Raw genomic sequence first — 101682 nt, 5'->3', positions numbered from 1 at the left:
ATTCGGATTTGAGCGTAATACGTGCGAAAGCCTTCTTGCCGGCCTGACACACATGAGTGGAGCCGAGCTTATATATAAAGGTACGATCCACGACCTCACCATCTATACGCACGCCGCCCGAACCCAAGAGGTCTCGCGCCACCGCAGCATTCTTGACCAAGCCCGCCTTATTCAGAACCGCCGCAATCGGCATATCCTCGGCAGCAGTCAATTCGATCTCCGGCAGGTCATCCGGCAGCTCGCCATCCTTCATGCGATTACCCGCCGCGCGATGAGCGTTGGCCGCAGCCTCTTCCCCGTGGAAACGGGCAACGATCTCTTCGGCCAGCTTGATCTTGATGTCACGCGGATTAGCGCCCGCCTCCACATCGGCTCGGAAAGCATTGATCTCATCCATGGAGCGGAAGCTCAACAACTCGAAATAACGCCACATCAGCACATCAGGAATGGAAACCAACTTGCCGTACATGACGCCCGGCGCCTCCTGGATCCCGACGTAGTTGCCCAGCGACTTGGACATCTTCTTCACGCCATCCAGACCTTCCAGCAATGGCATGGTCAGGATGCACTGAGCCTCTTGTCCGTAGCCGCGCTGCAGCTCACGCCCCATCAGCAGGTTGAACTTCTGATCGGTACCACCAAGCTCGACGTCCGCACGCAATGCGACCGAGTCATAACCCTGCACAAGCGGGTAGAGGAACTCATGGATGGCGATTGGCTGATTGGTTGTATAACGCTTGTCGAAATCGTCGCGCTCGAGCATGCGAGCTACGGTGTATTGGGAAGTCAGGCGTATGAAATCCGCCGGCCCCATCTGATCCATCCAGGTGGAGTTGAAAGCCACTTCGGTCTTGGCCGGGTCAAGAATCTTGAAGACCTGAGTCTTGTAGGTCTCGGCGTTGTCGAGAACCTGCTCACGAGTCAGCGGAGGACGCGTGGCACTTTTGCCGCTCGGATCACCGATCATGCCGGTGAAGTCGCCTATAAGGAAGATAACCTGATGCCCCAGGTCCTGGAATTGACGCAGCTTATTAATAAGCACGGTATGCCCCAGGTGCAGATCGGGCGCCGTCGGGTCGAAACCGGCCTTGATACGCAGCGGCTGCCCGCGTTTGAGCTTTTCGATCAGCTCGGACTCGACCAACAGTTCTTCCGCACCACGTTTGATCAGCGCTAGCTGCTCTTCAACCGACTTCATAACAGACCCGCAAGGCTCAGATTCAAAGGGCCCCAACCATACAAGATCGCGCACCAAATACAAGGTTTGCCAGGTGCACGGACGCCAATCCCATAGACAGAGCGTCCGCGGGCTTGCTTCGCAGGGGTTTTGGTTATATTTTATACAGTTATTTCATCTTCATCATGTCATTCATCTTTTCCAATGCATCTTTTCAAAAGTCAAATTACCTATGACCACCGAACCGTCTAAAGCGCCGCCGCTTTACCCAAAGACCCACCTGCTCGCCGCAAGTGGTATCGCCGCCCTCCTTAGCCTGGCGCTCCTGGTATTTCCTTCCAGCGATGTCGAAGCCAAAAAGACGACTCTGAGTCTTGAACTGGAAAGTCCCGCTGAACAACTGACACAAGAACAAGACGCCGCCGAAGCCGTTCAAGCCACAAACGAACCGGCCGCCTCGCCTTTTGCGCAGATTGAAGAAAGCGCGAAAGACACTGCAAACGCCACCGCACAGGTAGAAGCTCCTGTTGCAGAAGAGAAGAAAGGACCGGACCACCGTGAAGTGATTGTTGCCAAGGGCGACACACTCTCCACTCTCTTCGAAAAGGTGGGCCTGCCCTCAACCTCAGTCCATGAAATCCTGGCCAGCGACAAGCAAGCCAAACAGTTCACTCAACTGCAACGTGGCCAGAAACTCGAATTCGAACTCAATCCAGACGGGCAGCTGACCAACCTGCACACCAAGCTGAGCGATCTGGAAAGTATCACCCTGACCAAAAACGAAAAGGGTTATGTATTCAACCGCGTCACCACCAAACCTACCGTGCGCTCCGCCTATGTTCACGGCGTCATCAATAGTTCGCTGTCCCAGTCGGCCGCCCGCGCCGGCCTTTCCCACAGCCTGACCATGGACATGGCCAGCGTGTTTGGTTATGACATCGACTTCGCGCAGGATATTCGCCAGGGCGACGAGTTCGACGTCATCTACGAACAGAAAGTGGTCAATGGGAAAAGCGTCGGCAACGGACCGATCCTTTCCGCGCGCTTCACCAACCGCGGCAAGACCTATACGGCGGTGCGCTACACCAACAAGCAGGGCAACAGCAGCTACTACACCGCTGACGGCAACAGCATGCGCAAGGCGTTTATCCGTACTCCAGTCGACTTCGCCCGCATCAGCTCCAGGTTTTCCGCAGGCCGCAAGCATCCTATCCTGAACAAGATCCGCGCCCACAAAGGCGTCGACTACGCAGCTCCGCGCGGCACGCCCATCAAGGCTGCCGGCGATGGCAAGGTACTGCTGGCCGGCCGTCGTGGCGGTTATGGCAATACCGTGATCATCCAGCACGGCAACACCTACCGCACGCTGTACGGCCACATGCAAGGTTTCGCCAAGGGCGTGAAGACCGGCGGCTCCGTCAAGCAAGGCCAGGTTATTGGCTACATCGGCACGACTGGCCTGTCCACCGGCCCGCACTTGCACTATGAATTCCAGGTCAACGGCGTTCACGTCGATCCGCTCGGCCAGAAGCTGCCGATGGCCGATCCGATTGCGAAATCCGAGCGCACCCGTTTCCTGGCTCAGAGCCAGCCTCTGATGGCTCGCATGGATCAAGAGAAAGCCACCCTGCTGGCTTCGAGCAAGCGCTAAGCCATGGCGCTCTATATCGGTGTGATGTCCGGGACCAGCCTGGATGGCCTGGATATCGCGCTGATCGAACTTGCCCCGGCGATCAAATTGATCGCCACGCATTACATACCCATGCCCACGCCCCTGCGCACCGAGTTGCTTGCACTGTGCAGCAGTGGGCCCGATGAGATCGCCCGCTCCGCCATCGCCCAGCAGAACTGGGTAAAGCTGGCCGCGCAGGGCATCCATACCTTACTCGACGAACAGAAGCTCAAGCCTGAAGACGTCACCGCGGTTGGCAGCCACGGCCAAACCATTCGCCATGAACCGGCCCGCGGATTTACCGTGCAGATCGGCAACCCGGCACTCTTGAGCGAATTGACCGGCATCACCGTTGTCAGCGATTTCCGCAGCCGTGATGTCGCCGCCGGAGGACAGGGGGCGCCTCTGGTTCCGGCATTTCACGAAGCACTGTTCGAAGAACGAGTCGGTCCTCGTGCAGTGCTGAATGTCGGCGGCTTCAGCAATCTGAGCCTGATAGAGCTGGCAAAACCCGTATCAGGTTTCGATTGTGGCCCAGGCAACGTATTGCTGGATGCGTGGATATACCAGGAGCGAGGCGAGCCTTTTGATCGTGACGGCCAATGGGCAGCCAGCGGAAAAGTAGAGCCGACTTTGCTCAAGACGTTGCTTGGAGACCCCTTCTTTGTAACCAAGGGCCCGAAAAGTACCGGACGAGAAGTATTCAACCTGTCCTGGCTGACCCGTCATCTATCGCAATTGCCAGCCTTCGCCCCTGAAGATGTGCAGGCGGCACTACTTGAACTGACTGCCCTGACCATCGTCGAATCACTCCAGCATGCCCAGCCGAACACGCAGGAGCTGCTGGTCTGCGGCGGTGGCGCACACAACCAGACACTGATGAAGCGCCTGGCTGACTTGCTACCAGCTACCAAAGTCAGCAGTACGGCAGTGTACGGCGTGGACCCGGATTGGGTTGAAGCCATGGCCTTTGCCTGGCTCGCCCATTGCTGTCTTGAGGGTATTCCAGGCAACCGTCCAAGTGTCACTGGGGCCCGTGGCCCGCGCGTACTCGGCGCCATTTATCCGGCCTGAGATCAATAATCGCGGACAAAAAAAACGCCGCAGGGCCGTAAGGCTCTGCGGCGTTTTTATTGAAGCGATCAGATCGAAAACGAAGAACCGCACCCACAAGTTGTGGTGGCGTTAGGATTCTTGATCACGAAGCGCGATCCTTCCAGGCCTTCCTGATAATCCACCTCGGCACCCGCCAGGTACTGGAAGCTCATCGGATCGACCACCAGGCTGACGCCTTCGCGCTCGACGATGGTGTCATCCTCGGCCACTTCCTCATCGAAAGTGAAGCCGTACTGAAAACCTGAACAACCGCCGCCCGTCACGAACACGCGCAGCTTCAAACGATCATTGCCCTCTTCATCGACCAGGCTCTTCACCTTGTGCGCGGCACCGTGGGTGAATTGCAAAGCCGTGGGGGTGAAGGTTTCGACGCTCATGCTGAATATCTCCCGGCGCTTACGCCGCCATAATGCGTGATGGCGGGCATTATCCGCTTCTCCGACAAAATTGGTCAACTATTTGCGCAGCAGCTGTAAGCCGCAAGCTATAAGCCACGGGCTCGTAGCTTACAGCCTGCATCTCTTAATCAAGGCAGCATCCCAGCGTGGGACAGGCCCAGCCGCTCATCCAGCCCGAAGAGGATGTTGAGGTTCTGTACCGCTTGGCCGGAAGCGCCCTTGACCAGGTTGTCGATTACCGACAAGACCACGACCAGGTCGCCATCCTGGGGGCGATGCACAGCGATCCGGCATACGTTCGCGCCGCGGACACTGCGGGTTTCCGGATGGCTGCCAGCCGGCATCACGTCGACAAACGGCTCATCGGCATAACGCTTCTCGAACAGCGCCTGCAGATCCACGGAGCGATCGGTCACGGTGGCGTAGAGGGTGGAATGGATACCACGGATCATGGGCGTCAGGTGCGGCACGAAAGTCAGGCCGACGTCCTTGCCTGCCGCGCGACGCAACCCTTGGCGAATCTCCGGCAAATGACGATGCCCCTTGACCGCGTAGGCCTTCATGCTCTCCGATGTTTCGGAGTACAACGAGCCAACGCTGGCACCTCGACCGGCGCCGCTGACGCCCGACTTGCAGTCGGCGATCAAGCGCGACGCATCGGCGAGACCGGCCTCCAGCAAAGGCAGGAATCCCAACTGCGTCGCGGTCGGATAGCAACCCGGCACCGCGATCAGCCGTGCCTGCCTGATTTTTTCACGATTGACTTCCGGCAAGCCGTAGACCGCCTCGTCCAGCAGTTCCGGTGCGCCGTGGGGCTGACCGTACCACTTGGCCCATTCGTCTGCGTCCTGCAGACGGAAGTCTGCCGACAGGTCAATGACCTTGGTTCCCGCGGCCAGCAGCTCACCCGCCAGAGCGTGGGCGACACCATGGGGGGTGGCGAAAAACACTACATCGCAGGCCCCGAGGGTCTTGACGTCAGGGACGCTGAACGCCAGGCCGTCATAATGGCCCCGCAAGTTCGGATACATGTCGGCGACGGCCAGGCCGGCCTCGGATCGGGAGGTAATGACCACCACCTCAGCTTGCGGATGCTGTGCCAACAGACGCAGCAGTTCGACACCGGTGTAACCCGTGCCGCCGACGATACCGACCTTGACCATGAACCTGCCCTCAACGAACCACTGGAAAGCCGTCGATGATAGGGCGCCCGCAGCGCTGCGACAACCGCCAAGGTGACGTGTGGCCGCGCTAACCTCTACTATCGAACCTACCGTGAACCTGGGAATAATCAAAAATGCTCTATCTATGGCTCAAAGCGCTTCACATTGTCAGCATGGTCTGCTGGTTTGCCGGCCTGTTCTACCTGCCTAGACTGTTCGTCTACCACGCTCAAAGCGAAGACAGCGTCAGCAAGGAACGCTTCTCCATCATGGAACGCAAGTTGTATCGCGGCATCATGGGCCCGGCGATGATCGCCACGCTGGTGTTCGGCATCGGCTTGCTCAGCCTCAATGCCAGCGCCTACTTCACCCAAGGCGGCTGGATGCACGCAAAGCTGACTCTGGTCGTCTTGCTAATCGGCTATCACCATATGTGCGGTGCCCAGGTTAAGCGCTTCGCCCGTGGCGAAAACACCCGCAGTCATGTCTTTTATCGCTGGTTCAATGAAGTGCCGGTCGTGATATTGCTGGCTATTGTAATCCTGGTCGTGGTCCGGCCGTTCTAATTCCAACCGCATCCATTGATCAGAGGGACCTCCAATGTCGCTGCCCGCTCTGCTTGAACAACGTCTGCGGCTGCCTGTCGTGGTCGCACCGATGTTCCTCATTTCCAATCCGCAGCTGGTACTGGCCTGCTGCCGCAACGGTGTCGTCGGGAGTTTCCCGGCGTTGAACCAACGTGAAAGCAGCGGCTTCAAGGCGTGGCTGGAGGAAATCGAAGCGGGCTTGGCGACCCTGGAAAAGCCGGCGCCCTACGCAGTCAATCTGATCGTCCATCACAGCAACCCGCGACTCCAGGCCGACCTGGCAATCTGTATCGAGCACAAGGCGCCGATCGTCATCACCAGCCTGGGGGCGGTGAAGGAATTGGTGGACGCGGTTCACGGCTATGGCGGCCTGGTATTTCACGACGTGACCACTCGCCGCCATGCCGAAAAAGCCGCCGAAGCGGGGGTCGACGGTTTGATTGCCGTTGCGGCCGGTGCGGGTGGGCACGCAGGAACCTGGAGCCCATTCGCACTGATTGCTGAAATCCGGCAGTTCTTCGATAAAACCCTGTTGCTTGCAGGATGCCTTAACCACGGCCATCAGATTCTGGCTGCGCAATTGCTTGGCGCGGATCTGGCCTACTTCGGAACGCGTTTTATCGGCACGACGGAAAGTCACGCGTCCGACGCTTATAAAGAGATGTTGCTCACATCCAGAGCCGCGGACATCGTGCATACTCCCGCAGTGTCCGGGGTGCCGGCCAGTTTCATGCGGCAGAGCCTGGAAAGTGCCGGCTTCGACCTGGCTGCTCTGCAAGGCAAGGGCGTGGCGGATGCGGGGGCGAAACTCAAACCGCTCAATGATGAAGCCAAGGCCTGGAAGACCGTATGGTCCGCCGGCCAGGGTGTAGGTGACATCAATGATTTGCCCGGTGTCGATCAATTGATCGCACGCCTGGATGAAGAATACCGGCAGGCGCAAGCCCTAGCGACACAACTTGGCGGCCATTGGCCGCGCTGAACCCACAATAAACCAACCAGAAAGACAAGGATGCCAGGCATGAGCGAAAACCGTTTCAACATTGTATTCGACGGGGCCCTGCTGCCAGGCGTAGATACCACTACCGCCAAGCTCAACCTCGCCGAACTGTTCAAAAGTGATGTGAGCGCCATTGAACGACTGTTCAGCGGTCGCAAGGTGTCCCTCAAGAACAACCTGTCCCAGAATGAAGCGCAACAGTACCTGGACGCGCTTCATAAAAGCGGCATCGATGCACGAATCGAAGCCGAACCGTCCATCCAGCTCAATCTCGGCGAAATCCAGGAGCAGCCGGGCGGCCGCCAGCCGGACTCTGTGATCGATCCTGTTTCTCCTTATGCGCCTCCACGGGCAGCAGTGGGTGAAACATTCGCCGAGTACGGCACGCTCAAACCCTTCAGCTTCGAGGGACGTATCGGACGCCTGCGCTACCTGGCCTGGACCATGGTCCTGACCCTGGCCATGCTGCCGTTGGTAGGCCTGGGCTTCTGGGTCGCCACGAACTGGCTGCTCGCTTCCGACTCGATAGCCGGGTTGGTCGTCGGTGGTCTGATCGCTGTAGTCGTCGTGCTTGCCTTCGCGTTCGTGAGCATCCAGTTCAACGTCCAGCGTCTGCATGACCTCGGCTGGTCGGGGTGGTTGTGGCTGATCAACCTCGTGCCATTCGTGGGCAGCATCTTCCCGTTCATTCTCATCATCGCCCCAGGCAATACCGGCGCCAACCAGTACGGCCCACCACCGCCGCGCAATACCACGGCGGTCAAGCTGCTGGCGTCGCTGTGGCTGGTGATGATCGTCCTGATTTTCGTGGCCACCTTCGCCGGCATCTTCGGTGCTCTCCAAGAGGACTTCGATAGCGGTGCCTCGAGCAGCTACGAAAGCAGCGAATACAGTGACCAGACCAGCGAAGAACCGGCCGTTGATGCAGCCGAGCCCGCCTCGCCTTCTGTAGACTACGAAGAAGAAGAGGAACAATAGGCCCGCTTCATGCCAGTGACAGCCCGGTCCACTGGCGGCGGGCTGTTGCGATGGAGAACTGCATGACCCGTTACGCCCTGATCACTGGCGCTTCCAGCGGAATCGGCCTGGCCCTGGCTGAAGCACTGGCCCGGCGCGGGCGCAACCTGATACTCGTGGCGCGACAGCGTGATCGACTGGAAAGTATTGCGATCGAACTGACCCAGCGATTTGGCGTGGAAGTATTGTTCCGGGCTTGCGACCTGAGCGAGCCCTTGCGGCTTTCAGGTTTCCTGCTGGAACTGGAAGAAGGCGAACGCCAGATCGACCTGCTGGTCAACTGCGCCGGCATCGGCACCTTCGGCCCGTTCCTGGGCCAGGACTGGATGACCGAGCAGGACCTCATCGAAGTGAATATCCTGGCCCTGACCCGCCTCTGTCACGCCGTAGGCAACAGCATGGCGCTGCATGGAGGCGGCCAGATCCTGAACGTCGCGTCGACTGCCGCATTCCAACCGGGCCCCTGGATGAGCACCTACCACGCCAGCAAAGCGTACGTATTGCACTTTTCCGAAGCCCTGCGAATCGAGCTGAAGAAATGTGCGATCAAAGTCTCGGTACTTTGCCCTGGCCCGACCCGCACCGGTTTTTTTGCCGAGTGGCAACGGGACGAGAAGCCCAGCGACGATAAGAAGCTGATGAGCCCTGAAGAGGTTGCGCTGTACGCTGTCCGCGCGCTGGACAGGGACCGGGCCATTATCATTCCCGGACGCCGCAATCGCTGGATCGCCGCCCTGCCCCGACTCGGGCCGCGCTGGCTGGTGCGAATTCTCAGCGGCATGTCCAATAAAGCCTACTGTCCACGCTAGATTTGCGGATGGTTAACCCAGGCTTGCCAACCGAGCCTTCAATACACTCGACCTCAAACAACCCAACGGAGCAGCAGCCGTGGACACTCTGTTTACCAAGATCATCAACCGGGAAATTCCGGCCAGGATCATTTATGAAGACGATCAGGTTCTGGCTTTTCACGACATCGCCCCCCAGGCTCCAGTGCATTTCCTGGTGATTCCGAAAAAACCGATCCGCACCCTCAATGACCTGACCGAGGAAGACAAAGGGTTGGCCGGACATATCCTGTTTACCGCCCAGCGCCTTGCGCTTGAGCTGGGCTGTGAGGAAGGCTTCCGCGTGGTGATGAACTGCAATGAACTTGGCGGGCAGACCGTCTATCACATTCATATGCACGTGCTGGGGCAGCGCCAGATGAACTGGCCACCGGGTTGATACCGCTGACCCAGCGCAAATCTTCAGCAGCCGATTGGGTTAAACTGGCTGCCGTGATTTTTTCCGGAGGTAAGCATGACTACCCAACGTCACTACTCGCCCATTGACCGCCTGCTGCTGCAAGCCGATACCGCGATGCGCACGCTACTGCCCTTCAGTGGCCAGCCGTACCGTCCGTCGCCGGCAATCGTGCAGCCGGACGTACAGATGAGTGACGAAGAGACTCGCCATGTCGCGGGCCTGATGCGTATCAACCATACCGGTGAGGTTTGCGCCCAGGCTCTGTACCAGGGCCAGGCGCTGACGGCAAGATTGCCGCAGGTACGCGAGGCGATGGAGCATGCCGCCGAAGAAGAAGTCGACCACCTGGTCTGGTGCGAGCAGCGCATTCGCCAATTGGGTAGCCATACCAGCGTCCTGAATCCGTTGTTCTACGGGATGTCATTCGGCATCGGCGCGGTGGCCGGACTGATCAGCGACAAGGTCAGCCTGGGTTTCGTCGCGGCAACCGAACATCAAGTGTGCAAGCATCTGAATGAGCACCTGGAGCAGTTGCCGGCCGAAGATGAAAAGTCCCGGGCGATTCTTGAACAGATGCGCAAGGATGAAGAACAGCATGCCGAAAGCGCTCTCGATGCGGGGGGTTTTCGTTTCCCGGCTCCGGTGAAATTCGGCATGAGCCTGTTGGCGAAGGTCATGACCAAGAGCACCTATCGGATCTGACCGCGATACGGAGCCTGTCCCACAGACATATCGGCTTTCCCAGAACTGAAAAAGGCGACTACCGCACAGGTAGTCGCCTTTTTTTGTAGCCTTGATCTTCAGCGCGGCATGTTGCGCGCGTAGAAAATCTCCAGCATCTCGTGCTTCACACGCTCTTCCACCTGGCCACGCTGCTCAACGGACAGGTTGCTGGTGGCATCACCGAACAGGTAGTTGTCCAGCTCGAAGTCCTTGAGCAGCATTTTGGTGTGGAACAGGTTTTCCTGGTACACGTTCACGTCGGTCATCTGATACGCGTCGCGAGTGTCTTCGGAGAGATAGTTCTGGATCGAATTGATCTCGTGATCAATGAAGTGCTTGTGGCCTTCCACGTCCCGTGTGAAGCCACGCACACGGTAATCCACGGTCACGATGTCGGAATCGAATTGGTGAATCAGGAAGTTGAGTGCCTTGAGCGGTGAAATGACGCCACAGGTCGACACATCGATGTCCACTCGGAACGTTGCAATACCGTCCACCGGATGGATCTCCGGATAGGTATGTACCGTGATGTGGCTCTTGTCGAGGTGGGCCAGGATAATTTCAGGCAACGGGCCCGGGGACTCTTCGATCTGGCTTTCGGTCGGTGTCACCGGCTCTTCCGAGATCAGAATGGTCACGCTGGCGCCTTGGGGTTCATAGTCCTGACTGGCGATGTTCAGGATGTTGGCACCAATGATATCGACAACTTCCGTGAGGATCTGCGTGAGGCGCTTGGCGTTGTACTCTTTATTGATGTACTCGACGTAGGCCTGCTGGTCTTGCGGGGTTTCCGCATAGCAGATGTCATAGATGTTGAAGCTCAAGGTCTTTGTCAGGTTATTGAACCCATGGAGCTTGAGTTTGCTTTTCACCGTTTGAAAACTCTCTGTGTATTGCGGCCCGGCCGCGTGATCAAGCATGCCCGTCAGATGCGAACGACGCACCTGCGTAGGACGGTTAACACCTCTTCGCGATGGCGATTTTGGTTGTCTGTCCAGGCAATGGATCAGCCCGCGAGCCGATCATTGCCCTGAAAAAAGTGGCGCATTATGCAGATGTCGGCTTCTGACCGCCAGAGCTTGCACTGCATTTGTGATGGTTGGATGTCGATTCAACCCAACTCGATGATTTCATAATCGTGAGTGATTTCAACACCGGCAGCACCGAGCATGATCGAGGCCGAGCAGTATTTCTCGGCGGACAGCTCAATGGCGCGCTTGACCTGGGCTTCCTTCAGTCCACGGCCTTTGACCACGAAGTGCATGTGGATCTTGGTAAACACTTTCGGATCCTCTGTCGCGCGCTCGGCTTCAAGGAACGCTTCGCAACTTTCGACGGCCTGGCGTGACTTCTTGAGAATGCTGACCACATCGAAGTTGCTGCAGCCGCCGACACCGAGCAAGAGCATTTCCATTGGCCGGACACCCAGGTTCCGACCGCCGGCATCCGGTGGGCCGTCCATGACGACCACATGACCACTGCCTGATTCACCGAGGAACATGGCTTCGCCAGCCCATTGGATGCGTGCCTTCATCGCCAAGACTCCACTGTTCAAAAAAAGGGGGCGCCAGCTTAGCACAGCGCCCGTTGATGGCAGCGGGATGCCGGATGCCTCTTACGCCAGCGCCTGTAGGTAAATTCTCGAATCTATTACGAATGCCTCTGTTAAGCTGCGCCATCTCGCTGGCGTATGGCCAGCTTTTGGCGATAACCATTCGCCCTCACCCAAAAAACCAAACCACCACACCGCGCAGTCTTTCGGGATACAACCATGGTTGCCATTACTCCCACGTCCAAGATCAAGAACCTCGACAAACTCTTGATGCATTGCCAGCGTCGCCGCTACCCCGCCAAGCACAACATCATTTGCGCAGGCGACCGCTCCGATACGCTGTTTTTCATCATCAAGGGCTCCGTCACTATCCTGATCGAGGACGATGACGGCCGGGAAATGATCATCGCCTACCTCAACTCCGGGGATTTTTTCGGCGAACTGGGGTTGTTCGAGCAGGCGGGCAAGGAGCAGGAGCGCAGTGCCTGGGTGCGAGCCAAGGTCGAATGTGAAGTGGCGGAAATCAGCTATGGCAAATTCCGAGAGCTGTCGCAGCAGGATCCGGACATTCTTTACGCCCTCAGCGGACAAATCGCGCAGCGTCTGCGCAATACCACCCGCAAAGTCGGTGACCTGGCGTTCTTCGACGTGACCGGTCGCGTCGCCCGCTGCCTGCTGGAACTGTGCAAGCAGCCCGACGCCATGACCCATCCGGATGGTATGCAGATCAAAGTGACCCGTCAGGAAATCGGCCGCATCGTTGGCTGCTCCCGAGAGATGGTCGGACGCGTGCTCAAGGACCTGGAAGAGCGCGATCTGGTCAGCGTCAAAGGCAAGACCATGGTCGTGTTCGGGACGCGCTAAAAGCTGCTCAACAGTTCCCGGTAGAGCGCCTCGAGCCGTTCCAGCGCATGAGGCGCCGGGAATTTCTCATGCAGGGCAATGTGGCTTTCGGCACGCACTCGCTGCTCCAGGCCACACGCCTCGTTGAACCGATTGACCGCCGCAACCATGGAATCGCGCTCGTCATCCAGCAATAGGGCGCCATGCACCAGACCCACCGGCCTCTGGCCGCCCTTGCTTTGCCGCCAGCGCTGGGCGGTACCGACCATTTTTCGGCCGTCCAGATTGACGTTGAAGCGCCCATCACAAAACGCGCCTTCCACTTCACCAAGGGAAGCCACCCCGCCCAGCTCATCGAGCAACTGGCAGATCGGATCGCACAGACGCCGATAAGCAGTCTCGATCCGGCCATGGTCACCTTCACTTCGCGGTGGCGCATAGACCAGCGCGATATTGACCGTAGCGCCCGATTGAGGCACTGGCTCGCCACCGGTTTCACGCAGCAGCACCGGCCAGCCGCTTGCAGCCGATACCTCACAGGCGAGTTCAAAACCTGGCAGGCGACTCAAGCGACGCGGCATGACCAGGGCACGATCGCTGGGTTGCCAGAACAGCAAGCCAGATTCAGCGTCACCGGCGCAAACGCTGGCCAGCAGATCCTGTTCGGCCTGCAGGCCGCTTTCAACCGTGAAGGCAAGGGCTGAAGGCATCGATTCAGTCCAGCGTCGAGCCGGTTACCGGAACGCCGCGCTCGGGGAAAAACAAGCGCTGCAGTTCTGTACCCGGGCTTTCGGCCCGCATGAAAGCCTCGCCAACCAGGAATGAATACACATCGCTGACTTCCATCAACTCGACATCGGCTCGGTTGAGAATGCCGCTCTCGGTGATGACCAGGCGATCGCGCGGAATTCGCGGCAACAGGTCAAGAGTGGTTTCCAGGCTGACTTCAAACGTATGCAGGTTGCGGTTATTCACGCCGACCAGCTTGGTATCCAGAGTTTTCAGGGCGCGCTCCAGCTCGTCGCCGTCGTGGACTTCCACCAACACATCCAGGCCCACCTCTTTAGCGACTGCTGCCAGCTCGGCCATTTTCACGTCATCCAGGGCGGAAACGATCAACAGCACGCAATCGGCACCCAAGGCCCGCGCCTCGACGATCTGGTACGGATCGATCATGAAATCCTTGCGGATCACCGGCAGCTTGCACGCCGCCCGCGCCTGTTTTAGATAGTCATCGGCGCCTTGGAAAAAATCGACGTCGGTGAGCACCGAAAGGCAGGTCGCACCGCCCTTCTCGTAGCTCCTGGCGATGTCGGCGGGGACGAAGTCCTCACGGATCACACCTTTGCTGGGGGACGCCTTCTTGATTTCGGCGATGACTGCAGGCTGCTTTTTCTTCGCCTGATCGATCAGCGCCTGGGCAAAGCCGCGAGGCGCGTCTGCTGAACGTGCGAGACCTTCCAGCTCGGCGAGGCTGACCCGGGCCCGGCGCTCGGCCACTTCTTCAGCCTTGCGAGCCAGAATGTTTTCCAGAACCGTTGGCACGCTCATCCTTCATTCTCCACTTTGAATACGGCGGTAAACGCGCCCAATTCTTCCAGTTTTTCCCGGGCCAGGCCGGTGTGCAACGCATCATGAGCGAGCTCGACACCTTGCTTGAGGCTGGTGGCGTGATCGGCGGCATACAACGCGGCGCCCGCGTTGAGCATGATCATTTCCGCAGCCTTCTGGCCATTCTCGGTTTTACGCCGCCCCAAGGCATCGCGGATCAACTCAAGTGACTGAGCTGGCCCATCCACCGCCAGTCCATGCAGGCTCTGGCTCTTCATGCCGAGGTCTTCAGGTTCGACCCAATATTCGGTGATCTGATCATTTTTTAGCTCGGCCACGAAAGTGGGCGCCGCCAGGCTGAATTCATCCAGGCCGTCTTTTGAATGGACGACCAGCACGTGCCTGCTACCTAAACGTTGCAGGACCTCTGCCAATGGCCGGCACAGCGCCTGGCTGAACACGCCGACCACTTGATGCTTCACACCGGCCGGATTCGTAAGCGGGCCGAGCATGTTGAACAGCGTGCGCAAGCCCAGCTCGCGACGCGGCGCCGCGGCATATTTCATGGCGCTGTGGTGGGTCTGGGCAAACATGAAGCCGATGCCGACGCTATCGATGCAACGAGCCACCTGGACCGACGTCAGGTTGAGGTAGATACCGGCGGCTTCCAGCAGATCGGCGCTGCCGCTCTTGCCCGACACCGCACGATTGCCATGCTTGGCGACGGTGCAGCCGGCCGCCGCAACGACAAATGCCGAGGCGGTGGAAACGTTGAAGATATTGGCTCCGTCACCACCGGTCCCGACGACATCCACCACACCATCAAGGGTCTTGAGTTCGACCTTGTCCGCCAACTCGCGCATGGTCGTGACCGCACCGACAATTTCGTCGATGCTCTCGCTCTTCATGCGCATGGCCATCATGAACGCGCCAATCTGCGCGTCCGTGCACTGGCCAGTCATGATCTCCCGCATCACGTCGCGCATCTCGTCGGTGCTCAGGTCGAGCTGGCCGACGATACGGTTCAGGGCTGTCTTGATGTCCATGGAGAGTCCTTAGCGCGTGCCGCCGGTTTGTTTGAGGAAGTTGGCGAACAGTTCGTGGCCCTGCTCGGTGAGGATAGACTCGGGGTGAAATTGCACACCCTCGATGTTTAACGTCTTGTGACGCAGACCCATGATTTCGTCCACCGAGCCGTCTTCGAGCTGGGTCCAGGCGGTCAGCTCAAGGCAGTCGGGCAGGGTTTCGCGCTTGACGATCAACGAGTGGTAGCGGGTGACGGTAAGCGGGCGATTCAAGCCTTCGAACACGCCCTTGTCTTCATGGAATACCGGGCTGGTCTTGCCGTGCATCACCTGGCGGGCCCGCACGACATCGCCACCGAACGCCTGGCCGATCGACTGGTGCCCCAGGCAGACGCCGAGAATCGGCAGCTTGCCGGCAAAATATTTGATGGCTTCGATGGAGATGCCCGCTTCGGTCGGCGTGCAAGGGCCGGGCGAGACGACGATGCGTTCGGGCTTGAGGGCCTCGATTTCGGCAATGGTCAGCTCATCGTTGCGCACGACCTTGACCTCGGAGCCCAGCTCGCCGAGGTACTGCACAACGTTATAAGTAAAAGAGTCGTAGTTATCGATCATCAACAACATGGCGTAAACAACCTATTGAATACACTGACTTGGAATACAGCCTTCGAAGAGTGACCCGCACGGTGCTGCGCTGGACAGGCGAATGATGCGCCTGCGAAGCGGTTTCCAAACGGGTAAAGAAGGCAAATCGGTACAGGTCCGGCGAGGCCGGCATGGAACGTTCAGGCGCGCCAACGCCAACGGGCGTGAGCCTTGATCAATTGATTCAGAAGTTTGCTGACAATCGACACGGGGGAAGTCTCGTTCATACGTTCCGGCACAGTAACTTAGCTGGGCGGAGCACGCAATAAGACGGACCCGAAGGGCCCGCAAACAATCGCTACGCTCCGGGATTGGGTGGCAGACCGCCGGAAGCTTTTGGTACTGTCGTTTCGTTTCTTCCGATAAAAAACAAGATTGAAAAGGACCTTCTCATGATCAAGCCGACGTTGTTCATCCCCATCGCCAGCTGCCTGCTGACCATGGCCTGCGCTCAGGCGATTGCCGCCCCCAATCCCTACTCCAATTTCATCGTGTTCGGCGACAGTCTCAGCGACGCCGGTCAGTTCACCGATCCCGACGGCCCGCCCGGCTCAGCCTTGCGTTTTACCAACCGCACCGGCCCGGTCTACCTGGATGGCAGCGGCGAAGTCTATTCTGCAAACGCGACCCAACTGCTCGGTGGGCGGTTGGGCTTTTCGGCCGATGAAACCGCCGCGTCCACTTCGGCAGTGCGTGCCCGCGAAGGGCTCGCGGACGGCAACAACTGGGCTGTAGGCGGTTATCGTACCGATCAGATACTGGACTCGATCACCAATATTTCCGCCACTGGCGAGCGCAGCCGGGCCGGTTATCTGCCAGCCAATGGCCTGCGTGCCGACCCGAATGCGCTGTATTACCTCTCCGGCGGCGGCAATGATTTTCTTCAAGGCAGAGTGTTGAGCATCGCCCAGGCGGATGCCGCCGCGGACCGCCTGGCTGACAGCGTGCAAGTGCTGCAAACCGCCGGAGCCCGCTATGCGATGGTCTGGTTGCTGCCGGACCTGGGCCTGACGCCGGCCCTCAATGGCACCCCCTTGCAGGGAACGGTCTCGCTGCTCAGCAATCGGTTCAACCAGCAACTGGTCACGCGGTTGCAGGGCATCGATGCCGAGATCATTCCGCTGAACGTTCCGCTATTGCTGCAGGAAACCTTTGCCGATCCTGGACGATTCGGCCTTGCCACCGGCGAGAACCTCACTGCCACTTGCTTCAGCGGCAACAGCTGTACGGAAAACCCCACCTACGGCATCAACAGCGCCACGCCTGATCCGAGCAAGCTGATCTATAACGATGCGGTTCACCCCACCGAAACCGGGCAGAAGCTGATTGCCGACTACGCCTATTCCCTGCTCGCGGCGCCGTGGGAACTGACCTTGTTGCCGGAAATGGCCCACTCGACCTTGCGCGCCCATCAGGATGAATTGCGCAGCCAATGGCAAACGGACTGGGAGGATTGGCAGGCGGTAGGTCAATGGCGGGCGATTGTTGCCGGCGGAGGCCAGCATCTGGACATTGATAGCCAAGGCAGCGGTGCAAGCGCCGACGGCAGTGGCTACAACCTGAACATCGGCGGCAGTTACCGCCTCAACGAAGCCTGGCGCATCGGCGTGGCCGCCGGTCTGTACCGCCAGGACATGGACGCAGGCCGCAACGATTCGAACTACAAGCTCAACAGCTACCTCGCCACCGCGTTCGCCCAGTTCCAGCAGAACCGCTGGTGGGCCGACGCCGCGCTGACCGGCGGCAAGCTCGACTACGACAACCTGGAGCGCAAATTCGACCTGGGCGTCAGCCAGGCGCAGGAAAAAGGCGATACCGACGGTCATCTCTGGGCATTCAGCACGCGCGTAGGCTACGACATTGCCCAGCCGGGCAGCCAATGGCACCTGTCACCGTTTGTGAGCGCCGATTATGCGAAGGTCGAGGTCGATGGTTACTCGGAACAGGGCAGCCGCTCCACGGCGCTGACTTTCGACGACCAGACCCGCGATTCAAAACGCCTGGGCATCGGCTTGCAGGGCAAATACAACTTTACCCGCCAGACCCAGGTGTACGGGGAATATGCCCACGAGCGCGAGTATGAGGACGATACGCAAAAGGTGAACATAGCCCTCAACAGCTTGCCGGCCAATGACTTCACGCTGGAGGGCTATACCCCACAAAGCCACCTCAATCGCCTGAACCTGGGGATCAGCCACAAGTTGACCAGCGATCTGGCGCTGCGGGGCGGTTATACGTTGCGCAAGGATGATGATTTTACCCAGCAAGGGGTGAGCCTGGGGGTCAGCCTGGATTTTTGAATCCTGTAGTAACCGAAAGCCCTTGTGGCGAGGGAGCTTGCTCCCGCTCGACTGCGCAGCAGTCGCATCGATTTGATGGGCCCGCTTCGCAGGCCAGCGGGAGCAAGCTTCCTCGCCACAGTTGTGCGGCAAGAGCCTTCAGTCGCTTGGGGTCTGCTCGGCCAGGGCCACGGCACGGAACATTGCCCGACGCTTGTTCAGGGTTTCCTCCCATTCCAGCGCGGGCACCGAGTCGGCGACGATGCCGCCGCCAGCCTGCACGTGCAGCTCACCGTTCTTGATCACGGCGGTGCGGATGGCGATGGCCGTGTCCATGTTGCCGTTCCAGGCGAAGTAGCCGACGGCTCCGCCGTACACACCGCGCTTGACCGGCTCCAGCTCGTCGATGATTTCCATGGCGCGGATCTTCGGCGCGCCAGACAAAGTGCCCGCCGGCAGGATCGCTCGCAAGGCGTCCATCGCCGTCAACCCGGCCTTCAATTGCCCGGTGACGTTGGACACGATGTGCATCACGTTGGAGTAGCGCTCGATGACCATTTTCTCGGTGAGCTTTACCGAGCCCACTTCGGAAACCCGGCCAGTGTCGTTGCGCCCCAGATCGATCAGCATCAGGTGCTCGGCGATTTCCTTGGCATCTGACAACAGGTCCTCTTCCAGCGCCCGGTCCGCTTCCTCCGTGGCGCCGCGTGGCCGTGTGCCGGCGATCGGCCGCACGGTGATCAGGTTTTCCTCGACCCGCACCAGCACCTCGGGCGAACTGCCCACGACATGGAAGTCACCGAAGTTGAAGAAATACATGTAAGGCGTCGGGTTGAAACAGCGCAGCGCCCGATACAGATCGATCGGCGCGGCCTTGAAGTCGATCGACATCCGTTGCGACGGCACAACCTGCATGCAATCGCCGGCCAGGATGTATTCCTTGATGGTGTCGACGGCTTTTTCGTAGTCACCCTGGGTGAAACTGGAACGGAACACCGGGTCGGCAGCCGACTGCTTGCTGAAGTCCAGGCCGGGACGCGGGGTGATCGGCTGGCGGAGTTTTTCCAGCAACGTCTGAAGGCTTTGTTGACCTTGCTCGTAGGCATCTTCACGGGACGGATCGGCCAGGACGATGGCGTGCATCTTGCCGGCGAGATTGTCGAAGACCACCACCGCATCGGAGACCATCAGCAGAATGTCCGGCACACCCAGCGGATCGGGGTTCGGACAGGTGCCCAGGCGTTTTTCCACATAGCGCACGCAGTCGTAGCCGAAATAACCCACCAGGCCGCCGTTGAAACGTGGCAGGCCGGGGATGGTCGGGACGTTGTAGCGGGCCTTGAAGGATTCAACGAACGCGAGCGGATCCTCGACTTCGTGGCTTTCGATTTCGACGCCATCGTAGGTCACGCTGATGCGATGGTCATGGACTCGCAGCACGGTGCGGCACGGCAGGCCGATCATGGAATAGCGACCCCATTTTTCCCCACCTTGCACCGATTCGAGCAAGTAGGAATTGGGTTGGTCGGCCAACTTGAGGTAGATCGACAGCGGCGTGTCGAAGTCGGCCAGGGTTTCGCAGGCAAGCGGGATGCGGTTGTAGCCGGCAGCGGCTAGACGCAGAAATTCTTCGCGGATCATGGGGTGCCTCGTGGCAAGAGGAGCTGACAGTCAGGTATGCAAACGCGCCGGATAACCGGCCAGGATCACGTCAGGCGCGCCAACGCCAGCGGGCCAGGGCCTTCATGACTTTCATCCAGAGTTTGCGAGTGACCACCACGATGGCGTTTCCAGAAGAGGATTGAACAGCGTCGGGCAACGTTATCTCAGCGGCCGGGTCCAGGCAACCGGGAATTAGCAGGCGCAGATCATCAATCACCAATGTCGGAAATTCCTCGGCTATCGGTCGGCCATGATTGTAGCCGTAGCTCAGGGCAACACATTTGACCCCCGCGGCTTTCGCCGCCAGCACGTCGCTGCGCGAGTCGCCGACAAACAACGATTGGGACGCCGGGACGTTGGCCATTTTCATGACAAAGAACAGCGCGGCCGGGTCGGGCTTTTTCTGTGGCAAGGTGTCGCCGCCGATGATCCAGCGGAAATAACGGCCGATCTTCATCTGATCCAGCAGCGGCGCGACAAAACGCTCCGGCTTGTTGGTGATCAGCGCCATTTCCACGCCCTGCTTGTGCAACCATTTGAGGGTGGAGCGCACGCCCGGATAAACCACGGTCAGTTCGTGGTTGCCTTCATAGGCTTCGTTGAACAGCTCCAGTGCCCGCTCGGCCTCGGCCTCATCAACGCCCTGGGCATCAATGTGATTGGCCAGAGCCCGGCGCACCAGCATCGGCGCGCCGTTGCCGACCCACTGGCGCACCGCGTCGATGCCCGCAGGCGGACGCCCGAGCTGGAGCAGCATATTGTCCACGGCGGCCGCCAGGTCCGGGACCGAGTCGACGAGCGTGCCGTCGAGATCGAACATCACCAGACGCGGCAGGCTGCCGGGAAACAGCTGCTCGAAGCCGCTCATGGACGTGCCAGGGCCAGTTCGGCGCGCATCTTTTCGATCACTGCCTGGTAGTCCGGTGCGTTGAAGATCGCCGAACCGGCGACAAAGGTGTCGGCACCGGCCGCGGCGATTTCGCGGATGTTGTTCACGTTCACGCCGCCGTCGATTTCCAGGCGAATATCCCGGCCCGAGGCATCGATCAGGGCGCGGGCTTCGCGCAGCTTGTCGAGCGTGCCCGGAATGAACTTCTGCCCGCCGAAACCCGGGTTGACGCTCATCAGCAGAATCATGTCGACCTTGTCCATCACGTACTTGAGTACGTCCAGGGGCGTGGCCGGGTTGAACACCAGGCCGGCCTTGCAGCCGCCTTCGCGGATCAATTGCAGGGAGCGGTCGACGTGCAGCGTGGCTTCCGGGTGGAAAGTGATGTAGGTGGCACCGGCCTCGATGAAATCACCGACGATGCGATCCACCGGACTGACCATCAGGTGCGCATCGATTGGCGCGGTGACGCCGTATTTGCGCAACGCCGCGCAAACCATCGGGCCGATGGTCAGGTTGGGTACGTAGTGGTTGTCCATGACATCGAAGTGGACGATGTCGGCCCCGGCGGCCAGAACGTTATCCACTTCCTCGCCCAGGCGGGCGAAGTCGGCGGAGAGAATCGACGGAGCAATAGCGAAGGGCTGCATGACGCACCTGTTTTGAGCGAAATCACGATGGCGCGCATTGTATACCTCAAGATTTGGCGCGCCCACCGTGACGCGCGATCAATACGCCGCTCGGTAGATCTTCTCGATATCGCCGGCGCTCAGCTTGCGCGGGTTGTTGCGCATCAGCCGCTCTATACCCGCCGCCTCCGCCGCCATGGACGGAATCACCTCCTCGGTGACGCCCAGGCCACTCAGGCCCTTGGGAATTTCCACCGCGGCACACAACGCGGCCATGGCTTCCACGGCCTCATCCGCGGCTTCGATATCACTCAAATGAGCCGTCTTGATGCCCATGGCTTCGGCAATATCGCGCATGCGCTCGACGCAGGCCATCTTGTTCCAGTGCATGACATACGGCAGCAACAAGGCATTGGCGACGCCATGGGAGACATGGAAACGCCCGCCCAGCGGATAGGCCAGCGCATGCACGGCGCCGACCCCGGCATTGCCGAACGCCATGCCGGCCATCAGGCTGGCGGTGGCCATGTCTTCACGGGCCTGCAAGTGGGACGGATTGGCGTAGGCCTTGGGCAACGCGCGGGTGATCAGCTTGATCGCGCCGATGGCCAGGGCATCGGTGATCGGCGAGGCGTTGAGTGACAGGTACGACTCGATAGCGTGCACCAACGCATCAACGCCGCTGGCGGCGGTCACGCTGCGCGGACACGTCAGGGTCATCTGCGGGCTGACCAGCGCCACGTCCGGCAGCAGGAAATCACTGACGATGCCCTTTTTCAGCTGTGCGGCCTTGTCAGAGAGGATCGCCACGTTGGTGACTTCCGAACCGGTACCGGCGGTGGTGGGAATGGCAATCATGGGCGGGCCTTTGCGCGGCACCTGATCGACACCGAACATATCCTGCAACTCACCGTGGTAACCGGCATAGACGCCCACGCACTTGGCAATGTCGATGGCGCTGCCGCCACCCAGGCCGATCAGGCCGTCATGCCCGCCGTCGCGGTAGGCTTGCATGCAATCTTCGACGATGGCGATTTCCGGGTCGGGCATGACCCGGTCGAAAATCTCGTAGTCGCGCCCGCCCAGATGCTGCAGCGCCAGCTCCACGGTGCCGGACTTGACCAGCGCCGCGTCCGTGACGATCAACGGGTTATCGACATCCAGCCGTGTCAGCTCCGCCGCCAGTTGCTCGATGGCAGCGGCACCGGTGATCAGTTTGTGGGCGATCTTGAATGAGGAAAGACTCATATGCGCGGCCTCTTGTTCGAGTGGGGGCTGGCACAAGGATAGCTCGGTATTGAGGGGTGGTCTGTCATTCAGCTTATGAATGCACCGAGGAGCGGATGTGGGAGCGAGCCTGCTCGCGAAAGCGGACCGTCAGTCAACAATTATGTCGACTGGTACACCGCATTCGCGAGCAGGCTCGCTCCCACACTGGTTTTGCAGGGGGCCTCAGACCTGGGTCGTACGCAGCTTCTCGCTACGCCCACGCAGCCATTCCAGCGTCAGCAGCAGGATCACCGAGAAGGCGATCAACAACGTAGCCGCGGCGGCGATGGTCGGGCTCAGGTTCTCGCGAATACCGCTGAACATCTGCCGTGGCAGGGTCGCTTGCTCCGGGCCGGCCAGGAACAGGGTCACCACCACTTCATCAAACGAAGTCGCGAAGGCGAACAACGCACCAGAGATGACGCCCGGCGCGATCAACGGCAAGGTCACGCGACGGAACGCGGTCAATGGCGAAGCCCCGAGGCTGGCAGCAGCGCGAACCAGGTTGTGGTTGAACCCTTGCAAGGTCGCCGAGACGGTGATAATGACGAACGGCACGCCGAGCACCGCATGGACGATGATCAGCGAGAAGAAGCTGTTGCCCATCCCCAATGGCGCGAAAAACAGGTAGCTCGCGACGCCAATGATCACCACCGGCACCACCATGGGCGAAATCACCAGGGCCATCACCAGCGCCTTGCCCGGGAAATCACCACGGGTCAGGCCGATCGCCGCCAGCGTACCGAAGATCATCGCCAACAGCGTTGCCGCCGGGGCCACGATGATGCTGTTCTTCAACGCCCGCATCCACTCGGCCGAAGCGAAGAAATCGTGGTACCACTGCAACGAAAAGCCCTGCAGCGGATAAACCAGGAAGCTGCCCGAGTTGAACGACAACGGAATGATCACCAGCACCGGCAGGATCAGGAACAACAGGATCAGCCCGCAGAGTATGCGCAAGCTGTAGAACCACACCCGCTCGACGGGGGACATGTAAGGACTCAGCATTTCGATCTCCCCTTAGCTCAGGCGCAGGCGACTGGCGCCCACCAGCCAGCTGTAAATCAGATAAAGCACGATGGTCGCCAGCAACAGCAATCCGCCGAGCGCCGTGGCCATGCCCCAGTTGATACTGGTGTTGGTGTAGAACGCGACGAAGTAGCTGACCATCTGGTCGTTCGGGCTGCCCAGCAGTGCCGGGGTGATGTAGTAGCCGATGGCGAGGATGAACACCAACAGGCACCCGGCTCCTACGCCGGCGTAGGTCTGCGGGAAATACACCCGCCAGAAACTGGCGAACGGGTGGCAGCCCAGGGAGATCGCCGCCCGCATGTAGGTGGGCGAGATGCCCTTCATCACGCTGTAGATCGGCAGGATCATGAACGGCAGAAGGATGTGGACCATGGAGATGTACACGCCGGTGCGGTTGAACACCAGCTCCAGCGGTTTATCGATGACGCCCATGGCCATCAGCGCGCTGTTGATCAATCCGCCCGACTGCAGTAGCACGATCCACGCCGCCACCCGCACCAGGATCGAGGTCCAGAACGGCAGCAGCACGAGGATCATCAACAGGTTGCTCTGGCGTGACGGCAGGTTCGCCAGCAGATAGGCCAGCGGATAGGCCAGCACCAGACAGATGGCGGTAATCACCAGGCCCATCCAGAAAGTACGGGTGAAAATATCCAGGTAGATCGCCTGGTCGGGGGTGGCCGGGGCCAGTTCACCGAGATCGTCGATGCGGTGATCGACGGCCGCCAGCAGGTAGTAAGGCGTGACATTGCTGGTGTTGCGCCGGATCACCTGCCAGTACGCGGGGTCGCCCCAGCGTTCGTCGAGGCTTTCCAGTGCTTCTTTATAAGAGGCCGGCTCGGTGGCGAACGGCAGCGCGCGAGCAGTCTTGGTCAGCAGGCTGCGGTAGCCGGCCAGTTCCATGTTCAGGCGCTTGGACAAATCGCCCAGGGTCTGATTCTTGCGGGCTTCGGCCAGATCTTCACTGGCAGCCTTGTACACCGGCTCGCCGGGCAAACCGCGTCCATCCCATGTTGCGACGGCAGCGACAGTACGTGGCATGGCGCCCACCACTTCGGGGTTGCTGACGCTTTTGAACAGCAGCGCCACGATCGGCACCAGGAACACCAGCAGCAAAAACAGCACCAGCGGCGCGATCAGGGCCTGGGCCTTCCAGCGGTTGAGCCGCTCGGCGCGCTTTAGCCGCTGCTTGAGGGTGGGGCTGGTGCCCGCGTTCAGTGGAACGGCGATGGCCATGGCGAACTCCGCAAATCTCTTTGATCGTTACAGGGGCGGCGAGCCGCCTCTGTTCTTTTGAAACCGCAACCTGGTGGTACGCATGGTCGTGGCGAGGGAGCTTGCTCCCGCTGGGCCGCTAAGCGGCCCCAAAATTCTGTCGGCAATGCCAATTTTGTGAGTGCTGCGCACTCAAGCGGGAGCAAGCTCCCTCGCCACAAAAGCTCACCGCCACAGGAAGGCGCGGGTTACTTCGCCGCCCAGGAGTTGAAGCGCTGCTCCAGTTGCTCGCCGTTGTCAGCCCAGAAGCTGACGTCGATCTGCACCTGGTTGGCGATGTTTTCCGGGGTGGTCGGCATGTCTTTCAGCACATCCTTGGCCAGCAACGGCACGGCCTGGGTATTCGCCGGGCCGTAGGCGATGTTTTCCGAGTAGGTCTTCTGCTGCTGCGGTGCCACCGAGAAGGCGATGAATTTTTTCGCAGCTTCGGCGCGGGTCTTGTCCAGGCCACGCGGGATGGCCCAGGCGTCGAAGTCGTAGATGCCGCCGTTCCACACCACTTTCAGGTTGCTCTCTTTCTGTACCGCGGCGATCCGGCCGTTGTATGCAGAGCTCATGACCACGTCACCGGAAGCAAGGTACTGCGGTGGCTGGGCACCAGCTTCCCACCACTGGATGTTCGGCTTGAGCTCATCGAGCTTCTTGAACGCACGGTCCTGGCCGTCTTTGCCGGCCAGCACCTTGTAGACGTCCTTCGGCGCTACGCCGTCGGCCATCAAGGCGAATTCCAGGGTGTACTTGGCGCCCTTGCGCAGGCCGCGCTTGCCCGGGAATTGCTTGGTGTCCCAGAAATCCGCCCAACTGGTCGGCGCGGTCTTCAGTTTGTCGGCGTTGTAGGCCAGCACGGTCGACCACACAAAGAAGCCCACGCCGCAAGGCTGAATGGCGCCCTTGACGTAGTCTTCGGCCTTGCCGAACAGGGCCGGATCGAGTTGCTCGAACATATCTTCGTCGCAGCCACGGGACAATTCCGGCGACTCGACTTCCACCAGGTCCCACGAGACGCTCTTGGTGTCGACCATGGCCTTGACCTTGGCCATTTCACCGTTGTACTCGCCAGCCACGATCTTGCCGTTGCCGGCCGCTTCCCACGGTGCGTAGAAGGCTTTGACCTGAGCCGCCTTGTTCGCCCCGCCGAAAGACACCACGGTCAGGTCCGGGCCCGCCGCCATCGCGCTTGCCGCACCCATCATGCCCAGTGTCAGGGCTGTGAACTTCAGGGATCTCAACATTTATTGTTCTCTCCACGTGCAGGGTTGGTGTTGGTACAGCAGGGGGCGATCAATTCGCCTCTAGAAGCGGATCGAGCGCGCGTACGTGCTCGACCTGCCAGCCAAGCGGAACCACGTCCCCGACAGCAAGCCCGGGGTCGAGCTCGGCAATCGGTTGTTTCACGAAGAAGTCGTTCTTGCCGCAGACTTCGAGGCGAACCCGGACGTGGTCGCCCAGATAGATGAATTCCGCCACCCTCCCTGAGAAGCGGTTGATACATTGTTCGCTGGCGCCGTTGAGGCTCACCCGCTCCGGGCGGATCGACAAGGTGACGGGTTCGCCGGGCTTGCCGACATTGACCGCCAGGGCCTCGACCTTTTCGCCACGCCCCAGCTCCACCACGCAACGGTCACCGGTGTGGCTGTGCAGGCGGCCGTTGAGGCGGTTGTTCTCGCCGATGAAGTTGGCGACGAAGGTGTTCTTCGGCTCTTCATACAATGTGCGCGGCGGGGCGATCTGCTGGATCTCGCCCTGGTGGAACACCGCCACGCGGTCGGACATGGTCAGGGCTTCCCCTTGGTCGTGCGTCACGTAGACCACGGTCACGCCCAGGCGCTGGTGCAGGTGTTTGATTTCCATCTGCATGTGTTCGCGCAATTGCTTGTCCAGTGCGCCGAGAGGTTCGTCCATCAGCACCAGTTGCGGCTCGAATACCAGCGCCCGGGCCAGGGCCACGCGCTGTTGCTGGCCGCCGGACAACTGTGCCGGATAACGTTGGGCGAAGGTGTCCAGTTGGACCATGCTCAAGACACGCTTGACCCGATCGCCGACGTCGCTTTTGTTCAGGCCGCGGACGGTCAGCGGGAATGCCAGGTTTTCGGCGACGGTCATGTGCGGGAACAAGGCGTAGTTCTGGAATACCATGCCGATATCGCGCTTGTGCGGCGGCACGTTGTTGATGGAGCGCCCGGCCAGCTGGATCTCGCCGGCGGTCGGGGTCTCGAAGCCTGCGAGCATCATCAGGCTGGTGGTCTTGCCGGAGCCGGAAGGCCCGAGCAGGGTCAGGAATTCGCCTTTGCGAATGTCCAGGTTGAGGTCCTTGACGATCAGGTTCTCGCCGTCGTAGCTCTTTTGCACACCACGAAAGCTGACCAGCACATCACTGGCCCCCGCGCTTGAATCCACCTGGCTCATACCCGCACCTTTTGTATTGATGACTGCTTGTGAGTCAAGCCTAGTGGAGCCCGACACCCACGCAAATCGGGCCGCAGGAGAGAATCGCCTCAGCCGGATGGAAGCGTCGGGGTAGGGATTGCCCTACAAGGATGGCGGGATTGGACAAGTGCAGCGGCGAGTTTCAAGCGGCAAGCTGCAAGCAGGGACAAAAGCGCTGTTGGGGTGTGTCGCAAACAGGTATGCCAACAGTTCACTCATGTGGGAGCGGGCTTGCTCGCGAAAGCGGTCTGACAGCCAAGCATTCGTCGACTGATACACCGCCTTCGCGAGCAAGCCCGCTCCCACACAGGCTCGCTCCCACCGGGGGATGGCGGGAGGCTTAGAGCAACTTGTGCTCCATCGCGTATTTCACCAGCTCGGCCAACGAGGTGATGTTGAGCTTCTGCATCAGCCGCGCCTTGTGGGTGCTGATGGTCTTGCTGCTCAGGGCGAGTTGCTGGGCGATGTCGTTGACGTTGGCGCCTTGGGCCAGGCGTTCGAAAACCGAGAATTCACGCTCCGACAGCAGGGAGTGCAGCGGCCGTGTGTCGGTCAGGCCCACTTCGAAGACCATGCGGTCGGCAAGGTCCGGGTCAATGTAACGTCCGCCCGCCGCGACCTTGCGGATCGCCATGAGCAGCAAAGCAGGATCGCTGTCTTTGGTGGCGTAGCCAGCGGCGCCGACTTTCAAGGCCCGGGCGGCCATTTGCGCCTCGTCATGCATCGACAACACCAGGATGGCCGGCGGATTGTTCAGCGCACGGATCCGTGGGATTGCCTCAAGGCCGTTGACGCCCGGCATGGAAATATCCAGCAGCACCACCTCGCAAGGCACGTGTCGCAGGGTCTCGAGCAGCTGTTCGCCATTGCTCGCCTCCCCTGCCACCACTAGATCCTTGGCCAGGCCGATCAATTGCTTGATGCCTTCGCGCACGATGGTGTGGTCTTCAGCTACCAGTACACGGATCACGGCTCTTCTCCAGATTCAGAATCTCATGTGCGGGCAAGCTCGCGCCCACAGGTTTCGTGCTGGTCATTCAAGGTGCGGCTTGTCCAACGGCACCCGTACCGCCAGGGTCGTGCCCTCGCCTGGCTCACTCTCCAGGGTCAGTTGCCCGCCCATGATCAAAACGCGCTCACGCATGCCGACCACGCCGAAGGAGGTTGGCCGCCCCGTATCGGCAATAAATCCTACACCGTCATCACTGATCGTCAGGCACAACTGGCCACCCTCGCGTACCAGCGTCAGTTCCACAGTATGCGCCTGGGCATGGCGCATCACATTGGTCAGTGCTTCCTGGAGAATCCTGAACAGGCCGATGGCCTTGGCGTCGCTCAACGCCGGCAGGTTCTCTGGCACCTGCACCAGGCACGGAATCTGTGTGCGCGCCTCGAAGCGGCGGGCCTGCCATTCGATGGCCGAGGCAATACCGGCATCGAGGATCGGCGGGCGCAACGCCGTCGCCACGTCCCGCACCAATTGGAACAACTGGGCAATCAGGCGCTTCATGCTGTTGAGCCGTTCTTGCAGGCCCGGGTCAAGTTGCGCGTAGGCCAGTTCGCACATCGACGTCTCCAGCTTCAACACCGTGAGCATTTGCCCCAGTTCGTCGTGGACTTCCCGCGCAATGCGCGCCTTCTCTTCTTCCCGTACGCTTTCCAGGTGCGCCGACAGTTCACGCAACTGCTCCCGGGAACTGGCCAATTCCAGCTCGACACGTTTGCTTTCGGTGATATCCCAGACAATGCCGTCCCAGACATAGGCGCCGTCCTCGAGACGACGCGTGATCGCCTTGATCTCGGCCCAGCGCTCCTGGCCTTCGCGAGTGAGGATGCGGCCTTGCCAGGACCAATCGCTGTCACTGTCCAGCGCCTGGTCCTGGGTGCGGTGGTAATCGGCCTTGTCCTGCGGGTGCACCAGGCTGCGCAGCCCGGTATCGCTGCGGGCCAGTACCGCCGGGGCGTAGCCCACCAGGCTTTCGCTGCCTTCGCTGATATAGGCAAAGTCGATCTGGCCGGTCACCGGTGCCCGCTCCAGGCGAAAGACCAGGCCCGGCACATTGGCGGCGATGCCCTGCAGCCGCGCTTCGCTTTCACGCAGGGCTGCCAGCGCGCGGCGGCGCTCGGTTACATCATTGAGGTAGACCACCAGGTATTCCGCGTCACGAAAACGCAGGAAACTCAGGGAAACGTCCGCCGGCAGGATACTGCCATCGGCCCGCACGCATTCGGTTTCGAAACTCTGCGGTCCGTCTTCGCTGGCACGGGCGCGCTTCCACAGGTTGAGCCAGCGGTCCATGTGCAGGCCCGGTTCGAAGTCGATCAGCGGCCGATCGATGATCGCGCCTGACGCATAACCCAGCATGGTTTCGGCGGCGCGATTGGCGTAGCGCACATGGCTGTCCCAATTTACCCAGAGGATCCCGACCGTGCTTTGATCGATGGAAAATTGCGTCAGGCGCAAGGCTTCTTCACTGGCGGCGCGCTGGGCGATGTCCTCGCGCGCGGAGCGCAGGCGACGTTCCAGCCCGCGTTGCTGGCGGCGCTGCCAGAACACGATGGAGACACTGCACAGCAACAAGGCGAGCATCAGCAGGGTCAGGTTCTGCCAGAAGCCAGGTGTCTCGGTCAGGCGTGGGTATTTGGGCTTGATCCAGCGGTTGTGCAGTTGCTCCAGCTCCTTGGCGGGAATCGCCTGCAAGCCCTTGTCGACGATTTCGGCCAACTGCGGCCAGTCCCGGCGCGTGGCGACCCTGAGCAGTTGCGGCAGGCCGATGTCTCCCACCACCACCAATCCGGAAAACTCCGGCTCGACCATCAGGCGCCCCAGCTGCGCCTCGTCGATCACGGCGTAGCGTGCCTGCTGGCTCAAGAGCAGCTGCAGGGCCTGGCGTTCCATCGGCACGCCTTGCAGGTTCAGCATGGGGTAGTTGCTGCGCAGGTAATCGGCCGTGGCGCTGGGCATGCGCACGACAACCCGGGCCTGGGGGTCGAGCTTCTCTAACTCCACGCCTTCGGCGCCCTTCTGCTCGCCCACGATCAACTGCGGCACACGCATGTAAGGGTCGGAAAACTGCCAGAGCCGCAGGCCGGCCGGGGTCTGGGTCAAGCCCGGCGCGACATCCACTTCGCCGTTGCGCACCGCGGCTTCGAGTTGCGCGACATCCTGGAAGTTGCGCCAGGTCAGCTCGACGTTCAATGCCTTGGCCAGCCATTGCATCAGTTCGACGTGGGTGCCGGACAGACGCTGCAAGCGCCGGTCGTATTGTGCGTAGGGCGCCTGCAACACCAGGCCGACGCGCAACTGCGGATGCTCCGCCAACCATTGGCGCTGGTCCGCGCTCAACTGCACCGCCTGCGCCTGTGGCGCGGGTGCAGCCCACGCCATCAAGGGAAGCCATAGACAGCCGATAACCCACAGGCAAACACGCATCATCGAAATCTCACGCACTGACAAATACTGACCAACCCATTAGGCTGCCGGAAATACTTCTGGTCATGGAATATCCGATGTCCTTTGTTAACCGCCTGACACTGCCTGCATTGTGCCTGTCGCTGATCCTGCCGAGTGCATTTTCTGTACAGGCCGGTGAAACGACCCCCGCCGCGGCAGATCAACCCGCCGAGGCGAAACCGGCCGAGCGCCAGCCTTTGCTCGAGCGCAGCCAGGAAGAAGCGGCGGCGCTCGCGCGAAAAGTCCCAGCCCAGGAACAGCAACAGCTGCAAACCGGCAGCGATGCGTTCCTTGCCCTCTGGAAGCCGGCCAACACCAGCGAGCCCAAGGGCGTGGTCGTCATCGTCCCTGGCGCTGGCGAAACGGCTGACTGGCCTCAGGTCATCAGCCCGCTGCGCAAAAAACTGCCGGATGCCGAATGGAGCAGCCTGAGTATTACGCTGCCGGACATGCAGAGCGACGTTATCGCACCCCGCGCGGCGGAAACACCGCCGGAGACCAAGCCGGCCGACATCGCTGCCGCGGCCCCCGACGCAACCACCGCGGCCCCGATCGAGCAGGTCGCCGGCGGCGAGGCCGACGCGGCTGAGCCGGCCTCCGCCGAAACCGGCGAAGAATCCGACAAGGCCGACGCCGAACGGATCTTCGCCCGTATCGACGCGGCATTGGCCTACGCCGAGCAACAGAGCGCCCGCAGTATCGTCTTGCTGGGCCACGGCACCGGCGCCTATTGGGCGGCGCGCTATCTTGGCGAAAGACAACCCACGCAAATCCAGCGCTTCGTGATGGTCGCGGCCCAGACACCCGTCACCGCCAAGCCCGGCCTCGCCGAGCTGACACCGAACCTGAAGCTGGCAACGGCGGACATCTTTTATATGGACAAACCGACGGACCGCAACGCGGCCCTGGAGCGCCTGCAAGCCAGCAAACGACTGAAAGGGTCGAGCTTCAGCCAGGTTTCCCTCAAGGCACTGCCCAACGCAACGGCGCAGCAGGAACAGCTGTTTCGACGGGTTCGGGGGTGGTTGAGTCCGCAAAGTCCGGAGCAGTGAGACCTTGCCGCCTGCTTCTGTGGCGAGGGAGCTTGCTCCCGCTCGGCTGCGCAGCAGTCGTAATCCGCTTAGCATAATTATCTGGGAAGTGCGGCGCCTGGTTTGGGTCCGCTTCGCGGACCAGCGAGAGCAAGCTCCCTCGTCACGGGTGTACTAGCGAAAATCCCTGCGCTCGCGAATCAAGCGATAGGCGTTGTGCAGCTCGCGGGTCTTGTCGGTTGCTTCGCGTACCTGCAAGGCTGTCGCCCCGCTGCCGGCGATCTTGTCCGGGTGATGACGACTGATCAGGCGGCGGTAAGCCCGCTTGATTTGCGACGGTTCGCTGTTGGCCGAAACCCCCAACAGCCGCAACGCCTCCTGATACGTCAAGCCACTGCTGGGCAGCCCCGGTTTCTGCGGCTCGTAGTCCATCGCCAACGCCTGGACCTGCTGCGGCGTCCAACCCAGCCACTTGCCCCACTGGGCGAGCAACTCACGTTCGGCTACACCGGCACGGCCGTCGGCCCAGACCATCCGCCAGCAGGCCCGAAGCACGCCTTCAGCCGCATGCGGCTGGGCACTCAGGCGACGCAGATAACCACGCAGCCGATCGTTTCCCGATTTGCCCCGATTAAAGGCCGCGATAGCCCGACGTTGCGCCGGTTCGCTCAAGTCCAGCGCGCGCATTTCCAGACGCGCCTGCTGGATGTGACCATCGACGACGCGCCCGTCGATCTTCGCCAGGCGACCGAGCAACACGAATAACAGTTCATCGTTGCGCAACGCCGGGCGCCCGCCCAGGCGTTCGCGCACCTGGGCCCAGCCGTGCAGATTCAGACGCCGGTCCAGCGCCTGCCCCAACAATGCGCCGAGCATGGCCCCCGGGATGCTGGCAATGGCAAAGCCCGCCCCCGCTCCAATCAGAGTCCCTGGCCACCACATATCAACAGCTCGCTTCTATCAGTTTTTCGACTTGCGACAAACGTTCGTGAGTACCCACATCGACCCAGCGTCCTTCCAGGCGCGAACCGCTGACCTGCCCTGCGGCCATGGCGCGGCGAAACAGCGGGGCCAGCTTGAATGCGCCATCGGCGCAGCCGGCAAACAGCTGTGGATCCAGCACGGCGATGCCGCTGTATGTCAGCTTATCGGCACCAGGTTCGCCGTCATTAACCTGGCCGCCAGCCAGAATGAAATCGCCCTCGGGGTGATGCTCCGGATTGTCCACCAGCACCAGGTGCGCCAACCCCTGGATCGGCCGACGCAGGGCGCTGAAATCGTAATCGGTCCAGATGTCGCCGTTGACCACCAGGAACGCCTCGTTACCCAGCAGCGGCAGCGCGCGGAAAATTCCTCCGCCGGTTTCCAGCGGCTCACCCTCCGGCGAATAGCGGATCTGCACGCCAAACCGCGAACCGTCTCCGAGGTGATCTTCGATCTGCTGGCCGAGCCAGGCATGGTTGATCACGATTTCAGTGAACCCGGCCGTGGCCAATGCCCGCAGGTGGTACTCGATCAACGGGATGCCGCCGACGCGAATCAACGGTTTGGGGGTAGTGAGGGTCAGGGGGCGCATGCGCTCACCCTTGCCCGCCGCCAGGATCATCGCCTTCATGCGCTCGCTCCATCCGCCTGGCGCAGGCTGCGGAGCAACTCGTCCAACGGTGCCAGTTCCGGACGACGGGCTATGACCGCTTCTATATAGGCAAAGAAACGCGGCACGTCAGCCAGGTAACGCGGCTTGCCATCGCGATGGCAAATGCGCGCGAAGATACCGATCACCTTTAGATGGCGTTGCACGCCCATCAGGTCGCTGGCACGGAGGAAATCCTCGAAATCCGGCTGGACCGGAATGCCGAGCGAGCCGGCCTGCCGCCAATAATCTTCCAGCCAGCCGCGCACGCGCTCTTCAGGCCAACTGAGGAAGGCGTCCTTGAACAGGCACGTCACATCGTAGGTCACCGGGCCATAGACCGCGTCCTGGAAATCCAGCACGCCTGGGTTGGGTTCGCTGAGCATCAGGTTGCGCGGCATGTAGTCGCGGTGCACCAGTACTTTCGGCTGGGCCAGGGCACTGTTGATCAGCAGGTCGGATGCCTGCTGCCACAGTTGCTGCTGGGCCGTATCGAACTCGATTCCCAGCTCACGCTTGACGTACCACTCGGGGAACAACTCCAACTCGCGACGCAATAACGCGACGTCGTAGCTGGGCAGCGGCGCGACCATCGGCAACTGCTGAAAAGCCAACAAGGCTTGCAGGGCATCGCGGAACAGATCGTCGGCATTTTCGCCGTTGATCACGTCCAGATAGGTCTGGTTGCCCAGGTCATTGAGCAAAAGAAACCCGCGATCGAGGTCTTCGGCATAAATTTTCGGCACGTTGATCCCGGATTTCGCCAGCAGAAAAGCAATATCCACGAACGGTTTGCAGTTTTCCTGGGGCGGTGGCGCGTCCATCACGATCAGGCTGCGACCCTCACCCTGCCAGCGGAAGTACCGCCGAAAACTCGCGTCACTGCTGGCCGCGGTCAACGTGGCCGGGGGTACGGCGCCCCAGCCTTGTTGGGTGAAGAGGATTGGTAGCTGCTCATCGAGCCAAACTTTCAGGTGTTGCAAGCGTACATCTTGGTCAGGCATTACAAGGGTCTCCGACGGCGCTAGCCGTCAAGCGGGTCATGCTTTATTATCCAGCATCTTTTTCAGACCATCGAGAGGCGTGCGGCCCACACCGCGGGCAGATGGCACGCAGGAAGCCCGGACTAATAAGATGGCATTGAAATCCCCCGCGTTTCGTAAAAAATTTCCGTTGCTGGTCACCGGCAGTCTGCTGGCTCTGCAACCCCTGGCCTCTTCATTCGTCGTCGCGGCGCAGCAGTATGACTGTTCCGTCTCCGCTTCGGGTGCCTGGGACTGTTCACCCAAAGCGCCGGCCGCTGCATTGCCGCCGCGCCCGGTGCATGAAGGCAGTGCGGTTGCCGACAGCGGCAGCGCTCCGACCGACAGCGATTCGGGCGAGGTAGCCGGCGATAAGCCAATGCTCGTTACCGAATCCAAGGGCCGCGGCCTGAAGTCGCGCAGTGCAGACTACAGTCACCTGGACTGGGTTCCGCGCGAGAACCTCACGCCCGCGCAACTGGCTGAAACCGGCCCGTACTGCGCGGGCGCGTACATCGAGCCGTCTCGCCCAGGCATGAACGACAAGACCGCCAAGAGTGACGCTCCGACGTTCCTCGGCGCCAAGGCTTCGCGCTACGAGCAGGAGCAGCAAGTGGCGACCCTGGCCGGTGACGTGGTCATGCGTCAGGGCAGCATGCAGGTCGAGGCCGACGAGGCCAGCCTGTACCAGGCCGAGAACCGCGGCGAGCTGAGCGGCAACGTGCGAGTCCGCGACAACGGTGCGCTGATTGTCGGCGACCACGCCGATGTGCAGCTGGACACCGGTGAAGCCAAGGTCGACAACGCCGAGTACGTGATGCACAAGTCGCGCATCCGCGGTAACGCGCTGTACGCCAAGCGCGCCGAGAACGCGATCATCCGCCTCAAGGACGGTACGTACACCACGTGCGAGCCGGGCAGCAACGCCTGGACCCTCAAGGGCAACAACATCACCCTGAACCCGGCCACCGGCTTCGGCACCGCCACCAACGTGACGCTGCGGGTCAAGGACTTCCCGGTCCTGTATACGCCTTACATCTACTTCCCGATCGACGACCGTCGCCAGTCCGGCTTCCTGCCGCCGACCATCGGCAGCGGCAGCGACACCGGCTTCCTGCTGGTCACCCCGTACTACTTCAACCTGGCGCCGAACTACGACGCCACGTTGTACCCACGCTACATGAGCAAGCGCGGCCTGTTGATGGAAGGCGAGTTCCGCTACCTGACCAAGTCCAGCGAAGGCCAGTTCGGCGCGGCGTACCTCAACGACGAAGAAGACGAGCGCGCCAAGCAGACCGACTACAGCAAGACCCGCTACATGTACAACTGGCAGCACAAGGGTGGGCTGGACTCGCGTGTGATGACGGAAGTCGACTACACCAAGATCAGCGATCCGTATTACTTCCAGGATCTGCAGACCGATCAGATCGGTGTTGAGTCCAGGGAGTACGTGAACCAGCAAGGTGCGGTCAGCTATCGCGGTGATACCTATACCGCTCGGTTGAATGCTCAGGCATTCCAGATGGCCACGATTTCGGACATCACGCCTTACGACCGTTTGCCGCAAATTACCTTCAACGGTTTTCTGCCGCAGCATCCGTATGGACTGGATTTCGCCTATAACACCGAGTTCGTGCGGTTTGACAGGGACTTGAGGAACGGCAACTACACGGATGAAAACGGTAATACCGAGCCGTTTTTAGACCAGAACGTTCGCGGCCTGGCCCGCGCTACTGGCGACCGGATAAATCTGGCCCCGGTTGTCAGCCTGCCAATGACTGCAAGCTATGGCTTCATCAAGCCCTCGCTCAAGTACCAGTACACCCAATACGATCTTGATCTGGATAGCCAGGGCAAACAGGACATCGCCGCCCAGACCGCTGAAGGTGATCGCCTGAACGGTACCTACAGTGGCAGCCAGAACCGCGGCGTGCCAATTGCCAGCATCGACAGCGGCCTGTACTTCGACCGTGATACCCAGTGGTTCGGCAAGAATTATCGCCAGACACTGGAGCCGCGCCTGTTCTATCTCTACGTGCCGGAGAAAGATCAGAGTGACATTCCAGTCTTCGACACCAGCGAAAGCACCTTCAACTACGCCTCGCTGTTCCGGGACAACCGTTTCACCGGCTCTGACCGCGTCGGCGACGAGAACAAGCTGTCGCTGGGCGTAACCAACCGCTGGATCCAGGAAGACGGGTTCGAGCGCCAGCGCATCAGCGTCGGCCAAGCCTTCTATTTCAAGGACCGCGAAGTTCAACTGCCAGGTATCGACGCCAGGACTCGTGAAGACGCGCATTCAAGCGTTTCGCCTTACGCACTGGAATACGAATACCGCTGGAACCGCGACTGGCGCACCACGGCCGACTACAACTGGGACCCGGACACTCATAGCCCGCGCTCGGGTAGTGCCATGTTCCACTACCAGCCAGAGGACAACCCGAACAAGGTTATCAACGCCGGTTATCGTTATCGCAACGACCTGGTGCGTTATGACCAGACTACCGGTCAATGGCAAGTGGGCGGCGGCGACTACGGCACCCCTGGCCAACCTGGCTACGTGAAGGACTACTACAAGATCAAACAGCACGACTTCTCGGTCATCTGGCCGATCGTGCCGCAGTGGAACGCAATCAGCCGCTGGCAGTATGACTACAACCGCAACCGTACCCTGGAAGCCTTCGGTGGTTTCGAATACGACAACTGCTGCTGGAAACTGCGCCTGATCAACCGTTACTGGGTCGACTATGAAGAATTCAGTCAAGCCGCCCCGGAAAATGAAAAAGGCGACCACGGCGTCTTCCTCCAAATTGTTCTGAAGGGACTCGGCGGCCTCACCGGCGCCAAGGTAGAGAGCTTCCTCGACAAAGGCATTCAAGGTTATCGTGAACGTGAAGACCAAGCTTTCTGATTGTCTGCGCCCGCTGATGCTGGGCGCGCTGTTCCTGGGTACCGCGGCGAACGCCGCGGTACAGTCCATCGACAAGGTCGTGGCCATCGTCGATAACGACGTGGTCATGCAGAGCCAGTTGGACCAGCGGGTCCATGAAGTTCAGCAAACCATCGCCAAGCGTGGCGGTGGCTTGCCACCACCGGGTGTGCTGGACCAACAGGTGCTCGAGCGCCTGATCGTCGAAAACCTGCAGTTGCAGATTGGCGAGCGTTCCGGCATCCGCATCACCGATGAAGAACTGAACCAGGCCGTCGGCACCATTGCCCAGCGCAATAACATGACTGTCGACCAGTTCCGCGCTGCCCTGGCGCGCGATGGCCTGTCGTTTGACGACGCCCGCGACCAGATCCGTCGCGAGATGGTCATCAGCCGTGTGCGTCAGCGCCGCGTCGCCGAACGCATCCAGGTTTCCGAGCAGGAAGTGAAGAACTTCCTCGCGTCCGACTTGGGCAAGATGCAGCTTTCGGAAGAATTGCACCTGGCAAACATCCTGATTCCTACGCCGGAAAGCGCCAATTCGGAAGCGATCCAGAGCGCTTATCGCCAGGCAATGGACATTTACCAGCAGCTCAAGCAAGGCGCCGACTTCAGCCAGATGGCGGTAGCCCGTTCGGCCAGTGAAAACGCTCTGGAAGGCGGCGACATGGGCTGGCGCAAGGCCGCCCAACTGCCGCCTCCGTTCGATCGCGAGTTGAGCACCATGGCCGTGGGCGACATCACCCAGCCAGCCCGCACGCCCGGCGGCTTCATTATCCTGAAGCTGCTGGAAAAACGCGGTGGCGGTACCCAGGTGCGTGACGAAGTACATGTTCGTCATATCCTGATCAAGCCAAGCGAGATCCGCAGCGAAGCCGAGACCAAGCGTCTGGCCGAGAAACTGTACGAACGCATCACCTCCGGCGAAGACTTCGCCGAGCTGGCGAAGAGCTTCTCGGAAGACCCGGGCTCGGCCCTGAACGGCGGCGACCTGAACTGGGTCGACCCGAACGCGCTGGTTCCCGAGTTCCGCCAGGTCATGGCCGAAACACCACAAGGCCAGCTGTCGAAGCCGTTCAAGAGCCCTTATGGCTGGCATGTCCTGGAAGTCCTTGGCCGTCGCGCCACCGACAGCACCACCCAGGCGCGCGAACAACAGGCGCTGACGGTATTGCGTAACCGCAAGTACGACGAAGAGCTGCAAACCTGGCTGCGCCAGATTCGCGACGAAGCCTACGTCGAGATCAAACTCCCTGGTGCAGACCAGGCAGCGCAGTGAAACCCAAGCGTTTCGCGCTGACTCCCGGCGAGCCTGCCGGCATCGGTCCCGACCTGTGCCTGCTGCTCGCCTCGCAAGTCCAACCACACCCCCTGATCGCCATCACCAGCCGCGACCTGCTCCTTGAGCGGGCCGCGCAGTTGGGGGTGGCCGTCGACCTGTTGCCGGTGACGCCGGACGCCTGGCCGGATGCCCCCGCTCCCGCCGGTAGCCTGTACGTATGGGATACACCGCTGGGCGCACCTGTCACCGCAGGCCAGCTGGACAAGGCCAACGCAGCATTTGTGCTGCAGACCCTGACCCGCGCCGGCCAAGGCTGCCTGGATGGGGCTTTCGCCGGCATGATCACGGCGCCGGTACACAAGGGTGTGATCAATGAATCCGGCATCCATTTTTCCGGACATACCGAATTCCTGGCCGACCTGACCCATACCCCGCAAGTGGTGATGATGCTCGCCACTCGAGGCCTGCGCGTGGCACTGGTCACCACTCACCTGCCCCTGCGAGACATCGCTGACGCCATTACCCCGGAACGCCTCGAACGCGTTACGCGGATATTGCACGCCGACCTCCAGGAAAAATTCGGCATCGCCCGGCCCCGCATCCTGGTGTGCGGGCTGAATCCGCATGCCGGCGAAGGCGGGCATCTGGGCCATGAAGAAATCGACATCATCGAACCCACACTGGAGCGCTTGCGCAGCGAGGGCATGGACCTGCGTGGCCCGCTGCCTGCCGACACTCTGTTTACCCCCAAATATCTGGAGCACTGCGATGCGGTGCTGGCGATGTACCACGACCAGGGCCTGCCCGTGCTGAAATACAAAGGTTTCGGTGCGGCGGTCAACGTGACCCTGGGCCTGCCGATCATCCGCACATCCGTGGATCACGGCACCGCCCTGGATTTGGCCGGCAGCGGCAGGATCGACACAGGGAGCCTGCAAGTCGCGCTGGAAACCGCCTACCAGATGGCCGAGACCCATTTATGACCGAGCAATACCAACACCGCGCGCGCAAGCGCTTCGGCCAGAACTTCCTGCATGACGCCGGCGTTATCGACCGTATCCTGCGCTCCATCAATGCCAAGCCTGATGACCGTATGCTCGAGATCGGGCCGGGCCAGGGCGCACTGACCGAAGGGTTGCTTGGCAGCGGCGCGCAACTGGACGTGGTAGAGCTGGACAAGGACCTGGTACCGATTCTCAACCAGCAGTTCGCCGGCAAGAGCAATTTCAAATTGCATCAGGGCGATGCGCTGAAATTCGACTTCAACAGCCTGAATGCCGCACCGGGCAGCCTTCGAGTCGTGGGCAACCTGCCGTACAACATCTCGACGCCGCTGATTTTCCACCTGCTGAACAATGCCGGCCTGATCCGCGACATGCACTTCATGCTGCAGAAAGAAGTGGTCGAGCGTCTCGCCGCCGGGCCTGGCGGAGGTGACTGGGGTCGTTTGTCGATCATGGTCCAGTATCATTGCCGGGTTGATCACCTGTTCAACGTAGGCCCCGGTGCGTTCAACCCGCCGCCGAAAGTCGACTCCGCCATCGTCCGGCTTGTTCCTCATGCGGTCCTGCCGCATCCCGCCAAGGACCATCGCCTGCTGGAGCGTCTGGTACGCGAAGCGTTCAACCAGCGCCGTAAAACCCTGCGCAACACCCTGAAACTGTTGCTCAGCAGTGCCGAAATCGAAGCCGCCGGCGTCGATGGCAGCCTGCGTCCGGAGCAACTGGACCTCGCAGCCTTCGTCCGCCTGGCCGACAAGCTCAGCGAACAGGTCGCGCCAAATACCGACGCCATCTGACGTTCAATGGTCGCTATCGGGCAGTACGCCAGTCTGGTCTACTACCCGATACTTGGCCTAGACTGATTCCCTCAGTTACGCCCGCGTCCCGCTTCCAAGGCCCTTTTGCATGTCCGATCCCCGTTATCAGGTCGACGTCAGCGTCGCCACCCGCTTTCTCGCTGAACAGTCGCAACCCGAGCACAACCGCTTCGCCTTTGCCTACACCATCACTGTGCGCAACAACGGCTCGTTGCCAGCCCGACTGCTGTCACGGCACTGGATCATCACCGACGGCGACGGGCACGTCGAAGAAGTCCGTGGCGAGGGCGTGGTCGGTCAGCAACCGTTGATCGACGCAGGCCAAAGCCACAGCTACAGCAGCGGCACCGTGATGACGACCAAGGTCGGCACCATGCAGGGCACCTACCAGATGCTCGCCGAGGACGGCAAACGCTTCGACGCGGTCATCAAGCCCTTTCGCCTGGCGGTGCCAGGAGCGTTGCACTGATGGCCACGTACGCGGTCGGCGACTTGCAAGGCTGCCTCGACCCGCTCAAGTGCCTGCTGGAGCGGGTCGCCTTCGACCCACGTGAAGACACCCTGTGGCTCGTGGGCGACCTGGTCAACCGGGGGCCGCAATCGCTTGAAACCTTGCGCTTCCTCTACGGCATCCGCGATTCGCTGGTTTGCGTGCTGGGTAACCATGACCTGCACCTGCTGGCGGCCTGGCTGAACATCGAGCGCCTGAAGAAGTCCGATACCCTGAAGGAAATTCTCGACGCGCCTGATTGCGTCGAGCTGCTCGAATGGCTGCGCCAGCAGAAGCTCATGCACTACGACGAGGCGCGCAATCTGGCGCTGGTCCATGCCGGCATTCCGCCCCAATGGTCCTTGCGCAAGGCGCTCAAGTGCGCAGGCGAAGTGGAGCAGGCGTTGCGCGATGACAACCTGTTCGGCCCCTACCTGGATGGCATGTACGGCAACGAACCGGTGAAGTGGGACAACGACCTCACCGGCGCCGCCCGACTCAGGGTCATTACCAATTATTTCACCCGGATGCGCTTCTGCACCCGTGATGGCAAGCTTGATCTCAAGGGCAAGGAAGGTATCGAAACCGCTCCGCCCGGCTATGCGCCCTGGTTCAAGCACAAGGAGCGCAAGACCCGTAACCTGAAGATCATCTTCGGCCATTGGGCCGCGCTTGAAGGCCAAAGCGACGAGCCAGGGGTCTTTGCCCTCGATACCGGCTGTGTCTGGGGCAGCGCGCTGACATTGATGAACATCGACAGCGGCGAGTTGCTGCGCTGCGATTGCGACGAGAGGGGGCATGCCAGACCCCATCAACCGACCACCGCATCATTGCCGGCCGGCACTGCCATTTGATCGGCTTTGCCCTCAAGGCCACAGGAGTCCCGTATGACCGAATTCAAACGCATCTCTCCCGAACAAGCCCAGGCCCTGCGTGAACAGGGTGCCGTCGTCGTCGATGTGCGCGACCCAGCCACCTTTGCGGCTTTGCATATCAGCGGCTCCAAGCATCTGGACAACCATTCGCTGGCCGACTTCATCCGTGCCGCCGATCTCGATGCGCCTACCGTTGTGGTCTGCTACCACGGCAACTCCAGCCAGAGCGCAGCGGGTTACCTGGTCAGCCAGGGCTTCAGCGATGTCTACAGCCTGGACGGCGGTTTTGAGCTGTGGCGCGCAACTTATCCTGACGAAACAGTGCAAGGCACTCACGAATAATTTTTTATGACACCCAAGCCCACGAGAACCGCGGGCTTGGGCGATGGCAGACGAACGGTCTGCCATAACTAATTACGTATTCCACCTTTACCTCTCGGATTCCGAACTATCCTTAGCCTCAGGCCATCCAAAACAGGGGAGAGCCGGTACACCGGCGCGCGGGTCATCGGGAGTCAGCTTTCAGGAGCCAGCGTTCTTGAAAGCATTCTGGGGGGTAAACGGCAACTGGGTTCCCAGCGGCTGTCCAGCATCGACTGATTGATCCGACACCGGCTCCACGTATCGAGCGAGGTGACGTCATGAGTATTTTTAGCCACTTCCAGCAACGTTTCGAGTCCACGCGGCAGGAGGAGTACTCGCTGCAGGAATACCTCGAACTCTGCAAGCAGGACCGCAGTGCCTACGCATCGGCCGCGGAGCGTCTGTTGCTGGCAATCGGAGAACCGGAACTGCTGGATACCTCGACCAACTCGAGGCTCTCGCGGATTTTTTCCAACAAGGTGATTCGCCGCTATCCGGCCTTTGCGGACTTCCACGGGATGGAAGAATGCATCGAACAGATCGTTTCCTATTTCCGCCATGCCGCCCAAGGCCTGGAGGAGAAAAAACAAATCCTCTATCTGCTCGGCCCTGTCGGTGGCGGTAAATCGTCCCTGGCCGAGAAGCTCAAGCAACTGATCGAAAAAGTGCCCTTCTATGCCATCAAGGGTTCGCCGGTGTTCGAGTCCCCACTGGGGCTTTTCAACGCTACCGAAGACGGCGCGATTCTCGAGGAAGACTTTGGCATTCCCCGGCGCTATCTCAATACCATCATGTCGCCATGGGCTACCAAGCGCCTGGCCGAGTTCGGCGGCGATATCAGCCAGTTCCGGGTGGTCAAGCTCTATCCCTCGATCCTTAACCAGATCGCCGTGGCCAAGACCGAGCCCGGGGATGAAAACAACCAGGATATCTCTGCCCTGGTGGGTAAGGTCGATATTCGCAAACTGGAGGAATTCCCTCAGAACGACGCCGACGCCTATAGCTATTCGGGCGCACTGTGCCGGGCCAACCAGGGCCTGATGGAATTCGTCGAGATGTTCAAGGCGCCCATCAAGGTGCTGCACCCACTCCTGACTGCCACCCAGGAAGGCAACTACAACAGTACCGAAGGGCTGGGAGCGATTCCGTTCAGCGGCATCCTGCTGGCCCACTCCAACGAGTCGGAATGGCATACCTTCCGCAACAACAAGAACAACGAAGCCTTCATCGACCGGATCTACATCGTCAAGGTGCCGTACTGCCTGCGGGTGACCGATGAGATAAAAATCTACGACAAGCTGTTGTTCAACAGTTCGCTGTCCAAGGCCCATTGCGCCCCCGATACGCTGAAGATGCTGGCCCAGTTCACCGTGCTGTCGCGTCTCAAGGAGCCGGAAAACTCCAACATCTATTCGAAAATGCGCGTCTACGACGGTGAAAACCTCAAGGACACCGATCCGAAGGCCAAGTCGATCCAGGAATACCGCGACAACGCGGGCGTGGACGAAGGCATGAATGGTCTTTCCACGCGGTTCGCATTCAAGATCCTGTCCAAGGTCTTCAACTTCGACCCTCACGAAATTGCCGCCAACCCAGTCCATCTGCTTTATGTACTTGAACAGCAGATCGAGCAGGAGCAGTTCCAGGCTGAAACCCGTGAGCGGTACCTGCGCTTCCTCAAGGAATACCTGGCTCCACGTTATATCGAGTTCATCGGCAAGGAGATCCAGACGGCCTACCTGGAGTCCTACAGCGAGTACGGCCAGAACATCTTCGATCGTTATGTGCTGTACGCGGATTTCTGGATCCAGGACCAGGAATACCGCGACCCGGAAACCGGCGAAATCCTCAATCGCGTGGCACTGAACGAGGAACTGGAAAAAATCGAAAAACCGGCGGGCATCAGCAATCCGAAGGATTTCCGCAACGAAATCGTCAACTTCGTGCTGCGCGCCCGGGCCAACAACAACGGCAAGAACCCGACCTGGCTCAGCTACGAGAAGCTGCGGGTGGTTATCGAGAAAAAAATGTTCTCCAACACCGAAGACCTGCTGCCAGTCATCAGCTTCAATGCCAAGGCCAGCAAGGAGGACCAGCAAAAACACAACGACTTCGTTACACGCATGGTCGAACGTGGCTACACCGACAAACAGGTACGCCTGCTTTCCGAGTGGTACCTGCGGGTCCGTAAATCACAGTAGCGCAGCCACAAGCCGCAAGCGACGAGCTGCAAGCCAGAATCGCCTGAACTCCAGGTTCCGGGCGACCGCTTCTACTTGCAGCTCGTAGCTCACCACTTGAAGCTGCCCAGAGGGTCACCTATGAGCTATGTGATCGACCGACGCCTGAATGGCAAGAACAAGAGCACGGTGAACCGCCAGCGTTTCTTGCGGCGTTACCGTGACCACATCAAGAAAGCCGTCGAAGAGGCGGTCAGCCGTCGCTCCATCACGGACATGGAGCATGGCGAGCAGATCAGCATCCCTGGCCGCGACATTGACGAGCCGGTGCTTCACCACGGCCGTGGTGGCAAGCAGACCGTCGTGCACCCGGGAAACAAGGAATTCACCACTGGCGAGCACATCCCGCGCCCACAGGGGGGGGGCGGCGGCAAGGGGCCCGGCAAGGCCGGCAATTCCGGCGAAGGCATGGACGAGTTCGTATTCCAGATCACCCAGGAGGAATTCCTCGAATTCATGTTCGAGGACCTGGAACTGCCGAACCTGGTCAAGCGCAACCTGACCGGTACCGACACCTTCAAGACCGTGCGCGCCGGCATCAGCAACGAGGGTAATCCGTCACGCATCAATATCATTCGCACCCTGCGTTCGGCCCATGCCCGACGCATCGCGCTCTCAGGCAGCAGCCGGGCGAAACTGCGCGAAGCCAAGGAAGAGCTGGCTCGCCTGAAACGTGAAGAACCCGACAATTTTGGCGATATTCAGGACCTGGAAGCGGAAATCGAGAAACTCAGCGCGCGTATCCATCGTGTGCCGTTCCTCGACACGTTCGACCTCAAATACAACCTCCTGGTGAAACAACCGAATCCCAGTTCGAAGGCCGTGATGTTCTGCCTGATGGACGTTTCCGGCTCCATGACCCAAGCCACCAAGGACATCGCCAAGCGCTTTTTTATCCTGCTGTACCTGTTCCTGAAGAGGAACTACGACAAGATCGACGTGGTGTTCATCCGTCACCACACCAGCGCCAGGGAAGTCGACGAGGAAGAGTTTTTCTATTCCAGGGAAACCGGCGGCACGATCGTGTCCAGCGCGCTGAAACTGATGCAGGAGATCATGGCCGAACGTTACCCCGCCAATGAATGGAACATCTATGCGGCCCAGGCGTCCGACGGCGATAACTGGAACGATGACTCGCCAATCTGTCGTGACATCCTGATCAACCAGATCATGCCGTTCGTCCAGTACTACACCTACGTGGAAATTACTCCACGCGAACACCAGGCCTTGTGGTACGAATACGAACGCATCGCCGAAGCCTTCTCCGACACATTTGCCCAACAGCAACTGGTCTCGGCCGGGGATATCTACCCGGTCTTCCGTGAACTCTTCCAGCGCAGGTTAGTGACATGACCGCCAAAAAAGAGCAGAAGCGCCAGCCCATCTCCACCGGCTCCGAATGGACATTCGAGCTGATCCAGGCCTACGACCGCGAAATCAGCCGTATCGCGGACCGCTACGCCCTGGACACGTACCCCAACCAGATCGAAGTGATCACCGCCGAGCAAATGATGGACGCCTATGCATCCGTAGGGATGCCACTGGGCTACCACCATTGGTCCTACGGCAAGCATTTCCTCAGTACGGAGAAATCCTACAGTCGCGGCCAGATGGGGCTGGCCTATGAGATCGTGATCAACTCCGATCCCTGCATCGCCTACCTGATGGAAGAAAACACCATCTGCATGCAGGCGCTGGTGGTGGCGCATGCCTGCTATGGCCACAACAGCTTCTTCAAGGGCAACTATCTGTTCCGCACCTGGACCGACGCCAGCTCGATCATCGATTACCTGGTGTTCGCCAAGCAGTACATCATGCAGTGCGAGGAACGCCACGGCATTGATGCGGTGGAGGACCTGCTGGACTCCTGCCACGCCCTGATGAACTATGGTGTGGACCGCTACAAGCGGCCGTATCCGATTTCCGCCGAGGAAGAGCGCCGACGCCAGAAGGACCGTGAAGAACACCTGCAGAAGCAGATCAACGATCTTTGGCGGACCATTCCCAAAGGCGCGGACAAGTACAGCGAGAAAGACAACGCGCGGTTCCCTGCCGAGCCCCAGGAGAACATCCTTTATTTCATCGAGAAACACGCGCCGCTGCTGGAACCCTGGCAGCGCGAGATCGTACGCATCGTGCGCAAGATCGCCCAGTATTTCTACCCTCAGCGCCAGACCCAGGTGATGAACGAAGGCTGGGCAACATTCTGGCACTACACGTTGATGAACGACCTGTACGACGAGGGCCTGGTCACCGATGGCTTCATGATGGAGTTCCTGACCTCCCATACCAGCGTGGTATTCCAGCCAGGCTTCGATAGTCCCTACTACAGCGGCATCAACCCTTATGCCCTGGGCTTTGCCATGTACCGCGACATTCGGCGCATGTGTGAAGACCCTACCGAAGAGGATCGCCGCTGGTTTCCGGAAATAGCCGGCTCGGACTGGCTTTCCACGATCAAATTCGCCATGAGCAGCTTCAAGGACGAGAGTTTCATCCTGCAGTACCTTTCGCCCAAGGTGATCCGCGACCTCAAGCTGTTCAGCATCATGGACGATGATCAGAAGGATGACCTGCTGGTTCCCGCCATCCACGACGAGAGCGGTTACCGGATCATCCGGGAAACCCTGGCGGCGCAATACAATCTCGGTAATCGCGAGCCCAACGTACAGATCTACAGCATCGACCGTCGTGGTGATCGTTCCCTGACCCTGCGTCACCAGCAGCACAACCGCAAACCGCTGGGCGATTCCACCGACGAGGTCCTCAAGCACCTGCATCGGCTTTGGGGGTTCGACATCCACCTGGAAACCTTGCAGGGCGACCAGGTGATGAAAACCCACCATGTGCCGCCGCGCGGCGAACAAGGCGAAGGAGATTACGGGCGCCTGGACCTGGCCGTCATTCATCTTTGATAGCGTTTTCGCCTCCGAAGGTCCGGCTTAAAGGTTTATCCTGTCGGCCCAACGGAGGTTTTTTATGCAGATCTACAAAGTCGGCGGCGCTGTTCGTGATCGCCTGCTCGGCATCCCTGTGACCGACATCGACCGAGTGGTCGTGGGCGCCACCGCCGAGGAAATGCTGGCCAAGGGATTCCGTCCCGTGGGGGCTGATTTTCCGGTATTCCTTGACCCGAAGACTGGCGAGGAATACGCCCTCGCCCGCACCGAACGCAAGAGCGGCAGGGGTTACGGTGGCTTCGTATTCCATGCCAGCCCCGAGGTGACGCTCGAAGAAGACCTCATCCGCAGGGACCTGACAATCAACGCCATGGCCGAAGACGACCATGGCAACCTCACCGATCCCCACCACGGCCAGCGCGATCTCGAAGATCGCCTGCTGCGGCACGTTTCCCCGGCGTTTGCCGAGGATCCACTGCGGGTTCTGCGAGTTGCCCGCTTTGCCGCACGTTATGCCCCGCTGGGTTTCAAGGTGGCGGACGAAACCCTCGCGTTGATGCGCAAGCTCAGTGAATCTGGCGAGCTGGAAGCTTTGACTGCCGAACGCAGCTGGAAAGAGATCTCCCGCGCCCTGATGGAAGATCAGCCACAAGTGTTTATCCAGGTACTGCGCGACTGCGATGCCCTCAAGGTATTGATGCCCGAGGTCAATGCGCTGTTCGGGGTCCCGCAGCCTGAAGCTCATCACCCGGAAATCGACAGCGGCGTCCATACCTTGAGCGTGCTGGAACAGTCGGCGCTGCACAAACAGCCACTGACGGTCCGCTGGGCTTGCCTGTTGCATGACCTCGGCAAAGGTTTGACACCCGAGCACGAATGGCCAAGGCACATCGCCCATGAGCACAAGGGCCTGAAGCTGATCAAAGCAGTCAACGAACGCTTCAAGGCGCCCCGTGACTGCCAGGAACTGGCGCTGCTGGTAGGTCAATACCACACCCATGGACACCGCGCGCTGGAGCTCAGGGCAACCACTTTGCTTGAGCTGCTGCAGAGCTTTGATGTGTACCGGCGCCCTCAGCGTTTCGAGGAGTTCATTGCCGCATGCGAGATGGATGCGCGGGGGCGCAAGGGGCTTGAGCAACGAAGTTACCCACAGGCTGATTACCTGCGGGGCGCTGCGTCAGCGGCCCGCGGCGTGGCGGTGCAGCCGTTGCTGGAGAAGGGTTTCAAGGGGCCGGAACTGGGCGAAGCGATCAAGCGAGAGCGCCTCAGGGCGCTGAAAGCCTACAAGGAGGCGGCGAGCTGACGGAAATGATCACCGTTGAGATCTTCGCTGAATATCCTGCCGTCTTCGCGAGCAGGCTCGCTCCCACGTTGGCGCTCGGCTGGGCCACAATCATGTGTCCGCTGAATTTCTAAGGTGGGAGCGAGCTCGCGATGACGGCAGGCGCGTCACAGCAGCTCTGATGGCGTAAGCGGCTGACCTCGCCACTCGAAAGCCACCGGCGCCAGCACCTGATCAATCTGTGCTTCTTTCCACAACGTGGAAAAGCTCTTGCCCACGCCTGGATGAATCCGGTCCGGCGCAATCAATGACAAAGGCCACAAGACAAAAGCATTCTTGAGAATTTCCGCGCGCGGCAGGATCAACCCATCGAAGTTGCCGACCTGCTCGCCATACAGCAGCACGTCGATATCCAGCGGCAAACCCTTGCGGTCCGGCGCGTAGCGGCCATTGTCGGCCTCGATGAACTTGAGGCGGCGGTCCAGTTCCATCAGTGGAAGATCGGTGAACGCTGACACGACGAAATTGAAGAACGGCCCGCTCTTGATACCCACCGGCTGACTTTCGAACACGGCCGAACAGCGCATATCCACCAGGAAACCGGCCAGAGCCTCAAGCCCCGCGCGCAAATGGATTTCACGCTCGATATTGCTGCCGAGCCCGAGAAAAACCTGAGTCAGCGACATCCGCGCTCGATCTCCACGCCAACGCCGGTAGCGGCCGGCACGGCCCCGGGCTTGGTCACTTTCAGGCGCAGCCAGGTGATCCTGAACTCATCCATGAGCTCTTGGGCCAGTCGCTCGGCAAAGGTCTCGACCAATTGGAACTGCGCCTGCTCGGCAAATGCCTGGATGCGGGCCGATACGCTGGCGTAGTCGAGGGCCAGGCTCAGGTCGTCGCCCGCAGCCGCCGGACGATTATCCCAGGCAAAACTCAGATCAAGCCGCAGGCACTGTCGGATGCCTCGCTCCCAGTCGTAGGCACCAATCACCGTGTCGACTTCCAGGCCTTCGATAAACACTCTGTCCAAGCTCTCTTCTCCGCAGCACGACAAGGGCGCGTTGCGCCGTTAGAATCAGGGGCTTCCTCGCCCGGAATAGCTAGCATGTTTTGGTCATTGGCGATCCTCGCCTACCTGCTCGGCTCACTGTCCTTTGCCATTTTGCTCAGCCGCCTGACCGGTCGCCCGGATCCGCGAATGAGTGGCTCAGGCAATGCCGGCGCCACCAACATGCTGCGCCTGGCCGGACGCAAGCTTGCCGTCCTGACCCTGCTTGGCGACCTCTGCAAAGGCCTCGTGCCGGTTCTGCTCGCCAGCCTCGCAGGGCTTTCGTTGCAGCAACAGGCCTGGGTCGGCGTCTGCGCGGTCATCGGCCATCTGTTCCCGCTGTACTTCCGCTTTCGCGGCGGCAAGGGTGTCGCCACCGCCGCCGGCATGCTGCTGGGCCTGTACCCGCCTGCCGCCCTGCTTGCCGTGTGCGCCTGGCTGCTGACCTTCTACCTGACCCGCACCAGCTCCCTGGCCGCATTGATCGCCACGCCACTGACCCTGCCTTTGCTGGCCTGGCAGGAACCGGCGGCGTTGCTGCCGATGACGACACTCGTTGCGCTGATCGTCTGGCGCCACCGGGGCAATCTACGCGACCTGTTCGCCGGGCGCGAACGGCATTTCTGATAACGCCTCACAGCGGTGAAAGTTGCTCCATGGGCCAGCGCGCCTGCACGCTGATCGCCAGGCTTTCCTGCTGCCCCGCCTGCAGGCGCTGGCAACCGGCAAAAGCAATCATCGCGCCGTTATCTGTGCAGAACTCCGGCCGAGCGTAGTAAACGTCGCCCTTCATATCGCCAAGCATTTTCTCCAGGGATACCCGCAAGGCCTTGTTCGCGCTCACCCCGCCGGCAATCACCAGGCGCTTGAGCCCAGCCTGTTTCAGCGCGCGCTTGCACTTGATCGTCAAAGTCTCCACCACGGCCTGCTGGAACGCCAGGGAGATGTCGCAACGGGCTTGCTCACTGTCGTCCCCGGCATTGACGCATTGTTGCCAGGTATTCAGCGCGAAGGTTTTCAGGCCGCTGAAGCTGAAATCCAGTCCAGGCCGGTCGCACATCGGACGCGGGAATACGAAACGCCCTTCAATGCCTTGAGCGGCAAGTCGTGCGATTTCCGGTCCGCCAGGATAATTGAGCCCCATCATCTTGGCGGTTTTATCAAAAGCCTCGCCCGCGGCGTCGTCGAGCGACTCACCCATGAGCTGGTATTGGCCGATTCCATCGACCCGCACGAGCTGCGTATGGCCTCCGGATACCAACAAAGCGACGAACGGAAACTCCGGCGGCTGCGGCTCCAGCATCGGCGCCAGCAGGTGGCCCTCCATGTGGTGCACGCCCAAGGCCGGAATGCCCCAGGCAAAGGCCAGCGCCTGGGCACAGGAAGCACCGACCAACAGGGCGCCCACCAGACCCGGCCCGGCCGTGTAGGCGATGGCGTCGATCTCGGTCGGCACGCAGCCGCCTTCGGCCAGGACCTGGCGGATCAAGGGCAGCATGCGCTTGACGTGATCGCGCGATGCAAGCTCCGGCACCACGCCGCCGTACGCGCGGTGCAGGTCGATCTGGCTGAACAGCGCGTCGGCCAGCAGGCCACGTTCACTGTCGTAGAGGGCGACGCCGGTTTCGTCGCAGGACGTTTCTAATCCCAGTACTAGCATGGGTTGCGCCTTGTAGAGGCTGAATTCGAAGGCGCGCATAATAGTCGTCGCGTTGTGCCCCGACCAGCGGTTTTCGATCAGAGGCTTTGCATTCCGAGCGTTGAGGGGTTAACATCCGCAACCCTTAAAAACCGACGTCTTCAAGTGCTCTTTTGCCGCGAGGATGTTGACCCCGGTAATGAATGAAGGTAGCTCTGGATGCCAGCCGTCAAAGTAAAAGAGAACGAACCCTTCGACGTAGCTCTGCGTCGTTTCAAGCGCTCCTGCGAAAAAGCCGGTGTTCTGGCTGAAGTTCGTAGCCGCGAATTCTACGAGAAGCCGACTTCCGAGCGTAAGCGCAAAGCAGCAGCCGCTGTTAAGCGTCACGCCAAGAAAGTTCAGCGCGAACAGCGCCGCGCCGTACGTCTGTACTAATACACAGACGCCCGTCGCAAGCTTCTTGCCAAGCCCGGCCTCCAAGCCGGGCTTATGGCATTTGCGGAACAACGCTTGATGCTTCACCGTCAAAGTCGCAGACGCGACCAAGACGATCTGCTTTATCGCGTCAGACCTGGCTCTTTTGCCAGCGGTGCACGTCTCTTCTGACGAGCCTTCCAAGGCTACTGACGAGCACACCCTGATTCCTCTAACGACGATCAGCCCAAGGCACCTTCTGCGTGCCCGCTTCATGAGCTATCCGAGGCCTGACCGGCCGTTACCGGACTCAGCGCAACACATTTCGTACAGTCGAATACTGATAGCCATTAACGTCAGTGGATAATCGGCAGATACACTTCCCGACAGCAATGATGCAGACGACCCGGTCGAGCCACCATTTTCCGTGCCTCAGGACCAGGAACCGACTCCGCGGCTGATTTTGGGCCCTATTTCGCGCAGTGATGATGAGAACGCCATGGCCGGGCTAATTCCCCAGAGCTTTATTGACGACCTCCTGAACCGCACCGACATCGTCGACGTGGTCAGCTCTCGCCTGCAAATGAAGAAAGCGGGCAAGAACTACACAGCCTGCTGCCCGTTTCACAAAGAAAAAACCCCCTCCTTCAGCGTCAGCCCCGACAAGCAGTTCTATTATTGCTTCGGCTGCGGCGCTGGCGGCAATGCCCTCGGCTTCATCATGGACCACGACAACCTGGATTTCCCCCAGGCCGTCGAGGAACTGGCCAAAGCCGCCGGCATGGAAATTCCTCGCGAGGAGAGCGGACGACAACACAAGCCTCGCCAACCCACCGATTCGCCGCTGTATCCGCTGCTCACGGCAGCAGCCGACTTTTATCGCCAGGCACTAAAAAGCCATCCGGCCCGCAAGGCGGCGGTGGATTATCTCAAGGGCCGCGGCCTGACCGGTGAGATTGCTCGCGACTTCGGCCTCGGCTTCGCCCCGCCGGGCTGGGACAACCTGTACAAACATTTGAGCAGCGATACGCTGCAGCAACGCGCCATGATCGACGCCGGCCTGCTGATCGAGAACGCCGAGACGGGCAAGCGCTACGACCGCTTCCGTGACCGGGTGATGTTCCCGATCCGCGATACCCGCGGGCGGATCATCGCCTTTGGCGGCCGGGTGCTGGGGGACGACAAGCCCAAGTACCTGAACTCACCGGAGACACCGGTTTTCCATAAGGGTCAGGAACTCTACGGCCTGTACGAGGCGCGCAAGAACAATCGCAACCTCGATGAAATCATCGTTGTCGAAGGCTACATGGACGTCATCGCTCTGGCCCAGCAAGGCTTGCGCAACGCTGTTGCGACGCTGGGCACGGCCACCAGTGAAGAACACATGAAGCGCCTGTTTCGCGTCGTGCCGAGCGTGCTGTTCTGCTTCGACGGCGACCAGGCCGGACGCAACGCCGCCTGGCGCGCGCTTGAAGCGACGCTGCCATGCCTGCAGGACGGGCGGCGCGCACGTTTTCTGTTCCTGCCCGAGGGCGAGGACCCGGACACCCTGGTGCGCTCCGAGGGCACCGATGCGTTCCGTGCGCGGATCAACCAGCACGCACAGCCGCTGGCCGACTATTTTTTCCAGCAACTGATCGAAGAAGCCGATCCGCGCTCCCTCGAAGGCAAGGCCCATATGGCCACGCTCGCGGCACCGCTGATCGACAAGGTGCCCGGCGCCAACCTGCGGACCTTGATGCGTCAACGCCTGACGGAAATTACCGGGCTGAACAGCGAAGCGGTCAGCCAGCTGGCCCACAGTGCCCCCCAGGAGGCACCGCCGGCTTATGACCCGGGCATCGACTACGACGCGATACCGGACTTCGCCGACTATCATCAAACCCAGCAGGACTACGCGCCGCAGCAGGAATGGACACCGAAGAAACCCGGTGCCGGCGGCAAGAAATGGGACAAGAAACCCTGGGACAAGAACGGCAAGCGCGGCGATCGCGACCCGCCACGTGCCCCGCGCGTGCCGGCCGCCGTCGAACCACCAACACTGGCTGCCTTGCGCACCCTGCTGCACCACCCGCAGTTGGCTGAAAAGGTAGAAGATGCCGGGCACTTCGCCGCCGAGGACCACAGCAATACACAATTGCTGGTCGCGCTCCTTGAAGCTGTGCAGAAGAATCCCAAGCTAAACTCATTCCAGTTGATCGCGCGGTGGCACGGCACCGAGCAGGGGCGCCTTTTGAAGGCATTGGCCGAGAAGGAATGGCTGATAGAGGGAGATAACCTTGAACAACAGTTTTTCGACACCATTACTAGCTTGTCCGCCCGCCAACGCGAGCGAAACCTGGAACAACTTCTGCGCAAAGCTCGCCAGAGCGAGTTGACCAGCGAAGAGAAAAACCAATTGCGTGACTTACTCAGCCGCAATGTTTGCGCATCAAACCCGACCTCAACTGGCGCGTGAGGTCACAGCTCAGGTATAATCCTCGGCTTGTTTTTTGCCCGCCAAGACCTTCAGTGGATAGGGTGTTATGTCCGGAAAAGCGCAACAGCAGTCTCGTATCAAAGAGTTGATCCTATTGGGTCGTGAGCAGGGCTACCTGACTTACGCGGAGGTCAACGACCACCTGCCGGAGGATATTTCAGATCCGGAACAGGTGGAAGACATCATCCGCATGATCAACGACATGGGGATCAACGTATTCGAGGTTGCTCCAGATAAGGATGCCCTTATGCTGGCCGACGCCGATACCGACGAGGCGGCCGCCGAAGAAGCGGCCGCAGCGTTGGCAGCGGTCGAGACCGACATTGGTCGCACCACCGACCCCGTGCGCATGTACATGCGTGAGATGGGTACGGTAGAGCTCCTCACGCGTGAAGGCGAAATTGAAATCGCCAAGCGTATTGAAGAAGGCATCCGTGAAGTGATGGGCGCAATTGCGCACTTCCCTGGCACGGTCGACCATATTCTCTCCGAATACACCCGCGTCACCACCGAAGGTGGGCGCCTGTCTGACGTCCTGAGCGGTTACATCGACCCGGACGACGGCATCGCGCCGCCTGCCGCCGAAGTGCCGCCGCTGGTCGACCCGAAAGCCGTCAAGGCCGACGATGAGACCGACGATGACGACGCCGAAGCCAGCGACGACGAAGAAGAAGCCGAAAGCGGTCCGGACCCGGTCATCGCCGCCCAGCGTTTTGGCGCCGTGGCCGACCAGATGGAGATCACCCGCAAGGCGCTGAAAAAGCACGGTCGCAACAACAAGCAGGCAATTGCCGAACTGTTGGCGCTGGCCGAGCTGTTCATGCCGATCAAGCTGGTGCCCAAGCAGTTCGAAGGCCTGGTCGAGCGTGTTCGCAGTGCCCTGGATCGTCTGCGTCAGCAAGAGCGCGCGATCATGCAACTGTGTGTGCGTGACGCCCGCATGCCGCGTGCAGATTTCCTGCGCCAGTTCCCTGGCCATGAAGTCGACGAAAGCTGGACCGATGCACTGGCCAAAGGCAAGAGCAAATACGCCGAAGCAATTGGCCGCCTGCAACCGGACATCATTCGTTGCCAGCAGAAGCTGAGCGCGCTGGAGGCCGAGACTGGCCTGAGCATCGCTGAAATCAAGGACATCAACCGTCGCATGTCGATCGGCGAGGCCAAGGCCCGTCGCGCGAAGAAAGAGATGGTCGAAGCGAACTTGCGTCTGGTGATCTCGATTGCCAAGAAGTACACCAACCGTGGCCTGCAATTCCTCGATCTGATCCAGGAAGGCAACATCGGCCTGATGAAGGCGGTGGACAAGTTCGAATACCGTCGCGGCTACAAGTTCTCGACTTATGCCACCTGGTGGATTCGTCAGGCGATCACTCGCTCGATCGCCGACCAGGCCCGCACCATTCGTATCCCGGTGCACATGATCGAGACGATCAACAAGCTCAACCGTATTTCCCGGCAGATGTTGCAGGAAATGGGTCGCGAACCGACGCCGGAAGAGCTGGGCGAACGCATGGAAATGCCTGAGGACAAGATCCGCAAGGTATTGAAGATCGCCAAAGAGCCGATCTCCATGGAAACCCCGATCGGTGATGACGAAGACTCCCATCTGGGTGACTTCATCGAAGACTCCACCATGCAGTCGCCGATTGATGTCGCCACCGTTGAGAGCCTCAAGGAAGCGACTCGCGAAGTACTTTCCGGCCTCACTGCCCGTGAAGCCAAGGTACTGCGGATGCGCTTCGGCATCGACATGAACACCGACCACACCCTCGAGGAAGTCGGTAAACAGTTCGATGTGACCCGTGAGCGGATTCGTCAGATCGAAGCCAAGGCGTTGCGCAAACTGCGCCACCCGACGCGAAGCGAGCATCTGCGTTCGTTCCTCGACGAGTGACCTTCAAACCCCCGGCCCTGCCGGGGGTTTTGTTATGTGCAGATAACTCTTCCTTCTTGCTCCCCCGCCCTGTTGTCCGTCTACACTCGATTCATCCTTTCCCAGCCATGACGAGACCGTGATGCCCAGACTGACGGCCGTGCTTTTGCTGTCACTGATGACCTGGACCGCAACGGCCGGCGCGTTGACGCTCACGGAGGAAGAACGCCGCTGGCTCAAGGACCACCCCGACCTGCGCCTGGGTGTCGATGCGTCATGGCCGCCGTTCGAATTTCGCGACGACAACGGCCGCTACCAAGGCCTGGCCGCCGACTATGTCGACATCATCCGCGAGAAACTGGCCGTCACGCTCACCCCCATCGAACCCGTCAGCTGGACGGAGGTGCTGGAACAGGTCGTGCAGGGCAAGATCGACCTTCTACCGGGCATCATGTCCACCCCCGAACGCCAGAACTACCTGGCGTTCACTCGCCCCTACCTCGATTTTCCAATTGTGATCCTGGCCCATAAAGGCGGGCCCCGACCCCATAAGCTCGAAGACCTTTACGGGCTGAAAATCGCCGTGGTGGAGAACTATGCCCCCCACGAACTGCTGCGCAACCACCACCCCGACCTGAACCTGGTCGCGCTGCCCAACGTCAGTTCGGCGCTGCAGGCCTTGGCGACCGATGAAGTCGATGCGGTGGTGGGCGATCTTGCTTCCAGCGTGTGGAGCTTGCGCCAGCTCAAGCTTGACGGGCTCTACGTCAGCGGAGAAACGCCTTATCGCTATCAGTTGGCGATGGCCGTCCCACGGGAAAACAAGATATTGGTGGGCATCCTCGACAAGGTCCTGGCGGACATGACGCCGATGGAGATCAGCGAAATCCAGGAAAAATGGGTTGGCAACGTGCGGGACCATCGCCAGCTCTGGTCAGACCTGCTGCTTTACGGCCTGCCCGGGCTGCTGCTGTTGATCGCCATCCTGGCAGTGGTGATTCGCATCAACCGTCGCCTGAGTTCGGAAATAGCCCGACGCGTCGACCTGGAACAGGAGTTGCGTAGCAGCGAATACCATTATCGCGGGCTGGTAGAGAGCCTTTCGGCGATTGCCTGGGAGGCCAGGGTCAGCGACTTCACCTACAGCTATGTATCGCCTCACGCCGAAGAATTGCTTGGCTATCCCCTCGCCCATTGGCTCATCCCCGGGTTCTGGCGCAACATCATTCACCCGGCGGACCTGATCCGCGCGCAGACATATTGCGATCACGAAGTCCTTGCCGGCCGCGACCATTGCATCGATTACCGGGTGATCACCGCCGACGGTCGCTGCCTGTGGGTGCGGGACATCGTCAGCCTGATCCAGCATGGCCATGAACCGTTGATGCGCGGACTGATGATCGACATCAGTGAAGCCAAGCACACCGAGGAAGCGCTGCGCCTTTCCGAACAGAAGTTCGGCTCGGTATTTCGCCAGTGCCCGGACATCCTGGTGATTGCGCGCCTGCTGGACGGTTGCCTGCTGGAGGTCAATAAAGCCTTCGAAGAGCAGATTGGCCTCAGCGCCGCAGAGGTGGTCGGCAAAAGCGCTACCGACCTGGACATCTGGGGCATACAGGGCGTCGGCCCGAGTTTGCTCCAGCGGTTGCAGGCCGGGAGCATTCGCAATCTGGAAATGCCTTTTCAACGCAGCAACGGCGAAGTGTTCACCGGGCTGATATCTGCCGAACCCTTTTATCTGGACACCACCCCAGCCCTGGTCGTGGTGGTGCGCGACATCAGCCAGCTCAAGGAGACCCAGCAGCAATTGCAGACCTCCGAAGAGAAGTTCGCCAAGGCTTTTCACGCCTCGCCCGACGGCTTGCTGTTGTCCAGGCAGAGCGATGGTTTGCTGATTGAAGTCAACGACGGTTTCAGCCGCATTACCGGTTTCAACAGCGCCCTGTCGGTTGATCGTTCGACCCTGGACCTGGGAATCTGGGTCAATCTCAACGAGCGCAAGCAGATGCTCGACCTGCTGCAGCGGGACGGTTTCGTAAAGGATTTCAGTTGCCATATCCGTCGTAACGACGGGCAGATACGGCTCTGCGAGGTGTCCAGCCGTCCACTGCCCATCGGCAACGAGGACTGCATGCTGACGATCGCCCGAGACATCACCGAACGCCACTTCATGCAGGAGAAACTGCAGCAGGCCGCCACCGTATTCGAAAGCACCGCCGAAGGCGTACTGATCACCGATACGCAACAGCACATCAGCGCCGTGAACCGAGCCTTTACCGAAATCACCGGCTATAGCGAAACCGAGGCCCTGGGCCATACACCTCGGCTATTGGCCTCCGGGCTGCACGACAGCGCGTTTTATGCAGCGATGTGGCACCAGTTGACCGCCGAGGGCCATTGGCAGGGTGAAATCTCCAATCGACGCAAAAATGGCGAGCTGTATCCCAGCTGGCTGACCATCAGCGCCGTGCGCAACCAGGAACTACAGACCACCCATTTCGTCGCGGTCTTTGCCGACATTTCAAGCCTCAAGCACGCCCAGGCCCGACTCGACTACCAGGCGCATCACGACCCGCTCACGGGCCTGCCGAATCGCACCCTGTTCGAAAGCCGTTTGCTCTCGGCGCTCAATAGTCAGCAAGAAAATGGCGGCCAAGGCGCGGTGTTGTTCCTGGACCTGGACCGTTTCAAACACATCAACGACAGCCTCGGGCACCCGGTCGGCGATCTGCTGCTCAAGGGCATTGCCGTGCGCCTGCGCGAGCAACTGCGTGATATCGACACCGTGGCGCGCCTGGGCGGTGACGAATTCATCATCCTGCTGCCCGGCCTGCAGCAGCCCAGCGATGCCGAGCACATTGCGCAGAAGCTGTTGAACTGTTTCTGCGCGCCGTTCCAGGCCGGCGAGCATGAGTTTTTCATCAGCGCCAGCATCGGCACCAGCCTCTATCCGCAGGATGGCTGCGATGTCGCCACGCTGGTCAAAAACGCCGACGCGGCGATGTACCGCTCCAAGGCCAAGGGTCGCAACCGGGTGGAAAGCTACACTCGCGACCTCACGGCCCAGGCCAGCGAGCGCGTGGCACTGGAACACGAGCTGCGTCGGGCGATCGAGCGCAACGAACTGTCGTTGTCGTTCCAGCCGAAAATCAGCCTCATCGACAACCGCCTGGTGGGCGCCGAGGCATTGATTCGCTGGACCCATCCGACCTTTGGCGACGTACCCCCGGAGCATTTCATCCCCCTGGCCGAAGAAAACGGCATGATCCTGCAAATCGGCGATTGGGTACTGGAAAACGCCTGCCGGCAACTGCACGCATGGAGCAGCTGTCACGAAAGCCTCGGGCCACTGTCAGTCAACCTGGCCGGCGCCCAACTGCGTCAGCCCAACCTGCTGAATCGGATCGAACAATTGCTGCGGGAAAACCACCTTGAGCCTGGTTTGTTGCAACTGGAGATTACCGAAAACTTCATCATGAGCCAGGCCGAAGAGGCCCTGACGGTACTGTATCAACTGAAAAAACTCGGCGTGCAACTGGCCATCGACGACTTCGGTACCGGCTATTCCTCGCTGAGCTACCTCAAGCGCCTGCCGCTGGACATCCTGAAAATCGACCAGTCTTTCGTCCGCGGCCTGCCCGATGACCCCCACGATGTGGCCATCGTGCGGGCAATCATCGCCTTGGGCCGGAGCATGCAATTCAGCATCATCGCCGAGGGCGTCGAAACCCTCGCCCAACAGCAATTTCTCGCCGAGGAAGGCTGCGAGCAGATCCAGGGCTACATCGTCAGCCTGCCCCTGTGCGCCGAAGAATTTGCCGCGACGTTTCTGCATGTGACCGTATCGGATTTTTCGGATAGCACAGCCGAGAAACCGTCGCTATAATCCGCGGCCTACTGAGGGCCTATAGCTCAGTTGGTTAGAGCAGAGGACTCATAATCCTTTGGTCCACGGTTCGAGTCCGTGTGGGCCCACCAAATTGAAAGCCGCGCATTGCGCGGCTTTTGTGTTTCTTGGCGCAAGCGCTGCGCCTATCCAAAGGTTCTCAAGAACGGCTCCGCACACTGCTTGATCGCCGCGACCACATGCGGGGCCTGCTCACCAAGCTCGGTTGAGCGAGCCACTACTCGTTCCAGCGCTTGCAGTTGCAAGCGGATTACCTCTTCTGGCTGAGCAACATCACACACCTGAGCAAAGTCCAGCAGACCCTGTCGAGAAGCGAATAGCGATTTGTTGCCGGCGAGATCAAGGGCCAGCACGTCTTCCGGGATGTAAGCGGTGGTATTAACGATGTCGTACGCCGGAGCCAGCCGGGCGTCGCGCTGGGTAGGGTTCGTGTAGAGCAATCCGAAGTTCTTGAGATGGGCGTCACCGTTACCTACGATGCAGCTTAAAGCCACCACGGCAAACAGTTGAGCCAGGGAATCCTTGACTTGCTCGGGGGAACAGTAAAGTCGAATCGCCTTGGCGATTGCCGAGTAGCTTTTGCTGTATTTCTGCTGCGCGGCGAGCCCCATCAGCGCAGCCATGTCCTCAAAACCGATGGGATTGAGTTGGCTGTCCCGGTCGAAACGACGCATGACGAACAGTTTGGCGTTTTTGGAAAGAAAGAACTCCGGTACCGCAATCCCGGCCTCCCTGGCAACGGACATACAGAGAAACTCATTGATTGCGAGTCCCGGAAGCTCCTCCCGACCGCTCTTGATAATCAGATCGGAGGTTTTTGAAGTGAATCGCTGAGGTGCAGAAGCCTCCTGTTCGGGCACAAGAACCTTAGGCTGCACGCCCGAAATCCCCGCCCGCAGGATATAGCGATCGACGAGGCCGGTAAAAATATCCTCGGCACCGTCCCACGCCAGGATTTCTTCCAGCTTTTCTCCTGGAAATTGTTGACGCTGCAATAACGCATCGACTTCAGGGGAACTCACTACTACCCGCCCGATGGGCGAACTGCTGCCCGACAACGCAAGGAGCAGCATGGGATCGACATCAGCTACCTTGGCCAGGCGGTTGCGCAGCTGCTCTAAAACGTACCCTTCGGGCAGATTCATTTGAAAGATCGGGTGCAGCTCCCTATGACGATACTCATCCAGGCGCACAGGCATGAGCAGGCTTATTGCAGCCTGGGCCTTCGCCTCGTCGTGATAACGGAACCGGTAATCCCCGGCACCGCCAACGATCCTTCCGCTGGTACCTTCAGGAGTTGCCACCTGCAACACAGCTGCCATCAGTCGAATACCCCTTCAATTTCATCCAGTGTCGGCATCGCGGCTGGTATCACGGCCAACTCGCAATCCAGTGCCCCCAGGACTCGCGCATAAGCGGCCATGCTTACCGACACGTCACCCTTCTCGATGGCAATCACCTTCTGCCGGGGGATGCCGGCCAAGGCGGCCAGATTAGCTTGGGTCAGCCCGCGATTTGAACGGCGTTGCCTGATCTGTACGCCGAGGCGGGTAGTAACGAGGGAGTAGTCCATGTTTCGTATACGCGACAAAATGATTGAGATGTAACGTATACCCAACACGCCAAATAATCAAAAGAACGAGCAGCGGGACGTTGTCTTTTTTAACGTCCGCTCACTTACAATCAGATTTCCAATACCCCGCCGAGACGCCCATCATCGCCAGCCCCAGCCTTCCCCGCCTGTTCCTCGAACTCTTCTGGCAACTCGGCATCCTGGTGGTGCCAGCCTTTTTCATCACGATACTGCCGCCGCCGCTGGCCTTGCTGGGGGTGGTGTTGCTCGGTTTGCTGATGGGTCTTGCCGCGCGGCTGGGCTTTTTGGCGGCGGGCCGGGGTATTGCCCGGCTGACTGTCGGCGCGGTGTTTGGCCTGGGTTTCAGTCTGGGGCGGGCATTGCCTGAGTGGTGGGGTATTCTGGTGGCGATCGTCGCCATCGTTGGCGGGCTCGCCTGCGTGAGCAAGTGGGAGCGCCGCCTCGGGCTGGCGCCGCCCCCCGCCCAAGGCCAGGGACCGAGTGCCTGGGGCACAAACGAGCCGCTGCTGACGCCCGAGGGCGAGCCGATCCGGGTGTTCAACCATAGCGAAATTGCCATGGGCGGCCCCGTTCATTGCGATTATCTGTTCCCTGATGGCGTGCTCTTGCAAGGCCTTGGCTCCTCGGCGGTGTTCTCCAGCGACGGTCGCTATTTCGCCGCACCGGTACCGTCCCGCCAGGAATGGGGACTGGTCGTTCTCGACCGGGAGCAACGCAAGCTGTACCGCTGTGCCGAAAGCGAGTTCTGGGAGCTGGATGCCCTGGACCTGGATCAACTGAGCGGCCGCCATAGCCCCTTGGTCGACAACAGCGTTCGTCAGGCCCGACTGGATGAACTGTTGCAGGCCGCCGAAGTAGCCGACCTGGTCCCGTTTGCGGACCTTTGGCTGGAGCCTGGCTGGAATCCGGACAGTGTTGCGCGCAGCTTCGAACGGGCTTCCATTGATGGCGGGCAAATCCTGCAGGGCGACATCCTGTTGCCCAAGACCTTTCGCGATCTGGCCCAGCCACTGGAGCCACTGTATTCGCCGCGCTACGCCATCAGCCTCAATGGTCAACCATCGGGCCTGGTCATGGCAGCCGATGCGCCACTGGTCTGGAGCGGCGATAACCGCGCCCTGGTCTGTCTGGCCCGGGAGCAGGCCAACGAGGCGGATGGCAATCAGTACTGGTTGTGGCAAGTGGATCATGGCTGGCGAGCCCTGCCCTCGCCGTGGGTAAAGAGCGACGCGGAGCCGTCCTTCTATTGGCATGAATTATTGAGCCTTGATGCGAGCCATGTCCGTATCGGCTCGTATCTCGATTATCCGCGACCAAGCGCCGGCCGTTATGGCTATCGCCTGGAGAGTATCCACGGCGATACCGAAACCCAAGTGGGTCATGACGCTCGAGGTCGCGTGCAGGTCGGTGAGTTCAAGCTGACCCGCATGGCGATCATGCTGCCGCTGGACAGCACGGGGCGGCGAGGCGACTCGTGCGTCGAGACGCAACCGTTGCAAGGCGATGTGCGCGCTGTCCTGACCTGGCTCGGTGACAATCCCCAAGGCCTGGGTGGCTATCGTTGCCGGATCGGCGACTGGTCGTTGCCGGGGGCTTGGCTGCTGGACCATCGGGTTTCCGATTGCGGACGCTATCTGGCGCTGCTGCCCTTTGAAAACTCAACGACAGTCACCAGCCATGCGCTGGTGGCGGATGTGCAGGAACACCGCCTGCTGGAAGGACCGCCCATGTGGGTGGAACGGATACTGGATTTCCGCGATGGCCGATTGAACCTGGCAGTGATCCAGGGCCGTCTTGATCAAGACAGGGAAAGCAGCCCGTTGCAACGTTTCAACATCGCCGCGCCAGAGGTTGGCGGCGACGCGTCGTTCTTCCGTCCCAACGAGCAATCCCAGCTGTTCTACAACACTGTGCAGTTGCAGCCGACAGACTCGCAGCTCAAAGCCGTCCCGCCTTGGCGTCTGGTGGCTGGCCCGCAAGCGGCCACTGCCGAGGGGGATTTCATCCAGCCCGCGCCGAATGACCAGGATGCCGCCTGGCTGTTCGGCAGTGAGACGGAATACGCCGACAGCTGGGTGCGTACCGGTACGCCCCGTCTCGGCGGACACTTGCTGACCGCCTCAGGCTGCGCGTTGGTTGATCTGGCGCCCTCGATGATCTGGTCGGCGGACAGCCGCTACCTGGCCCTGACCTGCATGGCGACCGATGTCACGGAACTGTGTGGCAGTTACCGCGGTTGGCAACTGCTGCTCCTTGATGTTGAGGCGCGCACGCTGCGTATATATCCACAGTGGCTGGGCAATCGGCCGCTATTTGAAAGCTTCGAAGAAGAGCAACTACGCCTGCGAAGCTTCCAGCGCGACTGGGAGACCGAAGCCGACGAGGACCAGGGTTCGGTGCAGTCGTTCTCACTGGACGCTCTGCTGCAGTTGCCCACTGAGCAACTGATCTGCCAGGAAGGCGTCTGGCTCAGGTCTTCCCAGGCTCACCTGGCAGCCGCCTGGCGGGCGCTGGCTTTACCTGCCACTGGCTATTTCGAGCGAGGGAACCTGTAACATGCCCGCCATTGATGCCCGCGCCGGAGCCAACCTTGACTGAGATCCGCCCTCCCGTCCTCGACGAAATCGACCGCCAGTTGATCGCGGCCCTGCAAATCAACGCGCGGGAGAGCGTCGCCATGCTCGCCCGGCAATTGGGAATTGCCCGCACCACCGTGACTTCGCGCCTGGCTCGACTGGAGAAAGCCAAGGTGATTACCGGGTACGGCGTGCGTCTTGGCCAGCGGGTGATCGATGGCGGTCTGCAGGCCTATGTCGGCATCAAGGTGCAGCCACGCTCCGGTAAAGAGGTACTGCGCCGCTTGAGCGCCATGGCCCAGGTCCAGCAGTTGTGCGCGGTCAGCGGCGAATTTGATTATGTGGCGTGGCTGCGCACCGATTCGCCGGAACAGCTGGATCAGTTGCTCGACCAGATCGGCAGCGTGGACGGGGTGGAGAAAACCACTACGTCGATCATTCTCAGCAGCAAGATCGATCGGGGCCAGCCGGTCTGAAGCCTTGCACCTTATCCTGTGGGAGCGAGCCTGCTCGCGAATGCGGTGGGCCAGTTGGGGAAGTTCTTTCTGACAACCGCTTCGCGAGCAGGCTCGCTCCCACAGGATCATACTTTCGTCATTACGACTCGACTACATTACAAAATGACTTGAAACTACGCAAAACGACGACACATTGCGTCTTATTAACGTGTTTCACCCTCTCTAGAATGGCTGGCATCTTTCCTATACTCAGACGCGAACGCCGCGTCGAGTCGCCCATCAAGGTCAGCCATGAACAAGCACAATCGCCACCCAGCAGACGGCAAGAAGCCCATCACCATTTTCGGGCCGGACTTTCCTTTCGCCTTTGACGACTGGATCGAGCACCCGGCCGGCCTGGGGGTCATTCCCGAGCACAACCACGGGGCTGAAGTGGCGATCGTCGGCGCGGGGATCGCCGGTCTCGTAGCCGCTTACGAATTGATGAAGCTGGGCCTCAAACCGGTGGTCTACGAGGCGTCGAAGATGGGCGGACGTCTGCGCTCCCAAGCGTTCAACGGCGCGGAAGGCATCGTTGCCGAGCTCGGTGGCATGCGTTTTCCGGTGTCGTCCACGGCGTTCTACCACTACGTCGACAAACTGGGCCTGGAGACCAAACCGTTCCCCAACCCACTGACCTCCGCCTCGGGCAGCACCGTCATCGACCTGGAAGGGCAGACTTACTACGCCGAAAAAAAGGCCGACCTCCCTGCGCTGTTCCAGGAAGTCGCTGACGCCTGGGCCGATGCCCTGGAGGATGGCTCGCGTTTCAGCGAGATCCAGCAGGCGATCCGCGAGCGCGACGTGCCGCGCCTCAAAGAGCTGTGGAACACTCTGGTACCGCTGTGGGATGACCGCACATTCTACGATTTCGTCGCCACCTCCAAGGCATTCGCCAAGCTGTCTTTCCAGCACCGCGAAGTGTTCGGCCAGGTCGGCTTCGGCACGGGCGGCTGGGACTCGGACTTCCCCAACTCGATGCTGGAAATCTTTCGCGTGGTGATGACCAATTGCGACGACCATCAGCACCTGGTGGTTGGCGGCGTGGAACAGGTGCCGCAGGGAATCTGGAGACATGTCCCGGAGCGTTGCGTGCATTGGCCGGAGGGCACCAGCCTGAATTCGTTGCACCTGGGCGCGCCACGCAGCGGGGTGAAGCGTATCGCTCGCGCCGACGACGGCCGATTCAGCGTGACCGACGTCTGGGGCGACACGCGCGAATACGCCGCCGTGCTGGTCACCTGCCAGACCTGGCTGCTGACCACCCAGATCGAGTGTGAAGAAGCGCTGTTTTCGCAAAAAATGTGGATGGCCCTGGATCGCACCCGCTACATGCAATCGTCAAAGACCTTCGTGATGGTCGACCGGCCGTTCTGGAAGGACAAGGACCCGGAAACCGGCCGCGACCTGATGAGCATGACCCTCACCGATCGCCTGACCCGTGGCACCTACCTGTTCGACAACGGCGACAACAAGCCGGGGGTCATTTGCCTGTCGTATTCCTGGATGAGCGATGCACTGAAAATGCTCCCGTACCCGGTGGAAAAACGCGTCAAGCTGGCCCTGGATGCGCTGAAAAAAATCTACCCGAAGGTGGACATCGCCGCGCGGATCATTGGCGAACCGATCACCGTGTCCTGGGAAGCCGACCCGTATTTCCTCGGCGCCTTCAAGGGCGCGCTACCCGGCCACTATCGTTACAACCAGCGCATGTACGCGCATTTCATGCAGGACGACATGCCGGCCGAACAAAAAGGGATCTTTATCGCCGGCGACGACGTCTCATGGACACCCGCCTGGGTTGAAGGCGCGGTCCAGACCTCGCTCAATGCCGTGTGGGGAATCATGAAACACTTCGGCGGTAAAACCCATGCCGAGAACCCGGGTCCAGGGGATGTGTTCGACGAAATCGGTCCGATCGCCCTGCCCGAATAAAAGGAGTTGTCGATGCGCGTAGCTCTCTACCAATGTCCACCGCTGCCAATGGATCCGGCCGGCAACCTGCAGCGCCTGCACCAAGTCGCGCTGGAGGCCCGAGGCGCTGACATATTGGTGCTGCCGGAGATGTTCCTGACCGGCTATAACATCGGCGTCGATGCGGTGCATGTACTGGCCGAGGTCTACAACGGCGAATGGGCCCAGCAGATTGGCCGCATCGCCAAGGCGGCCGGCCTGGCGATTCTTTATGGCTACCCCGAACGCAGCGAAGACGGACAGATCTACAACGCCGTGCAACTGATCGATGCCCAAGGCGAACGCCTCGCCAACTATCGCAAGAGCCACCTGTTCGGCGACCTCGACCATACGATGTTCAGCGCCGGGAATGCGATGCTGCCCATTGTCGAGCTCAACGGCTGGAAGCTCGGCTTCCTGATCTGCTATGACCTGGAATTCCCGGAGAACGCCCGCCGGCTGGCCTTGGCCGGTGCCGAGCTAATCCTGGTGCCGACCGCCAACATGCAGCCCTACGAGTTCATCGCCGACGTCACCGTGCGGGCACGGGCCATTGAAAACCAGTGTTTCGTGGCCTACGCCAACTACTGTGGCCACGAAGGTGAATTGCGCTATTGCGGCCAGAGCAGCATCGCCGCGCCGGACGGCAGCCGCCCGGCCCTGGCGGGGCTGGACGAGGCGTTGATCGTCGGCGAGCTGGATCGACAGTTGATGAATGACTCGCGCGCGGCCTACAACTACCTGCACGACCGTCGCCCGACGCTCTACGGCGACTTGCATAAACACTGATCCGGGCTAATCCGCTAGCATGAGCACATCCTTGTCCTGGAAGCGCTCATGCCGGCCCCCGATTCCCTCCGCCCCCATACCGAAACCCTGGCCAACGGCCTGCAAGTGACGTTGCGCCATGCACCCGACCTCAAGCGCAGCGCTGCGGTGTTGCGGGTGGCGGCCGGCAGCCATGATGCGCCCGAGGCCTGGCCGGGCCTCGCGCACTTTCTCGAACATCTTTTTTTTCTCGGGACAGAACGTTTTCCCACGGGGCAGAACCTGATGGCCTACGTGCGGGACCACGGTGGGCAAGTCAACGCGCGTACCAGCGAGCGCACCACGGACTTTTTCATCGAGCTGCCGCCTGCCGCCCTGGCGGACGGGTTGGAGCGTCTGGCAGACATGCTCGCTCATCCCCGACTGGATGAAGCCGACCAGTTACGCGAGCGGGAAGTGCTGCACGCCGAATTCACCGCCTGGTCCCGGGACACCGTCGCCCAGCGCCAGGTTGCCCTGTATGACGGATTATCGGCGGCTCATCCGCTGCGAGGTTTTCACGCCGGCAATCGCGACAGCCTCGGCGTATCACAGCCTGAATTTCAAACGGCGCTGCGCGGTTTCCATCAGCGTTTCTACCAGAGCGGTCAGATGACCTTGAGCCTCGCCGGCCCGCAAAGCCTCGAAGCCATGAAGGCGCTGGCCGATCAATTCGCTACAAGCATGCCCATCGGAAAAGCGGCGACCAGGCAATCGCCGCCGAGGCTAATGACGGCGCCAGGCATGGCTTACCAACAAGTTCGGGAAGGCTGCCTCGACTTGCTCTTCGCCCTCGAACACTTGCCTGGCGCCTCGCCTCAAGCATTGGCCTTCCTGTGTCACTGGCTGAACTCCAGCAAACCGGGCGGCTTGCTTGCGACGTTGCGCCAACGCGGTCTGGCCGACAGCCTCAAGGCTTCGCCGCTGTATGAATTTGCCGGTCAGGCACTGCTGCACATCGAGCTCAAGCTCGACAGCGGCCAGTTACCGTCGGCTATCGAGCCGTTGCTGCGCGACTGGCTGGGGTTCTTTGCCGCCCATGACGACTGGGCTCCCTTGCGCCAGGAATTCAACGCCCTGCTGCAGCGCCGCCAGGAAACGGCAACCGCCCTGCAACTGGCGCGTTGGGACGGCGAAGGATGTGCCGGGGCTCTAGCGGAGAACGACTTGATGCGGATTCGAGAAATCCTCAAACACCTGCACCCTGCGAATCCGGTCACCGAACAATGGCAACTGCCCTCGCCCAACCCGTTCCTGCAAGCGCCAAGCGAGCCGCCCCGCGCCGGTTTGATACGCGGCCAGACCAGCGCCCACCGTGGTCTGCGCACGTTCGCACAAGACCGCAGCCGGGGCCGGCGGGAACGCTCGCCCATGCAGTTCAGCCAGGCATTGCCGGACTCCCGGGAAAGTGCGGTGTATGTGCGCTGGCAACTTGAGACCCGGGTACCGCTAGATTTTCAACCCAGACTCGATCGGCACCTGGCGGATGTGTGCGAGGACGCCCGGCAGGCAGGCGTGGACATCACTTTCGAAACCTGTAGTGACCGATGGCTGCTGAAGCTGGTCGGTTTGCAAGCACCGATGCCGTTGGTGCTTGAGCACCTGCTGACGAAGCTGGAGCAGCCGCTGCCACCCGTTCAGGCCAGGAACGAAACGCCCCTGATGCCGATTCGACATTTGCTGCGGGAATTGCCGGATCACTATCGGCAGAACCTGCGGCATGCAGAGCTGCCACCGCCCGGCAGCGAACAAGACGTTTGGGCAAGCACCCGCTGGGACGGCCTGGCCATCGGTCTGTCGGCTGCTTCCCAAGCGGCTGTGGGCCCATTGTTGGCCCGAATTCCTGGCGTGGCCCGCGAGGCGAAGGCGCCAGCAGCGACGCCTTCACCAGGGCGGATCTGGCACACGCTCGAGACCCATGGCGACGAACACGCCGTGTTGCTGTTTTGCCCCTCGCCCACGTTGGACTTGCCCGACGAAGCTGCCTGGCGATTGCTGGCTCATTTGTGCCAGACCCCGTATTACCAGCGCTTGAGGGTCGAGCTGCAGTTAGGTTATGCGGTGTTCAGTGGTTTGAAGCAAATCGATGGGTGGACCGGCTTGTTGCTGGGTGCGCAATCGCCCGAGACGTCGGCCGCACAGTTGGTCAGCCATATGGAGCAGTTCCTGACCGAGCTTCCCGCCGTGATCGAGCGAACCGACGATGCAACCCTGGCCAGCCAACAACAAGCCCTGGCCCGCCAGATGCAAATCGCAGCGTTGCCCTGCGCCCAGGCGGCCGAGCTGCTCTGGCAAGGAAAACTGGCCGGCCACCCGGCGGACTTCCCTGAGCGACTGGCCGATGCCATCCTGGGCATGCAGCGCATAGACCTGGTGGATGCCGCCCGCCGCTTGATCGACGCCCAGGGAGGACGTTATTGCCTCAGCAACGCGCCGAGCCCGGGCGCCCCTCGGCGAGCGGCCGAATGATCATTACAGGCGCTGCAATGAGCTTTCTCAGAGAATCGCAGCGAACCAAATTGTCAGATTTAGTAACATAGTCACTTGAGCATCTGAACATCTCCGAACGGAGGTGGACTATATGTATAGCTTTAAACCGATCCACCCCAACCAAAGGAGTATTCCCATGTCCTGGTCCAAACCCGCATATATCGATCTGCGTATCGGCTTCGAAGTCACCATGTACTTCGCCAGCCGTTGATGATTGCAGGCAGTTAGTACGCGACACAACGCCTCGGCCATCCGGGGCGTTTTTATTTCGGTTTGCAGATGGAGCGAGCATGTTCGTCCAGATTCTAGGTTCCGCCGCCGGTGGGGGCTTTCCCCAGTGGAACTGCAACTGCGCCAATTGCGCGGGTTTTCGCGACGGCAGCCTCCGAGCGCAGGCGCGCACCCAGTCGTCCATTGCAATTTCCGATGATGGCGTGAGCTGGGTCCTGTGCAACGCCTCGCCGGACATCCGCGCGCAACTCCAGGGTTTCGCCCCGATGCAGCCTGGCCGGGCGCTACGGGACACCGGCATCGGCGCGATCATCCTGATGGACAGCCAGATCGATCACACCACCGGCCTGCTCAGCCTGCGCGAAGGCTGCCCGCATCAGGTCTGGTGCACCGACATGGTCCATGAAGACCTGAGCACCGGTTTCCCGCTGTTCAACATGCTGACCCACTGGAACGGCGGCCTGAGCTGGAACCGCATCGAGCTGGACCAGAGCTTCACCGTCCCGGCCTGCCCGGACCTGCGCTTCACCCCGCTGCCGCTGCGCAGCGCCGCGCCGCCCTATTCACCGCACCGCTTCGACCCGCATCCGGGCGACAACATCGGGCTGATCGTTGAAGACCTGCGCAGCGGCGGCAAACTGTTCTATGCGCCGGGCCTGGGCAAGGTCGACGAACCGTTGCTGCAGATCATGGCCGACAGCGACTGCCTGCTGGTGGACGGCACGATGTGGGACGACGACGAAATGCAACGCCGTGGCGTCGGCACTCGCACCGGTCGGGAGATGGGTCACCTGGCGCAGAATGGCCCTGGCGGCATGCTCGAAGTACTGGAGCAACTGCCCAAGCAGCGCAAGGTGCTCATCCATATCAACAACACCAACCCGATCCTGGACGAAGATTCGCCCGAGCGGGCCGAGCTGGTGCGACGCAGGATTGAAGTGGCTTACGACGGCATGAGCATCGAACTGTAGGAAGGTCTGATAACCGGGAGCGAGCCAATGCTTGTATTGGCTGACAGGCCGTCTTCGCGAGCAAGCTCGCTCCCACAGTGGCCTGAGTGGTATCGGATATCTGATCCGCAGCAAAACCAGTGTGGGAGCGAGCTTGCTCGCGATAGGGCCAGCCCCGACGCCACGAAACCCAACGGTTATTCTCCGGAGAACCGAAATGACTGACACCCCCCTGTCCATCGCCGAGTTCGAGGCGGCCCTGCGTGCCAAAGGCGCGTACTACCACATCCATCACCCCTACCACGTGGCGATGTATGAAGGCCGTGCCACGCGCGAGCAGATCCAGGGCTGGGTCGCGAACCGCTTCTACTACCAAGTGAATATTCCGCTCAAGGACGCCGCGATCCTGGCCAACTGCCCGGACCGGGAAATCCGTCGCGAGTGGATCCAGCGCCTGCTCGACCATGACGGTGCCCCCGGCGAAGACGGCGGCATCGAAGCCTGGCTGCGACTGGGCCAGGCAGTGGGCCTGGACCCCGATCAGCTGCGCTCCCAAGAGTTGGTGCTACCCGGCGTACGCTTCGCCGTGGATGCCTACGTCAACTTCGCCCGCCGGGCCTCCTGGCAGGAAGCCGCCAGCAGCTCATTGACCGAACTGTTCGCCCCGCAGATCCACCAATCGCGCCTGGACAGCTGGCCGCAGCACTACCCCTGGATCGACCCGGCCGGCTATGAATATTTCCGCACCCGCCTGGGCCAGGCTCGGCGTGATGTGGAGCATGGTCTCGCGATCACCCTGCAGCACTACACCACCCGCGCAGGCCAGGAGCGCATGCTGGAAATTCTCCAGTTCAAATTGGACATTCTCTGGAGCATGCTCGACGCCATGAGCATGGCTTACGAATTAAAACGCCCGCCCTATCACAGCGTGACCGATCAACGGGTGTGGCATAAAGGGATTACCTTATGAGATTCGACCGCAGCAAAACCCCTCAGTGGCGTCCCGGCTATCGCTTCCAATACGAACCGGCCCAGAAAGGCCATGTGCTGCTTTATCCTGAAGGCATGATCAAGCTCAACGACAGCGCTTCGCTGATCGGCGGCCTGATCGATGGTGAACGGGATGTCGCGGCGATTATCGGCGAGCTGGAGAAGCAATTCCCGGACGTGCCGGAACTCGGTGACGACATCGAGCAATTCATGGAGGTCGCCCGTGCACAGCACTGGATCACCCTTGCCTGAGAAGCCCGCCGTCGGCTTGCCGCTGTGGCTGCTGGCCGAGCTGACCTATCGCTGCCCGTTGCAATGCCCGTACTGCTCCAACCCGCTGGACTTTGCCGAGCAAGGCAAAGAGCTGAGCACCGAGCAGTGGTTCAAGGTCTTTCGCGAGGCCCGGGAAATGGGCGCCGCGCAACTGGGCTTTTCCGGCGGCGAGCCGTTGGTGCGCCAGGACCTCGCCGAGCTGATCGGCGAGGCGCGCAAGCTAGGCTTCTACACCAATCTGATCACCTCCGGCATCGGCTTGACCGAACAGAAAATCAGCGATTTCAAGAAGGCCGGCCTCGACCACATCCAGATCAGTTTCCAGGCCAGCGACGAGCAGGTGAACAATCTGCTGGCCGGTTCGAAAAAAGCTTTCGCGCAAAAACTGGAGATGGCCCGAGCGGTGAAAGCTCATGGTTATCCGATGGTGCTGAACTTCGTCACCCATCGGCACAACATCGATAAGATCGACCGCATCATCGAGCTGTGCATCGCCCTGGAGGCGGACTTTGTCGAACTCGCCACGTGCCAGTTCTATGGCTGGGCACACCTCAACCGCGTCGGCCTGCTGCCCACGCGGGAACAACTGGTGCGTGCCGAGCGCATCACCAATGAATACCGGGCCAGGCTCGAGGCCGAAGGTAACCCGTGCAAGTTGATCTTCGTGACCCCGGATTACTACGAAGAGCGTCCCAAGGCCTGCATGAACGGCTGGGGCAGCATCTTCCTGACCGTTACCCCGGATGGCACGGCATTGCCTTGCCATGGCGCCCGGCAGATGCCGGTGCAGTTCCCGAATGTGCGTGACCACAGCATGCAACACATCTGGTACGACTCGTTCGGCTTCAACCGTTTTCGAGGTTATGACTGGATGCCCGAGCCCTGCCGCTCGTGCGATGAAAAAGAAAAGGATTTCGGCGGCTGTCGTTGCCAGGCGTTCATGCTCACCGGTGACGCCAGCAATGCCGATCCGGTGTGCAGCAAATCCGCGCACCACGGGATGATTCTCCAGGCTCGCGAAGACGCCGAGCATGCCACGCAAACCATTGAACAACTGGCCTTTCGCAATGAACGAAACTCGCGCCTCATCGTTAAAGGCTGAACCTTTCAGCGCCGCCCAGGCCGTCGCGGCAGGCGTCGACTTTGCCGAACTGCAACTCGGCCCCCAGGGTCTTTTCTGGAACGAATACCGCCCCGAAGATGGCGCTTGCCGGATCTGGCATTGGCGAGACGGCAAGGCGCGTTGCCTGACCCCGGACGGTTTCAGTGTGCGCAGCCGGGTGTACGAATACGGCGGCGGGTCGTTCTGTCTGAGCGACGACGGCGTGCTGTTCGTCAACGAAAGCGACCAACAGCTGTATCACCAATCGCTGGGCGACCAGCGCCCGGTGGCGCTGACCGCGGGCGATTGTCGATACGGCGATCTGCACTTCGCCACAGGGCACGTGCTGGCCGTGGAGGAACAGGCCGACCAGCATCGATTGGTATCGATCGGGCTGGCGGATCACCAACGCCGTGTATTGGCCGAAGGCGCGGACTTCTATGCCGCGCCGATCTTGAGCCCCGACGGAAAACGTCTCGCCTGGATTGAATGGAGTCGCCCCCACCAGCCATGGACAGCGACGCGGCTGATGCTCGCCGAGCGCAACGACTCAACCTGGGCAGCGCCATGCTGCGTGGCCGGCGATGATGGCGGAGAGTCCATCCAGCAACCTCGCTTCGATGCTTGCAGTCGCCTTTATTGCCTGACCGACCGAGACGGTTACTGGCAGCCCTGGAGTGAACGCGCCGGCGTCCTGAAGCCAATGGACGCCGCCGAAGCCGATCACGCCCCGGCGCCTTGGCAACTGGGCGGGTGTACATGGTTGCCGGTGGATGAAAGCACTTACCTGGCAAGCTGGACCGAGGCCGGCTTCGGGCGGTTGGGGCTGCGCAGCGGCGGCGTGCTCGAAGATTTCACCGGCACTTACAGCCGCTTCCGCAGCCTCGCGCTGGATGAGCAATTCATCTATGCCATTGCCGCCTCGCCAGCCAGCCCCTCGGCGGTCATTGCGATCGAGCGGCGCAGTCATGAAGCGCTGGTGCTGGCCGGAGGCATCGCGCCGTTGCCTCCCGAGCAAATCAGCCGCCCCCGGACTCTGCGCTATCCCTCTGCGTCCAGCGAAGCCCACGGGTTTTTTTATCCCGCCATGAACACCGACGCGAAACCGCCGCTGGTGGTGTTCGTTCACGGCGGGCCCACTTCGGCTTGCTACCCGATGTTCGACCCGCGCATCCAGTATTGGACCCAGCGCGGCTTCGCCGTTGCCGACCTCAACTACCGTGGCAGCAGCGGTTATGGCCGCGCCTATCGGCAAGCGCTGCATTTGAGTTGGGGCGTGGTGGATGTCGAGGATGCCTGCGCCGTGGTTGCTTATCTGGATGAGCAAGGCTTGGTCGATGGCCGCTGCGCCTTCATCCGTGGCGGCAGCGCGGGAGGCTATACCAGCCTCTGCGCCCTGGCGTTCCGGGACGTGTTCCGCGCTGGCGCCAGCCTCTACGGCGTCAGCGATCCCGTTGCCCTGGCCCGCGCTACGCACAAATTCGAAGGTGACTATCTGGACTGGCTGATCGGCGACCCGCAACTGGACGCCGAACGCTACCGGGCCCGCACCCCGTTACTGCATGCCGAGAGGATTCGCGCGCCGGTGATTTTTTTCCAAGGCGAACTGGACGCCGTGGTCGTGCCGCAGCAGACCCGCGACATGGTCAAGGCGTTGGAGGACAACGGTGTTGCGGTCGAGGCTCATTACTACCCTGATGAGCGCCATGGCTTTCGCAAGGCCGCGAACCAGGCACACGCGCTGGAGCATGAGTGGTTGTTCTATCGCAGGGTGATGGATGCTCGCCTCTAGAAGCGGCAAGTACTTGTGGCGAGGGAGCTTGCTCCCGCTGGGTCGCGGAGCGGCCCCAGGCTTTTGCGATTGCTGCGCAATCGAGCGGGAGCAAGCTCCCTCGCCACAGAGGTCGTAGTCATTACATTAACTTCAACGCTTGGCGATGATGTACACCGCATGCACGATGCCGGGGATATAACCCAACAGCGTCAGCAGAATGTTCAGCCAGAAAGCCCCGCCGAACCCGACTTGCAGGAACACACCCAGCGGTGGCAACAGAATGGCGATGATGATTCGAATGATATCCATGGACAGCTCCTGATGGTCGATGGCCACATTGCCATATAGCTCATGGACAGCTGACCGCTCGTCAGGGTTCAGTGCGCGTCCAAAGAGGCGGGCCGCAGGGAGAAGATACGCAGGCAAAAAAACGCGGGCAAAAGAAAACCCCGCCGAAGCGGGGCTTTGCAGACTGTTTCCCTGACATCCATTTCACTCCGCCTTCCTGGCAGAATCCTACGTGTCCGTGTTGTAACTTTGCGCGTCCTGCGCTACGTCCATGGAAGCTAGATTAGCCGTGGATCCAATCGGCCGATAGAGGGAAATCGCCAGCACGTCATGTAAGCTTTTTCTTACATAACGTCTTCTTTTAGAACTGACCGGGTTCCAGCAGGAACAGCGACTCGCTACCCGCCCTAACCGAAGCGCTCAAGGAATGGATTCGTGGCAACAGGCGGGCGAAATAGAAACGTGCCGTGCCCAGCTTGCTCGCGTAGAAATCGTCCTGCGTTTCCTTGCCCAGGGCCGCCCGGGCCATGAGCGCCCACATGTAGGCATACGCGGTGTAGCCGAACGCCTGCAGGTACTCCACCGAAGCCGCGCCAATTTCATGGGGATTGTTTTTCGCCCGGTCCAGCAGCCACTCGGTCAGCTCGTCCAGCGTGCCGACGGCATCGTTCAACGGCTGGGTGAACTCCGCCAGATCGCTGCCAGCGGTAGCGGTGAAATGACGAATCTCGTCGGCGAACAGTTTGTAGAACGCCCCGCCGTTGCCGACGATCTTGCGCCCCACCAGGTCCAGTGCCTGGATGCCGTTGGTGCCTTCGTAGATCTGGGTGATGCGCACGTCGCGCACCAACTGCTCCTGGCCCCATTCGCGAATGTAGCCGTGGCCGCCGAAAATCTGCTGGCCGTGAATGGTGGTTTCCAGGCCCAGGTCGGTCAGGAATGCCTTGGCAACCGGCGTCAGCAAGGCCACCAGATCTTCGGCGCGCTTGCGAGTCGTCGGGTCTTCGCTGAACTTGGCGGTGTCCAGTTGCATCGCCACGTAGGTGGAGAATGCCCGGCCACCTTCGTTCGACGCTTTCATGGTCAGCAACATCCGGCGCACATCCGGGTGGACGATGATCGGGTCGGCGATCTTGTCCTTGTTTTGCGCGCCGCTTGGCGAACGGCTTTGCAGGCGATCACGGGCGTACTCGACAGCGTTCTGGTACGAACGCTCGCCGGAGGCCAGGCCCTGGATCCCCACGCCCAGGCGTTCGTAATTCATCATGGTGAACATCGCCGCCAGGCCTTTGTTCGGCTCGCCGACCAGGTAACCCACTGCTTCGTCGAAGTTCATCACGCAGGTGGCGGACGCCTGGATGCCCATCTTGTGTTCGATCGAACCGCAGTTGGCCGCGTTGCGTGCACCCAGGCTGCCGTCGGCGTTGACCATGAATTTCGGCACCAGGAACAGCGAAATGCCCTTCGGACCCGCCGGTGCGTCGGGGAGCTTCGCCAGCACCAGGTGAATGATATTTTCGGTGAGATCGTGTTCGCCGCCGGTGATGAAAATCTTCGTGCCGCTGACCTTGTAGGTGCCGTCAGCCTGGGGCTCAGCCTTGGTCCGGATAATCCCCAGGTCGGTGCCGGCATGGGGCTCGGTCAGGCACATGGAGCCGGCCCAGACGCCGGCGTACATGTTTGGCAGGTACGCGGCTTTCAATTCCTCGCTGGCGTGGGCGTTGATCGACAGGCAGGCTCCTGCGGTAAGCATCGGGTACAGACCGAAGGACAGGCTGGCGGAGTTGACCATTTCCTCGACCTGGGCCGAAACCGCCTTGGGCATGCCCATGCCACCGTACGTTGGATCACCGCCGACGCCGACCCAACCGCCTTCAGCGAAGGTCCTGTAGGCCTCAGGGAAACCCGCCGGGGTGGTCACGGCGCCGTCAGCCCAGTGGCAGCCCTCTTCGTCAGCTGCACGGCTGAGGGGCGCGATGCTTTTACCGGTGACCTTGCCCGCCTCTTCGAGGATCGCTTCGACGGTTTCAGCGTCTACGGTTTCGGCCAACGCCGGCAGTTGAGCCCAGAGTTTCGCGACCTCGAACACTTCATTGAGGACGAAGCGCATATCGCGCAGGGGCGCTTTATAGTCAGCCATGGCAAACCTCGCAGGATCTAAACAATTGGTTCGTAGGAAAGCGTTCTCGCAATGGCCCAGAGTGTACCTCAACAACTTTTGAGACACATAGGGTCAACCTGTGACTGTTTTGTTATTTTTAGTCAACCTCGAAGCTCTGTTTTTCCGTGGCGAGGGAGCTTGCTCCCGCTTGAGTGCGCAGCGCTCACTAGAAGGGCTGCTGCGCACCCCAGCGGGAGCGAGCTCCCTCGCCACTGAGAAATGTTTCAGCCTGTCAAAGCGCAAACAACTCCGCCGGCAACCTCATCAGGCAATCGCTCCCTGCCTCTATAGCAGCCCGATGGGCGGCCGTACGCGGCAGCAGGCGCTTGAAGTAAAACTCGCACGTCGCCAGCTTGGCCCGGCAGAAATCGCTTTCTCCAGTGCCGCTGTCGAGTTGCGCCTGGGCCACCAACGCCATGCGCAACCACAGGTAGGCCAGAATGATATAGCCGCTGTACATCAGGTAATCCACCGAAGCGGCGCCCACCTCATCCGGATTTTTCATGGCGGCCATGCCGACCTGCGTCGTCAGTTCGCCCCATTGCTGGTTGAGCCCGTCCAGTTGCGCAATGAAAGCCTGAAGCTGCGGATGCGCGGCATTGGCAGCGCAGAATTTGTGAACGATTCTGGTGAAACCGCGCAGCAACTTGCCCTGGCTACCCAGCACCTTGCGCCCCAGCAGGTCCAGGGCCTGGATGCCGTTGGTGCCTTCATAGATCGGCGCGATCCGGCAATCACGTACCAGCTGCTCCATGCCCCACTCACGAATGAAGCCATGACCACCAAAGACCTGCATGCCATGGTTGGTCACTTCCAAACCCGTGTCGGTCATGAAGGCCTTGCAGATCGGGGTGAGGAAGGCCAGCAGGTCTTCGGCTTCCTGGCGGGCGCTTTCGTCGCGGCTCAAATGCGCGGTATCGAGCAGTTGCGCGGTGAAATACGTCAGCGCCCGGTTGCCTTCGTTGAAGGCTTTCATGGTCAGCAGCATCCGGCGTACATCGGGATGGACGATGATCGGGTCGGCGACTTTTTCCGGCGCCTTCGGGCCGGTCAAAGAGCGCATCTGCAGGCGATCGTTGGCGTATTTGATCGCACCCTGGAAGCTCGCTTCGCCGAGGCAGAGGCCCTGCATGCCGGTGCCGAGGCGGGCATGGTTCATCATGGTGAACATGCAGTTGAGGCCCTTGTTCGGTTCGCCGATCAGGAAACCCTTGGCCCCATCGAAGTTCAGCACGCACGTGGCCGACGCCTTGATGCCCATCTTGTGCTCGATCGAACCGCAGGAAACACCATTGCGCTCACCGGCCTCGCCCGCTGCATCGGGCAGGAACTTGGGCACGATGAACAACGAGATGCCTTTGGTCCCGGCGGGAGCATCCGGCAATTTGGCGAGCACCAGGTGAATGATGTTGTCGCTCATGTCGTGCTCGCCGGCGCTGATGAAGATCTTGCTGCCGGTCACCGCGTAACTGCCATCCGCCTGAGGCACGGCGCGGGTCTTGATGATGCCCAGGTCAGTGCCGCAGTGGGCTTCGGTCAGGCACATGGTGCCGGTCCACTGGCCGGCGGTGAGTTTGTTGAGGTAGGTCTGTTTCTGCTGTTCGGTGCCGTGAGCGTGGATGGCCGACATGGCGCCGTGGGTCAGGCCGGGGTACATGCCCCAGGAGGTATTGCTCGACCCGATCATTTCGCTGATCACCAGCCCCAGCGAGCTGGGCAGGCCTTGGCCGCCATAAGCCGGATCCGCTGCCAGGCCTTGCCAGCCGCCCTCTACATACTGTGCGAAAGCTTGCTTGAAGCCTGTAGGTGTAGTGACCACGCCGTTATCGAAATGGCAGCCTTCTTCGTCACCCGGACGATTGAGCGGAGCCAGCACGTTCTCACAGAACCGGGCACCTTCTTCGAGGATGGCGCTGACCATGTCCGGACTGGCGTCGCTGGCCCCCAACTCGGCATAGCGGCCATGGAAATCAAAGACGTTGTCGATCAGGAAACGCATGTCGCGCAGCGGGGCTTTGTACTCGGGCATGGTGGTTTTCTCCGGTAGCAGATCATCCCAACCTACTGCCGGCCGCCAAGGCCCACAATCAATCTCCAGACGCTGAATGCGCCGTCATCACTCAACCCGCGGCGGCCTCCATGCGCACTGCGCCGCGACGATTCTGGCCGAAGGCAATTACACAATTGCGCCCTGCCCCCTTGGCGTTGTAGAGCGCCTGGTCGGCGGACTTGAGCACTTCCTCGGGCGTACGCTGGTCCACGCGTTCGGCCACGCCGATGCTGACGGTCACCGATACGCTGGTGGCGCCGCTGCCGGAGCGACGCTGGCGCCCTTGCTGATCGTCCTGGGGGCGATTGTCGGGATTACGCAGTTGAATGGCGTACGTCTCGATGGACTGGCGGATGACTTCCAGATGAGGCATGCATTCATCAATGGTCTTGCCGGCAAACACCAGCGCAAACTCCTCGCCGCCGTAACGATAAGCCCTGCCGCCGCCACCGATTTTCGAGAGCTTGCTGGCCACCAGGCGCAGCACCTGATCGCCAACATCGTGACCGTGGGTGTCGTTGAATTTCTTGAAGTGATCCACGTCGCTCATCGCCAGCACGTAGTTTCGACCCAGGCGCTGCATGCGTTCATTCAGCGCCCGGCGCCCCGGCAGGCCGGTGAGCTCATCGCGGAAGGCCATCTGGTAGGCCTCGTGAGCAACCGCGGCGGCGATCATCAGCATCACCTGGCTGCACATGATGTTCAGGGTGAACGGCAAGATGAACGTCTTCGGCAGCATCCAGAACAACCCGACCAACCCCACCAGCTGCGCCGCATGCAAGGGTCGTGGGTTACGCCAGTATTGCCAGGCCAGCAGCACGAACGCAGCGGCAAACACCGGGTATGACAATTGGATCAGGCTCATCCAGGCGCCATGCAGCGCCGGCCAGCGTATTTCCGAAAGCCACAGCAGCAGGGCCTGGGGAAAGCTTTGCTCCAGGGCCAGGGCCACGCCACCAAAGGCCAGCAGCACCGCGAAACGCGCCACCATGTCCTGGAACAGATGCGTACGCTCCTGCCACGCCGCGAACAGCCCGAACAACAGCGGCAGCAGCAGGCAGACCAGATGGAACACCACCGCCGCGTCTTCGCGCACCTTGCCGTTATCGCGATAGAAGTCGGTCTGGGTATCCAGCAAAAAATAAGCGATGTACACCGTGACCATCAGAAACAGTTCGCGCTGACGTCGGTAAACGGAGCAGTACGCCCCGCCCAACAACAACACCAGCGTAGGAAGCACGTTGAACAATGATGTGAAGAAGACGTTCAGGTCCTTGACGTAGGCAGCCGCGAGCCCCGCCAGTAAAAGCACTGTCGACGGTAGGAAATGGCTGAAGCGCATTACGGAAAGACGCGGCAAGGGTAAAGCTCCGACCCGGCTGATCAAAGATGGCATTGTGCCTGCAACTGGAGCAGTAAGGCACGCGAGAGGTGACAGATGTCACACTGCCATCGCTGTAACGGCAGGGCAGGAAGTTTTCTTAGGGTCCGGTTGGACGAATATTGTTTCAGGATCGCCATGGTTCCCCTGTGGCGAGGGAGCTTGCTCCCGCTCGGCTGCGAAGCAGTCGTAAACCGGCGGGCGCGGTGTGTCGGATGCTCCGTATTCGGCAGGTTTGGGGGCCGCTTCGCAGCCCAGCGGGAGCAAGCTCCCTCGCCACGGGTTTGTCGATGGCCTGACTGGGGTTATGACAAACATGAAAAAGCCGCTGCTCCCGAAGAAGCTGCGGCTTTTTGAAGAAACGCTTAAGGCTTAGTAGCCCAGCGCGAAGTCTTCTTCTTTCATGTCCATCAGGTTGTTGGCGCCCGACAACATGGTCGCCACGTGGGTGCGGGTGCGCGGCAGGATGCGCTGGAAGTAGAAGCGCGCGGTCTGCAGCTTGGCGGTGTAGAACGCTTCTTCGGTCGTGCCGGCCGCCAGTTTTTCCGCAGCCAGGCGCGCCATGTCGGCCCAGAAGTAAGCCAGGCAGGCGTAACCGGAGTACATCAGGTAATCCACCGAGGCCGCGCCGACTTCTTCACGATCCTTCATGGCGGCCATGCCGACCTTCATGGTCAGTTCGCCCCATTCCTTGTTCAGTGCAGCCAACGGCTCGACGAATTCCTTGACGGCTTCGTTACCTTCGTTGCCCTGGCAAAATTTGTGGACGATCTTGGTGAAGCCCTTGAGCGCCTCGCCCTGGGTCATCAGGACTTTACGGCCCAGCAGGTCGAGCGCCTGGATGCCGGTGGTGCCTTCGTACAGCATCGAGATGCGGCTGTCGCGCACGTTCTGCTCCATGCCCCACTCGGCGATGAAGCCGTGGCCGCCGTAGATCTGCACGCCGTGGTTGGCCGATTCGAAGCCGACTTCGGTCATGAACGCCTTGGCGATCGGGGTCATGAACGCCAGCAGGGCGTCAGCCTTCTTCTTCTCTTCTTCATCCACGCCGTACTTGACGATGTCGACCTGCTTGGCGGTGAAGTACACCATCGCCCGGTTGCCCTCGGCGAAGGCTTTCATGGTCAGCAACATGCGACGCACGTCAGGGTGCACGATGATCGGGTCGGCGGCCTTGTCCGGTGCTTTCGGGCCGGTCAGGGAACGCATCTGCAGGCGGTCGCGAGCGTACTTCAGGCCACCCTGGAAACCGATTTCGGCGTGGGCCAGGCCTTGCAGCGCGGTACCCAGGCGAGCGGTGTTCATGAAGGTGAACATGCAGTTCAGACCTTTGTTCGCCGGGCCGATCAGGAAACCGGTGGCCGCGTCGAAGTTCATCACGCAGGTGGCGTTGCCGTGGATGCCCATCTTGTGTTCCAGGGAGCCACAGCTGACCGCGTTGCGCTGGCCGATGGAGCCGTCGGCCTCAGGCAGGAATTTCGGAACGATGAACAGCGAGATACCTTTGGTGCCAGCCGGTGCGTCCGGCAGGCGCGCCAGCACGATGTGGACGATGTTGTCGGCCATGTCGTGTTCGCCGGCCGAGATGAAGATCTTGGTGCCGGTTACTTTATAGGAGCCGTCGGCCTGAGGTTCGGCCTTGGTGCGCAACATGCCCAGGTCAGTGCCGCAGTGCGGTTCGGTCAGGCACATGGTGCCGGTCCATTCACCGGATACCAGCTTGGTCAGGTAAGCCTCTTGCTGCTCGGGGGTACCGTGCTCGGAAATGGTGTTCATCGCGCCATGGGACAGGCCCGGGTACATGCCCCACGACCAGTTGGCTTCGCCGACCATCTCGCTGACTGCCAGGCCCAGGGATTCCGGCAGGCCCTGGCCACCGTGCGCCACGTCATGGGCCAGGCTCGGCCAGCCGCCTTCGACAAATTGCTTGTAGGCTTCCTTGAAGCCGGTCGGGGTTTTCACGCCGGACTCGCTCCAGGTGCAACCTTCGAGATCACCCACGCGGTTCAGCGGCGCCAGCACCTGCTCACAGAACTTGGCACCTTCTTCGAGGATGGCGTCAACCATGTCCGGAGTTGCCTCCTGGCACGCTGGAAGGCTCTGATAATGCGCTTCGTAGCCGAGCAGTTCGTCACGAACGAAGCGAATATCACGCAAGGGGGCCTTGTAGTCAGGCATAGCGATAAACCTCTGCTGATGTAACCGGGAATGAACGACCGCGTGGATTTGTTATGGCGATCAAACAGCTGTTTGAAACATACGTTTACGCTCAAACCTTGTCAAGCGGCGATCTTTTGCCGTTCGTCATCGTCCTGCAGGAAATTTCGGCCGTGAAAAATCCATCGCCAAGCAGAGGCACGGCTCGCGCAGCGAAAGATTAGTTGAGGAAGAAAGAGTTAGAGACAAAAACGCCGCGAATGAATCGCGGCGTTTTCACTACATCTGAACGGCAGAGTCAGGCGAACGTATCGATCAACGTTCCGAGCATTTCGTCGGAAGCCTTGGCAACGTTCACCCCCAGTTGCACCTGGAACTTGCCTTGGGCCATTTCGACCATGTTGCTGGTCAGGTCCGATTGCTGACTGCGATCCACCGAACGCAGGCGATCCACCTGAACGTCGGAGGACTGGCTGGTGACCGAGCGCTCGATCGTGTTGTTGGCAATCTGGCTGGAGGCCTGATCGACGCGGTACTGCCCTGTCTGAATCGTGCTCAGACCGGCATAGAACGCGGTGTTTCCTGAGATTTCCATGGCAGGGAGGGTCTTCTTGAAGGGTCGACACGGGCATTGAACCAGATGCCTTGGGAAAAGGCTCGACAAAAACACTAATGGCACAGTGCCGCGTCATAGCCAAAACCTTGGTTAAGAGTCAGTCCAGCAGATCCAGCTGCAGATGTTCGGCCACCGCTTCGGCCGTCACGTCCTGGATTCGCGCGACTCTGCCCAGGCAGGGCGCCGGCAGGCGTTCGGCGAGGGTCGCGAGGTTTTCTTCCATGCGCGACGTCGCCGGATCGATGATGTTTGCTACCCAGCCGGCCAGTGGCAAGCCGTCCCGCGCGATAGCCTCGGCGGTCAGCAACGCGTGGCTGATGCAGCCCAGGCGTACCCCCACCACCAGGATCACCGGCAGACCCAACGCTATCGCAAGGTCGGAAAGATTGTCTTGCCCGGCCAGCGGCACACGCCAGCCGCCCGCGCCTTCGATCAAGGTGAAATCCGCATCGAGGGCCAGCACCTCGCGCATCGGCCCGAGCAAGGATTGCACGGTCAATGCCACGCCAGCTTCCCGGGCGGCCAGGTGAGGTGCGATCGCCGGTTCGAATGCCACCGGATTGACCTGTGCATAAGTCAATGGCACCGAACATTCGGCCAACAGGGCCAAGGCATCGGCGTTGCGCAGGCCCTTGGGCGTCACTGCGCAACCAGAGGCTACGGGCTTGCCCGCGGCGGTGCTCATGCCGGCCCGCCTGGCCGCGTGCAGCAGCCCCGCCGCAACAGTGGTCTTGCCCACGTCCGTGTCGGTGCCGGTGATGAAATAAGCCTGGCTCATAGCGGTTTCTCCAGCACGGCGTAGACCACCTGGTAAGTGGCCGGCAGGCCCTGGACCTGGCGATACTTTTCATAGGCCTGGACCAGCGCGAAAATTCTCGCCCTGCCCGTCAACCCACCGGGACGACCAGGATTCAGATTGTGCGCACCCAATGCTTTCAATTCGTGGGTCAGGGCACGTACATCGGGATAATGCAGAACATGCGGGCGATTCTCCAGGCTGACGACGCGCAACCCGCTGGCGTCGGCCAGCTGTCGATAGGTATCGAATGCGCGGAAACGGTTGACGTGTACCAGGCCATCCACTTCACGCCAGCTGTCGCGCAACTCGTATAACGTGCCGACACAGAGGCTGGTGAAGGCAAACATCCCACCGGGTTTCAGAACACGATAGGCCTCGCTCAATACCGAGGCAAAATCGCCACACCATTGCACCGCGAGGCTGGAATACACCAGGTCACAGCTGGCCGACTGCAACGGCAGCCGCTCGGCATCACCGGCGATGAAATGCGCGGCGCCGCCTTGAGGACGGGCGTGGTTGAGCATGCCTTCGGCGATATCCAGCGCAACACCCGTCGCTTCACCGAACCGCGCACCGAGGAGGCGGGTGAAATAACCGGTGCCACAGCCCATGTCCAACCAGCGCCCCGGCATGAACGAGACGGGCAGCCGCGACAGTAATTGCTGGCCAACGTCGCGCTGCAGTTCAGCAACGCTGTCATAGCTGGCCGCTGCCTTGGAGAACGAGGCCGCGACCTGACGTTTGTCGGGCAAGGCGCCCGGCAACTTCACAACAGATAAATCAGTCATCACCGGACTCATGCAGAAAAGCCTGGATCGCCCCCGCCACGCCGTGGGGGTCCTCCAGTGGGAATCCGTGGCCGGCCTGTTCAATCAGACCGATTTCGACATCTGGCAGCATCGCCAGCAGTTCTCCCGCAGCCTCGGCAGGCACCAGCGCGTCGAGCCCGGCAAACAGATGTAATTGCGGGCCTCGAAAACCCTGCAAGGCAACCCCCGTGTCCAGTCGCGCCAGCAGCTCGAGCCCGGCCATCAATACCTCAGGCGAGGTGTTCGGCGCGCCGGCCAGCAGCAATCGCGACAATCCGCGCGGGTCGCCACAGCCTTGCGCACACAGCAAGCTGAAGCGTTTGAGGGTCTGGCGCGGATCGGCGGCGCATCCGGCGAGAAATCCATCGAAAGTGTCAGCGGGCATCGCGCTCGGCCAATGCTGGTGGGCCACAAAAGACACGTTGCTCGCCAGGGTCAGCAGGCCACAGCAACGCTCGCCCCGACGCGCCGCCAGTTCCGCGGCCAGCATCCCGCCCAGGGACCAGCCGCCCAGCCAGGCATCCTGGGGCAACGTGGCATCCAGCTCATCGAGCCATTCACCGAGGTCGCTCGACACCAGTGCAGGCAATGGCTCGATTTCCACTTGCAAGTGCTCATCGAGCCCTTGCAGGGCCGCCGCCAGCGGTTCGAGGGGCGAAACGCCCAAGCCCCAGCCGGGCAGCAATATCAGTCGATCACGCATGGTTTGGCTCCGCTCCCAGTTGCGCAAAACAATCGGCCAGTGCATTCAACAATAGTTGTACCTGGGCTTCGCTGTGGGCAGCGGTCAACGTCACACGCAGCCGAGCGCTGCCGGCCGGCACGGTGGGTGGGCGGATCGCGGTGACCATCAGCCCGCGCTCGCGCAGCATCTGCGACAGCCGCATCGCCCGTCCCGCGTCGCCGATCAGGATGGGCTGGATCGGCGTGAAGCTGTCCATCAATTGCAAGCCGATCTGCTCGGCACCGTGGCGGAACTGGCGGATCAGCAATTGCAGATGCTCACGCCGCCAATGCTCGCTGCGCAGCAACTCAAGGCTCTTGAGCGTGGCGCAGGCCAACGCCGGTGGCTGGCTGGTGGTGTAGATGTAGGGGCGCGCGAACTGGATCAGGCTTTCAATCAATTCTTCGCTGCCGGCAACAAAAGCCCCGGCGGTGCCGAACGCCTTGCCCAGCGTCCCCACCAGGACCGGTACGTCTTCCTGGCTCAGGCCGAAATGCTCGACGACACCGCCGCCGGTGGCACCCAGCGTGCCGAAGCCATGGGCATCGTCGACCATGAGCCAGGCGCCCTTGGCCCGTGCTGCGCGGGCAAGAGCCGGCAGGTCGGCGATGTCGCCGTCCATGCTAAACACGCCGTCAGTGACCACCAGGGTATTGCCGATGGCTTTTTCCAGGCGGGTCGCCAGGCTTTGGGCATCGTTGTGCAAGTAACGGCTGAAACGGGCACCAGACAACAGCCCGGCGTCGAGCAACGACGCGTGGTTGAGCCGGTCCTGCAACACCGTGTCGCCCTGTCCGACCAGCGCCGTGACGGCACCAAGGTTGGCCATGTAGCCGGTGGTGAATAACAGTGCCCGGGGCCGGCCGGTCAAGTCGGCCAGCGCTTCTTCCACGGCGTGATGAGGGCCGCTGTGGCCGATCACCAGATGCGACGCACCGCCACCGACGCCCCAACGCGACGCGCCGGCACGCCAGGCCTCGATCACCTGCGGGTGATTGGCCAGGCCCAGGTAGTCGTTGTTGCAGAACGCCAGCAACGGCTGGCCGTCCACCACCACTTCCGGGCCTTGGGGGCTTTCAAGCAGCGGACGCTGGCGATAGAGGTTTTCGGCACGACGGGCAGCCAGGCGTGCGGCAAGATCGAAGGGCATGCAGGCCTCAACTGTTTAAAGACTGGCCAAAGATCCTTGTAGGAGCGAGCCTGCTCGCGATAGCGGTGAGCCAGTCGACATAAATGTTGAATGTTCCATTGCCATCGCGAGCAAGCTCGCTCCCACAGCGTCTTGCATTCCAGTCAGGGAATCGGTGAGCAATCAAACAGCGGCGTTATAGAACTGCTCGCTGCTCTTCTGCTCCACCAGCGCCTGCTCGATGGCCGCCTGATGCACTTCATCGGCATGCTCTTCGCGAGCTTCCGGCTGGATGCCCAGGCGCGCAAACAGTTGCATGTCCTTGTCGGCCTGCGGGTTGGCGGTGGTCAGCAATTTGTCGCCGTAGAAAATCGAGTTGGCGCCAGCGAAGAACGCCAGGGCCTGCATCTGCTCGTTCATGGCTTCGCGGCCAGCAGACAAGCGCACATGGGATTTCGGCATGAGGATGCGCGCCACGGCGAGCATGCGGATGAAATCGAACGGGTCGATGTCCTCGGCATTTTCCAGCGGCGTGCCGGCGACTTTCACCAGCATGTTGATCGGCACCGACTCTGGATGCTCCGGCAGGTTGGCCAGCTGGATCAGCAGGTTGGCGCGGTCGTCCAGGGACTCGCCCATGCCCAGGATCCCGCCGGAACAGATCTTCATCCCCGAATCACGTACATACGCCAGGGTTTGCAGGCGCTCGCTGTAGGTGCGGGTGGTGATGATGCTGCCGTAGAACTCCGGCGAGGTGTCGAGGTTGTGGTTGTAATAATCCAGGCCGGCCTGGGCCAGCGCTTCGGTCTGCTCCTGGTCGAGACGCCCCAGGGTCATGCAGGTCTCCAGGCCCATGGCCTTGACCCCCTTGACCATCTCCAGCACGTAGGGCATGTCCTTGGCCGACGGATGTTTCCACGCCGCGCCCATGCAGAAACGGGTCGAACCGATGGCCTTGGCGCGCGCGGCCTCTTCAAGGACCTTCTGCACCTCGAGCAACTTCTCTTTTTCCAGCCCGGTGTTGTAGTGGCCGGACTGCGGACAATATTTGCAATCTTCCGGGCAGGCGCCGGTCTTGATCGACAGCAGGGTCGACACCTGGACGCGGTTGGCATCGAAGTGCGCGCGGTGCACGGTCTGCGCCTGGAAGAGCAGGTCATTGAATGGCTGGACAAAGAGTGCTTTGACTTCGGCCAAAGACCAGTCATGACGCAGGTTGGCAGTGGTGCTGGCGCTCATGGGCATTTCCTTGATTATGCTTGGCAAGCGCCTGGGGAACGGAATACCCACAGGCGCGACACGGATGTTCGGCATATTTAAGGAAGAGCCATGCGCTGTCAACCACGATACAAAGATCCGGTTTACATCTGGTTAAAAAACAAACAGATCTGTCTGTTGTGCGGCGAATCCACCGACACCTTGCAACCCATCTGCACCCCTTGCGAAAGCGAACTGCCCTGGCTCGGCGAGCATTGCGCCGTTTGCGCCCTGCCGCTGCCCATGGCCGGGCTCCGTTGCGGCCAATGCGCCGCGCGGCCTCCGGCCTTCGAGCGGGTCCTGGCGCCATGGGCCTACGACTTTCCGGTGGACAGCCTGATTACGCGCTTCAAGCACCAGGCAAAATGGCCCCTCGGTCGACTGCTTGGCGAGTTGCTGGCGCAATCGCTGCAGCATCATTTCGACGAAGGCCTGGAGCAGCCCGATGCGCTGGTGCCAGTGCCGCTGGCGGCGCGCCGCTTGCGCCAGCGCGGCTTCAACCAGGCGACATTGCTGGCCCGCTGGCTCAGCGCAGCGCTACGGATCCCTTGCGAAGACAACCTGCTGTTGCGCGTCCAGGACACCCCGGCCCAACAGGTCCTGGACGCCCGGGCCCGGCGCCGGAACCTGCGCCAGGCCTTTGCCTTAGCGCCCGGTGCGGTGTTGAACAACCGTCACCTGGCGCTGGTCGATGATGTACTCACCACCGGCGCCACGGCCCAGGCACTGGCCCGGTTGCTGCTCGATGCCGGTGCAGCGCGGGTCGATGTGTATTGCCTGGCGCGCACGCCGAAACCCGGTGATCCGGCTTGACGCGCAGTGGCCGAGGCGCCAACGTCCTGCATCCGTCCCGTACAGGGTTTGCACCATGTCATTGCCTACGCTGCTGAGCCAACATATCGTCCGCCGTCCACAACGCATCGCCCTGTTACAGCACATCGCCGAGCAGGGTTCCATCACTCGGGCCGCCAAAAGTGCCGGGCTGAGCTACAAGGCGGCCTGGGATGCGATCGATGAGTTGAACAACCTGGCGGACCGGCCGTTGGTCGAGCGCAGCGTTGGCGGCAAGGGTGGCGGTGGCGCGAAACTGTCGGAAGAAGGCCTGCGCGTGCTGCGTCTGTATCAGCGCTTGCAGGTATTGCAGGCGCAGTTGCTGGAAGCGAGCGAGGACGCCGGTGACCTGGGCCTGCTCAGCCGCCTGATGTTGCGCACCAGCGCGCGCAACCAACTGCATGGCAAGGTCGTCGGCATCCAGGCCCAGGGCCACAACGACCGGATACACCTGGAACTGGCGCGCGGCTTGCTCATCGACGCGCAGATCACCCACGACAGCACGCTGCGCCTGGAGCTGGGCCTCGGTACCGAAGTGGTGGCCCTGATCAAGGCCGGCTGGCTGGCGTTGTATCCACTCGACCAGCCGGACGATTGCTCGGCCAACAGTCTGCAAGGCGTGATCGAGCACATCGCGGTCGCTGCGGATGGCCCCAATGAAGTGCGCATCGGCTTGCCCAACGGCCAGACGTTGTGTGCCCTTGCAGACCCGCTTGAGCTGGTTGAACGAAACCTCGACGCCGGCTCACCGGTGCAAGTACGTTTTTCCCCTGCAAATGTGCTGCTCGGCACACCGTTGTAGCGCGCTGAAACATAAACTTCATCGACCCGCTTTAAGGTGACTGCCAAAACCAGCAGGGAGCCTGATGATGAGCCTATTAGAAGAAAACCAATCCACCGACCTGGAAAAGATCGTCGGCCTGAGCCGTCGCCGCTTCATCGGCGCAGGCGCTCTGTGCGGCGCGGCGATGTTCCTGGGCGGCAACCTGCTGAGCCGCAGCGTCATGGCCGCCGCCGTGAGCGAAGGCAACAAAAGGTTGCTGGGCTTTGACAGCATTGCCGCCGCCACGACCGACACCATTACCTTGCCGCCAGGCTACAAAGCCTCGGTGCTGATCAGTTGGGGCCAGCCATTGCAAAAAAATGCCCCGGCATTCGACCCCAGCGGCAATGGCACCGCCCGCGCCCAGGAAATGCAGTTCGGTGACAACAACGACGGCATGAGCCTGTTCCCGTTTCCCGGCGAGGACAACCGGGCGTTGATGGCGATCAACAACGAATACACCAACTACCGCTACCTCTTCCCCCATGGCGGCCAGCCGCAGTCGGCCGAAGACGTGCACAAGGCCCAGGCCAGCGAAGGCGTGTCGGTCATCGAGATCCAGCGGCGCCGTGGCCAGTGGCAATTTGTCCAGGATTCGCGCTACAACCGCAGGATCCATGGCAACACGCCGATTCGCCTGGGCGGCCCGGCTGCCGGTCACGACCTGATGAAAACCAGCGCCGACAAAAGCGGCAAAAAAGCGCTGGGGACGTTCCAGAACTGCGCTAACGGCATGACGCCGTGGGGCACCTACCTGACCTGTGAAGAAAACTTCACCGACTGCTTCGGCAGCAGCAACGCTGATCTGAAGTTCGATGAGGCGCAAAAGCGCTACGGCGCTACCGTCACCAGCCGCGAAATCAACTGGCACCTGTTCGATCCGCGTTTCGACCTGGCGAAAAACCCCAACGAGCTCAATCGTCACGGCTGGGTGGTTGAAATCGACCCGTTCGATCCAAAGTCCACGCCAGTGAAACGCACCGCCCTGGGCCGCTTCAAACACGAAAACGCCGCGCTGGCGAAAACCCGTGACGGGCGCGCCGTTGTGTACATGGGCGATGACGAGCGTGGCGAGTTCATCTACAAGTTCGTCAGCCGCGATCGCATCGACCGCCGCAATCCCAAGGCCAACCGCGACCTGCTGGACCACGGCACGTTGTACGTGGCGCGCTTCGACGCCGGCGACGGCAACCCGGACCATCCGAAAGGCAAGGGCCAGTGGATCGAACTGACCCATGGCAAGAATGGCCTCGACGCCGGCAAGGGCTTCAATGACCAGGCTGAAGTGTTGATTCATGCACGCCTGGCCGCCACCGCCGTTGGCGCCACCCGCATGGACCGCCCGGAGTGGATCGTGGTGAGCCCGAAGGATGGCCAGGTCTATTGCACCCTGACCAACAACTCCAAGCGCGGCGAAGAAGGCCAACCGGTGGACGGGCCCAACCCTCGGGCCAAAAACGTCTACGGGCAGATTCTGCGCTGGCGCACCGACCGCGACGATCACGCCTCCAAGACCTTCGAGTGGGATCTGTTCGTGGTCGCCGGTAACCCGACGGTGCATGCCGGCACGCCCAAGGCCGGATCGTCCAACGTCAATGCCCAGAACATGTTCAACAGCCCCGACGGCCTGGGCTTCGACAAAGCCGGCCGGCTGTGGATCCAGACCGATGGCGACTCAAGCAACGCCGGGGATTTCGCCGGCATGGGCAACAACCAGATGCTCTGCGCCGACCCCAACAGCGGTGAGATCCGCCGCTTCATGGTCGGACCGGTGGGTTGTGAGGTCACCGGGATCAGCTTCGCGCCGGACTACAAGACCTTGTTCGTGGGCATCCAGCACCCTGGGGAAAACGGCGGTTCCACATTCCCCGAGCACCTGCCCAATGGCAAGCCACGGTCGTCAGTGATGGTGATTACGCGCGAGGATGGCGGGATCATCGGCGGCTGATCGGGCCTCATCGCGAGCAGGCTCGCTCCCACAGTGGATCTGCGGTTGCCGTCGATCTCTGTGGGAGTGAGCCTGCTCGCGATCGCTTCAGCGCAGCCCCCTATCTGCCTCTGTCTGCGCTACCATGCCGGGTCGGACGCGGCAGCCCTGCCGCTGCGCAGGAGTCAGCATGTCCCATCCGTTTGAAACCCTTACGCCCGACCTGGTGCTCGATGCCGTTGAAAGCATCGGCTTTCTCAGCGACGCCCGCGTGCTGGCGCTCAACAGCTACGAAAACCGTGTCTATCAGGTCGGCATCGAAGACGCCGAACCGCTGATCGCCAAGTTCTATCGCCCCCAGCGCTGGACCAACGAAGCGATCCTGGAAGAACACCGCTTTACCTTCGAGCTGGCCGACTGCGAAGTGCCGGTGGTGGCGCCGCTGATCCATAACGGCGCCAGCCTGCATGAGCACGCCGGGTTTCGTTTCACCCTGTTCCCCCGGCGCGGCGGGCGGGCGCCGGAGCCGGGCAATCTCGACCAGCTCTATCGTCTGGGCCAGTTGCTCGGAAGGCTTCACGCGATCGGCGCGACCCGGCCATTCGAGTATCGCGAAGCGCTGGGCGTGAAGAACTTCGGCCATGACTCGCTGGAGACCGTGCTGCAAAGCGGCTTTGTCCCCCGCAGCCTGCTGCCGGCCTACGAATCAGTGGCCAGGGATCTGCTCAAGCGTGTCGAAGATGCCTACGCCGCCACGCCCCACCAGAACATTCGCATGCACGGCGATTGCCATCCCGGCAACATGATGTGCCGCGACGAGGTGTTCCATATCGTCGACCTCGACGATTGCCGCATGGGCCCGGCCGTGCAGGACCTGTGGATGATGCTCGCCGGGGATCGGCAGGAATGCCTCGGACAGCTATCGGAATTGATGGACGGCTACCAGGAATTCCATGATTTCGACCCGCGCGAATTGGCCCTGATCGAACCGCTGCGCGCCCTGCGCCTGATGCACTACAGCGCCTGGCTGGCGCGCCGCTGGGATGACCCGGCGTTTCCGCGAAGCTTCCCCTGGTTCGGCAGCGAACGTTACTGGGGCGATCAGGTGTTGGCGCTGCGCGAGCAACTGGCGGCGCTTCAGGAAGAGCCGTTGAAGCTTTTTTGATGCCAGATCCAAATGGCTCCCACAGGGGTTGCGTGCAACATTCATAAGGCACCAGCACAATCAGACAAATCTACTTACAATCACTTCTTTGTTAGCTGCCTAAGCAAGGATTCTGCATGCAAGCCGCCAACCCGCGTCGCGGGTATATCCTGGGCCTGAGCGCCTACATCATCTGGGGTCTGTTCCCCATCTATTTCAAAGCCATCGCCAACGTTCCATCGGTGGAAATCATCATCCACCGGGTGCTCTGGTCGGCGCTGTTCGGCGCGGCCCTGCTGATGGTCTGGAAACATCCGGGCTGGTGGCGCGAGCTGCGGGACAATCCGCGGCGCCTGGCGATCCTGGCCCTGAGCGGCACGCTGATCGCCGTCAACTGGCTGACCTACGTCTGGGCCGTGAATAACGGTCGCATGCTCGAAGCCAGCCTGGGCTATTACATCAATCCGCTGGTCAACGTGTTGCTGGGCATGTTGATCCTCGGCGAGCGGCTGCGACGCATGCAATGGGTCGCGGTGGCGTTGGCAGCCATTGGCGTGGCGCAACAGGTCTGGCAGGTGGGCAGCCTGCCGTGGGTGTCGCTGATGCTGGCGCTGACGTTTGGCTTCTACGGGTTGATCCGCAAGCAGGCGCCGGTCAAGGCCTTGCCAGGGCTGGTGGTGGAAACCTGGATGCTGGTACCGATTGCTATCGCATGGCTGCTGTTCAACCCGGCCGCCACCAGCGCCCAGGCGGCTTTCTGGACGACTTCCGAAGCCTGGTGGCTGGTGGCGGCCGGTCCCGTGACGCTGGTGCCTCTGGTCTGCTTCAACGCGGCGGCGCGGCATCTGCCCTACACCACGCTGGGCTTCTTGCAGTACATCGCGCCGACGCTCGTGCTGCTGCTCGCGGTGCTTCTGTTTGACGAACATTTATCGTCCAGCACGCTGGTGGCGTTCCTGTTCATCTGGGCCGGTCTGGCGGTGTACAGCATCGACGCGGTGGTCAGCATGCGCCGGCGCTCCTGATCAAAAAACCAACACATCTCTACAGGCCACGTCCGGCGTGGCCTGCGCTTATCCTTCCCAAGGTTATCCACAACGTGATCCCCGGCGTTTGTGCACAAGCCTTTGAAAACTGGTGATTTTTTGACCATCACTGGCTGAGGCACGGCGGGCCTGGGCTGGCGCCGGGTCTCTACAGGTTATCCACAGGCAGGCGCAGCTTTTCCTTGGATAACCTGCGTCAGCTTTCGTCGCTGAGTTTCAGCTCGACCATCAATTCATCAGCCAGGGTTTCCAGGCGCTCCTGCAGGGTGTCCAGCGACAAGGTCAGGGGCACTCCGAGAATCGCCTCGGCATGGAATAACAATTCGCTGCTCATCGGCGCGGGTCGAACATGGGTAACCAGCCGCTCGACGTTCACCCCCTGCTCGCTCAACAGGCGCGTGATGTCGCGCACGATGCCGGGACGGTCATTGCCCACCAGTTCCATGGCGATGGGTTTCCAGGTGCAGGATTCTTCGATCGCATTCTCGGCAATCAGCACACGAATGCCATGGGCCGCGAGCCCATGCAAAGCCTCGATCAGTTCTTCATGAGATTCAGCCGGGGCGCTGAGGCGCAGGATCCCGGCGAATTGCCCGGCGAGGTGCGACATACGGCTTTCCAGCCAGTTGCCGCCGTGCTCGGCAATACACTCAGCAATGCGCTCGACCTGCCCGGGTTTGTCCGGGGCGAAAACGGTGATGACGAGATGGTCCATGGCGCAGCCCTTCTGTTGATGGAACGGACAGTATAGGCAAGGCGGGAAATCCACACGGTCGCGCTTTTGGGTTGAGGAGCTTGCTCGCCTTGGACTGCGTAATGATCGTAAATCGCTGGATCAGTGCTGCGCACTGAAGCGGGAGCAAGCTCCCTCGCCACAGGCATATGTGTACGAATGTTAGATTTATCTGGAACAATCCAACAGTTTTTTGAGAACATCCGATTCCGCGCCGTGACTGTAGTGCTTTAGTCGGTCGCGGAACGACGCAATTAGTCTGATTTTCACAACCGTAACTGATCATGTAGTATGCCGCAGCGGGCACTACATAACCGCAATGCCTAATGTTGCACCGATGTCTGCCCAGGCCAGTCGCATCCCTGAAAGCCCCGTCAGCAAGGCTTAACCCAGCCGCCAGCAATGGCATGTACTGGTCCAGGGGTTTGTGGTTTAAATGTCCCGAGGCTTCATTGTCCAAATCGAAGAGCTGAAAAGCGCAATAGCTGAGCAGAGTGAGGCAAGCAATGACTGAACACGTTCAAGTCGGTGGCCTGCAGGTCGCCAAAGTCCTGTTCGACTTCGTGAATAACGAAGCCATTCCCGGAACCGGCCTCACCGCCGAGGCATTCTGGGCCGGCGCCGACAAGGTCATCCATGACCTGGCACCGAAGAACAAAGCCCTACTCGCCAAACGCGACGATTTCCAGGCGCAGATCGATGCCTGGCACCAGGCTCGTGCCGGCCAGGCCCACGACGCCGTGGCTTACAAAGCCTTCCTGCAAGACATTGGTTACCTGCTGCCAGAAGCGGCGGATTTCCAGGCCACGACCCAGAATGTCGATGACGAAATTGCCCGCATGGCCGGCCCGCAGCTGGTGGTGCCGGTGATGAATGCCCGTTTCGCCCTCAACGCCTCGAACGCCCGCTGGGGTTCGCTGTACGACGCGCTGTACGGCACCGATGCGATCAGCGAAGCCGATGGCGCGGAGAAAGGCAAAGGCTACAACAAGGTCCGCGGCGACAAGGTCATCGCCTTCGCCCGCGCCTTTCTCGACGAAGCAGCCCCGTTGGCGGCCGGCTCCCACGTCGATTCCATTGCCTACAAGATCATCGACGGCAAGCTCGTCGTGACTCTCAAGGGCGGCAGCAACAGCGGCCTGCGCGACGATGCCCAACTGATCGGTTTCCAGGGCGATACGTCGGCGCCGAGCGCCGTGCTGCTCAAGCACAACGGCCTGCACTTCGAAATCCAGATCGATGCCAGCACTCCGGTCGGGCAGACCGACGCCGCCGGCGTCAAAGACATCCTGATGGAAGCCGCGCTGACCACCATCATGGATTGCGAAGACTCGGTCGCTGCCGTCGATGCCGATGACAAGGTGGTGATCTACCGTAACTGGCTCGGCTTGATGAAAGGCGATCTGTCGGAAGAAGTCGCCAAGGGCGGCCAGACGTTTACCCGGACCATGAACCCTGACCGCGTCTACACCGCCGCGGACGGGTCGAGCGTGACGCTGCACGGCCGTTCGCTTTTGTTCGTGCGCAACGTCGGTCACCTGATGACCATTGACGCGATTCTGGACAAGGACGGCAATGAAGTGCCGGAAGGCATCCTCGACGGGCTGATCACCAGCCTGGCCGCGATCCACAGCCTCAACGGCAACACCTCGCGCCGCAACAGCCGCACCGGCTCGGTCTATATCGTCAAGCCGAAGATGCATGGCCCGGAAGAAGCGGCGTTCACCAACGAGCTGTTCGGCCGCGTCGAAGACGTGCTGAACCTGCCGCGCAACACGCTGAAAGTCGGAATCATGGATGAGGAGCGCCGTACCACGGTCAACCTCAAGGCATGTATCAAGGCGGCCAGCGAGCGCGTGGTATTCATCAATACCGGCTTCCTCGACCGCACCGGCGACGAAATCCACACGTCCATGGAAGCCGGCCCGATGGTCCGCAAGGCCGACATGAAGGCCGAGAAGTGGATCGCTGCGTACGAAAACTGGAACGTCGACATCGGTTTGAGCACCGGTCTGCAAGGCCGCGCGCAAATCGGCAAGGGCATGTGGGCCATGCCGGACCTGATGGCCGCGATGCTCGAGCAGAAAATCGCCCACCCGATGGCGGGCGCCAACACCGCATGGGTCCCATCGCCAACCGCTGCCGCCCTGCACGCGTTGCACTATCACAAGGTCGATGTATTCGCCCGCCAGGCCGAGCTGGCCAAGCGTGCCCGCGCTTCGGTGGACGACATCCTGACCATCCCGCTGGCGGTCAACCCGAACTGGACGCCCGAGCAGATCAAGCATGAACTGGACAACAATGCCCAGGGCATCCTTGGCTACGTGGTGCGCTGGATCGACCAGGGCGTGGGTTGCTCCAAGGTGCCGGACATCAACGACATCGGCCTGATGGAGGACCGTGCAACGCTGCGTATCTCCAGCCAGCACATCGCCAACTGGCTGCGCCATGGCATCGTCACCCGAGACCAGGTGATGGAAAGCCTCAAGCGCATGGCACCGGTAGTCGACCGCCAGAACGCCAGCGACCCGCTGTATCGCCCGCTGGCGCCAGACTTCGACAGCAACATCGCCTTCCAGGCGGCGGTCGAACTGGTGATCGAAGGGACCAGGCAACCAAATGGCTATACCGAGCCGGTGCTGCACCGTCGTCGTCGCGAGTTCAAGGCAGCCAATGGGTTGTGATTGAGCGGTAATCGCGGCAAATAAAAAGCCCTGATCTTGCGATCAGGGCTTTTTCATTTGCATTATCCAACTGCTTTTTGTGGCGAGGGAGCTTGCTCCCGCTCGGTTGCGCAGCGACCGCAATACAGTCAATTAGATTCCGAGTTCTGGAAAAAGGGTCTGCTTCGCAGCCCAGCGGGAGCAAGCTCCCTCGCCACAAAAGCTATCTCCCACAGACGATCTTAAAGATCCATCCCCAACTCATGCTTGACCAGCCCCAGCAGCTTGTCGGTGTCGATCGGCTTTAACAGGAAATCCACCACACTCAGATGCATCGCCTCGATGGCGTCCTTCACGTCGGCATCGCCCGACACAATGATGATCGGCAGCGCCGCCCGCTCCGACTCGCGTACCAGGCGCACCAGCTCCAGGCCATCGACATTGCCCATGCGCAGGTCGGTGATCAGCAGGCCGATGGCGGGCTTGGTTTCCAGCATCCTGAGTGCGGTTTCACCACTGGCGGCGGTCATGCAGCGTATGCCGTCCAATGCCAGGATTTCCGACAGCAGCTCACGGGCGTCCTTGTCGTCATCGACTATCAGGACTCGCTGCGGCGGCAGGTCGGGTTCCAGCATGACGGCACTCAGCGCCTCGCGCTCGGCGTCACTCAAAATATCGTGGTCGGACATGATGCTCTCTACGTTCTCGAATCGATCCCCTGGCACAGTGGTCAGACATCGTTCTGCGGCGCTTCAATGTGCACTTCGTCGGATTTTTTTCCAAGTACATTCCAGGAAGAATTTTCCGACGCAAGGCCTGGGAGTTTTCCTTGGATTCGCTCCCATTGCCGCGACCTAGACTTACGTCCAATGGGCACCCTGCGCTCAGGGGCCGACCATGGGGAACAGATCCGACCACAACAATTCGAAAAAGACTGCGTAATGGTTATGAAAAAAGCGGACGCCTTCATCCAGGCAGGGAAAACCGCGGTGTTGCAGAACATCCAGGGAACGTTGCAGTTTCTCCAGCGTTTCCCCCCGTTCAACCAGATGGAAAATGCCCACCTGGCCTACCTGGTCGAACAGTGCCTGCTGCGTTTTTATGCCCCGGGCGAAACCATTATCAAGCCGGCCGACGGTCCGGTTGAGCACTTCTACATCGTCAAGCAAGGCCGGGTAGTGGGCGAGCGACCGCACTCGGCCAAGGGCGGCACCGAGACCACCTTCGAGATCACCACCGGCGAGTGCTTCCCCCTCGCGGCCCTGTTGGGTGAGCGAGCGACCCGCACCGAGCACCGGGCCGGCGAGGACACTTTCTGCCTGCAGTTGAACAAACTGGCCTTCATCAAGCTGTTCGCCCTGTCCGGCCCGTTTCGCGATTTCGCCTTGCGCGGGGTCAGCAGCCTGCTCGATCAGGTCAACCAGCAAGTGCAGCAGAAATCCGCGCAGACCCTGGGCACTCAATATTCCCTCAATACCCGCCTGGGCGAGCTGGCAATGCGTCACCCGGTCAGTTGCAGCCCCGAAACGCCGTTGCGCGAAGCCGTCAAGCTGATGCATGAGCAGCAAGTCGGCAGCATCGTGGTGGTGGACGAACACAAGGCGCCGGTCGGGATCTTCACCCTGCGCGATCTGCGTCAGGTCGTGGCCGACGGTACCGGGGATTTTTCCGGGGCGATCACCATGCACATGACCCAGGCACCGTTTTTCCTGTCGCCTGACCACAGCGCCTTCGATGCGGCCATCGCCATGACCGAGCGCCACATTGCCCACGTCTGCCTGGTCAAGGACCAGCGCTTGTGTGGCGTGGTCTCGGAGCGGGACCTGTTTTCCCTGCAGCGCGTCGACCTGGTGCACCTGGCCCGGACGATCCGCAACGCCCCCAGGATCGAGAACCTGGTGACCTTGCGCGGCGAAATCGGTCAACTGGTGGAGCGCATGCTGGCCCATGGCGCGTCATCGACCCAGATCACCCACATCATCACCCTGCTCAACGACCACACCGTATGCCGGGTTATCGAGCTGACCCTCGCCGAGAAGGGCGACCCGGGCGTTGCGTTCAGCTGGCTGTGCTTTGGCAGCGAAGGCCGCCGCGAGCAGACCCTGCACACCGACCAGGACAACGGCATCCTGTTCGAAGCCCGGGACGCTGCCCATGCGGCGCAGATTCGTGGTCTGCTGCTGCCCATCGCCCAGCAGATCAACCAGAGCCTGGCCTTGTGCGGCTTCACGTTGTGCAAGGGCAATATCATGGCCGGCAACCCCGAATTGTGCCTGTCCCGCGCCGAATGGGCACGCCGCTTCGCGGCCTTTGTCCGTGAGGCGACGCCCGAGAACCTGCTGGGTTCGAGTATCTATTTCGATTTGCGGGTGGTGTGGGGCGACGAGCAAGGCTGCGAGCAGTTGCGTCGGCAGATTCTTGATCAGGTGGCCGACAATCGCCTGTTCCAACGCATGCTGGCCGAGAACGCGCTTCGCCATCGCCCGCCCGTCGGCCGCTTCAGGGATTTCGTACTCAGCCGCAAGAACGGCGAGAAGGCGACGCTCGACCTCAAAGTACAAGGCCTGACCCCCTTCGTCGACGGTGCCCGCCTGCTGGCGCTCGCCAACGGCATCGAGGCCAACAACACCCTGGAGCGCTTGCGGCAACTGGTCGTCAAGGAAGTGATCGAGCCGCTGGACGGCGCGGCTTATGAAGAGGCCTATCACTTCATCCAGCAGACACGCATGCAACAGCATCAACTGCAAACGCGGGAGAACCAGCCCTATTCCAACCGCGTCGACCCGGACAGCCTCAACCACTTGGACCGGCGCATCCTGCGTGAATCCCTGCGCCAGGCCCAACGCCTGCAGAGCAGCCTGACCGTGAGGTACCAGCTGTGAGTCTGTTTTCCTGGTTGCGCCCGGTCCAGCCGATGCTCTCGGACGCATTGCAGCAGCGCCTGGACAATCTGCCCGCCGCCGCGCCGTTGACAGAGCGCAGCCTGCGGGAGCAACGGTGGGTGGTGGTTGACCTGGAAACCACCGGCCTCAACCTGAACAAGGATCAGGTGCTGTCCATCGGTGCGGTCGTCATTGAAGACGGCGCCATCGACTTCAGCCAGCAGTTCGAGCGGACCTTGCAATGCGACAAGCAGAAGCTCGGGCCCAGCGTACTGATCCATGGCCTGGCACCGAGCGCCATCGCTGCCGGCAGCGACCCGGCCGAAGCGCTGGTGGCGTTCATGGAGTTCGTCGGCGATAGCCCATTGCTGGCGTTCCATGCGCCGTTCGATTCGCACATGCTCGGACGCGCCATGAAAGACTATCTGGGCTGCCGACTGCTGCATCCGTTCCTGGACGTGGCTGACCTGGCCCCGATGCTTTGCCCGCAAGCCAATCTGCGCAAGTCAGGCCTGGACGAGTGGATCGACTGGTTCAAGCTGCAAGTCTTCGAGCGCCACAACGCCAGCGCCGATGCCCTCGCCACTGCGGAACTGGCGCTGATCCTGTTCAGCCGCGCCCGCCAGCAGGACATCCACAGCGCGCTCGACCTGCAACAGCGCCTGGGGCAGTGGAAACGGCGGCAGCAGGCGCCTTCGTTTTAATTAAAGCAACAAGGCTTTTGTGGGAGCGAGCCTGCTCGCGAAGGCAGTTTGTCAGCCAACATCAACGTATCGGACGGACCGTTTTCGCGAGCAGGCTCGCTCCCACAGGAGTGCACAGTTTTATCCCGACCAGCGCCAATTGCTTTCCAGCCCCCGCCTCTGCCACAATCGCGAACAATTCTCGTTACTTAATGCGTCGGTGATGCTCCGTGTCGTCAGTTCCTACTCCTAACGGTGATCTGGTTGGTGCGTTGTACCGCGACCATCGCGGCTGGCTATTGGCATGGCTACAGCGCAACGTGGCATGTCCACAGCGGGCGGAAGACCTGAGCCAGGACACCTTCGTGCGGCTGCTGGGGCGTGACGGGTTGCAGCCACCGCGCGAGCCCCGGGCGTTTCTGCTGGCGATCGCCAAAGGCCTGCTGTTTGATTATTTCCGCAGGGCCGCGCTGGAGCAGG

At 60.9% G+C, this 101682-nt stretch carries 88 protein-coding genes and 1 tRNA gene (2 of these 89 running past the window's edge); 49 read left to right on the top strand and 40 right to left on the bottom strand.

Annotated features, from left to right (window positions below):
- On the bottom strand, window positions 1-1198 hold the 5' portion of the coding sequence (gene tyrS, locus J3P89_RS02560) for a tyrosine--tRNA ligase (RefSeq protein WP_305498438.1). The gene continues 2 nt to the left of window position 1, outside the view; only the first 1198 of its 1200 coding nucleotides appear in the window; its start codon is at window positions 1196-1198; only part of the stop codon is in view: it crosses the left edge, with 1 base visible at window position 1.
- Between the two features lie 211 nt (window positions 1199-1409).
- Here tyrS and J3P89_RS02555 point away from each other — a divergent pair, with 211 nt between their 5' ends.
- A complete protein-coding gene (locus J3P89_RS02555; RefSeq protein ID WP_434658078.1) occupies window positions 1410-2828 on the top strand; it encodes a peptidoglycan DD-metalloendopeptidase family protein in 1419 nt (472 codons plus the stop codon).
- A 3-nt stretch (window positions 2829-2831) separates the two neighbouring features.
- Entirely contained in the window at window positions 2832-3923 is a 1092-nt protein-coding gene (locus J3P89_RS02550) for an anhydro-N-acetylmuramic acid kinase (protein ID WP_434696650.1), read from the top strand.
- A 68-nt stretch (window positions 3924-3991) separates the two neighbouring features.
- On the opposite strand, the gene erpA is transcribed toward J3P89_RS02550, so the two are convergent.
- Entirely contained in the window at window positions 3992-4342 is a 351-nt protein-coding gene (gene erpA, locus J3P89_RS02545) for an iron-sulfur cluster insertion protein ErpA (RefSeq protein ID WP_003177727.1), read from the bottom strand.
- Between the two features lie 149 nt (window positions 4343-4491).
- Complete coding sequence (gene argC, locus J3P89_RS02540) at window positions 4492-5526, bottom strand: N-acetyl-gamma-glutamyl-phosphate reductase (protein ID WP_305498436.1); 1035 nt, start codon at window positions 5524-5526, stop codon at window positions 4492-4494.
- Window positions 5527-5660: 134 nt separating this feature from the next.
- Here argC and hemJ point away from each other — a divergent pair, with 134 nt between their 5' ends.
- The 6 genes from hemJ (at window position 5661) to coq7 (ending at window position 10080) form a co-directional block, all read left to right on the top strand.
- Window positions 5661-6092, top strand: coding sequence for a protoporphyrinogen oxidase HemJ (hemJ, locus tag J3P89_RS02535; protein ID WP_305498435.1), 432 nt, complete (start codon window positions 5661-5663; stop codon window positions 6090-6092).
- Between the two features lie 34 nt (window positions 6093-6126).
- Window positions 6127-7095 (top strand): NAD(P)H-dependent flavin oxidoreductase, encoded by a 969-nt coding sequence (locus J3P89_RS02530; protein WP_434696649.1) that lies wholly within the window; start codon window positions 6127-6129, stop codon window positions 7093-7095.
- A 39-nt stretch (window positions 7096-7134) separates the two neighbouring features.
- Window positions 7135-8091, top strand: a complete 957-nt coding sequence (locus J3P89_RS02525) for a DUF805 domain-containing protein (protein WP_434571454.1) — start codon at window positions 7135-7137, stop codon at window positions 8089-8091.
- A gap of 62 nt (window positions 8092-8153) precedes the next feature.
- Window positions 8154-8939, top strand: coding sequence for an SDR family NAD(P)-dependent oxidoreductase (locus J3P89_RS02520; RefSeq protein ID WP_434696648.1), 786 nt, complete (start codon window positions 8154-8156; stop codon window positions 8937-8939).
- Window positions 8940-9018: 79 nt separating this feature from the next.
- Window positions 9019-9357 carry a histidine triad nucleotide-binding protein gene (locus tag J3P89_RS02515; RefSeq protein ID WP_305498431.1) on the top strand — a complete coding sequence of 113 codons (339 nt, stop codon included), beginning with the start codon at window positions 9019-9021 and terminating at the stop codon, window positions 9355-9357.
- 75 nt (window positions 9358-9432) lie between these two features.
- The gene (gene coq7, locus J3P89_RS02510) at window positions 9433-10080 is read left to right on the top strand and encodes a 2-polyprenyl-3-methyl-6-methoxy-1,4-benzoquinone monooxygenase (RefSeq protein WP_305498429.1); all 648 of its coding nucleotides are present in this window, start codon (window positions 9433-9435) and stop codon (window positions 10078-10080) included.
- A 98-nt stretch (window positions 10081-10178) separates the two neighbouring features.
- Here coq7 and speD read toward each other — a convergent pair whose 3' ends face one another.
- Both speD and J3P89_RS02500 read right to left on the bottom strand, forming a co-directional pair.
- Window positions 10179-10973 carry an adenosylmethionine decarboxylase gene (gene speD / locus J3P89_RS02505; protein WP_434571448.1) on the bottom strand — a complete coding sequence of 265 codons (795 nt, stop codon included), beginning with the start codon at window positions 10971-10973 and terminating at the stop codon, window positions 10179-10181.
- A 239-nt stretch (window positions 10974-11212) separates the two neighbouring features.
- Entirely contained in the window at window positions 11213-11635 is a 423-nt protein-coding gene (locus J3P89_RS02500; protein WP_008061600.1) for an OsmC family protein, read from the bottom strand.
- Between the two features lie 237 nt (window positions 11636-11872).
- Between J3P89_RS02500 and crp the strand changes: the two genes are divergently transcribed.
- On the top strand, window positions 11873-12517 hold the full coding sequence (gene crp, locus J3P89_RS02495; RefSeq protein WP_434627751.1) for a cAMP-activated global transcriptional regulator CRP: 645 nt from the start codon (window positions 11873-11875) through the stop codon (window positions 12515-12517).
- Here crp and J3P89_RS02490 read toward each other — a convergent pair.
- Genes J3P89_RS02490 through J3P89_RS02475 form a run of 4 tightly spaced genes read right to left on the bottom strand, consistent with a single transcriptional unit; the run spans window position 12514 to window position 15696 of the window.
- Complete coding sequence (locus J3P89_RS02490) at window positions 12514-13206, bottom strand: lipoate--protein ligase family protein (protein WP_434696647.1); 693 nt, start codon at window positions 13204-13206, stop codon at window positions 12514-12516. The genes crp and J3P89_RS02490 overlap by 4 nt on opposite strands.
- A gap of 4 nt (window positions 13207-13210) precedes the next feature.
- A complete protein-coding gene (gene trpC, locus J3P89_RS02485; protein WP_434696646.1) occupies window positions 13211-14047 on the bottom strand; it encodes an indole-3-glycerol phosphate synthase TrpC in 837 nt (278 codons plus the stop codon).
- Window positions 14044-15093: an anthranilate phosphoribosyltransferase gene (gene trpD, locus J3P89_RS02480; RefSeq protein WP_434696645.1), complete on the bottom strand. Its 1050-nt coding sequence runs from the start codon at window positions 15091-15093 to the stop codon at window positions 14044-14046. The genes trpC and trpD overlap by 4 nt, the downstream gene beginning before the upstream one ends.
- Before the next feature lie 9 nt (window positions 15094-15102).
- Window positions 15103-15696: an aminodeoxychorismate/anthranilate synthase component II gene (locus tag J3P89_RS02475; protein ID WP_018928869.1), complete on the bottom strand. Its 594-nt coding sequence runs from the start codon at window positions 15694-15696 to the stop codon at window positions 15103-15105.
- 413 nt (window positions 15697-16109) lie between these two features.
- Between J3P89_RS02475 and estP the strand changes: the two genes are divergently transcribed.
- Entirely contained in the window at window positions 16110-18017 is a 1908-nt protein-coding gene (gene estP / locus J3P89_RS02470; RefSeq protein ID WP_434696644.1) for an esterase EstP, read from the top strand.
- 138 nt (window positions 18018-18155) lie between these two features.
- On the opposite strand, the gene trpE is transcribed toward estP, so the two are convergent.
- The 10 genes from trpE to J3P89_RS02420 all read right to left on the bottom strand — a co-directional run bounded on the left by trpE (window position 18156) and on the right by J3P89_RS02420 (window position 30615).
- Entirely contained in the window at window positions 18156-19637 is a 1482-nt protein-coding gene (gene trpE / locus J3P89_RS02465) for an anthranilate synthase component I (RefSeq protein ID WP_434696643.1), read from the bottom strand.
- A gap of 70 nt (window positions 19638-19707) precedes the next feature.
- Window positions 19708-20526, bottom strand: a complete 819-nt coding sequence (locus J3P89_RS02460) for a phosphoglycolate phosphatase (RefSeq protein ID WP_434696642.1) — start codon at window positions 20524-20526, stop codon at window positions 19708-19710.
- On the bottom strand, window positions 20523-21197 hold the full coding sequence (rpe, locus tag J3P89_RS02455) for a ribulose-phosphate 3-epimerase (protein ID WP_434696641.1): 675 nt from the start codon (window positions 21195-21197) through the stop codon (window positions 20523-20525). The genes J3P89_RS02460 and rpe overlap by 4 nt, the downstream gene beginning before the upstream one ends.
- Window positions 21198-21275: 78 nt before the next feature.
- Window positions 21276-22424: an iron-containing alcohol dehydrogenase gene (locus tag J3P89_RS02450; protein WP_434627729.1), complete on the bottom strand. Its 1149-nt coding sequence runs from the start codon at window positions 22422-22424 to the stop codon at window positions 21276-21278.
- 204 nt (window positions 22425-22628) lie between these two features.
- A complete protein-coding gene (locus J3P89_RS02445; RefSeq protein WP_305498415.1) occupies window positions 22629-23453 on the bottom strand; it encodes an ABC transporter permease in 825 nt (274 codons plus the stop codon).
- 12 nt (window positions 23454-23465) lie between these two features.
- On the bottom strand, window positions 23466-24713 hold the full coding sequence (locus J3P89_RS02440; RefSeq protein ID WP_434696640.1) for an ABC transporter permease: 1248 nt from the start codon (window positions 24711-24713) through the stop codon (window positions 23466-23468).
- Between the two features lie 227 nt (window positions 24714-24940).
- The gene (locus J3P89_RS02435; protein WP_003206153.1) at window positions 24941-25984 is read right to left on the bottom strand and encodes an ABC transporter substrate-binding protein; all 1044 of its coding nucleotides are present in this window, start codon (window positions 25982-25984) and stop codon (window positions 24941-24943) included.
- Between the two features lie 49 nt (window positions 25985-26033).
- Window positions 26034-27158 (bottom strand): ABC transporter ATP-binding protein, encoded by a 1125-nt coding sequence (locus J3P89_RS02430; RefSeq protein ID WP_305498413.1) that lies wholly within the window; start codon window positions 27156-27158, stop codon window positions 26034-26036.
- A 361-nt stretch (window positions 27159-27519) separates the two neighbouring features.
- Window positions 27520-28149: a response regulator gene (locus J3P89_RS02425; RefSeq protein ID WP_047702279.1), complete on the bottom strand. Its 630-nt coding sequence runs from the start codon at window positions 28147-28149 to the stop codon at window positions 27520-27522.
- Between the two features lie 63 nt (window positions 28150-28212).
- Window positions 28213-30615 (bottom strand): PAS domain-containing sensor histidine kinase, encoded by a 2403-nt coding sequence (locus J3P89_RS02420; protein ID WP_434696639.1) that lies wholly within the window; start codon window positions 30613-30615, stop codon window positions 28213-28215.
- A gap of 74 nt (window positions 30616-30689) precedes the next feature.
- Between J3P89_RS02420 and J3P89_RS02415 the strand changes: the two genes are divergently transcribed.
- Window positions 30690-31685 carry an alpha/beta hydrolase family protein gene (locus J3P89_RS02415; RefSeq protein WP_434696638.1) on the top strand — a complete coding sequence of 332 codons (996 nt, stop codon included), beginning with the start codon at window positions 30690-30692 and terminating at the stop codon, window positions 31683-31685.
- 153 nt (window positions 31686-31838) lie between these two features.
- Here the strand turns inward: J3P89_RS02415 and J3P89_RS02410 are convergent, their stop codons facing one another.
- From J3P89_RS02410 to J3P89_RS02400, 3 genes are read right to left on the bottom strand one after another with little or no spacing between them, the layout of a single operon-like run.
- On the bottom strand, window positions 31839-32606 hold the full coding sequence (locus tag J3P89_RS02410; protein ID WP_434655228.1) for a TerB family tellurite resistance protein: 768 nt from the start codon (window positions 32604-32606) through the stop codon (window positions 31839-31841).
- Window position 32607: 1 nt separating this feature from the next.
- Entirely contained in the window at window positions 32608-33279 is a 672-nt protein-coding gene (murU, locus tag J3P89_RS02405; protein WP_434696637.1) for an N-acetylmuramate alpha-1-phosphate uridylyltransferase MurU, read from the bottom strand.
- Window positions 33276-34301 (bottom strand): aminoglycoside phosphotransferase family protein, encoded by a 1026-nt coding sequence (locus tag J3P89_RS02400; RefSeq protein WP_434696635.1) that lies wholly within the window; start codon window positions 34299-34301, stop codon window positions 33276-33278. Before J3P89_RS02400 ends, murU begins: the two co-directional genes overlap by 4 nt.
- 130 nt (window positions 34302-34431) lie before the next feature.
- On the opposite strand from J3P89_RS02400, the gene J3P89_RS02395 reads away from it, so the two are divergent.
- The 11 genes from J3P89_RS02395 to J3P89_RS02345 all read left to right on the top strand — a co-directional run bounded on the left by J3P89_RS02395 (window position 34432) and on the right by J3P89_RS02345 (window position 48523).
- Window positions 34432-37230, top strand: a complete 2799-nt coding sequence (locus J3P89_RS02395) for an LPS-assembly protein LptD (protein WP_434696633.1) — start codon at window positions 34432-34434, stop codon at window positions 37228-37230.
- Window positions 37211-38527, top strand: coding sequence for a peptidylprolyl isomerase SurA (gene surA, locus J3P89_RS02390; protein ID WP_305498405.1), 1317 nt, complete (start codon window positions 37211-37213; stop codon window positions 38525-38527). The genes J3P89_RS02395 and surA overlap by 20 nt, the downstream gene beginning before the upstream one ends.
- Complete coding sequence (gene pdxA / locus J3P89_RS02385) at window positions 38524-39513, top strand: 4-hydroxythreonine-4-phosphate dehydrogenase PdxA (RefSeq protein WP_434571411.1); 990 nt, start codon at window positions 38524-38526, stop codon at window positions 39511-39513. The genes surA and pdxA overlap by 4 nt, the downstream gene beginning before the upstream one ends.
- Window positions 39510-40328 (top strand): 16S rRNA (adenine(1518)-N(6)/adenine(1519)-N(6))-dimethyltransferase RsmA, encoded by an 819-nt coding sequence (rsmA, locus tag J3P89_RS02380; RefSeq protein WP_434696632.1) that lies wholly within the window; start codon window positions 39510-39512, stop codon window positions 40326-40328. The genes pdxA and rsmA overlap by 4 nt, the downstream gene beginning before the upstream one ends.
- 109 nt (window positions 40329-40437) lie before the next feature.
- Window positions 40438-40818, top strand: a complete 381-nt coding sequence (apaG, locus tag J3P89_RS02375) for a Co2+/Mg2+ efflux protein ApaG (RefSeq protein WP_305498400.1) — start codon at window positions 40438-40440, stop codon at window positions 40816-40818.
- On the top strand, window positions 40818-41693 hold the full coding sequence (locus J3P89_RS02370; protein WP_434696631.1) for a symmetrical bis(5'-nucleosyl)-tetraphosphatase: 876 nt from the start codon (window positions 40818-40820) through the stop codon (window positions 41691-41693). Before apaG ends, J3P89_RS02370 begins: the two co-directional genes overlap by 1 nt.
- Window positions 41694-41726: 33 nt before the next feature.
- On the top strand, window positions 41727-42056 hold the full coding sequence (gene glpE, locus J3P89_RS02365) for a thiosulfate sulfurtransferase GlpE (protein ID WP_434696630.1): 330 nt from the start codon (window positions 41727-41729) through the stop codon (window positions 42054-42056).
- Window positions 42057-42355: 299 nt separating this feature from the next.
- Window positions 42356-44278: a PrkA family serine protein kinase gene (locus J3P89_RS02360; RefSeq protein WP_305498395.1), complete on the top strand. Its 1923-nt coding sequence runs from the start codon at window positions 42356-42358 to the stop codon at window positions 44276-44278.
- A 120-nt stretch (window positions 44279-44398) separates the two neighbouring features.
- Complete coding sequence (locus J3P89_RS02355; RefSeq protein ID WP_305498393.1) at window positions 44399-45670, top strand: YeaH/YhbH family protein; 1272 nt, start codon at window positions 44399-44401, stop codon at window positions 45668-45670.
- Complete coding sequence (locus tag J3P89_RS02350) at window positions 45667-47232, top strand: SpoVR family protein (protein WP_434696629.1); 1566 nt, start codon at window positions 45667-45669, stop codon at window positions 47230-47232. Before J3P89_RS02355 ends, J3P89_RS02350 begins: the two co-directional genes overlap by 4 nt.
- Before the next feature lie 64 nt (window positions 47233-47296).
- Window positions 47297-48523, top strand: coding sequence for a multifunctional CCA addition/repair protein (locus J3P89_RS02345; protein WP_434696628.1), 1227 nt, complete (start codon window positions 47297-47299; stop codon window positions 48521-48523).
- A gap of 146 nt (window positions 48524-48669) precedes the next feature.
- Here J3P89_RS02345 and folK read toward each other — a convergent pair whose 3' ends face one another.
- Together folK and folB are read right to left on the bottom strand one after the other, a co-directional pair.
- Window positions 48670-49188, bottom strand: a complete 519-nt coding sequence (gene folK, locus J3P89_RS02340) for a 2-amino-4-hydroxy-6-hydroxymethyldihydropteridine diphosphokinase (RefSeq protein WP_434627688.1) — start codon at window positions 49186-49188, stop codon at window positions 48670-48672.
- The gene (gene folB / locus J3P89_RS02335) at window positions 49179-49532 is read right to left on the bottom strand and encodes a dihydroneopterin aldolase (RefSeq protein WP_434602017.1); all 354 of its coding nucleotides are present in this window, start codon (window positions 49530-49532) and stop codon (window positions 49179-49181) included. The genes folK and folB overlap by 10 nt, the downstream gene beginning before the upstream one ends.
- Before the next feature lie 75 nt (window positions 49533-49607).
- On the opposite strand from folB, the gene plsY reads away from it, so the two are divergent.
- A complete protein-coding gene (plsY, locus tag J3P89_RS02330) occupies window positions 49608-50177 on the top strand; it encodes a glycerol-3-phosphate 1-O-acyltransferase PlsY (RefSeq protein ID WP_305498384.1) in 570 nt (189 codons plus the stop codon).
- A 7-nt stretch (window positions 50178-50184) separates the two neighbouring features.
- Here plsY and tsaD read toward each other — a convergent pair whose 3' ends face one another.
- A complete protein-coding gene (gene tsaD, locus J3P89_RS02325) occupies window positions 50185-51210 on the bottom strand; it encodes a tRNA (adenosine(37)-N6)-threonylcarbamoyltransferase complex transferase subunit TsaD (RefSeq protein WP_434631142.1) in 1026 nt (341 codons plus the stop codon).
- A gap of 198 nt (window positions 51211-51408) precedes the next feature.
- On the opposite strand from tsaD, the gene rpsU reads away from it, so the two are divergent.
- From rpsU to J3P89_RS02300, 5 genes are all read left to right on the top strand, one after another.
- A complete protein-coding gene (gene rpsU, locus J3P89_RS02320; protein WP_002551877.1) occupies window positions 51409-51624 on the top strand; it encodes a 30S ribosomal protein S21 in 216 nt (71 codons plus the stop codon).
- Window positions 51625-52102: 478 nt separating this feature from the next.
- Window positions 52103-54061: a DNA primase gene (dnaG, locus tag J3P89_RS02315; RefSeq protein ID WP_434696626.1), complete on the top strand. Its 1959-nt coding sequence runs from the start codon at window positions 52103-52105 to the stop codon at window positions 54059-54061.
- A 67-nt stretch (window positions 54062-54128) separates the two neighbouring features.
- Entirely contained in the window at window positions 54129-55976 is a 1848-nt protein-coding gene (gene rpoD, locus J3P89_RS02310; protein WP_434571396.1) for an RNA polymerase sigma factor RpoD, read from the top strand.
- A gap of 121 nt (window positions 55977-56097) precedes the next feature.
- A complete protein-coding gene (locus J3P89_RS02305) occupies window positions 56098-59841 on the top strand; it encodes a bifunctional diguanylate cyclase/phosphodiesterase (RefSeq protein WP_434696625.1) in 3744 nt (1247 codons plus the stop codon).
- A 15-nt stretch (window positions 59842-59856) separates the two neighbouring features.
- Window positions 59857-59933 (top strand) — tRNA-Ile (locus J3P89_RS02300).
- A gap of 54 nt (window positions 59934-59987) precedes the next feature.
- Here the strand turns inward: J3P89_RS02300 and J3P89_RS02295 are convergent.
- Both J3P89_RS02295 and J3P89_RS02290 read right to left on the bottom strand, forming a co-directional pair.
- Window positions 59988-61184, bottom strand: coding sequence for a type II toxin-antitoxin system HipA family toxin (locus J3P89_RS02295; RefSeq protein WP_434655197.1), 1197 nt, complete (start codon window positions 61182-61184; stop codon window positions 59988-59990).
- A complete protein-coding gene (locus J3P89_RS02290) occupies window positions 61184-61435 on the bottom strand; it encodes a helix-turn-helix transcriptional regulator (protein ID WP_434696624.1) in 252 nt (83 codons plus the stop codon). The genes J3P89_RS02295 and J3P89_RS02290 overlap by 1 nt, the downstream gene beginning before the upstream one ends.
- 140 nt (window positions 61436-61575) lie before the next feature.
- Here J3P89_RS02290 and J3P89_RS02285 point away from each other — a divergent pair, with 140 nt between their 5' ends.
- From J3P89_RS02285 to J3P89_RS02235, 11 genes are all read left to right on the top strand, one after another.
- Entirely contained in the window at window positions 61576-64011 is a 2436-nt protein-coding gene (locus tag J3P89_RS02285) for a hypothetical protein (protein WP_434697942.1), read from the top strand.
- Between the two features lie 35 nt (window positions 64012-64046).
- Window positions 64047-64508, top strand: coding sequence for an Lrp/AsnC family transcriptional regulator (locus J3P89_RS02280; RefSeq protein ID WP_434571390.1), 462 nt, complete (start codon window positions 64047-64049; stop codon window positions 64506-64508).
- A gap of 273 nt (window positions 64509-64781) precedes the next feature.
- A complete protein-coding gene (locus J3P89_RS02275; protein WP_434696623.1) occupies window positions 64782-66464 on the top strand; it encodes a flavin monoamine oxidase family protein in 1683 nt (560 codons plus the stop codon).
- Between the two features lie 12 nt (window positions 66465-66476).
- Window positions 66477-67271: a carbon-nitrogen hydrolase family protein gene (locus J3P89_RS02270; protein ID WP_434696622.1), complete on the top strand. Its 795-nt coding sequence runs from the start codon at window positions 66477-66479 to the stop codon at window positions 67269-67271.
- Window positions 67272-67319: 48 nt separating this feature from the next.
- The gene (gene pqqF, locus J3P89_RS02265) at window positions 67320-69758 is read left to right on the top strand and encodes a pyrroloquinoline quinone biosynthesis protein PqqF (RefSeq protein ID WP_434696621.1); all 2439 of its coding nucleotides are present in this window, start codon (window positions 67320-67322) and stop codon (window positions 69756-69758) included.
- Between the two features lie 157 nt (window positions 69759-69915).
- Window positions 69916-69990 (top strand): pyrroloquinoline quinone precursor peptide PqqA, encoded by a 75-nt coding sequence (gene pqqA, locus J3P89_RS02260; RefSeq protein WP_003177660.1) that lies wholly within the window; start codon window positions 69916-69918, stop codon window positions 69988-69990.
- A gap of 79 nt (window positions 69991-70069) precedes the next feature.
- Window positions 70070-70981 (top strand): pyrroloquinoline quinone biosynthesis protein PqqB, encoded by a 912-nt coding sequence (gene pqqB, locus J3P89_RS02255; protein ID WP_434696620.1) that lies wholly within the window; start codon window positions 70070-70072, stop codon window positions 70979-70981.
- 196 nt (window positions 70982-71177) lie between these two features.
- Window positions 71178-71930, top strand: a complete 753-nt coding sequence (pqqC, locus tag J3P89_RS02250; protein ID WP_434571381.1) for a pyrroloquinoline-quinone synthase PqqC — start codon at window positions 71178-71180, stop codon at window positions 71928-71930.
- Entirely contained in the window at window positions 71927-72202 is a 276-nt protein-coding gene (gene pqqD, locus J3P89_RS02245) for a pyrroloquinoline quinone biosynthesis peptide chaperone PqqD (protein WP_434696619.1), read from the top strand. Before pqqC ends, pqqD begins: the two co-directional genes overlap by 4 nt.
- Window positions 72195-73325, top strand: a complete 1131-nt coding sequence (gene pqqE / locus J3P89_RS02240) for a pyrroloquinoline quinone biosynthesis protein PqqE (protein ID WP_370871052.1) — start codon at window positions 72195-72197, stop codon at window positions 73323-73325. Before pqqD ends, pqqE begins: the two co-directional genes overlap by 8 nt.
- Window positions 73291-75117: an alpha/beta hydrolase family protein gene (locus tag J3P89_RS02235; RefSeq protein WP_434696617.1), complete on the top strand. Its 1827-nt coding sequence runs from the start codon at window positions 73291-73293 to the stop codon at window positions 75115-75117. Before pqqE ends, J3P89_RS02235 begins: the two co-directional genes overlap by 35 nt.
- Window positions 75118-75249: 132 nt before the next feature.
- Here the strand turns inward: J3P89_RS02235 and J3P89_RS02230 are convergent, their stop codons facing one another.
- From J3P89_RS02230 to J3P89_RS02210, 5 genes are all read right to left on the bottom strand, one after another.
- Window positions 75250-75408, bottom strand: coding sequence for a YqaE/Pmp3 family membrane protein (locus tag J3P89_RS02230; protein WP_038436734.1), 159 nt, complete (start codon window positions 75406-75408; stop codon window positions 75250-75252).
- Window positions 75409-75748: 340 nt separating this feature from the next.
- Window positions 75749-77527: an acyl-CoA dehydrogenase C-terminal domain-containing protein gene (locus tag J3P89_RS02225; RefSeq protein WP_434696616.1), complete on the bottom strand. Its 1779-nt coding sequence runs from the start codon at window positions 77525-77527 to the stop codon at window positions 75749-75751.
- A gap of 253 nt (window positions 77528-77780) precedes the next feature.
- Window positions 77781-79577 (bottom strand): acyl-CoA dehydrogenase C-terminal domain-containing protein, encoded by a 1797-nt coding sequence (locus J3P89_RS02220; protein WP_434696615.1) that lies wholly within the window; start codon window positions 79575-79577, stop codon window positions 77781-77783.
- 91 nt (window positions 79578-79668) lie between these two features.
- On the bottom strand, window positions 79669-80958 hold the full coding sequence (locus J3P89_RS02215; RefSeq protein WP_305498358.1) for a GGDEF domain-containing protein: 1290 nt from the start codon (window positions 80956-80958) through the stop codon (window positions 79669-79671).
- A gap of 393 nt (window positions 80959-81351) precedes the next feature.
- Window positions 81352-83157 (bottom strand): phenylacyl-CoA dehydrogenase, encoded by a 1806-nt coding sequence (locus J3P89_RS02210; RefSeq protein WP_434571371.1) that lies wholly within the window; start codon window positions 83155-83157, stop codon window positions 81352-81354.
- A gap of 53 nt (window positions 83158-83210) precedes the next feature.
- Between J3P89_RS02210 and J3P89_RS02205 the strand changes: the two genes are divergently transcribed.
- Window positions 83211-83360, top strand: coding sequence for a hypothetical protein (locus J3P89_RS02205; protein WP_434696614.1), 150 nt, complete (start codon window positions 83211-83213; stop codon window positions 83358-83360).
- A 74-nt stretch (window positions 83361-83434) separates the two neighbouring features.
- Here J3P89_RS02205 and J3P89_RS02200 read toward each other — a convergent pair whose 3' ends face one another.
- The 6 genes from J3P89_RS02200 to bioB form a co-directional block, all read right to left on the bottom strand.
- Complete coding sequence (locus J3P89_RS02200; protein WP_305498355.1) at window positions 83435-83731, bottom strand: pyrroloquinoline quinone biosynthesis protein PqqE; 297 nt, start codon at window positions 83729-83731, stop codon at window positions 83435-83437.
- Window positions 83732-83849: 118 nt separating this feature from the next.
- A complete protein-coding gene (bioD, locus tag J3P89_RS02195; RefSeq protein WP_434696613.1) occupies window positions 83850-84530 on the bottom strand; it encodes a dethiobiotin synthase in 681 nt (226 codons plus the stop codon).
- Window positions 84527-85339, bottom strand: a complete 813-nt coding sequence (bioC, locus tag J3P89_RS02190; RefSeq protein ID WP_434696612.1) for a malonyl-ACP O-methyltransferase BioC — start codon at window positions 85337-85339, stop codon at window positions 84527-84529. The genes bioD and bioC overlap by 4 nt, the downstream gene beginning before the upstream one ends.
- Window positions 85332-86063, bottom strand: a complete 732-nt coding sequence (locus J3P89_RS02185; protein ID WP_434602029.1) for an alpha/beta fold hydrolase — start codon at window positions 86061-86063, stop codon at window positions 85332-85334. Before J3P89_RS02185 ends, bioC begins: the two co-directional genes overlap by 8 nt.
- Entirely contained in the window at window positions 86056-87234 is a 1179-nt protein-coding gene (bioF, locus tag J3P89_RS02180; protein WP_434696611.1) for an 8-amino-7-oxononanoate synthase, read from the bottom strand. The genes J3P89_RS02185 and bioF overlap by 8 nt, the downstream gene beginning before the upstream one ends.
- Window positions 87235-87396: 162 nt before the next feature.
- Complete coding sequence (gene bioB, locus J3P89_RS02175; RefSeq protein ID WP_434627635.1) at window positions 87397-88452, bottom strand: biotin synthase BioB; 1056 nt, start codon at window positions 88450-88452, stop codon at window positions 87397-87399.
- Between the two features lie 90 nt (window positions 88453-88542).
- Between bioB and J3P89_RS02170 the strand changes: the two genes are divergently transcribed.
- The 5 genes from J3P89_RS02170 (at window position 88543) to rarD (ending at window position 94220) form a co-directional block, all read left to right on the top strand.
- The gene (locus tag J3P89_RS02170; RefSeq protein ID WP_434696609.1) at window positions 88543-89283 is read left to right on the top strand and encodes a ComF family protein; all 741 of its coding nucleotides are present in this window, start codon (window positions 88543-88545) and stop codon (window positions 89281-89283) included.
- Between the two features lie 55 nt (window positions 89284-89338).
- Complete coding sequence (locus J3P89_RS02165) at window positions 89339-90103, top strand: TOBE domain-containing protein (protein ID WP_434696608.1); 765 nt, start codon at window positions 89339-89341, stop codon at window positions 90101-90103.
- A gap of 67 nt (window positions 90104-90170) precedes the next feature.
- Window positions 90171-92072, top strand: coding sequence for a PhoX family protein (locus J3P89_RS02160; protein WP_434571359.1), 1902 nt, complete (start codon window positions 90171-90173; stop codon window positions 92070-92072).
- 169 nt (window positions 92073-92241) lie between these two features.
- The gene (locus J3P89_RS02155; protein WP_434696607.1) at window positions 92242-93216 is read left to right on the top strand and encodes a serine/threonine protein kinase; all 975 of its coding nucleotides are present in this window, start codon (window positions 92242-92244) and stop codon (window positions 93214-93216) included.
- 116 nt (window positions 93217-93332) lie between these two features.
- On the top strand, window positions 93333-94220 hold the full coding sequence (rarD, locus tag J3P89_RS02150) for an EamA family transporter RarD (protein WP_434696606.1): 888 nt from the start codon (window positions 93333-93335) through the stop codon (window positions 94218-94220).
- Between the two features lie 217 nt (window positions 94221-94437).
- Here the strand turns inward: rarD and J3P89_RS02145 are convergent, their stop codons facing one another.
- Entirely contained in the window at window positions 94438-94956 is a 519-nt protein-coding gene (locus tag J3P89_RS02145) for a glycine cleavage system protein R (protein ID WP_434571355.1), read from the bottom strand.
- Between the two features lie 524 nt (window positions 94957-95480).
- Here J3P89_RS02145 and J3P89_RS02140 point away from each other — a divergent pair.
- Window positions 95481-97658 carry a malate synthase G gene (locus tag J3P89_RS02140; RefSeq protein ID WP_434696605.1) on the top strand — a complete coding sequence of 726 codons (2178 nt, stop codon included), beginning with the start codon at window positions 95481-95483 and terminating at the stop codon, window positions 97656-97658.
- Between the two features lie 221 nt (window positions 97659-97879).
- On the opposite strand, the gene J3P89_RS02135 is transcribed toward J3P89_RS02140, so the two are convergent.
- Window positions 97880-98326, bottom strand: a complete 447-nt coding sequence (locus tag J3P89_RS02135) for a response regulator (RefSeq protein ID WP_434571351.1) — start codon at window positions 98324-98326, stop codon at window positions 97880-97882.
- Window positions 98327-98578: 252 nt separating this feature from the next.
- Between J3P89_RS02135 and J3P89_RS02130 the strand changes: the two genes are divergently transcribed.
- The 3 genes from J3P89_RS02130 to J3P89_RS02120 all read left to right on the top strand — a co-directional run.
- Window positions 98579-100519: a putative nucleotidyltransferase substrate binding domain-containing protein gene (locus J3P89_RS02130; protein ID WP_434627617.1), complete on the top strand. Its 1941-nt coding sequence runs from the start codon at window positions 98579-98581 to the stop codon at window positions 100517-100519.
- Window positions 100516-101223, top strand: a complete 708-nt coding sequence (locus J3P89_RS02125) for a 3'-5' exonuclease (protein ID WP_434696604.1) — start codon at window positions 100516-100518, stop codon at window positions 101221-101223. The genes J3P89_RS02130 and J3P89_RS02125 overlap by 4 nt, the downstream gene beginning before the upstream one ends.
- A 209-nt stretch (window positions 101224-101432) precedes the next feature.
- A protein-coding gene (locus tag J3P89_RS02120) for an RNA polymerase sigma factor (RefSeq protein WP_434696603.1) crosses the window boundary here: on the top strand, window positions 101433-101682 show its 5' portion. 269 nt of this gene lie beyond the right edge of the window; only the first 250 of its 519 coding nucleotides appear in the window; its start codon is at window positions 101433-101435; its stop codon lies beyond the right edge, outside the window.

The organism is Pseudomonas sp. Z1-14 (assembly GCF_051132005.1).
Lineage (GTDB): Bacteria > Pseudomonadota > Gammaproteobacteria > Pseudomonadales > Pseudomonadaceae > Aquipseudomonas.
This window is presented reverse-complemented; position numbering and strand designations above follow the sequence as displayed.

What these genes read in the sequence shown, in the direction of transcription:
- rsmA (WP_434696632.1), top strand. Translation starts at nt 39,510, where the DNA reads ATGACCGAGCAATACCAACACCGCGCGCGCAAGCGCTTCGGCCAGAAC.
- J3P89_RS02165 (WP_434696608.1), top strand. Translation starts at nt 89,339, where the DNA reads ATGTCATTGCCTACGCTGCTGAGCCAACATATCGTCCGCCGTCCACAA.
- J3P89_RS02345 (WP_434696628.1), top strand. Translation starts at nt 47,297, where the DNA reads ATGCAGATCTACAAAGTCGGCGGCGCTGTTCGTGATCGCCTGCTCGGC.
- J3P89_RS02235 (WP_434696617.1), top strand. Translation starts at nt 73,291, where the DNA reads ATGAACGAAACTCGCGCCTCATCGTTAAAGGCTGAACCTTTCAGCGCC.
- J3P89_RS02555 (WP_434658078.1), top strand. Translation starts at nt 1,410, where the DNA reads ATGACCACCGAACCGTCTAAAGCGCCGCCGCTTTACCCAAAGACCCAC.
- J3P89_RS02435 (WP_003206153.1), bottom strand. Translation starts at nt 25,984, where the DNA reads ATGTTGAGATCCCTGAAGTTCACAGCCCTGACACTGGGCATGATGGGT.
- bioB (WP_434627635.1), bottom strand. Translation starts at nt 88,452, where the DNA reads ATGAGCGCCAGCACCACTGCCAACCTGCGTCATGACTGGTCTTTGGCC.
- J3P89_RS02370 (WP_434696631.1), top strand. Translation starts at nt 40,818, where the DNA reads ATGGCCACGTACGCGGTCGGCGACTTGCAAGGCTGCCTCGACCCGCTC.
- J3P89_RS02415 (WP_434696638.1), top strand. Translation starts at nt 30,690, where the DNA reads ATGTCCTTTGTTAACCGCCTGACACTGCCTGCATTGTGCCTGTCGCTG.
- J3P89_RS02460 (WP_434696642.1), bottom strand. Translation starts at nt 20,526, where the DNA reads ATGAGCGGCTTCGAGCAGCTGTTTCCCGGCAGCCTGCCGCGTCTGGTG.
- J3P89_RS02395 (WP_434696633.1), top strand. Translation starts at nt 34,432, where the DNA reads ATGGCATTGAAATCCCCCGCGTTTCGTAAAAAATTTCCGTTGCTGGTC.
- rpsU (WP_002551877.1), top strand. Translation starts at nt 51,409, where the DNA reads ATGCCAGCCGTCAAAGTAAAAGAGAACGAACCCTTCGACGTAGCTCTG.
- J3P89_RS02490 (WP_434696647.1), bottom strand. Translation starts at nt 13,206, where the DNA reads ATGCCTTCAGCCCTTGCCTTCACGGTTGAAAGCGGCCTGCAGGCCGAA.
- pqqC (WP_434571381.1), top strand. Translation starts at nt 71,178, where the DNA reads ATGACTGACACCCCCCTGTCCATCGCCGAGTTCGAGGCGGCCCTGCGT.
- folK (WP_434627688.1), bottom strand. Translation starts at nt 49,188, where the DNA reads ATGTCGCTGACTCAGGTTTTTCTCGGGCTCGGCAGCAATATCGAGCGT.
- J3P89_RS02145 (WP_434571355.1), bottom strand. Translation starts at nt 94,956, where the DNA reads ATGGACCATCTCGTCATCACCGTTTTCGCCCCGGACAAACCCGGGCAG.
- apaG (WP_305498400.1), top strand. Translation starts at nt 40,438, where the DNA reads ATGTCCGATCCCCGTTATCAGGTCGACGTCAGCGTCGCCACCCGCTTT.
- J3P89_RS02475 (WP_018928869.1), bottom strand. Translation starts at nt 15,696, where the DNA reads ATGTTGTTGATGATCGATAACTACGACTCTTTTACTTATAACGTTGTG.
- J3P89_RS02445 (WP_305498415.1), bottom strand. Translation starts at nt 23,453, where the DNA reads ATGCTGAGTCCTTACATGTCCCCCGTCGAGCGGGTGTGGTTCTACAGC.
- J3P89_RS02350 (WP_434696629.1), top strand. Translation starts at nt 45,667, where the DNA reads ATGACCGCCAAAAAAGAGCAGAAGCGCCAGCCCATCTCCACCGGCTCC.
- J3P89_RS02160 (WP_434571359.1), top strand. Translation starts at nt 90,171, where the DNA reads ATGAGCCTATTAGAAGAAAACCAATCCACCGACCTGGAAAAGATCGTC.
- J3P89_RS02200 (WP_305498355.1), bottom strand. Translation starts at nt 83,731, where the DNA reads ATGGAAATCTCAGGAAACACCGCGTTCTATGCCGGTCTGAGCACGATT.
- tsaD (WP_434631142.1), bottom strand. Translation starts at nt 51,210, where the DNA reads ATGCTAGTACTGGGATTAGAAACGTCCTGCGACGAAACCGGCGTCGCC.
- hemJ (WP_305498435.1), top strand. Translation starts at nt 5,661, where the DNA reads ATGCTCTATCTATGGCTCAAAGCGCTTCACATTGTCAGCATGGTCTGC.
- J3P89_RS02410 (WP_434655228.1), bottom strand. Translation starts at nt 32,606, where the DNA reads ATGTGGTGGCCAGGGACTCTGATTGGAGCGGGGGCGGGCTTTGCCATT.
- J3P89_RS02155 (WP_434696607.1), top strand. Translation starts at nt 92,242, where the DNA reads ATGTCCCATCCGTTTGAAACCCTTACGCCCGACCTGGTGCTCGATGCC.
- bioF (WP_434696611.1), bottom strand. Translation starts at nt 87,234, where the DNA reads ATGCCCTTCGATCTTGCCGCACGCCTGGCTGCCCGTCGTGCCGAAAAC.
- J3P89_RS02130 (WP_434627617.1), top strand. Translation starts at nt 98,579, where the DNA reads ATGGTTATGAAAAAAGCGGACGCCTTCATCCAGGCAGGGAAAACCGCG.
- pqqB (WP_434696620.1), top strand. Translation starts at nt 70,070, where the DNA reads ATGTTCGTCCAGATTCTAGGTTCCGCCGCCGGTGGGGGCTTTCCCCAG.
- J3P89_RS02500 (WP_008061600.1), bottom strand. Translation starts at nt 11,635, where the DNA reads ATGAAGGCACGCATCCAATGGGCTGGCGAAGCCATGTTCCTCGGTGAA.
- J3P89_RS02275 (WP_434696623.1), top strand. Translation starts at nt 64,782, where the DNA reads ATGAACAAGCACAATCGCCACCCAGCAGACGGCAAGAAGCCCATCACC.
- trpC (WP_434696646.1), bottom strand. Translation starts at nt 14,047, where the DNA reads ATGAGCGTGCCAACGGTTCTGGAAAACATTCTGGCTCGCAAGGCTGAA.
- J3P89_RS02270 (WP_434696622.1), top strand. Translation starts at nt 66,477, where the DNA reads ATGCGCGTAGCTCTCTACCAATGTCCACCGCTGCCAATGGATCCGGCC.
- murU (WP_434696637.1), bottom strand. Translation starts at nt 33,279, where the DNA reads ATGAAGGCGATGATCCTGGCGGCGGGCAAGGGTGAGCGCATGCGCCCC.
- J3P89_RS02295 (WP_434655197.1), bottom strand. Translation starts at nt 61,184, where the DNA reads ATGGCAGCTGTGTTGCAGGTGGCAACTCCTGAAGGTACCAGCGGAAGG.
- J3P89_RS02170 (WP_434696609.1), top strand. Translation starts at nt 88,543, where the DNA reads ATGCGCTGTCAACCACGATACAAAGATCCGGTTTACATCTGGTTAAAA.
- J3P89_RS02185 (WP_434602029.1), bottom strand. Translation starts at nt 86,063, where the DNA reads ATGCGTGATCGACTGATATTGCTGCCCGGCTGGGGCTTGGGCGTTTCG.
- glpE (WP_434696630.1), top strand. Translation starts at nt 41,727, where the DNA reads ATGACCGAATTCAAACGCATCTCTCCCGAACAAGCCCAGGCCCTGCGT.
- J3P89_RS02305 (WP_434696625.1), top strand. Translation starts at nt 56,098, where the DNA reads ATGCCCAGACTGACGGCCGTGCTTTTGCTGTCACTGATGACCTGGACC.
- bioD (WP_434696613.1), bottom strand. Translation starts at nt 84,530, where the DNA reads ATGAGCCAGGCTTATTTCATCACCGGCACCGACACGGACGTGGGCAAG.
- crp (WP_434627751.1), top strand. Translation starts at nt 11,873, where the DNA reads ATGGTTGCCATTACTCCCACGTCCAAGATCAAGAACCTCGACAAACTC.
- rpe (WP_434696641.1), bottom strand. Translation starts at nt 21,197, where the DNA reads ATGCAGCCCTTCGCTATTGCTCCGTCGATTCTCTCCGCCGACTTCGCC.
- J3P89_RS02420 (WP_434696639.1), bottom strand. Translation starts at nt 30,615, where the DNA reads ATGATGCGTGTTTGCCTGTGGGTTATCGGCTGTCTATGGCTTCCCTTG.
- pqqF (WP_434696621.1), top strand. Translation starts at nt 67,320, where the DNA reads ATGCCGGCCCCCGATTCCCTCCGCCCCCATACCGAAACCCTGGCCAAC.
- J3P89_RS02430 (WP_305498413.1), bottom strand. Translation starts at nt 27,158, where the DNA reads ATGAGCCAGGTGGATTCAAGCGCGGGGGCCAGTGATGTGCTGGTCAGC.
- rpoD (WP_434571396.1), top strand. Translation starts at nt 54,129, where the DNA reads ATGTCCGGAAAAGCGCAACAGCAGTCTCGTATCAAAGAGTTGATCCTA.
- J3P89_RS02210 (WP_434571371.1), bottom strand. Translation starts at nt 83,157, where the DNA reads ATGCCTGACTACAAGGCCCCCTTGCGTGATATTCGCTTCGTTCGTGAC.
- pqqD (WP_434696619.1), top strand. Translation starts at nt 71,927, where the DNA reads ATGAGATTCGACCGCAGCAAAACCCCTCAGTGGCGTCCCGGCTATCGC.
- plsY (WP_305498384.1), top strand. Translation starts at nt 49,608, where the DNA reads ATGTTTTGGTCATTGGCGATCCTCGCCTACCTGCTCGGCTCACTGTCC.
- J3P89_RS02550 (WP_434696650.1), top strand. Translation starts at nt 2,832, where the DNA reads ATGGCGCTCTATATCGGTGTGATGTCCGGGACCAGCCTGGATGGCCTG.
- J3P89_RS02360 (WP_305498395.1), top strand. Translation starts at nt 42,356, where the DNA reads ATGAGTATTTTTAGCCACTTCCAGCAACGTTTCGAGTCCACGCGGCAG.
- J3P89_RS02355 (WP_305498393.1), top strand. Translation starts at nt 44,399, where the DNA reads ATGAGCTATGTGATCGACCGACGCCTGAATGGCAAGAACAAGAGCACG.
- coq7 (WP_305498429.1), top strand. Translation starts at nt 9,433, where the DNA reads ATGACTACCCAACGTCACTACTCGCCCATTGACCGCCTGCTGCTGCAA.
- J3P89_RS02205 (WP_434696614.1), top strand. Translation starts at nt 83,211, where the DNA reads ATGGCGATCAAACAGCTGTTTGAAACATACGTTTACGCTCAAACCTTG.
- J3P89_RS02400 (WP_434696635.1), bottom strand. Translation starts at nt 34,301, where the DNA reads ATGCCTGACCAAGATGTACGCTTGCAACACCTGAAAGTTTGGCTCGAT.
- J3P89_RS02530 (WP_434696649.1), top strand. Translation starts at nt 6,127, where the DNA reads ATGTCGCTGCCCGCTCTGCTTGAACAACGTCTGCGGCTGCCTGTCGTG.
- estP (WP_434696644.1), top strand. Translation starts at nt 16,110, where the DNA reads ATGATCAAGCCGACGTTGTTCATCCCCATCGCCAGCTGCCTGCTGACC.
- J3P89_RS02520 (WP_434696648.1), top strand. Translation starts at nt 8,154, where the DNA reads ATGACCCGTTACGCCCTGATCACTGGCGCTTCCAGCGGAATCGGCCTG.
- J3P89_RS02225 (WP_434696616.1), bottom strand. Translation starts at nt 77,527, where the DNA reads ATGGCTGACTATAAAGCGCCCCTGCGCGATATGCGCTTCGTCCTCAAT.
- bioC (WP_434696612.1), bottom strand. Translation starts at nt 85,339, where the DNA reads ATGACTGATTTATCTGTTGTGAAGTTGCCGGGCGCCTTGCCCGACAAA.
- J3P89_RS02135 (WP_434571351.1), bottom strand. Translation starts at nt 98,326, where the DNA reads ATGTCCGACCACGATATTTTGAGTGACGCCGAGCGCGAGGCGCTGAGT.
- J3P89_RS02525 (WP_434571454.1), top strand. Translation starts at nt 7,135, where the DNA reads ATGAGCGAAAACCGTTTCAACATTGTATTCGACGGGGCCCTGCTGCCA.
- J3P89_RS02140 (WP_434696605.1), top strand. Translation starts at nt 95,481, where the DNA reads ATGACTGAACACGTTCAAGTCGGTGGCCTGCAGGTCGCCAAAGTCCTG.
- trpD (WP_434696645.1), bottom strand. Translation starts at nt 15,093, where the DNA reads ATGGACATCAAGACAGCCCTGAACCGTATCGTCGGCCAGCTCGACCTG.
- J3P89_RS02290 (WP_434696624.1), bottom strand. Translation starts at nt 61,435, where the DNA reads ATGGACTACTCCCTCGTTACTACCCGCCTCGGCGTACAGATCAGGCAA.
- J3P89_RS02440 (WP_434696640.1), bottom strand. Translation starts at nt 24,713, where the DNA reads ATGGCCATCGCCGTTCCACTGAACGCGGGCACCAGCCCCACCCTCAAG.
- dnaG (WP_434696626.1), top strand. Translation starts at nt 52,103, where the DNA reads ATGGCCGGGCTAATTCCCCAGAGCTTTATTGACGACCTCCTGAACCGC.
- argC (WP_305498436.1), bottom strand. Translation starts at nt 5,526, where the DNA reads ATGGTCAAGGTCGGTATCGTCGGCGGCACGGGTTACACCGGTGTCGAA.
- trpE (WP_434696643.1), bottom strand. Translation starts at nt 19,637, where the DNA reads ATGATCCGCGAAGAATTTCTGCGTCTAGCCGCTGCCGGCTACAACCGC.
- J3P89_RS02220 (WP_434696615.1), bottom strand. Translation starts at nt 79,577, where the DNA reads ATGCCCGAGTACAAAGCCCCGCTGCGCGACATGCGTTTCCTGATCGAC.
- erpA (WP_003177727.1), bottom strand. Translation starts at nt 4,342, where the DNA reads ATGAGCGTCGAAACCTTCACCCCCACGGCTTTGCAATTCACCCACGGT.
- J3P89_RS02230 (WP_038436734.1), bottom strand. Translation starts at nt 75,408, where the DNA reads ATGGATATCATTCGAATCATCATCGCCATTCTGTTGCCACCGCTGGGT.
- rarD (WP_434696606.1), top strand. Translation starts at nt 93,333, where the DNA reads ATGCAAGCCGCCAACCCGCGTCGCGGGTATATCCTGGGCCTGAGCGCC.
- J3P89_RS02450 (WP_434627729.1), bottom strand. Translation starts at nt 22,424, where the DNA reads ATGAGTCTTTCCTCATTCAAGATCGCCCACAAACTGATCACCGGTGCC.